Genomic DNA, 110,089 nt, shown 5'->3' with positions numbered 1-110,089 from the left:
CAATCAACATCGATGGATTTCCGGCGAGTCGGTGTCAATATGGGGTTTGCCCAAACGACCGTTAAGCTGACGGGGTGGGAATCGACGAGCTGTATCCGCCGGATCGGCTGATCGCCGCGCAGCGCGCGACGGCCGCCGCCGGCCTGGACGCCCTGCTGCTCACGCCCGGCTCCGACCTGCGGTATCTGACCGGGTACGACGCCCACGCGGGGGAGCGGCTGACCTGCCTGGTGCTGCCCGCCGAGGGCGAGCCGACCCTCGTCGTGCCCCGACTCGAACGCCCGGCCGCCGAGGCGTCCCCAGCCCCGGCGACCGGCGTGCGCATCGTCGACCACGTCGACGGCAGCGACCCGTACCCCCTGGTCGTCGCCGCGCTCGACGGCCCGGTCGCGGCGGTCGGGCTCGCCGACCGGATGTGGGCCGAGCAGGTCCTCGGCCTGCGCACGGCGCTGCCCGGCGCCGCGCAACGGCTCGCCGGGGAGGTGCTGCGTGAGTTGCGGATCCGCAAGTCCCCGGCCGAGGTCGCGGCACTCGCCGAGGCCGGCGCGGCGATCGACGAGGTGCACCTGCGGATGGGCGAGTGGCTGCGGCCCGGTCGCACCGAGGCCGAGGTCGCCACCGACATCGCCGCGGCGATCCGCGCCGCCGGGCACGTCACCGTCGACTTCGTCATCGTGGCGGCTGGGCCCAACGGAGCCAGCCCGCACCACGGCACTTCCGACCGGCCGATCGGCGTCGGCGAGCCGGTGGTGGTCGACATCGGCGGCACGATGGCGTCGGGCTACCGCTCGGACTGCACCCGTACCTACCTGGCGGGTGGAGCAGCGCCGGCCGACTTCCTGGACTACTACGCGGTGCTGCGCGACGCCCAGCGCGCCGCCGTCGAGGCGGTGCGGCCCGGAATCACCGCCGCGGCGGCCGACGCCGCGGCCCGCGCGCCGATCGCCGCCGCCGGCTACGGTCCCGCGTTCCTGCACCGCACCGGCCACGGCATCGGTCTGGACGGGCACGAGGAGCCGTACCTGGTGGCCGGCAACGACCGGCCCCTCGGCGCCGGCATGGCGTTCTCCATCGAACCGGGCATCTACCTGGCGGGCCGGCACGGCGCCCGCATCGAGGACATCGTCGTCTGCACAACGGACGGCGTGCAACGGCTCAACACCACCCCCACGGAGCTCATCGCGCTATGACTGTCGACCGGATCCTCCCCACCGACGAGGCCCACGACCTGCTGGGTCTCGCCACCGAGCTCGCCGATGGCGAGCTCGCGCCGAAGGCCGCGGCCTTCGAGGAACGCGCCGAGTTCCCCCGCGAGGTGCTGCGCACGCTGGGCCGCGCCGGCCTGCTCGGCCTGCCCTACCCCGAGGAGTACGGCGGCGCGGCGCAGCCGTACGAGGTGTACCTCCAGGTGCTGGAGATCCTGGCCAGCCGCTGGCTCGCGGTCGCCGAGGCGGTCAGCGTGCACACCCTGTCCTGCTACCCGGTGGCGGCGTTCGGCAGCGACGAGCAGCGCAAGCTCCTGCCGGACATGCTCGGTGGCGAGTTGCTGGGCGCGTACTGCCTCTCCGAGCCGCAGGGTGGCTCGGACGCGGCGGCGCTGACCACCCGGGCGGATCGCGACGGCGACGCGTACCTGGTCTCCGGTACCAAGGCGTGGATCACCCACGCCCGCACGGCCGACTTCTACAACGTCTTCTGCCGCACCGGCGGGCCCGGTCCGAAGGGGATCTCCTGCCTGCTCGCCGACGCGGGCACGGCCGGCATCACCCCGCAGGCGGCCGAGCGGACGATGGGGCTGCGCGCCTCCCCGGTGGCGCAGATCGCCTTCGACGACGCGCGGGTGCCGGCCGACCGGTTGATCGGCGGCGAGGGGATGGGCTTCACCATCGCCATGTCCGCGCTGGACTCCGGCCGGCTGGGCATCGCGGCGTGCGCGGTCGGGTTGGCCCAGGCCGCCCTGGACTACGCGGTCTCCTACGCCCGGGAGCGGCAGCAGTTCGGGCGCTCCATCATCGACTTCCAGGGTCTGGGGTTCCTCCTCGCCGACGCGGCCACCCAGATCTCCGCCGCCCGCGCGCTGACCCTGGCGGCGGCCCGGCTGCGCGACGCCGGCCGCCCGTACGCGATCGAGGCGGCCAAGGCGAAGCTCTTCGCCACCGACATGGCGATGCGGGTGACCACCGACGCGGTGCAGGTGCTCGGCGGCGCGGGTTATGTGGCCGACCACCCGGTGGAGCGGTACATGCGTGAGGCGAAGGTGTTGCAGATCGTGGAGGGCACCAACCAGATCCAGCGGATGGTGATCTCCCGGGCGCTGGCCAAGGACTGACGAGGCGTACGTGGTGGTGGGGCTGCGGTGGGCGCGTCACGGCCCACCGCGGCCCGTCACTCGGGTACCTCGTCGCCGTGCGACGGTTTTACCGGTAGGTTGCACGCCGTGGAGGAGATCGACCGCGCTATCGTCGCCGCGCTGACCGCCGACGGCCGTCTGTCGTACACCGACCTGGCCGAGCGGGTGGGGCTGTCGGTGTCCGCCGTGCACCAGCGGGTCCGCCGGCTGGAGCAGCGCGGGGTGATCAAGGGGTACGCCGCCCGGGTGTCGTTCGAGGCGCTGGACCTGCCGCTGACCGCGTTCGTGGCGATCCGGCCGTTCGATCCGTCGCAGCCGGACGACGCCCCGGAGCGGCTGGCCCACCTGCCGGAGATCGACTCCTGCTACTCGGTGGCGGGGGAGGACTTCTACCTGCTGCTGGTGCGGGTGGCCAGCCCCACCGACCTGGAGCGGGTGCTCCAGGAGATCCGTACCTCGGCGAACGTCACGACCCGCACGACAGTGGTGTTGTCCACGCCGTACGAGAACCGGCCACCGAAGATCAGCGCGGTGGCACCGAGTCGGTCGCGGTCCCGGGCGCCGGAGGAGCCGGCTGGTTCCACCGCAGGATGACCTGCCGGCCGTGTTCGTGACCGAGCGCGCTGACCGTGGCGGTTTCCAGGCGTAGCCGCCCACCGGCGGACGGGGGCAGGCCGATCCAACGGGCACCGAGCACCCGCAGGCTGTGCGCGTGCCCGACCAGCGCGACGGTGCCGCGGTCGAGCAGCGGGGTGACGCGGGCCAGCACCCGGTCGAGCCGTTCGCCCACCTGCGCGGGGGACTCCCCGCCGGGGCAGCCGTCGGTCCAGATGTTCCAGTGCGGATCGTCGTCGTGGATGTCGACGGTGGTGCGGCCCTCGTACTCGCCGTAGTTCCACTCGCTGAGGTCGTCGTCCACGCCGTCGACGGTGAGCCCGGCCAGCTGCGCGGTGCGCAGCGCCCGGGCACGGGGGCTGGCCAGCACGGTGACGAAGCGCCGGCCGGCCAGGAACGCGGCCAGGGTGCGGGCCTGTCGCTCGCCGTCGGGGGTCAGCTCCAGATCGGTGTACGAGGTGTGCCGCAGGCTGGCGCTCCAGGTGGTCTCGCCGTGCCGGATCAGCAGGAGCTCTCCCATTCGGTCAGTTAACCATCGTGGGGCGGCGCCGACAGGCGACCCTCCCACTACCTATCTTCCTAGGATGCCTTAGCGGGTGTGCCGACCGGCACCGCCGGTTTCGGCACCGGGAGACCGGGCAAGCGAGCCAGGACAACCGCCAGACCGAGGAGGCGCGATGAGCTTCACCGAGAAGGCAAAGAACAAGGTTGAGCAGATGGCCGGCGCCGCGAGGGAGCGCGTCGGCGACATGACCGACAACGAGCGGATGCGTGGCGAGGGCGCCAGCCAGCAGAGCGACGCGCGCGCCAAGCAGGCCGGTCAGAACGTCAAGGACGCTGGTCGCAACGTGAAGGACTCCTTCACGAAGTGACCTGAGCGGTCCACGGGTCCCCGGGCGACGGTGCGCCCGGGGACCCGTCGTGCCGCCCCTGCCCTTGCCCTCTGCGCCGCGATCTTGCACTTACTGTTCCGACGTAAGGGATATCCAACCGATGACGACAGCGGAAAGTGCAAGATCGACGGGTTGGGCTTGAGCGCGCGGGACAGTGAGGCACTTTCGCGTCTGCGATGATCTGCGGCGTGATCCGACCCCGGCTTCGCCCATTGTGGTGTGGCGTACTGGTTGCGGCGGCCGTTGCCGGCAGTGTCGCGTGCACGGCGTCCCGGGTGCCCCCGCCGGAGCAGCCGGTCTTCGTCGGCTCGTCCGCCTCCCCGGCCGCGCCGTCGGCCAGCGCGTCGCAGGCGGTCCCGACGCCGACGGTTGCGGCTGTCCCGGGCGCGACGGGGGTGGTGAGCAGGGCGCCGGTGGTGGATCACGGTCCGCGCATCGGTGCCAAGGTCGCGCTGACCTTCGACGCGGACATGACCGACGGGATGCTGGCCAGCCTGCGGGCCGGCCGGGTGAAGTCGTACGCGAACCTGCGCATCCTCGACCTGCTCGAGCGCGAGCAGGTGCCGGCGACGTTCTTCCTGACCGGCAAGTGGGTGCAGCGGTATCCAGACGTGACCCGGCGGATCGCCGGCAACCCGCGCTTCGAGTTGGCCAACCACACCTACGGGCACGCGGCGTTCACCGCCGACTGTTACGACCTGCCGCGGCTACCGGTGGACGAGCTGGCCGGCGATGTGGCGAAGACGTTCGAGGTGATCGCGCCGTACGGGGGTCGGCAGACCCGGTACTTCCGGTTTCCGGGGTTGTGCCACGATGCGGCGGCGTTGGACGCGTTGGCGCCGCTGGGTGTGACGGTGGTCGACGGGGACGTGGTCAGCGGCGATCCGTTCGCGACGGCGTGGAAGCCGTTGGTGCGGGCGGTGTTGGACCACGTTCGCCCCGGGTCGGTGGTGATCATGCATGTGACCGAGGCGAACGCGGCGATGACGGATGAGGCGTTGCCGCACATTCTGGCCGGGTTGCGGGAGCGAGGGCTGGTGCCGGCGCCGTTGTCCGAGGTGCTGGCCGGCGGCTGAGGCTCAGCTCTCCTGCACGTCGTCGACGGTCAGGACGATCTTTCCGCGGCGGGATCCGTGCTCGGCCGTCTGGTGCGCGTCGGCCGCCTTCTCAAGCGGGTAGGTCGCTTCGATCGGCACCCTGAACCGGCCCTCGGTGAACAGTTCGGCTGCGGCGGGCAGGCCGTGGCGGCCGTCGGGTTCGCCGGCCAGTTGCCCCATGGACAGTCGGACGCCGTGGGTGGGGGCGGTGAAGTCGGCCAGGGTGAGCACCGCTGTCGGGTTGCCGGTGAGGTGGAGCAGTTCGGGCAGGGACCCGGCGCCGGCGACGTCGAGGGCGCGGTCGATCCGGGTCACGCCCAGGGCGTCGAGGCGGTTGGTGAGGTCGGGGCCGTAGGTGACCGGTGTCGTCCCGAGCTGGCGGAGGAAATCGTGGTTGTCGGCGCGGGCGGTGCCGATGACGTGGACGCCGCGGGCGGCGGCGAGTTGGACGGCGGTGCTGCCGACGCCGCCGGCGGCGCCATCGACGAGGAGCGTCATGCCGGGCCGTAGGTCCAGCAGGTCGAGGGCCCGGGTGGCGGTCTCGATGCTGGCGCCCGCCTGGGCCCACGGCATGGTGGTGGGTTTGTGCGCCCAGAGCTGTAGTACCGCGAACTGTGCGCTCGCACCGCCGAGTCTGGCCAGCTCGACGATGCCGAAGACGTGGTCGCCGAGGGTCACGCCGTCGGCGTCGTCGCCGATCTCGTCGACGACGCCGGCCGCGTCGACGCCGGGGATGTGTGGCAACGGCAGTCGGGCGCTCATCGGGGTGCGGCCGGAGCGGAGGCCGACGTCGACGGGGGAGACGCCGGCGGCCTGGACGCGGATGCGGATCTGGCCGGCTCGGGGCTGTGGCGCGTCGGTGGTGCCGAGGTGGAGTACCTCGGGACCACCGAACCGGTCGTACTGCACGGCGAACATCAGGGCTCCTCTGCCTGGGGAGACGGGGTGATGGTCGTACCGTAGGCCGGAAACGGAGCAGCTGTTCCGCTGTGGGGTGAAGTGAGAGGGAGGCCGGTCGGAGATGTCTCAGATGCAGCGTGCCGATGCCCGGTTCAACCGTGATCGGGTGGTGGCGGCGGCACGGGAGGCGTTCGCGTCGGCGGGGCTCGAGGTGCCCATGCGGGAGGTGGCGCGACGGGCGGGGGTGGGTGTGGCGACCCTGTACCGGCACTTCCCGACGCGTACGGAGTTGGTCGCGACGGTGCTGGCCGAGCGGGTGGACGACTGCGGTGTGCGGATGCGCCGCGCGCTCGACGACCCGGACCCGTGGCGGGCGTTGTCCGGCGTGGTGCGCGAGTTCGCCGAGCGGCAGATCCATGACCGGGCGCTCAACGAGGCGTTGTTGGGGCCGGGTGAGGTGAGTGCGGCGTTTCAGCGGGAGCGGCGGGAGCACGCGCAGGCGTTGAACGTGCTGGTCGGGCGGGCCCGTGCGGCGGGTGTGCTGCGTGACGGGGTCGGCGTGGACGACGTCCGGGCCGGTCTGCTGGCCATCGCGTCGCTTCGGCGGTTGCCGGTGGCGACGAGTGCCCGGGTGATCGGTCAGGTCGCCGATCTGGTGCTCGCCGGTATCAGTGCCTGACTGGTGTGGGCTGTCGGCGGGGCGTACTGGTTCAGTTCGCGGACGGGCGGCAGGAGACGTTCGATCTCGTGGTGGGCGAGGTTGAGCTGGCCCGGGCAATCAGGGCCTTTGCGCTCGTTCCGCTTCGAGGGATGTTCTCTCGTCGTCACCGCGGCGGGTGGACCGCCGGGTGTCGGTCACCAGCATCAGCACCAGGATGGCGATGGTGGTGACGAGCTGGACGGTCACCGGAAGAGTGACGCCGATGGCGACGGTGGCCAGCGCCGCCACCGCGGCGACGAGTCGGGCCAGGGGGATAGGCACGCGTAGGGCGCGGCGCACGGCGGCGATGCCGACCAGGTAGAGCGCGACGCCGCCGCCGAGGGCCAGGGCGGCGCCAGTGGTGGCCGGCTCGTCAGGTCGGGCGACGGCGGCATGCAGACCGGCGACCGTCGAGATGACGCCGAGCAGCAGCAGGAAGTGGGGGAACACGTAGGTACGGGCGGCCATCTGGCTGCGGGCGGCGGGTGCTGCGGCGGCCAGGGCGGCCGTGGCGGGTCGGGTGTCGGTGAAGTAGGTCCACCAGAGGGCGACGGGTACGGCGAGGGCGAGCACGATCGCGGCGGCCGTTGCGGCGGTGAGCTCGTCGGCGGGTACGCCCATGCCGATGGTGACGACGGATTCGCCGAGGGCGACGATGACGAGCAGTCCGTGTCGTTCGACGAAGTGCGCGGGGCGCAGGTGGAAGGCGTCGGGAACGCCGGTCCAGGACAGGCGGGGGAGCAGGTAGGGCAGGACGGACTGGGTGAACACGGCGGCGGCCCAGAGGGCGGGTACGGCGGGGCCGGTGAACGCGGCGGCAACGAGGACGAGGAGCGCGGCTCCGAGGTTGTAGGGGGCGAGTCGCAGTGCGCCGCTGCGGGCGTTGGTGTGCAGGAACAGGATGAGGTGGACGGCGACGACGGTGAGGTAGCCGGCGGCGAAGAGCGCGCCGCTGCCGGTGAGAGCGTCGGGTAGGGCGACGGCGCTGAGCAGGAAGCCGGCCATGCCGGCGAAGAGCAGCAGTCTGGTGGCGTTCTGTCGGGGTGGCAGGTGGTTGTTGAGCCAGGCGTAGCCGGTGTAGAGGTACCAGAGCAGGCCGAGGATCAGGGCGCTGCGGCCGAATCCAGCCCAGTTGAGGTGGGTTTCGAGGGCGTGGGCCAGTTGGGTGACGGTGAGGACGAACACGACGTCGAAGAAGACTTCGTCGAGTGTGACCCGGTCGCCGGTGCCCGTGCCTGGGGCGGGCCGCGGGTGTCTCATGGTGGTGGACGCTAGCCGTCGGCGGTGTGTGGCGTTCCGGGGTTGGTGATTCTCCGAAGGTGCGGTGGGTGGCAGTCGGTCGCGAGTCTGCCGGTGACGGGTTACGACGAAGCCCCCGGAGGGGAGGACTCCGGGGGCTTCGTCGTGGGTGGGTCAGTCGTTGCGGTGGTCGGCCCACCACTGCTGGCCGTCGGCGGGGAGGGTGTCGATCGGGTCGTAGTAGGCGTAGCGCTTGTTGAGCGCCTCCAGGTCGGCGGATTCGATGGAGGTGCGGTAGTTCTTCGTCCAGTAGGAGATGCCGCGCTCACGGTCGTAGTCGGTGAGCATGTGCACCCAGCGCTTACCGACGAAGGGGACGTCGCAGACGATGCGGGGGGTGGCGTAGCCGGGGAGGTAGCCCATGATGTCGTGCTGGAGTTGCTGGGCGTGCCAGACCGGGACTCGCCAGTGTTCGGCGTTGGGGATCATGTCGCACATGTAGAAGTAGTACGGCAGGATCCCGGCTTCGCCTTGGAGGGCGAAGCAGAGGTCGAGCAGTTCCGGGGTGGTGGCGTTGACGCCGCGCATGAGAACGCCCTGGTTGCGGACGTCGCGAACGCCGACGTCGAGGGCGGTCTGGGCGGCCTTGGCGACCAGTGGGGTGAGCGACTGGGCGTGGTTGACGTGGGTGTGGATGGCGAGGTTGACGCCGCGGCGGGCGGCGGTGCGGGCGACTCGCTCCAGGCCCTCGACGACGTCGGGTTGCAGCCAGTGTTGGGGTAGGCCCATGAGGGCTTTGGTGGCGAGCCGGATGTCGCGGACCGTCTCCAGTTCCAGCAGGCGCATGAGGTACGACTCGAGGTTGCGCCAGGGGACGTTGGCCACGTCGCCGCCGGAGACGACCACGTCGCGGACGCCGGGGTGGGCCTTGAGGTAGGCGATGTGGGCGTCGTAGCGGTCGACGGGCTTGAGGGTGAGTTTGAGTTTGTCGACGGCGGGGGTGGAGTTGCCGACGAGGTCCATGCGGGTGCAGTGCCCGCAGTACTGGGGGCAGGTGGAGAGCAGTTCGGCGAGGACCTTGGTGGGGTAGCGGTGGGTGAGCCCTTCGGCGACCCACATGTCGTGCTCGTGGAGGCTGTCGCGGCTGGCGTAGGGGTGTGAGGGCCAGTCGGTGCGCCGGTCGGAGGCGACCGGGATCATGTAGCGGCGGATGGGGTCGGCGAGCAGCGCCTCGGTGGTGAGGGTCGCGAACGGCACCATCGTGTTGATCATTTGTGGTGGCACCAGCATGGACATGGTGGCCAGGGCCAACTGGTCGGCCTCGAGGTCGGCGTAGAAGGTCTCGTCGATCAGGTCACCGAAGACGGCGCGGAGTTGCTTGATGTTCTTGACGCAGTTGACGCGCTGCCACTGGGCGGATTCCCACTGGTCGCGGGTGACGTGGCGCCAGCCGGGGAACCGGGTCCAGTCGGGTTCGACCAGGGGGCGGCGGTGGTACTCGTAGGGCTGCCCGGCGGTCGGTACGGCGACCGGGGCGTGACGGGGTTGAGGGATGGTCTCAACCGGTTGGGTCTGGGTCACGGCCCCTCCTCGGTGTTACGGCTGATCATCGAAGCCCGAAGGCTACTGGAAAATATTCGGTACAGAAACTAGTCTGCCGTAAGTTTTCCCGTTACGCGAGCCTTGACCGGGGCTTCGGACGGCTGGCAGGGGGAGGTTGGCGTGACGTCACCGGTGGGACTGCACCGCGTCGTGCAACCGGCGGGGGTGCTGCCGCAGGCGGCTTGGCGCCTGGACACGTCGGCGGCGATCGCGCCGAACGAGGTGCGGATCCGGGTGCAGCGGCTCAACCTGGACGCGGCGAGCTTCCGGCAGTTGTCGGAGAAGCACGGCGGCAACGGTGACGCGGTCCGCGCCGAGGTGCTGGAGATCATCGCGACCCGGGGGAAGATGCAGAACCCGGTGACCGGGTCGGGCGGGATGCTGATCGGCACTGTCGAGGAGGCCGGTCGGCGGTCCCCGCTGGGGCTCAGGGCGGGGGAGCGGGTCGCCAGCCTGGTGTCGTTGACGTTGACGCCCCTGGTGATCACCGATGGGTTGGCCCGTTGGGACGGGCGCAGCGAGCAGGTGCCCTGTGACGGGTGGGCGATCCTGTTCGCGCGCTCCATCGCCGCGGTGCTGCCCGACGACGAGGACCCGCAGTTGTCCCTCGCCGTGCTGGACGTGTGCGGGGCGCCCGCGCTGACCGCCCGGGTGGTGTCGCGCTACGTCGAGGACCGTCGGCGTACCGGTGATCCGACGCCGGTGCGGGTTGCGGTGATCGGTGGGGCCGGTAAGAGCGGGTCGCTGTCGCTCGCGGCGGCGCGACGGGCGGGCGCCGCGCGTACCGTCGGGGTGGTGCCGGTGGCGGCGGAGCGCGACGCGCTGACGGCCGCCGGTCTGGCGTCGGTGGTGGCGTTGGCCGACGCGCGCGACCCGGTGGGGTTGTCCACGGCGGTGACGACCGCGCTGGGTGCGCCGGCGGACGTGACGGTGGTATGCGTGGACGTGCCGGGGTGTGAGCACGGGGCGGTGCTGGCCACCGCGGACGGCGGCACGGTGATCTTCTTCTCGATGGCGACGAGCTTCTCCGCGGCCGCGTTGGGCGCGGAGGGGTTGGCGGCGGACGTGACGATGCTGGTGGGCAACGGGTACGTGCCGGGGCACGCGGAGTTGGCGTTGGGGCTGCTGCGGGCCGAGCCGGGGGTGCGTCAGCTGTTCGCGGCGCGGGTCGCGGCAGACTGAGGTCATGACGAACCCCTCGACGTTGTACCGCGGCGGCGTGCTGCACTGCCCCGCCGACCCGAGCGCCACCGCGCTGCTGGTGTCCGGTGGGCGGATTTCCTGGTTGGGGACCGACGGTGACGCGCCGCCGGCCGACCGGGTGGTGGACCTGGGCGGGGCGTTGGTGACGCCGGCGTTCGTCGACGCGCACGTGCACGCCACCGACACCGGGTTGGCGTTGTCCGGGCTGGAGCTGTCCGGGGTGCGCTCGGCGGGGCAGCTGCTCGACGCGGTGGCGGGGTTCGCGGCGGGTCTGCCGGCGGACGCGGTCGTGCTGGGGCACGGCTGGGACGAGTCGGGTTGGTCGGATCCGGCGTTGCCGGACGCGGCGGCGCTGGACCGGGCGGCCGGTGGGCGGCGGGTGTACCTGTCGCAGGCGTCGATCCACTCGGCGTTGGTGTCGGCGGCGTTGCTGGCGGCCTGTCCGCAGGCGGTGCAGGCGGCCGGGTACGACGCGTCGGGCTGGTTGCGGCGCGACGCGCACCACGTGGTGCGGGCGGCCGCGCAGGCGTCGGTGAGTCGGGCGCAGCGGGTCGCGGCGCAGCGGGTGGCCCTCGCCCACGCGGCGTCGTTGGGGATCGCGGCGGTGCACGAGTGCGGTGGCCCGCAGATCTCCGACGAGGAGGACTTCACCGGTCTGCTGGGCATCTCCGGCGCGGGGTTGCCGGAGGTGTACGGGTACTGGGGTGAGCTGGGTGGCGCGGCGCGGGCCCGGGAGTTGGGCGCTGTCGGCGCCGGTGGGGATCTGTTCGCCGACGGGGCGTTGGGGTCGCGCACGGCGCACGTGTCGCAGCCGTACGGCGACGGTGACGGCTGCGGGCACGGGTACCTGTCGGTCGAGCAGGTCCGCGATCACCTGTTGGACTGCGCGGCGCACGGCATGCAGGGCGGGTTCCACGCCATCGGTGACGCGGCGATCGGCACCGTCCTCGACGGGTTCGCGGCGGCGGCGCGGACGGTGGGGGTGGAGCGGTTGCGGGCGGCCCGGCACCGCATCGAACACGCGGAGATCATGAGCAAGGCGTTGATCGCGCGGTTCGTGGAGTACGGGGTGGTGGCGAGCATGCAGCCGGCGTTCGACCGGTTGTGGGGTGGCGCGGGCCGGATGTACGAGACGCGGTTGGGGTTGGACCGGTCGTTGGAGTCGAACCCGATGGGTGCGATGCACTCGGTGGGGGTGGCGTTGGCGTTCGGGTCGGATTCGCCGGTGACGCCGCTGGACCCGTGGGGGTCGGTGCGGGCGGCGGTGGCGCACCACAACCCGGCGCAGCGGATGAGTGTGCGCTCGGCGTTCGCGGCGCACACCCGGGGCGGGTGGCGGGCGGTGCACCTGGACGTCGAGGGGGTTCTGGCGTTGGGTGCGCCGGCGACGTTCGCGGTGTGGTCGACGCCGGCGGGCGTGGAGCGGGGCCTGCCGGTGTTGCAGGCCGAGGATCCGGAGGCGCGGGGTCCGGACGACCCGACGCCGCTGCCGGTGTGCCGGCGCCTGGTGCTGCGCGGTGAGGTCATCTACGAGGAAGGGTCATCATGACCGGGAAGCTTGATCTTGATCCGGTGCTGGTGGCGCGGGCGCGGGAGTTGGCGCGTCGGGCCGGGCAGCCGGTGGTGGACCTGGCGCGCAGCCACACCACGGTGTCGGTGGAGCGGGCGGTCCTGCGGTTGGCCGGGGTGACCGGCGCCGACCCGGACGGCATTCCGTGGGTGAACCGGCTCGTCGACGCGGTCGCCGCGGACGTGGGGTTGGGTCACGGGGTGGCGGTGCCGGTGTTCGACGCCCTGGTCCGTGAGGGCAGCACCGACGTGACGTTGCTGGCGCAGAAGGCCGCCGCCGGGTCGGTGCGGTTCGTCCAGCCCACCGGGCGGGCGGCGACGGCCGCCCGGTCGGCGGCGCGCAAGGCCGTTGGCGCGGGCATTCGGCGCATCGACCGGCGGCGCGCCGAGCGGGACCGTCTGGTGAAGCGCCACGGCGACCCGGCGCAGCGGCCGTGGATCTACCTGATCGTCGCCACCGGCGACATCTACGAGGACATTCCGCAGGCGCAGGCGGCGGCGCGGGCGGGCGCGGACGTGATCGCGGTGATCCGCTCCACCGGGCAGTCGTTGCTGGACTACGTGCCCGAGGGCGCGACCCGGGAGGGCTTCGCCGGCACGTACGCCACCCAGGAGAACTTCCGGTTGATGCGCGCGGCGTTGGACGAGTCGTCGAAGGAGGTGGGCCGCTACGTGCGGTTGACCAACTACGCGTCCGGGCTGTGCATGCCGGAGATGGCGGCCCTGGCCGGGTTGGAACGCCTCGACATGATGTTGAACGACTCGATGTACGGGATCCTGTTCCGCGACATCAACCCGGTGCGCACGTTCGTCGACCAGCGGTTCTCCCGGCAGGTGCACGCCCGCGCCGGGATCATCATCAACACCGGTGAGGACAACTACCTGACCACCGCCGACGCGGTCGACGAGGCGCACACGGTGACGGTGTCGCAGCTGCTCAACGAGTTCTTCGCGCACGAGGCGGGGTTGGCGGACTGGCAGTTGGGGTTGGGGCACGCGTTCGAGATCAACCCGGAGGTGCCTGAGTCGTTCCGGTTGGAGTTGGCGCACGCGTTGCTGGCCCGGGAGCTGTTCCCCGCCGCGCCGTTGAAGTGGATGCCGCCGACGAAGCACATGACCGGTGACGTGTTCCGGGGCAACCTGCTCGACGGGTTCTTCAACCTGGCGGGCGCGCTGACCGGTCAGGGCATCCTGCTGGTGGGGATGATGACCGAGGCGGTGGTGACGCCGTGGTTGTCCGACCGGGACATCGCCCTGCAGAACGTGCGCTACGTCCTCGGCGCGGCCGGTGGGCTGCACGAGGACTTCGTGCCCGCGCCGGGCGGGTTCATCCGCCGCCGCGCCAACCAGGTCCTCGGTGAGGCACTGGACCTGCTGGAACGCATCGGGGAGCAGACGCTGCTCACGGCGATCGCCGAGGGCACCTTCGGGATCATGAAGCGGCCCGCGGACCGCGGCAAGGGCCTCGACGGGGTCGCCGCGCACGAGGCCGACTACTGCAACCCGGCCACCGACATCCTGGAGGCCGCCGCATGAGCGTGGTGCAGACCGGCAAGCAGATCGTGCGCCCGTACGGGGACACCACCGGTGACGGCATGGTGCAGGTGTCGTTCACCCTGCCGGTGACCCACGACAAGCGCGCCGAGGGCGCCGCGGTGCAGTTGGCCAACAAGATGGGCATCGACCCGGCGATGGTGGTGCACGCCAAGCCGATGGGCGACGGGTTCACGTTCTTCGTCGTCTACGGGCGGGTCAACCACCTGGTCGACCTCAACGCCGTGCAGGTGGTGGAACGTGACTTCGCGCTGCTGTCGGCGAAGGACGTCAACACGGTGATCAAGCAGCGGTTGCGGCGCAAGCTGTCAGTGGTCGGGGCGTGCATCGGCACCGACGCGCACACCGTGGGCATCGACGCGATCCTCAACGTCAAGGGCATCGCGGGGGAGAAGGGCCTGGAGTACTACCGGGAGTTGAAGGTCACCAACATGGGCGCGCAGGTCAGTGTGCCGGAGCTGGTGGAGACCGCCCGGGCGGAGAAGGCCGACGCGGTGCTCGTGTCGCAGGTGGTCACCCAACGCGACGCGCACCTGCACAACACCCGGGAGATGTCCGCCGCGTTCCGGGAGGCGATGCCGGCGGGGCGGCGTCCGCTGCTGATCGTCGGTGGTCCCCGCTTCGACGAGACGATGACCGACGAGCTGGGCGTGGACCGGATCTTCGGTCGGGGCACCACGCCCGGCGAGGTGGCCAGCTACCTCGTGCACGCCCTGATCACGCAACGGAAGGCGATGGCATGACCGACGCACGGCTCGGGTTGACGGTGACGCACCGGCGCTATGTGCCGTACTCGCACGCCCACTACGCCGGCAACCTCGTCGACGGGGCGTACGCGCTCGGGTTGTTCGGCGACGTCGCCACGGAGGTGTGCATCCGCACCGACGGCGACGAGGGCCTGTTCGCCGGGTACGCCGACGTGCGGTTCCACGCGCCCATCCACGCCGGGGACGTGGTCGAGGTCACCGCGCGGGTGTCGCGGGTGGGCACCCGCAGCCGCACCCTGGAGCTGAGCTGCGCGGTGGTGTGCCGGGGCCGCCCGGACCGCTCCGCGTCCGCCGCGGAGGTCCTCGACCCGCCGATCGTGGTGGTCACCGCGACCGGCACCGTGGTCGTCCCCGCCGCGTCGTGACGCTGGCGGTCTGCGCCGACGTCGGTTCCACGTACACGAAGGTGGCGGTGGTGGACCTGGCCGCCGGTGTCCTCGCCGGCGCGGCGGCCGCGCCCACCACGGTGGGCACCGACGTGCTGCACGGCCTGGACGCCGCGGTCGCGGCGGCCACCACCGGGCTCGGGGTCCGCGACGTGCCCTGGTACGTGTGCTCGTCGGCCGGAGGGGGGCTGCGCTTGGCCGTGGTCGGCTACGAGCCGCTGGTCACCGCGCAGGCCGGTCGGCGGGTCGGGTTGTCCGCCGGCGCGCACGTGGTGCACGTCGCGGCCGGTCGGCTCGGTGCCGCCGACCTGACGGCGTTGCGGGCGGCCCGCCCGGACGTGGTGCTGCTCGTGGGCGGCACCGACGGCGGCGACGCCGACACGATCACCCACAACGCGACCCGCCTGGCCCGGGCCCGGTGGCGCCGACCCGTGGTGTACGCGGGCAACGCCGACGTGCGCGCGCAGGTGACCGGGCTGCTGCGTGATGCCGGGGTGCCGGTCACCGACGCCGACAACGTCCTGCCGCGCATCGGGGTGCTCGCCCCGGCGCCGGCACGGGCGGCGATCCGCGCGGTGTTCCTGCGCCACGTCATCGGTGGTAAACGACTGTCGAGGGGTGCCCGGTTCGCGCGGCTGGTGCGGGCGGCCACCCCCGACGCGGTGCTCACCGGTGTGGAGGTGCTCGCCGACACCCTCGGTGGGGACCTCGCCGTGGTCGACGTGGGTGGGGCCACCACCGACGTGTACTCGGTGCTCACGCCGGACGAGCGGGCCACCGGGCCGGGCCGGGAGGTCGCCGGCAGTCTGTGGCGGGCCCGCACCGTGGAGGGCGATCTGGGCATGCGGTGGAGCGCCCCCGGGGTCGTGCGGGCCGCCGCCGAGGAGCGGCTGCTCGCCGCCGGCGAGGCCGACGACCTGGCCGCCGCCGCGGCTCGCCGGGCGGCCGACCCGGCGTTCCTGGCCGTCGACGACGTCGAGCGGGCCGTGGACCGGCGCATCGCCACCCTCGCCGCGACGGTGGCGCTGCGCCGGCACGCCCGGGGCGCCGCCACCGGTGAGCGCTCCGGGCGGGACCTGCGCGACGTGCGGCTGCTGGTGGGCTCCGGTGGGGTGCTGCGGCACGCGCCGACCGGCATGGCCGGGCAGGTGCTGACGGCGGTCCTGGCCGACCACGCCGGTGGGTGGGCGCTGCCGCGTGCCGCCGCCGCGGTGGTCGACGCCGACTACGTGTTGGCCGCTGGAGGGCTGCTCGCCGAGGAGCACCGGGCGGCCGCGCAGGCGCTGCTGCGTCACCATCTGCGTACGCATTGAGACTCGCCGACCCGACACGCCGTGTCGCAACACACGACAGGCCGGCCGTGGGTTGACAACCGACGGGGGTCGGCACGTACCGTCTTTGAGTCCTACCACGGGAAGCGGCTGTTGTTCGCTTCGTCCCTTCGTCCGCTGGCCGAGCGACATGTTTGAGCGTCATCGTCGCGGCGGCCAGGTCCAGCGGGCGGGGGTCGGCGGGGCGGCGCGAACCGGCCGCGGTTACCGGTGTACGGGCAGGGTGAGGTGCACGGCCAGTAGACAACGGCCCGGCGGGGGCAGCCAGTCCACGTCCGGTCGGTCCGAAGGTCGTCGTGCCCCATCCTCGCCACACCGGCCGGGAAGGGCCTGGGAGCATCGGGGCGCGGCGCGAGCCGCGCCCCGATTTCATGTCCACCGGGTGGTTCGTGCCCCGACGGCCCGACGCGGCCGGTGCACCCGCCAGCCAGGTAACCTTCGCCCCGTGATCGAGGTGAAGCGGTGACGACCCTGGACCGGGATGAGACGCACACCCCGGCGGCGCTGCCCCGACCAGTCGTTCCCGGTCGGCCGCTGCCGCTGCGGGTCGCCGTGCCCCTGGCCGTGGCCGCCGGGCTGGCCCTGCTGGTGGCGTTCCCCCCGTACGGGGTGTGGCCGCTCGCGCCGATCGGGGTGGCGTTGCTGGCCGCCGCAGCGCACCGGCGGCGGTTGCGCGCCGGCGCCGGCCTGGGCTTCCTGACCGGGGTGGCGTTCTTCGCCCCGCTGCTGGCCTGGACGAACCTGCACACCGGCTACCTGCCGTGGGTGCTGCTGTCGCTGCTGCAGGCCGGGTACCTGGCGCTGCTGGGCGCGGCCACCGCCTGGGTGTCGCCGCTGGTCGACCGCGCCCGCTGGGCGTGGCCGGCGCTGACCGGGCTGCTCTGGGTCGGGCAGGAGGCGCTGCGCGACCGCACCCCGTTCGGTGGGTTCCCGTGGGGGCGGTTGGCGTTCAGCCAGGACACCTCGCCGCTGCTGCGCCTGGCCGCGCTGGGCGGCGCCCCGCTGGTCACCTTCGCCGTGGCCCTCATCGGCGGGTTGCTGGTCACCGCCGTCTGGCGGGGCTGGGTCACCGCCCAGCGCCACGCACCCCCGCCCAGTGACGCCGTGCCGGGCGCTGACGGCCCGCTGGACGGCCCGACACCCGCCGGGGCGACGGCGGCACGACGGTGGACGCCGGTGGTCGTACCGGCCGTCGTGGCCGTCGCGCTGACCGCCGGGGGTCTGCTGGTGCCGGTCGCCACCGCCGGGTCCGGCGCCACCGTCACCGTGGCGATCGTGCAGGGCAACGTGCCGCGGCTGGGCCTGGACTTCAACGCCCAACGGCAGGCGGTGCTCAACAACCACGTCGACGCCACCATCGAGCTGGCCGGGCGGGTCACCGCCGGGCAACAGCGGCGACCCGACCTGGTGGTGTGGCCGGAGAACTCCAGCGACATCGACCCGCTGCGCAACCCCACCGCCGGCGCCCGGATCTCCCAGGCCGCCGACACCATCGGCGCGCCCATCCTGGTCGGCGCGGTGCTGCTGGGCCCCGGCGCCGGGCAGGTCCGCAACGCGGGCATCCTGTGGCGCCCCGGCGCCGGCGCGGACCTCGACCAGCTGTACACGAAACGCCACCCGGTGCCGTTCGCCGAGTACGTGCCGCTGCGCGACGTGGCCCGGATGGTCAGCAAGCAGGTCGACCTGATCCGCAACGACTTCGTGCCCGGAAGCACCCCGGGCGTGGTACGCACCGGCCCCGCCGTGCTCGGTGACGTGATCTGCTTCGAGGTCGCCTACGACGAGGTGGTCCGCGACACCGTCACCGGCGGCGCGCAACTGCTGGTGGTGCAGACCAACAACGCCACCTTCAACGTGGCCGAGGCCCGCCAGCAGATGGCCATGGTGCGGCTGCGGGCGGTGGAGCACGGGCGGCCGGCGTTGATGGCCTCCACGGTCGGAGTGTCCGGGTTCGTCGCACCCGACGGGCGGGTAAGCGATGCCACCGGGTTCAACACCCGGGAGGTCGTGGTGCGGCAGTTGCGGCTCGACGACGGACGCACCCTCGCCACCCGCCTCGGCTGGTGGCCCGAGGTGGCGCTCGCCGCGCTGGCCGCGGCGGCCCTGGTCGGCGCGGCGGTGCTGCGCCGGCGGCAGCGGGTCAGGCCCGGATAGCAACAGCCGGTACGCCGGCGGGAGCGGAGGAACCGTGATCCAGGCGACCGATACGATCCGACGCGCGGACGAGGTGCCCGGGGTGGGCCGGGTGCTGGTGGTGATCCCCACCTACAACGAGGCCGACAACATCGCCGTGATCGTGGGCCGGGTCCGGCGCGCCGCCCCGGCGGTGCAGATCCTCATCGCCGACGACAACAGCCCCGACGGCACCGGCGCGATCGCCGACGCCCTCGCCGACGGCGACGCGCACGTGCAGGTGCTGCACCGCCAGGGCAAGCAGGGCCTCGGTGCGGCGTACCTGGCCGGGTTCGGGTGGGCGCGCGAGCGTGGATACCAGGCGGTCGTGGAGATGGACGCCGACGGCTCGCACGCCCCGGAGGACCTGCCGGCGCTGCTGGACGCCGCCCGCGACGCCGACGTGGTGATCGGCTCCCGGTGGACCAGCGGCGCGCGGGTGCTCAACTGGCCGCTGCGGCGGCTGTTGCTGTCGCGCGGCGGCAACCTGTACGCGCGCCTGGCGCTGGGCATGCCCGTCTCGGACGCCACCGGCGGTTACCGGGTGTACCGGATCAGCGCGTTGGACGCCATCGACCTGGATTCGGTGACCTCGCAGGGCTACTCGTTCCAGGTGGAGCTGTCGCGGCTGGCGCACCGGGCCGGGGTGCGGATCGTGGAGGTGCCGATCACCTTCGCCGAGCGGGAACGCGGCGACAGCAAGATGAGCCCGAAGATCGTGGCCGAGGCGCTGTGGCGGATCACCGCCTGGGGGGTGCGTGACCGGCGCCAGGCGGTACGCCGGGGTCTGCACGGCACCGCCACCGGTCAGGCACGGTGGCCGTGAGCGGTCAGGCACGGTGGCCGTGAGCGCGGCCGTGTCATGCTGGATGAGCGGAACACGTCCGTGGTGTCCGCAGGAATGGCGATGAGGTGAGATGCGCCGAGGACTGAGGTTCGTACCGTTGGCCCTGTTGCTGGCGGTGGTGCTGGAGCTGGCGGTGTTCGTCGGCGTGGGACGGGCGCTGGGGTTCGGCGCGGCGGTGTTGCTGGTGTTCGCCGCGTCCCTGCTGGGGTTGGTGCTGCTGCGCCGCGAGGGGATGCGCGCCTGGCGTGGTTTCCGCGCCTCGGCGGCGGCCGGGCAGCCCCCGGGTGGCCAGGTGACCGACGGGCTCGTCGGGTTGGCCGGTGCGCTGTTGCTGGCGGTGCCCGGCCTGGTCAGCGGGCTGGTCGGGTTGCTGCTGCTGGTGCCGCCGGTGCGTCGGCTGGCCCGCGCCGGGGTGCGCCGCGCCACCGAGCGGCGGGTGTCGTCGATGGTCGCCGGTGACCTGTTCGGGCCCCGCACGGTGCGGGTGCGCCAGGGTGCGCCGCAACCGACCCCGCAACCGACTCCCCAGCCGGAACAGCCGGTGGTGGTCGACGGCGGTCGGGCCATCGAGGGCGAGATCGTCGAACCCGGCCGGCACTGAGACCAGGCCACCACCGGACACAGACAGACACAACGGCGCCCCCGGGGTTTTCCCCGGGGGCGCCGTCATCGTGCGTCGTGCGGCTCAGGCGCGGCCGCGGCGGGTCCGAACCTCCTGCAGGCGCTCCTCCAGGATGTCCTCCAGCTCGGCGATGGAGCGCCGCTCCAGAAGCATGTCCCAGTGGGTACGCGGCGGCTTGGCCTTCTTCTGCTCCGGCTCGTTGCCGTCGACGAGTCGGGCGACGCTGCCGTCGAACTTGCATTCCCAGGTCGTCGGGACCTCGGCGTCGACGGCGAACGGCACCTCGAACTGGTGGCCCTTGGCGCAGAGGTACTCGCGGGTCTGACGCGGCGCGAGCTCCGTGTTGCGGTCGGATTCATAGCTCACCGCGCCAAGGCGGCTTCCGCGCAGCATACGCTCGCCCATGATCGACTTCCCCTCGTTCGTGGTGCTGGTCTTCTGGGTGTAACGGTGCGTCCCCGTCGAGCCATTCCCGCCCGAGGGCGTGAGGCGTCGACGGGTGGGCCGGGACCAAGGGTAACCGGCCGGGACAGTCACCCGGTGAGGTGATCCCCAGGCGGGTCGGGACAACGGTGTGTGTCCGCCGCCACCGGGGTGGTTAACCGCCCGAGCCTACCGAAGGTTGCGCCACGATCATCAGGTGACGTCGCCGGGAGTGGCGGCGCCGAGGCGGGCCAGCGCCAACGCCAGGTCACTGACCTGGTCGCCGAGCTGCGCCACCCGCCGCTGGGCCAGGTCCCGGTCGGTCTCGGCGGCGTCGAGTCGTACCGTCAGGGCGGTGCGGTGACCCTCGGCGGTCGCCGCGGCCTGCCGGGCCACGGTCAGCTCGGCGGTCAGCGTGTCGCGCTGGGCCGCCAGGGCCGCGACCTCCGCGCGCAGCCGCGCGGCCAGCTCCGCGGCCTCCTGCCGGGCGTCGTCGGCCTGCCGGGCGGCGACCTCGGCGCGGTCGCGGGCCCGGTCGGCCTGCTCGCGCGCCCGGGCGGCGTCGGCGGCCTCGGCGCGGGTCCGCGCCGCGTCGGCGCGGGACTGCTCGATCTGGCGCCGGACGTCCTGCACCTCGGCCTGCCACCGCCCGGCCCGCTCGGTCGCCTCGGCGGCGGCCCGGCTGGCCCGTTCGGCCTCGGCGCGCAGCGCGTCGCGTTCCACGCTCAGGTCGGCCACTCGCTGCCGTTCGGCGTCGCGCTCCGTGCGCAGGTCCCGGGCCTCGGTGCGGGCCTGGTCGCGGTCGCGCTCGGCCTGGGCGCGCAGCGCCTCGGCGGCGCTGGCATCGTGGCGCGCCCGGTCGCGGGCGGCCTCGGCGTGCTGTGCCCGCTCGTCGGCGGCGGTGGCCTGCCGCTGCGCCAGCTCGGCGCGCTGGCGGGCGTCATCGGCCTCGGCGCGGGCGTCGCGGGCCTGCTCGCGGGCGCGCGCCGCGTCTGCCGCCGCGGTCTCGGCGTCGTCGCGGGCCTCGTCGCGTTCGGTCTGCGCCGCCGCGATCTCGGTGGCGGCCTCCGCGCGGACCTGCGCGAGCTGCCGCTGCACACCCACCGGGGACAACTCGGCGTGCAGCGACTCGGTCAAGGTCTCGACGATCTGGTCGAGGCGGTCCACCGCCTCCCAGGTGCGGGCCACCTGCCCGGGCAGACCGGGGGCGTTGCGGTGCCGCATCCGGCTGTTGCGGGAGGCGCGCTGGCAGGCGCCGTCGTTGTCGCGGCAGTAGCGAAACGGTCGGCCCGCGCCGACCCGTTGCGGTACCGGCGCTCCACAGTGGGCGCAGGGGCGGGTCTCGGTGGTGCTGGGCTGGGCGTCCATCGAGGGCGAAGTCTAGTGCCGGCCGGTCAGCTCGTCGCCCGGGCCGTCGCGTCCAGGGTGTAGCGGCGTTGCAGCAGCAGCGCCGCGAGCATCGCCACCGCCGGCAGCAACCCGAAACCGTAGCGGACCGCCGCGAGCGCGGCGTCCGGCTGCACCGGCGACTCACCGGCCGTCGAGGCCACGAAACCGCCCACGGTCAGGCACAGCGCGTACGCGTACGGGCCCAGGGCCGCGCCGGTGGCCTCGGTGGCCGTCCACACCCCGGTGTAGGTGCCGGCCCCCGTGCTGCCGGCCTCGCTGGCCGCGCGGATCACGTCGGGCAGCATCGAGAACGGCAGCAGTTGCATGCCGGCGAACGCCACCCCGAGCACCGCCACCGCGGCGACCAGCACCGGCAGGCCGGCCGGTCGGCCCACCGCCAACACCAGGGAGCCGACCGCGAACGCGCCCTGCGCGCCGAGCAGCGCCCGCTGCTTGCCAACGCGGCGGGCCACCACCAGCCAGGCCGGGGTGACCAGCAGCGCCGGCGCCACGAACGCGGCCACCAGCACCGTGGTCAGACCGGGGGCGCGCAGCTCGTACTCGGCGTAGTAGGGCACCCCGGCGAGCACCAGGTGGGTGGTGGTGGACATCGCCAGGTACGCGGCGACCAGCCACCGGAACTGCCTGTCGCGCAGCGCCGTGCGCAACGCCCGCCACCCACCGTGCCCGGACGCGGTGCTGGCCGGCGCGGACCCGCGCAGCCGGGCGATGCCGGCGACACCGACCAGCATGGCCACCAGCATCCCCACGGCCAGGACCACGCCCATCCGCTGGTAGCCGCCCCGCGTCGCGGCGTCGCCGCCGGTGAGCAGCGGGGCAAGCAGCCCGGAGACCAGGATGCCCAGGGTCAGCACCACCATCCGGAACGCCATCAGCCGGGTGCGTTCGTGGTAGCCGATGCGCAGGTCGGCCGGGGTGGACAGGTAGGGGACCTGGTAGGCGGCGAAGAGTAGGTTGCCGGCGATGAAGAACACCGCCACCCACGCCGCCGCCGGCGCGCCGGTCAGGCCGCCGGGCACCGCGAAGAGCGCGGCGAACGCGACCGGCAGGGCGCAGCCGAGCAGCAGCAGGCGGCGACGGTCGCCGCGTCGGGTCTGCTCGACGTCGGCGCGGTGCCCCACCCAGGGGTGCAGCAGCACGTCGGCGATCTTCGGCAGCAGTAGCGCCAGGCCGGCCAGCCACGGCCCGACGGCCAGCACGTCGGTGAGGAAGTAGAGCAGCAGCAGGCCGGGCACGGTCACCCAGACACCCATGCCGAGCGAGCCGGCCGCGAAGCCCGCCAGCGGCCCGCGCGGCAGCGTCGCGTCGGTGGCGGCCGCGGGCCGCCGGTCCAGCCCGGTCATCGCCGCATCCTCTCCGCAATCCAACGGTTGCTGGATTCTAGGGGCAGAATGGCGGCCATGACCATGCCCCGCCGCCGCCCGGGTCGGCCCCGCCGCGACGAGACCCGGCCGACCCGCGAGGTGGTGCTCACCGCGGCGACCGCGCTCTTCGCCGAGCGGGGCTTCGACGCCGTCGGGCTGCGGGAGGTCGCCGCCGCCGCCGGGGTCGACGTCGCCACGGTCGCGCACCACACGGGTACGAAGGCAGCGCTCTACGACGCGTGCTTCGCCCGGGTGTTCGCCGCCGAACGGGACGTGCTGACCGAGGCCGCCGAGCAGGCCCGCGCCGCTCTCGACGCGGGTCCGGACGCGGCGCGACGGGCCCTGCACGAGCTGGTCGACGTCTTCGTCGACTTCCTGGAGGATCGCCCCGAGACCACCGCGCTGTGGCTGCGCCGCTGGTTGGAGCCGCAGCGGCACGCCGAGTTGGACCAGCGCTACGCCGACCCGTTGTACCGGCTGGTCGCGGAGCTGCTCACCGCCGCCGCGGCGACCGGCGCCCTCGCCGAGCCGACCCCACACATCACCGTGCGGAGTCTGGTGTGGGCGACGCACGGGCACGTGGTGGCGCTGGCCGCTGGCGCGCCCGGCGCCCGGGAGCGGCGCGAGTTCCGGGCGTTCGTGCATCGCCTGCTCGACGGGCTGTACGGATCACCGACCCCTTGACGGGCCGCCGCCGCGCGACGATTATCCATCGGACGTTGGATTAATGGGGGCGGCAATGGGCGTACCACCTCGGGTGGCGGTGATCGGGGCCGGCGCCGCCGGGCTCGCCGCGGTCAAGGCACTACGCGACGCCGACGTGCCAACTGTGGGCTTCGAGGCCGCCGAGCAGGTCGGTGGCCTCTGGGTGTACGGGGCACCCGACTCGCCCGCTTACCGCACGCTGCACCTCAACACCAGCCGTGGTCGCACCCAGTTCGACGACCACCCGATGCCGAGCGACTGGCCCGACTACCCCGACCACCGTCGTGTCGCCGGGTACCTCGCCGACTACGCCGAGCGCTTCGGGCTGGCCGACACCATCCGGCTGCGCCACACCGTCGAGCGGGTCACCCGGCACCCCAACGGCACCTGGACGGTGGCCGCCAGCGGCCCGACCGGCCCGGTCGAGGTCACCGTCGACGCCGTGGTCGTCGCCAACGGCCACAACCGGGTGCCCCGGTTGCCCGACCCCGGCTACCCCGGTGCCTGCACCGCCGAGCAGATCCACAGCCACGACTACCGGGGCCCGGAGCAGTTGGCCGGCAGGCGGGTCCTGGTCGTGGGCGGCGGCAACTCCGCGATGGACATCGCCGTCGACGCGTCGTACGCCGCCACCCGCACCCTGTTGTCGCTGCGCCGGGGCGTCTGGGTGGTGCCGAAGTACCTGCTGGGGCGCCCCTCGGACACTCTCAACGGGGCGTTGGCACGCCGCCTGCCGTGGCGTCTGCGCCAACGCATCAGCCAGACGATGCTCAGCGCCACCGTCGGCAATCCCGCCCGCTACGGGCTGCCCGCACCGACGCACGGTTTCCTCCAGGACCATCCGACGCTCTCCGACGGGTTGCTGTCGCGGCTGACCCACGGTGACGTCGAGGCCCGACCCGGCGTCGCGGCCCTCGACGGTGACCGGGTGGAGTTCACCGACGGCCGCAGCGACAGCGTCGATCTGATCATCTGGTGCACCGGCTACCGGGTGGACGTTCCGTTCCTCGATTCGGCGCTGCTCGCCGGAGGCGCCGACACCCTGCCGTTGTACCGGCACGTGTTCCACCCCGACGCCCCCGGGCTGAGCTTCGTCGGGTTGATGCAGTCCACCGGTTCCGCGTTCCCCCTGGTCGAGGCCCAGGCCAAGCTGATCGCGGCGCACCTCGCCGGCCGGTACGCGCTGCCGGAGCCGGACCGGCAGCGCGCCGTCTGCCGGGCCGAACTGCGGGCCGCGACGGCCCGCTGGGGTCAGCGCCGCCCGGCGATGCGGGTGGACTTCGACGTCTACCTGGCCGAACTGGCCCGGGAGTTGACCGCCGGGACCCGCCGCGCCCGCTCCGGCACGGCGTCCTCGGTGGGGGCACCTCGGTGAGCGGTCGATCCCTCGCCGGTCGGCGGGTGCTGGTCACCGGGGCGAGCGGGACCTTCGGCCGCCACCTCGGCGCCGCGCTGGGCGCGGCCGGCGCCCGGGTGGTGGGGCTCGACCTGCACGCCCGTCCCGACGAGGACGTGCCGGTGCTGGGCTGCGACCTGACCGACCCGGACGCCGTGCCGGCGGCGGTGCGGGCCGCCGTCGACCGGCTCGGCGGGCTCGACCTGCTGATCAACAACGCCGGCGTCGGTGGTCCCGCGCCGGCCGAGTTGCCGCCCGACGAGGTGGTCCGCCGGCAGCTGGAGGTCAACCTGCTCGCCGCTTGGCGTACCACCGCCGCCGCGCTGCCCCCGCTGCTCACCGCACGCGGACGGGTGGTCTTCGTGGCCAGCCGGATGGCGGTGCTGCCCCTCCCGCTCGCCGCCGCGTACGGGGTGAGCAAACGGGCCCTGGTTGCCTACGCCGACGCGCTGCGCCACGAGGTGGGCACGCACGTCGGGGTGAGCGTCGTCTACCCGAGCATGGTCGCCTCACCGATCCACGACAGCACCGCCGAGGCCGGGCTGTCCCTGCGGGGGGTGTCCCGCCCCGAGCCCGTCGAAGGGGTGGTCGCGGCGATCCTGCGGACCGCCGCGGCCCGGCGGGCGCCCCGTGACGTGGCCACCACGGCACGCGGCTGGTTGGAGATGGCCGTCGGTCGGCACGCGCCCGCGCTGGCCGACCGGCTGGTACGCCGTACCCTCGCCGCCCGGCTCGCCGCCGGTGACCTGGACGCCGCGCCGCTGGCCGCCGGGATGCTCGACCGCCACCGGGGACGCTGACCGCCCGGGTCAGGGCGTGGCGACGGCCGCGCGCGAGCGGTCGGCGGCGATGCGCACGGCCAGCGCCGCGAGCGCGGTGCCGGTCACCCACCGCTGCACCCGCAGCCACACCGGCCGGCGGGCGAAGAACCCCGCGAGGGCGCCGGCGCTGAGCACGATCAGCGCGTTCACGCTCAGCGCCACGGCGATCTGGGTCAGACCGAGCAGCAGGCTCTGCGTGGCCAGGTGCCCCCGCGTCGGATCGATGAACTGCGGTAGCAGCGACACGTAGAGGATCGCGATCTTCGGGTTCAGCAGGTTGGTGACCAGGCCCATGGTGAACAGCCGCCGCGGCGGGTCCGGCGGCAGCGGCGCGGGCCGGAACGGCGAGTGCCCACCCGGACGCAGCGTCCGCCAGGCCAGCCAGAGCAGGTAGCCGGCACCGGCCAGCTTCACCACCGCGTACAGCGTCGGCACCAGGACGAAGACGGTGGCCAGGCCGGCGACCGCCGCCGCCAGGTAGACGCCGAAGCCGGCGGCCACCCCGATCAGTGAGATCAACCCGGCCCGGCGGCCCTGCGCCACCGAGCGGGACACCAGGTAGACCATGTTCGGGCCGGGCGTGAGCACCAGCCCCAACGCCACCAACGCGATGCCCAGCAGTGCACCCGTACTCACCACGACGTTTCCCCCGTCCGATGGATCCCACGCCGACCGTAATCGGGATGAACGTCCTGACCCAGGGCCACCTGACGAGCCGTGGCCTGCGATCCCGGATGATCCACTCGCGTTCGGTGCCACCCGGCGGCACCGCGGCGGGAATGCTCACCGTCGCGGGCGCGCTGACCCCTGGCAAGTGCGCGTCGCCGGGCGGACGCGGCGCGTTACGGTGGCCAGGGGAGGTGCCGCAGGGTGAGCGAGGCGTGGGAAGCGGCCGTGGAGTCGCAGATCCGGGGAGCCGTGCAGCGCGGCGAGTTCGATGACCTGCCCGGCATGGGCAAGCCGATCCCCGGCCGTGGGGCGCCGTACGACGAGTCGTGGTGGATCAAGAGCTTCCTGGAACGCGAGGCGCTCCCCAGTGACCTGCTCCTGCCCACGTCGCTGCAACTGCGCCGACGTGTCGAGCAGGTCCCTGACGAGGTCCGGGGTCTGCCCACCGAACAGTCCGTCCGCGACTTCGTGGCGCAGTTGAACGCGCAGATCGTGGCGTGGATGCGCAACCCCGACGGCCCCCGGGTGGTGGTGCGTCCGGTGAACGCCGATGACGTGGTCCGCCGTTGGCGCGCCGAGCGGGCCCGGCCCGAGGTCACCACGACCGTCACCGAAGCGGCGGCCGTTCCGACGCCGCCGCGTCGGCCCCGCCGCAGCTGGTGGCGGTGGCGCCGTCGGGGCTGACCCCCGGGCCACGGCCACGGCAGACTGTGCCGATGCTGATCGAATCGCGGACGCCCGGTACGACCTCGACGCCGGGTGTCGCCCTGCGCCCCTGGTGCGCCGACGACCTGGATGAGCTGGTGCAGGCGTACCGGGATCCGGTCCTGCGCCGCTGGACCAGAGCTCCGGTGACCACCGCCGCCGAGGCCCGACGGTGGTTGGAAGGCGCACTGCGCGACTGGGCCGACGGCCGGCGGTACACCTTCGCCGTCCTCGAAGAGCAGGCCGACGGGACTCGGCTGGTGGGCAACGTGGTGCTCAAGGGGGTCACGCCGGAGCGCCCAGCCCCGGAGGTGGGCTACTGGACGGCGTCGTGGGCACGCGGTCGCGGCGTCGCCCCGCGCGCGGTCATCGCGCTGAGCCGCTGGGCGTTCGACCGGTTCCCCGAGGTGGCGCGTCTCGACCTGCTGCACCAGGTGGACAACGAGGCGTCCTGCCGGGTGGCGCAGAAATGCGGCTTCGTGTTCCAGGAGACCCTGCCGGCCCGGCCGCCCTTCCCGCTCGACGGTCACCGCCACACGCTCGACGCCGGCTAGCCGGGCAGCACGCTCGACACCTCCCGCCGGCCGTCCGAACCTGGTGCGAACGGATCCGAACAGGTCCGAACGCCTGCTCCCGGCCCCGACAGCGCGAACACGGATACGGTCTGGGCCGAGCGCCCAGATGACCGCCGGCGCGGAGGGGACGGGGCGAAGTGACCGAGCGCGCCGCGACGTACGCCGAGGTGTTCGCGGTACGCGAATACCGCCACCTGTTCGGGGCGTACCTGTTGTCCCTGGCCGGCGACCAGCTCACGGCCGTGACCGTGGCGTACCTCGTCTTCAGCGAAACCGGCTCGGCCGCGCTGGCGGCGGCCGCCTACGCCAGTTCCTACCTGGCCTGGCTCACCGGCGGACCGCTGCTGTCCGGTCTGGCCGACCGGTTCCCCCGGCGAAGCGTGATGATCGCCTGCGACCTTGGCCGCGCGGCGCTCATCCCGCTGGCGGCGCTGCCGGACCTTCCCGCGCCAGCCCTGGTGGTGCTCCTGTTCGTGGTCAACCTGATGCGACCACCGTTCGTGGCGGCGCGGGCGGCGTTGATGCCGGAAGTGCTCGACGGCGACCGCTACGCCGTGGCCAACGGCGTGGACAACATCTGCGCCCAGGTCGTGCAGGTGGTCGGCTTCGCCGTCGGGGGGAGTCTGGTGGCGCTGCTGTCGCTGCGCGGTGCCCTGCTGGTGGATGCCGGCACGTTTCTGGTGTCGGCTCTCCTGATCGGGATCGGCGTGCGTTCCCGCCCCGCGCCTAGAGCACAGTCGAGCCCGACCGGCCAGGGCCGGGCTGTCGGTCTGCGGGTGATCTTCGCCGATTCCCGGCTGCGGTCCTACGTTCTCGTCCTGTGGGTGGCCAGCGCCTTCACCTACGCAGCCGAAGGGCTGATGGCACCACTGGCCCGCCAGTACGGCGGCGGCGCCGGCACCGTCGGACTGTTGCTGGCGGCGGCACCGTTGGGGATGTCCATCGGCGGGGTCGCGCTCACCCGCTTCTGCCCACCGGCGGCCCGGCCACGGCTCATCCTGCCGCTGGCCGCGATGTCGGCCGGGGTGCTGACGGTGGCGTGGCTCGTCCCTCCGCTGTGGATGATGCTCCTGCTGTTGGTGCTGGCCGGCGCCGCGAGCGCCTTCGCCATCCCCCTGAACGCGTTGTTCGGCCGGGCGGTGCCGACGCGGTACCGGGGGCGCGCGTTCGGGGTGGCCATCACCGGTCTCAGTGGGCTACAGGGGACGGCGATGGTCCTCGCGGGTCTGGCCGCCGACCGGTGGCCGGCCACCACGGTGATCGGGTTCAGCGGATTGTCGGGCGCGGTGGCGGTCCTCGCTGTCGTGCCACTGTGGCCACGGCGACCCGACTCCGCATCTGCGACGTTCGAGTCCGCGGCCGAACAAGCCCGAACGACTCCGAACGCCGACACCCCTACCGCCGAAGCAGGCCGTGGCCGACGCTGAGGTCAGCTGGCGGGCACGGGGGCCGTCACCGAGGGGAGAGGAGAAGGGCATGCGCAGCGTTCGCAACCGCGGCATCAGCTGGACCTGACCCTGACGCTCCAACCGGGTGGTCGCCCGGGGGCAGGCGACCACCCGCCCCTTCGACGCTGGCGCGAGTCAGTCGACTGCGGCCTGCCAGCTCCAGGAGGTGCGCTTCGCCCGGCCGGGCAGCTCACCACGGCCGGTCATCCAGAGCAGCACCTCGGGCGCCGCGCCGGGCGGGGCGTCCGGGAAGAGTCGCCGCAGCACCAGCGCGCTCAGGCGCTGCGGCGGCTGCCACGGCACGCCGAGACCGAGGGTGATGTCGTGGGTGTGCAGCAGTGTCTCGGCCACGCCCATGGCGGCGAAGCCGGCCGGATCGCACGCACCGAAGTGCCAGGCCCGCGCGTCCGGTGGGGCGGCGTCGACGGCGGCGGCGAGCAGACCGGCGCAGGCCCGCACCACGGTGAGCACCTGCGTCGGGCCCGCGTCGGGGGAGACCCGCAGGTCGTACGGCAGATAGCCGTCATCTGGGCGGCCGGTGACCTGGCCCGCGTACGCGAGGAGGTCGTGCGCGATGTGCGCCGCGGTGGTCCAGCAGCTCCAGGTCAGCGAGCCGGCCGGCACCGACCAGTCGCGTTCCCGGTGTGGCAGCAGCACCCGGGTCGCCTCGTCGGCTGCCTCCCGCAGGTCAGCGCCGGTCATCGCCGACACTGGCCAACCCCCCGGGCGGCGCCGGGCGTGGGATTCACGTCGTGGGTAAAGAAGTCGAGGCATGCAAGAATCCATCCTCGCATATGGGGGAGGCGAGCGGAGTGTTGCCCAACCTGGTGGTGGACACGACGGTGCTGCCCCCGGCGGACCGGTTCGCGTTCTGGTATGCCCTGGTCGCCCAGGAGACCGCGCCGGCGCACATCAGCAGCGGCCACCTGGACAACTTCGTGGCCTACGCACAGGCCATCGATCTCGGCCGCATTCGGATGACCTCGCTGCGCTACCCGTCGCTGGACGCGATCCGCCCTACCAAACTGGTTCGCAGCGCCGAAGGGGACGTGTACCAGCTCACGCTTCCACTGACCGGTCGCAGTACCCTGATCCAGGACCGCACCGAGTCCACGCTGGAACCCGGCAAGCACTTCACGCTCCTGGACCCCGCGCGGCGGCACGTCGCCCGGCATCGCGCGGACGGCCCCGGTCTCGCCACCACGATCACCGTGCAGATACCGCACGCGGCGCTGCCCCTGGCGCCGGACCGGCTCCGCCGCCTGCTGGCCACGCCGATGCCGTCGCACCTCGGCGTCGGCGGGCTGTTGGCCCACCACCTGCGCAGCATCGCGGCGCACCCGGAGCAGTTCGAGCCGGCCCAGGCCGAGATCCTGGGCGGGGTGGCGGTGGACCTGCTCACTGCCGCGCTCGCTCAGTACCTCGACATCGAGGACACCGTGTCACCGGAGGCGCGGCAAACCGCACTGCGGGCCCGGATCGTCGATTTCATCGACCGCCACCTCGACAGTGACGAGCTCAGCCCTCGCAGCGTCGCCGCCGCCCACCACATCTCGCCGCGATCGCTGCACCGCCTGTTCGAGGCGGAGGCGACGACGGTTGCCGAACTCATCCGCGCCAAGCGCCTGGAGCAGTGCCGGCGCGATCTCGGCAACCCGCTGCTGCGGCAGCCGATCCAGGTCATAGCCGCCCGTTGGGGTTTCCCGGACAAGGCCCACTTCAGCCGCCTCTTCCGTGCCCACTACGGACGTTCGCCACAGGAATACCGCACGGGCGTCGCTCGCCAGGATCGGTGACCCACCCGACCGACAGCTACCGCCGGCGGTCGGTCGGATCGTCCTCGACGAAGTCACGGACCGCGGCGCGGATGCTCTCGCCGTACGGGTCGTCCGGTAGCCGCACCAGGTGTTCGCGGGCTCGCGCGAGGTGCTCCCGGGCCGGGCCGACGTTGCCCAGGCGTCGGTGGCAGTCGGCCAGGTTGAGGTACAGCGACGGCAGGAACGCCTGGACCTGGAGTGAGGACAGATACCGCTGGGCGCGTTCGTCGGTCAGGTCGGACACGGCGGCCAGGGCACGCTCGTCCCAGGCCAGCTCCGCCTCGGTGGTGTCCTGAAGGTCGGCGAGGTAGTGCGCCAGGGTGCAGCGGTGCAGGGCGTCACCGGTGGGGCCGAGTTCGTCCCACAAGGCGGTGAGCAGTTCACGGGCCTGGGCGGGTGCGCCGCTCTGGCCGAGTTGTACGGCCTCGATGATGCGCGTCATGGTCGGGTCGGCGGTCGCCTGGTCGGTCATGTCGCTGATGGTCGGGCCTCAACCCGGTCGAGGGTCAAATCCCGGCCGCAACGTCTCAGCTCCGCGCCGGTGACCACCCGTCGGCGACGAACCGGGAGGCGTCGGCACCCTCGCCGGAGAAGAGCATGCCGTGCCGGTCCGCCGCTACGACCCGGTCGACGTAGACGCCACGCCCCTGGCCGGAGCCGTCGGTGCTGCTGCTGAACCGCAGGTGGGTGGCCTGATCGGGCAGCGCCACCGTGACCTGCCACCACACCCGACCCCCGTAGCCGGTGACCGTGCCGTCGGCGCTCCACCGGCGGGCGGCGTCGCGGAGCTGCATCGTCGCCGGCGCCCAGGTCTGACCACCGTCGGTGGAAACCTCGAATCGCGCGCTGTCGAAGCGGGGCTCGGTGTCGTACCAGAGCAGGAAGCTCGCCGCCCCGCCACTGCCGGGCCGACGCAGCGGCGCCGTGAGCGTGCTCGTCGCGGAGTCGCGTGGGTCGGCCCGCCAGGCGCTGGCCGAGCGCGGCCGTACCGGCATCGCCTCCGCGAGGTCACGCGTGACGGCCCGTCGGGCGACGTTGTTGCTGCCCCAGCCCCGGTCCGGGTGCACCCGGTTGCTGAGCATGACGACGAACGAGTGGGAGAGCGGGTCGATGACGATCGACGTTCCGGTGAAGCCGGTGTGCCCGAAGGCCACCGGAGAGGAGAGCCCCATCATGTACCAGTGCTTGTTCAGCTCAAAGCCGAGCCCGCGGTCGCTCTCCGGGTAGGCCGACTCGAGCGGCGCATTGTGATTGACCAGCATCGCGCGCACCGTCTCCGAGCGCAGGATCCGCCGGCCGCGGTATTCGCCGCCGTTGAGCAGTGACTGGCAGAGCACGGCCAGGTCCGCGGCCGTGGAGAAGACCCCGGCGTGCCCGGCCACCCCGCCCAGCGACCACGCGTTCTCGTCGTGCACCTCACCCCACACCATGCCGCGTCCGGCGTACGGCTGGTATTCGGTCGCGGCGATCCGCGACCGCCGCTCCGGCCCCGGGTTGTAGCCCGTGTCGGTCATGCCCAGCGGCCCGGTCACGCCGTCGCGGACCAGGTCGGCCAACGGCCGACCGGTTACCCGCTCCAGCAGGACGCCCAGCGCGATCAGCCCCAGGTCGGAGTAGACGTACTGGCTACCGGGCGTTGCCCCGGTGGTGAGCGGCGTGGCGAGCGCGGCGGCGAATCGCTCGGCCGGGGTCGGGTACCTGCTCCACAGTGGTGCGAAAGCGGGCAGACCCGATGTGTGGGTGAGCAGCATCCGCACGGTGACCGCCGCCTTGCCGCCGGCGGCGAACTCCGGGACGTACCGGACGACCGGCGTGTCCAGCTCCACCCGCCCCCGCTCCACCTGCTGCATGGCGACGATCGTGGTGAACAGTTTCGACACCGACGCCAGGTCGAAGATGGTGTCGCGCCGGGTCGGGATCTGCTGGTCGGCGGGGAGTTCCACACCGACCAGGTCGGGCGGTGGCCCAACTGCGGAGTACTTCACCGCGCTGCCCACGGCGGCGTGCTCAACGATCACACCGTCCTTGGCGGCCAGGACCACCGCGCCGGCGTACGCCGGGTAGCCGGGGTGCTCCGGGGTCGGCTGGAGATACGCCGCCAGGTCGGTGGGCAGGCGATCCACCTGGTCGGGGAGCAGTCCGACCTGGTGGGCGCTGCCGCGGCGCAGCGTGTCGTGACGGAACTGGATGTCGGCGGGGGTGACGGTCGGCGGGCCGGACGAGGGCGACGCTGCCACCCCGGTGGCGGGCAGCGTCGTGCCCGCGACCACCAGGGCCAGGCCGAGCGCGAGTGAACGGAGCGGACGACGGACCGACCTGGTCATGACCGCACTCCTCAGTAGAGCAGGTAGGGCCGGCGGCGCCGGTTGAAGGTGGCCAACTCCTCGGCCCAGGCGTCGACGACGTCGTCGACGTCGGCTCCGGCATCGATCTGGGTACGCAGCCGCGGCGAACCGGTGAGCTTGTCGATCCAGTACGGGCGCACGGTGTCCCACGAGTCGCGTCGCCAGGCGAACGCCGGGTACCTGTGCGCCTCCACGAGCATGGCCACGCCGGTGCGGATCGGGTCGTACACCGCCGGGTCGACGACCTTGACCTCGACGCCGGCGCAGAGCTTGTTGAGCAGGTCCGGCTTCTGCCCGGCCGCGGTCGGCGAGAAGTACGCCTCGCGGAACTCGACCCCGGGCAGATTCCGGGCGTTGAGCCGGTCACCCCAGTGGTGGTCGAAGTCCGTCGCCAGCCCGCCGATCAGCTCGAACGGGCGGCACGTGCCGCGCCCCTCGGTGATCGAGGCGACACCCTCGAACAGCCCGGTGCCCGGGTAGACCAGAGCGGTGTCAGGGGTGGGCATGTTCGGGCTGGGCATCACCCAGGGCACGCCGGTGTCGGCGGCGAGGGCGTCGCGCTTCCAGTGCCGGCACCGCACCACGTGCAGGTCGACCGGTCGTCCCGCCTCGGCCGGCAGGAACGTGGCGTTGAAGAACCGGGCCAGCTCTCCGACGGTCATCCCGTGCTGCTGAATGATCTCCTTGAGACCCACTCCCGAGGTGTACGGGCTGGTCATCATCGGCCCGTAGGCCCGCCCGCCGATCGGGTTGGGCCGGTCCAGCACGACGTAGCGTTTGCCGACCCGGGCCGCGGCGACCATCGAGGTGTACATCGTCCAGATGTAGGTATAGAAGCGGACTCCGACGTCCTGGATGTCGAAGACCACCGTGTCCACCCCGGCCTCGGTGAACATCGCTTCCCACCGGGCCTGCGAGGCGCCATACGCGTCGTACACCGGGATGCCGGTGCGTGCGTCGACGCCGGTTCCCTCGCTGCCACCGGCCTGGGCGGAGCCGCGGAAGCCGTGCTCGGGGCCGAACGCCGCGACCAGTTGCACCCGACCGGAGCCGTGCATCAGGTCGACGAGATGCCGGTAGGACGCATCGACGCCGGTCGGGTTGGAGATGACGCCCACGCGCTGACCGTCGAGTTCGGCGAACCCGGACGACACCAGTTCGTCGAGGCCGGTGCGGACCCGACGGTCACGGGAGTTGGCCGCCGCCGGTCCGACACCGAGCGTCCCCGCCCCCAGCGCGCCCGCACCGACCGCGCCGACCAGGAAATTCCTCCGCTGCATGCTTGCCTCCTACCAGCTCAGGCCGTGGCCGTAGGGGTAGAGCACGGAGCCCGCCCCCTCGGCCGTGGGGATCGTGACGGGCAGCCGTCCGCTCGGGGACAGTTCGCCGTGCAGCGCGCGGACGAGGGCGTCCATCGCCGCGCGGGTGTACGAGTACGTCGCCAGGTAGGTGGTGACACCCGGCAGGTACGCGATGTCGTACGGGTCGCGGACGGCCACGACGACCACGGGTTTCCCGGCGCCGAGCAGCGCCGCGACGAGGCGCTGCTGGGTGGCTCGCGGGTCGGTGACGGCGGTGTCCCACGCCTTGTTCACGAGCACGACGGTGAGGTCGTGCTCGGCGGCCTGGCTCGCCGTGGCGGTGATCGTCGCGTCGGAGGGCAGCGTCGCCGGTCGGGCGGTGACGCGGGCACCACGCGTGGTGAATCCGGCGGCGACCGTCGCGACCGGGGCGAAGGCGGCGCTGTCCCAGCCGGTGATCAGGACCGACCGGTCGGCGTGGGGCAGGGGCAGCACTCCGGCATCGTTGCGGACGGCGGTGAGCGTCGGGTCGGTGACCTGGGTGACGGCGGCGAGGTGCTCCGGAGCGCCGACGGTCCGGACGGCCTTCTCGACGTCGACCAGCGGCGAGCGGGCGAGTCCCTGGCGATACTTCACGCCGAGGATGCGCCGGACCGACTCGTCGATCCGACGCTCGGTGAGCTCGCCGGTGGCGACGGCCCGCAGCACCGCGTCCCGCGCCAGCGCGAGATTCGGCGGCATCAGGAGCTGGTCGGCGCCGGCCTTGAGCGCCAGTACGGGCACCCGCTCGTCGCCGTACTTCGCCCGCACGCCAGCCATGTTCAGCGCGTCGGTGACGATGACGCCCCGGAAACCGAGCTCACCGCGCAGCACGCCGGTGAGGATCGTCGGCGACAAGGTCGCGGGGTCGCCGGACGGGTCGAGCGCCGGGACCACGATGTGCGCGGTCATGATCGTGTCGACACCAGCGCGGATGGCACGCTTGAACGGCGGCGCGTCGATCCGATCCCACTCGGCGCGGCTGTGGTTGATCACCGGGAGACCGGTGTGGCTGTCGGTGGCCGTGTCGCCGTGCCCGGGGAAGTGCTTCGCCACGGCGGTCACTCCGGCCCGGTCCTGGAAACCGGTGACCTGGGCGGCGGTGAGGTCGGCCACGAGGGTGGGGTCGGCGCCGAAGGACCGCACGCCGATCACCGGGTTGCCCGGGTTGACGTTGACGTCGGCGATCGGCGCGTACGGCTGTTGGATGCCAACGGCGCGCAGCTCGCGTCCGGTGACCTCCGCCGCCGTCCGGGCGGCCCGGGGCGACCGCCCCGCGCCCAGCGCCATCGACCCGGGGAACTGAGCGGCGGGGGAGGGCATTCGCACCACCGCGCCCTGCTCCTGGTCGGTGGAGATGAGCAGTGGCACCCTGCCCTTTGCCCCGTCGCCACGGGCAGCCCGCTGCAGTCCATTGGAGAGCGTCGCGATCTGCCGAGGGCTGTCCAGGTTGTGCGACCAGGAGAAGTAGCAGACGCCGCCCAGGTGGTACCGCTCGATCACCTCGGCCGGTGTCTCCACACCGAAGGCGGCGAGGTTCGCGGTCCGGTCCGCGGCGCTGGGGTCCGTGGCGTCACCGCCGTAGACGTAGGTGGCGAAGAGTTGTCCGACCTTCTGTTCCAGGCTCATGTGTCGCAGCGTCGACGTGACCCAGCCGTGCTCGGCGGTCGATGGGCGCACCGGCGTGGCGGCCTGGGCAGGCAGGGAAGCGAGGGTGGCCGCCAGTGTGGCCGCCAGGGCTGTCGCGGTAACGAGTCGGGTCTGCATAGACGCCTCTCAGTCCGGGTGGCTGAAACTTAGCTACACGTCAGCCGCCCGTCAAGAAGACAACCTACAGATTGCCGCTGGCCGACACGGGAGGCCCCGGGAGAGTGCTCGCACCGCCGCGAAAGGACACTCATCGCAGAGTTTGGAATTTACAAAGCCCTGCTCGAATCTTGCAGAGCGCTGTTCGTTTTCGTAAACTGCCGTGGTGAGCGAGCACTCTTTGGTCGAGGCGAGCAATCTGACCAAGATCTATCCGCCACGCGGGTCCACAGCGGAGTTCCGCGCGGTCGACGGCATTGACTTCGCGGTCGAGCGGGGGGAGTCCTTCGGGCTTCTGGGTCCCAACGGCGCCGGCAAGTCCACCACCATGCGGATGATCGCCGCCACGTCGCCGATCAGCGGTGGCAGCCTGCGCGTGCTGGGCATGGACCCGATGAGACAGGGGCCGGAGATCCGCGCCCGGCTGGGCGTCGTCACGCAGGACGACTACCTGGACAACGAGCTCACCGTGCGGGAGAACCTGCACATCTACGGGCGATACTTCGGCCTGTCGCGGGCCGTCATCCGGGACCGCGCGACCCGACTGCTCGACTTCGCCCAGCTGCAGGAGAAAGCCGGCGACCAGGTCGAGACGCTCTCCGGCGGCATGCGGCGGCGGCTTACCATCGCCCGCTCCCTGATCAACGAACCGGACATCCTGCTGCTCGACGAGCCGACCACCGGCCTCGACCCGCAGGCCCGACACATCCTGTGGGACCGGCTCTTCCAGCTCAAACAGCAGGGCGTCACGCTCATCCTCACCACGCACTACATGGACGAGGCCGAGCAACTCTGCGACCGGCTCATCGTGGTCGACCACGGCCGCATCGTCGCGCAGGGCTCACCCCGGGAACTGATCACCAGGCACGCCACCCGGGAGGTTCTCGAACTCCGCTTCCGCCTCGACGAACGCGACACCGCGGCGGAGAAACTGCGGACGTCGGTGCTGGCCACCGGCGGCACCGACGCCGAGGGCCGCGTCGAACTGCTCCCCGACCGGGTGCTCGTCTACACCGCCGACGGCGAGGCGGCCCTCGCCACCGTGCACGCCATGTCGCTCACGCCGCTCACCGCACTGGTCCGCCGCGCGACGTTGGAGGACGTGTTCCTCAAGCTCACCGGCCGATCGCTCATCGAGTAGCAGGAGAGCTCACTGGTGTTTCGTGTATTCGGGTACTGGTTGACGCGCTACCGGCGTACCTGGCGGGGCTCGATCGTGATCAACGTGCTGAACCCGTTGCTGTTCCTCATCGGCATCGGTGCCGGGCTGGGCGCCCTCGTCGACGACAACGCGCCCGCCCAGATCGCCGGCGTCTCCTACGCGGCGTTCTTCGCCCCGGGCATGCTGGCCGCCGCCGCGATGCAGAACGCGTTCCTGGAAGGGGCCGCGGGGGTCGCCCGGGCTGCCGGCTTCGGGGCTTACCGGAGTGCCACACCGACACCGCTGAGGCCGGAGCAGCTCGCCGCCGGGCACCTGCTCTTCATCACCTTCCGGGTGCTCATCGCCAGCGGCGCCTTCATCGTGGTGATGGCCGCGTTCGGGTTGATCGGGGGATGGTGGGCCCTCGGCGCCCTGCTCGGCGCGACGCTGACCGGGGTCGCGTTCGCGGCACCCGCCGCCGCGTGGGCGGTCGGTGTACGCAAGCTGCGCCACATCGACACGGTGTTCCGCTTCGTCATCATGCCGCTCTACATGTTCTCCGGTACGTTCTTCGCCGTCTCGCAGCTACCCGAGTGGATCCGACCGGTGTCCTACCTGCTGCCGCTGTGGCACGGGGTGGAGCTGTGCCGCACCCTCAGCCTCGGCACGGCGACGATCACCGGCAGCTCGGTCCACATCGGCTACCTGCTGGCACTCGCCATCGGCGGCTTCCTGGTCGCTCGGGTCACCTACCGCCGACGGTTGCACCCGTGACGGCCCACGCCCAGAGCCCCGTGGAGGCACCATGACCACCGTCGCCGTACCCGCTTGGACGAGACGCCGGGCCCTGGCGCTCATCGAACGCAACTTCATGATCTACCGCCGGTCGGTCACGCCGCTGCTCAACGCGCTCGTCGAACCGATCCTGTACCTGCTGTCGATCGGCGTCGGCGTCGGGATGCTCGTCGGCACGGTCCCCGGCGTGGATGTCCCGTACGCCGCCTACGTGGCCCCGGCGATCCTGGCGACCACGGCGATGAACACGGCGTTCAACCAGACGAGCTTCGGTGTGTTCATCCGGATGAGGGTCGAGAAGACCTACGAGGCGATCCTGCCGACACCGCTCTCCGTCACCGACATCGCCGTCGGCGAGGTGACCAGCGCGATGATCAACGGGCTGCTGACGTCGATCGGATTCCTCACCCTCATGGCCGCCGGTGGGCTGGTCACGTCGCCCTGGGTGCTGCTGGCCCTACCAGCGTCTGTGCTGATCTCGTACGCGTTCGCCGCCGGCGGCCTGGCCGTCACGACGTACCTGCGCGACTTCCCCGACTTCCAGTACATCCAGCTCTTCATGCTGCCGATGTACCTGTTCGCGACGACGTTCTATCCCCTGTCGGTCTACCCGGAGGCGGTGCGGCCCCTGATCCAGGCGCTGCCGCTCTACCACAGCATCGAGCTGGTCCGGGAACCCGCGTTGGGCCACCTCGGCTGGGAACTGCTGATCCCGGTGGCCTACCTCGTCGCGTTCGGCTCGATCGCCATGTATGTCGCCACTCGTCGGATGACCCGGGCGATGCTGCGCTGACGACCGCCGCGTCCTCGACCCCTCATCGCTGGGCGACGATGGCCTCCAGCGCCGTGCGGACGGGGACCGGGCGGCGGCCGATGACTGTCTCCAGCGTCGGATCGGTCACGGCAAACTCCTTCTCTCGCGCCGCGCGGTACATGCCGAGAGTGAAGTCGGCCGCCGCCGCGGGCATGCCTCGCTCGATGGCGGCCGCCCGCCACTCGTCGTCCTCCGCGACGACACGTTCGACGGTGCGGCCCGTGATGTCGCTGAGGAGAGCGGCCACCGCTTCGAGGTCGAGCATCTCCGACGCGGTCAGCGGTGCCGTTACCCCGTCCAGTACGCCGTCCTCGGTGAGGGCGACGGCTGCGGCCTCGGCCAGGTCGGCGTGCGCGGTCCAGGACACCGGGCCGTCCGCCGGCGCCACGAGTTGCCCGGTCTCCAGCGCCGCGCCGATGGAGAAGCTGAGTGCGCTCGCGTAGAACCCGTTGCGCAGGGCGGTGAAGGGAACCCCCAGGCCGGCCAGGTGCTCCTCCGTCGCCGCGTGCGTGGGCTGGGCGGCGAAGAGCGAGTCCCGGGAGGCGGCCTGGTGGCTGGTGTAGAGGACTCGATTGGCGCCCGCGGCGCGGGCGGCGTCGATGGCGGCGCGGTTCGCGACGAACGCGCCAGGGCCGCGGATGGCGGCGGAGACGATGAGGACCTTGTCGGCACCCTCGAAGGCGTGCCCCAGCGTGGCCGGGTCGGTGAAGTCCGCGGGGCGCACCCGCACACCCCGCCCGGCGAGGCCGGCGGCCCTGTCGACGTCGCGCACGCTCACACCCACGGCGTCGGGTGGCAGCCGGTCGAGCAGCCGCTCAACGATCTGAGACCCGAGCTGACCAGTGGCACCGGTGACGACGATCATGATGAACACTCCCTTGTTTCCGACGTTACGCCGTTGACGTTAGCACTGATATTTCATGGTTAACAAGTCGCTGTTAGCATCGGTTCATGGTGACGACGCAGGACACCCGCGACGACGTCCGTGCAGGCATCGTCGCGGCAGCGACCCAACTGCTGCGTGACAAGGGCGCGAACGCGGTGACGACGCGCGCCGTCGCCCAGGCCGCGGGCGTGCAGGCGCCGACCATCTATCGCTTGTTCGGCGACAAGGACGGCCTCATCGACGCCGTCGCCGAGCACGTCATGGCCACCTACGTCAGCGGCAAATCGGTCGCAGCGGCCGGCGCGACGGGCGACCCGGTCGCGGACCTGCGCGCCGGATGGCGCGCGCACGTGGAGTTCGGCCTGACAAACCCCGAGCTGTACGCGCTGATCGCCACGCGGGGGAGCGGCGCACCCTCGCCAGCAACGGTCGCCGGCCTCGACGTGCTCCGTCGTCGCGTCCGGCGACTCGCCGCAGCCGGCCTGCTTCGGGTCGACGAGGAGCGCGCGCTCGGGATGATCCACTCTGCGGGCAACGGAACCATCCTCACGCTGCTGGGAACGCCCGCCGATCAGCGCGACCTCGGTCTGGGCGAGGCCATGCTCGATGCCGTGCTCACCGGCATCCTGGCGACAACTCCGGTAACACCCGACACCACCGCGAACGCGGTAGCGGTGACCTTCGCGACGGTGTTGCCCGACCTCCCGGGGCTCACCGCCGCCGAACGCGCGCTGATGGCCGAGTGGCTCCACCGATCGCTGACTCACCCGAAGCCGTGATCACGCGGCGAGGAAACGGCTCGACGGATCGCGCTGGGGGAGATAGCTTGCAGGTGACCGCGACACCGCCCGAGGAGGTGAGACCCATGAACGTTGTAGCGATGTGGGTGCTCCCCCTTGCCGTCACGGTCGGGCGATTGACGTAGGTGTCGCCGGGAGCGCCTTGCCAACACGGCACTCCCGAGAGGCAACACCTATGCACCCTCCGCAATTCACCGCCGAGCCGCCGTCGACCGATCGCACGCCCCGCACGTACGACGTGATCATTGCCGGGTGCGGGCCGACCGGTGCGATGCTCGCCGCCGAACTGCGACTGCACGACGTACGGGTCCTCGTTCTGGAGAAGGAGACCGAGCCGGCGTCGGCCGTCCGCATTGTCGGCCTGCACATCCGCAGTCTCGAACTGATGGCGATGCGCGGGCTGCTGGACCGCATCCTCCCGCACGGGCGGCAGCGTCCGGCCAGCGCCTTCTTCGCCGCCATCGCCAAGCCCGCGCCCAAGGGCCTGGATTCCCGGTACGCCTATCTGCTGGGTATTCCGCAGCCGGTCATCGAACGTCTGCTCGAAGAACGCGCCATCGAACTGGGTGCGCAGGTCCGGCGCGGTTGCGCGGTCGCCGGTCTCGAGCAGGACGACGAGGGTGTGACCGTCGAACTGGCCGACGGGGAACAGCTGCGTTCGCGCTATCTCGTCGGTTGTGACGGCGGGCGCAGCACGGTGCGCAAACTGCTCGGCGTCGGCTTTCCCGGCGAGCCCGCACGGACCGAGAGCCTGATGGGCGAGATGGAAGTGGGCGTCCCGCCGGAGGAGATCGCCGTCACGGTGGCCGAGATCCGCGAGACCCATCAGCGATTCTGGCTCCGGCCCGCGGGCGTCGGGGTCTACAGCGTCCTGGTGCCCGCCGCCGGGGTCAGCGACCGCGCCGAACCGCCCACCCTTGAGGACTTCAAACACCAGTTGCGCGCCATCGCCGGGACCGACTTCGGCGTGCACTCCGCGCGCTGGTTGTCCCGCTTCGGCGATGCCACCCGGCTGGCCGAACGTTATCGGGTCGACCGGGTTCTGCTGGCCGGCGACGCGGCGCACATCCATCCGCCCATCGGCGGACAGGGCCTCAACCTGGGCGTTCAGGACGCATTCAACCTCGGCTGGAAACTGGCCGCGCGGATCCGCGGCTGGGCGCCGCAGGCCCTGCTGGACACCTACCAGGCCGAACGCCGTCCGGTCGCCGAGGCGGTGCTGGACAACACCCGAGCCCAGACGGAGCTGCTGTCCACCGAACCGGGCGCACAGGCCGTGCGCAGGCTGCTCACCGAGCTGATGGACTTCGACGAGGTGAACCTCCACCTGCTCGAGAAGATCACCGCCATCGGCATCCGCTACGACTTCGGCACGGGGCCCGACCTGCTCGGTCGCCGCCTGCCCGACGTGGACGTGAAACAGGGCCACCTCTACGGTTTGCTGCACCGCGGCCGCGGCCTACTGCTGGACCGCACCGAACGCCTCACCGTTGGCGGCTGGTCAGACCGGGTCGACTACCTCGCGGACCCCACTGCGGCAGTGGACGTTCCGGGCGTCCTGCTCCGCCCCGACGGCCACGTCGCCTGGATCGGCGACGACCAGCGGGACTTGGACGACCACCTCTCCCGCTGGTTCGGCAGGCCCGCCCACTGATCTCGGCTCCTCAGGGCCTGTCGGTAAGAAGCAGTCGCCATGCTGGCAGCGGCGAGGCCTGCCGACGCGCCGGCAGACGGCCAGATCGCCGTCTGCCGGCGCGTCACCACTGATCCAGCACTGGATCGATCGCCTTGTTGATGCTGGCAGACTGATCACGTGACAGGTCTGACCGCCGAACTCGTGGTCGATGGTCGTGGTCCGCAGACCCCGGCGCTCGCCCCGAACGGGCGCCTGCTCTGCTACGTCCTCGCTCCCATCAGCCGGACCGGTGACCACCTCGACACCGAACTCTGGCTCGTACACACCGATGGCGCCGTCGCGTCTCGCCGGGCGACCGCCGACACCGCGACCGAGTCCCGGCCACGCTGGTCGGCCGACTCGGAGACGCTGTTCTTCCTGTCCGACCGCGCCGACCGCGGCACCCCGCAACTGCACGGGCTCACCCTCGCCGACGGCACGATGACCACGTTGACCAGCTGGCGCGCCGGCGTCATCGACCACCTGCCGCTCACCGACCCCAACCTGGTCGCCCTACTCGCCGAGGACGAACCCACCGAGCAGGACACCTGCCGTGCCCGCGACCGCGACGACGCCATTGTCGTGGGCGAGCGCGAACCAGGTGCCCGGTTGCGCCTGCTCGACCTGCGCACCGGCCGGGTCACCACCCCGAAGGCGTTCGCTGACCGGCACGTCGTGGAACTGCGGCAACGTCCCGACGGCGGCCCACTTGCCGTGCTGACCTGGGCCAGCGCCGACAACGACTACGGCCCGCGCACCGGCCAACTTCACCTGTTCGACCCCAGGGCCGGGACCGCGGAGGACCTCGGACCGGTCGGGGTCGACGCACGATCTCTCGCCTGGTGGCCGGGCGGGAACGGGTGGCACCTCGGTTACATCGCGCTCACCCCACCGGTTCTGCAGGCCGGCACCGCTGTGTTCGACCTGGCCGTGGACAGCGGCGTCCTGCGCAACCGCACCGCTGGTCTCCCGATGTGCCCCACCGACCTTCGCCAGACCGACGCCGCCCCGCTGGTGGTGTTCGCCGACGGCCTGAACACGACCCTGGCCCGGCTCGACCCCACCGACCTCACGACCCTGTCGCATCACCCCGGACGCCTCGACAACCTCACCACCACCCCTGCCGGCGACGAGATCGCGGTGCTCACCGGCACCCGCTATCAGCCCCCGAACGTGCACATCGGAGCGCCAGCCGGGTCGCTGCGAAGAATCACCAACACCCGGCCGGAGCTGGACGGCGTCGCACTCGGCACGCAACAACCGCTGGCCTACCGCGCCGCCGACGGCCTCGACCTGGACGGCTTGCTCGTACTGCCGGTCGGAAGAACCGCATCGGAGGGCCCGTTCCCGCTGGTCACGATCGTGCACGGAGGCCCGTACGATCGCTACGCCGATCGTTGCCAGTTGTTCTGGTTCCCCAGCGCGCAGTGGCTGGCCGCCGCCGGCTACGCGGTGTTGCTGCCCAACCCACGCGGCGGCCAGGGCCATGGCCACCAGTTCGCCGCCAGCGTCGCCGGGCGGGTCGGCCAGCAGGAGTGGACCGACATCCAGAGCGGCATCGACCTGCTCGTCGCCGAGGGCATCGCCGACCCTGACCGGCTGGGCATCGCTGGCTGGAGCCACGGCGGCTTCATGTCCGCCTGGGCCGTCGGCCAGACCGACCGCTTCCGCGCCGCGCTGGTCGGCGCCGGCGTCATTGACTGGGGCATGCTCGCCGCGACCGGGGAGAACGGCCAGTTCGAAGCCGCGCTCGGCGGCAGCACCGGCTGGTCCGGCATCGGCCCACACCCACATGACGCGGTCAGCCCGATCTCCTTCGCCGGCCACATCCGCGCTCCAGTGCTCATCTTGCACGGCGCCGAGGACACCAACGTCCCTCTCGGACAGGCCGTATACCTCCACCGGGCGCTGCGCCACTTCGACGTCGAGCACGAGTTCGTGATCTACCCGAGAGAGGGCCACTCGATCCGGGAACGCCACCACCAACTCGACGTCCTGCGCCGGACCCGCGCCTGGTTTGATCGCTGGCTCCGGGCCTGACCGAACCGTAGAACTGCGCCGGATCGAACCCCCGCGATCTCGAAGAACTCGAAGTGGGTCTTCACGTTGCAACCGTAGGATGCCTGCGGGTTACCGTCAGTTCAGCGAGGGCGACTCGGCCACATTCTGTGTCACATCATTGGAAGGGCCCGATCTTCCTCAACCCTGCAGCTGATCCGCGTGCGCGGTGATCCACCTCGCGTCGCGTTGGTAGAGCCCGACGTGACCGCGAACGTTCTCCTGTCCCTGATCAGCCCGGGCCCTGGTGAACGCGGCGAGGTCGTGTAGTCGATGGACTGCGATCTGGAGGATGCGAGCCGGTTCTTGCTCCGAGCCGTAGGCGTCGCAGAGGACACGCAGCCGACGTGCCCGCTCGCCCAGGTCACTGTCGATGGCGTCGCCGTTGTCGGGATGGGCCAGCGGCACCAGCCGATAGGCAAGGTAGGCCAGATCCCACGACCGGGGACCCGGCGAGGCCGTGTCCCAGTCGATGACTCCGGTGAGCCGCCGGTCGGTGAAGACCATATTGTACGGCGCGAAGTCGTTGTGACAGATGACCTCAGCTGGCTGCCGCACCGGGGACTGCCATACTCCGCCGACGGTGTCGAAGCTCGCGCTGGCGTCGTGAAGTTGGGCGAGGTAGACACCGGCATCGGTGAGAACGTCCTCGCTCCAGATCCAGTCCGGCAACGGGTACTGCGGCGCAATACCCGGCAGGTACGAGACGCTGTCGCGTCCGTTCTCATCGGTTCCGAGCGACTGCGGAGCCCAGGTGACGCCGCGCTCACGCAGGTGTCGTAACAGGCGTTGAATCGTCAGGCTCCAAGCCCCGGCGGGCCGCCGGACAGTGGCACCGACCCGTGTCGCACCGCCCATGGTGCCGCCGGGTAGCGCTTCTTCCTGCTTGCTGAGCGCGTTCGCGTTGTGGTCGCTCATGCCCGACATCCTCAGCGAGCGAGGGCCTGCAAAGCCACTGGGTTCCGGGGGCGAGCTGGCCCGGAGGAACGGAGCCCGGGTTGCCAATTACGGGATTGTGATTACCGATAATCCGTTAAATAGCTAGGACAGAAGGTACGAAACGTACACGCACCATAATGACAGTTCCTGTGCGTAAGGAATCAGGATGTTGTGTTGACGACCCTGCACGGCTCTGGCGGCCAGCTCACGGGCTTACTCATCCGCTCCGAACGGAAGCGGTGACGTGACGGCACATCGGCTACGCCAGCGTGTTCACCGCAATGACCTTGGTGTGGTGGTTGGGCATCGCCATCGCCTCTGCCATCTGGGCCATCGACGTCGTCCTCGCCATCAAGGCGTACTGCTCAGCGAACTCGGCGTCCGAGACGGCGCCGTAAGCACTCAGTCCACCTGCCGCCCGTAAGCCGCCCGTGCTGCGGCAACCTCTGCGGCTTGGCGGACGCGCCACCTCCTCTGGGCCTCGCTGTTGCACACACGACACACCTTGCGGTAGCGGCCACTCGCGGGATCGATTTCACGCTCGTGCCCATGGCGGCAGCGCGGCTGCTGGGTGCGCTTGCGGCAGTTTTCGGCGTGTGTCACCTGCTGCAGATGAGTGGGTTCGATGCAGTCCGGCACGGCACAAAGGTGGTGCACGTCCAAACTCGGGTCGTAGCCACCCACGAAGACAACGTAGGCCGTGATGTGGGCCCAAGCCCTCCCGGCGACCTTCTGGTACACGCCCCGCTGGCTACCGTAGCCGCAGACGATCAGGCAGCCGTCGTCTCGACGAACAGAACGATCGATGAGGTGCGCCCGCAGAGTCTCCTCCGTGAAATGTCGGGACAAGCCCTTCACCTGCGACAGCATCTCACCAGGCTAGGTCAGTGCTCCGACATCTTCGACCTGCTGGTGCCCCGACCCGGCGGGCGCTCTGCCTGAGCAGGGCCGTGGCGACGGATGCCCCATGGTCGGGGTTGAGGAGGACACCTGGGTGTTGCTGGTCAGGACGTTGGCGACGGCGCATAGTGGTGGGCAAGGTCGGTGGCGAGGGCGCGGAGGTGAGCCCTGGCTTCGGTGGGGCCGTGCACGGTGATGGCGCTCCCGAAGGGCAGTAGTGCTCGCACGTCCTCTAGATGCAGGAAGCGGATTGTTACCTTGCGGCCGGTGGCGGATTCCTCATGGTCGTCCCGGACGAGTTGTAGGCCAAAGATCCGTTGCGCTCGCTCGATCTGCGTCTGGTCGATGGTGGCGCTGACCTCTATCCCGTGGTTGTGTTCCCACTGAGCAGTGAGCGCTGCAGCGACGGTGGCCAGGGTCTGGCTCTCGCGGAGCCGTCGTGGCTGGTCGACTTCTTCCCACGTCGTGATCCGTTCGAGTCGGTACATCCGTGGCACTCGGGCACAGTCGGCGACGAGGTACCAGATGCCAGCCTTGGCGAACAGCCCGTAGGGATCCACGACCAGGTCGCGTGGGCATGACTCGCGCGGGCTGTCGTACTCGATCCGTAGCCGGCGGCCTCGCCGCACTGCGCCGATCAGCGAAGCCGGAGTCGTGCCGGAAGCTCGTGCCTGACGCCAGGGACGGCTGTCCACGTGCACTACGTCGGTGAGCGGCAGGAGTTCATGAACTCGACGTGGCTGTGTAGCGGCGATCTTGGAGAGCGCGCGCTGGCTTTCGACCGATGCGTTGAGCTCCGCGCGTTGCTTCTCATCCAGTCCAATGAGCGAGAGATGATCACGCTCGCCAGGCGTGAGTCGCGTGAGGTCGAGCCCGGACCCGGGCAGCATGGTCACGCCGCCGAGGCGGCCCCGGTGCGCGGTCACCGGAAGGCCAGCATCGCGGAGCCAGTTCAGGTCTCGGGTGATGGTTCGAAGGGAAACCCCGAGCGTCGAGGCAAGTTCCTGTGTGGTCGCGCCATCCCTCGATTCGAGGAGCAGCATCAGGGTGAAGAAGCGGTCCGGGGTCACCCATCAAGTTTTTCAAGAAATTGCGACACGATGCGGCGCATATTCCGGTCAGGCTGGTGGATGCGTACCTACGACCTGTGCGAAGGAACAACCATGACCAGATCCGTCGTGTCCATCGTCTATGTGATCGACGCTCCCGCCGCAGCTCGTTTCTACGGCGACCTCCTCGGCCTGAGCCCTTCGTTCGAGACTCCGGGATACATCACCTTCGCCCTCGGGCCAGGCGCTGACCTCGGTCTGTGGTCTGGCCAGTTCGAGGATCTGTCGCCGGACGTCCCGCGTACCAGTGAGGTTTGCCTGGCCATCGGCGGTGGAGGACCCGACGAGGTCAACGCGATCTTCAAGCAGTGGCAGTACAAGGGGGTCACGATCCTGCACGAGCCGCACGATGCGGGGTTCGGGCTGACCTTCCTCGCAGCCGATCCTGACGGGAACCGTATCCGGGTCGCACCGAAGGGCTGAAAGGCCACAATGCGGCAGGCGCGCACGTCACGTGTCGCGCCTGCCGTTGTCTGCCTTCGAGAGGACCACGAGTGCCCCACGTCGACGGTGTACTTCTCGGAGGTGTACGTCTGCGGGCTACGGCGATCTTCTCGGGGGTCATCTTGTGGGGCCGGCCACCGTGGCGCGCAACAGATCAGCTACTGACATCCAGTGAGAGATGCGCGCTGATAGTCAGGTGAGAGGTCTCAGCGCTCGAGCGGAGCGCTCCTGGTGCACCCGGTAGCGCAGGTGAAGCACCCGGTTGCCCTGAATCACCATGTCAGGGTCCTCCAACAGGTGCTGCGCGTGGACCGACCCGAAGTAGCGCTTGCCGGACCCGAACACGACGGGTACGACGTCCATGCGCACCTCGTCGACGAGGCCGGCGGCAAGCACCTGGCCGCCGACGTCGCCGGCGGCGACCTCGACGATGCGGTCACCCGCGAGCTCCTGCGCCTTGGCCACGGCTGCCTCGACGCCGTCGACGAAGTGAAACGGCGCCTCGGGGTCCCAGCCCTCGGGCTTCGGCCGGTGCGTCACGACGACCACGTGGTCGATCCCGCTCGGAGGCTTCCCGTCCCAGCCGTCCGTCATGTCGAAGACGTGGCGGCCGGCGATCGTGACTCCGATCTGGTCCCAGTACGGCCGGGTGTAGTCGTAGGACGTCTGCGACACCTTCAGCACTGCGCTCTCGTCCAATGAGACGTCACCGCTGGACAGCCAGTCGAACAGCGGTCCGGGCTGGTCGTTCTCGTCCGCGATGAAGCCGTCCACCGACACCGAGCCGTACATGACCACCATGCCCACGGGGCTCTCCTCTGCTTTGGGGCCCCAAATTAGCGCGTCGTGAGCTGTCGCTCTTGTAAGAAATCAATCGGCCGGCAGCGGCCAGCCGTCCAGCGCGTGGCCGGGATGTTCGCGCAGGAACCGCCGCCGGACTTCGAGGTACCGGGTCGGCGTGAGCCCGGTGAACGCCCGGAACTCGTGGCCGAAGTGGGCCTGGTCGAAGTAGCCCGCGCCACCGGCGAGGTCGGCCCAGTCGATCGGATCGGCGGGGTTGATCGCGAACACGGTGGCGACGAAGCGGTAGGAGCGGGCCAGCCTCTTCGGCGTGACGCCGATGAGCTCCTTGAACCGCTGCGCCAGATGAGTGCTGCTGACACCGGCTGAAACCCTCAGGTCGTCGATAGCCACCGCCCCGCTGGTCGCGGCGATGACGCTGCTCGTATGGCGGACCATCCCCAGGCCGGCGATCTCGCAGAGCCGGCGCATCAGCTCGTCCTCGAGCAGCGTCAACATCTTGTGAGGTCTCTCGGCCGTGGCCAGCCGGTCTCGCAGCTCCGCGATGGCGGGTCGACCCCAGACCTGCTCCACCGTCACCGGCCGGTCACACAGCTCGGCCGCGGGCATCGGCAGGAACGGCGCAAGCCCCCACGGCTTGAAGTGCACGCCAACGGACCGGGTTCGGAGTGGGTAGCCGAACTCCCACGCGCGGGTGGGCGTGGTGACCACGCAGCCGTCGGCGTACTCGGCCGTCTCGATGTCGGTGCCGACGCGGATGCGGAACGGCTCCCCGAGGTTGACGATGAGCAACGCCGCCGGACTCGCCGGCAGCGTCAGCCGGGCGTACGGCGGCGCACCCTCCAGGTAGTAGAGGTCGTCGATCAGCCCGTCCAGCGGCGGTCGCGGCACTCTGGACACGTACTCCACGCCCACAGTATCGCCGGCATCGCGCGCCGGGATGGTCCAGCCACGCTGCCGCCAGCATCGAGCCCGCGCCGATCCCGGCCGCGGACACCTGCGTGGGAGCGGCAACCGCAGTGCTTCTGATGCTCCGGACCGGCGGGCGGTCGCGGGGAAACTGGTCACCCCAGAACGATCACCACGAGCGGCCGTGCGCGGCGCGGGCCTGGGCTACCTCGGCGGCCTCGCGTTCACGCCAGCGGCGCTGAGCCTCCCGATTGCACGTCCGGCAGACCCGACGGTACCGGCCGGTGGCCGGGTCGAGCTCACGGTCGTGGCCGTTGCGGCACTGTGCGGCTGGTTCCGGTTGCGGCAGGCCTCGGTCCGGCTGAGCTGGCGCAGATGCGTCGGCTCGATGCAGTCGGCGGCGCCGCAGGTCTGGTCGACGTCGAGGGCGGGGTCGTACCCGCCGACGAGGACAACGTACGCGGCGATGTGCGCCCCCGCGCGACCGGCAACCTTCTGGTGCACCCCGCGTCGCCGCCCGTAACCTTCGATGACGAGGCAGCCGTTCCCGGTGCGGTGTGAGCGCTCCAGCAGGTAGGCGCGCAGCGACTCCTCGGTGTGGTACCGCGACAGACCCTTCACGACCGAGAGCACAGTGCCACCGTACCCACGTCACGCAGCGTCGTCGAACGACGCCGGACACGCCGGCGTGCCTGCTCGGCGAATGGTCGCGCGCCCCGGCCGGAAGCCGGAAGTGATGTCCACACCAGAGCTGCCGTAACGTCGCCGGGGTGGGTCTGCTGTTGGTGCTGCGCGCTCCGCTGCCGCGTCCGAAGAGCCTGCGTCGGGCTACCCGAGCGCAGCGGCGGGAGCGCTATCGCGCCGACGCCGAAGAGTGGGCCACGGCGCGGGAGCGCGGTTTGCTGCTCGACGTGCCGGTGGAGGAGTGGCTGCCGTTGCTGAACGCGGCCGGCGGTAACCGACTTCCGATCTTGGGTCAGCTCGACCCGTGGTCAGATGGCGTACTCGTTCATGAGGATCTGCCGCAGCTCGATGCTGACGTCGACCGTCTGGGGGCGGCGGCGGCTGACGACGCGGAGCGGGGGCTGGTGGCGGCGCTGAAGGCGTTGCTGGCGCGGTGGCGTGACGAGCCTGGCCTGACGCTGCACTGGTATGGAGACTGACGGAAGATGCGAAAGATCGCGCAGAGCGAGCTGGGCACCCCATCGGCGTCACCGACACCCTCCGAGGTCGGTGACGCCGACGACCGTCTCAGGTGCGGATGCGGTAGTGCAGGGACACCACACCGCTGCTGAATCGGCGATTGCTCAGTAGCTCCAGGCCAACGCGAGTGTCGCTGGGCAGCCCGGGCTTGCCTCCGCCGGTGAGGACGGGGTGGATCAGCAGGTGGCACTCGTCGACCAGCCCGGCCCGGAATGCCTGCGCCGCGAGGTGTGCGCCCCCGATGGTGAGGTCACTGGTGGCCGAGGCTTTCATGGCGCGCACCGAGGCGGAGTCGAAGCTCCTTTCGAGCCGGGTCTTGGCGGTCGAGGTCGCGTCCAGCGTGGTGGAGTAGACGACCTTGGCCGCTGCCTGCCAGACGTCGGCGAAGTCGGCCGTGAGCTTCGACTGCGAGGCCAGGGCGGGTTCGGTCTCCCAGAGGGCCATCGACTCGTACAGACGCCGGCCGTAGAGGTAGGTGCCCATGGGCCGAACCAGGTCGGTGATGAACGCGAGGTACTCGTCGTCGGGTGGGGTCCAGTCGAATCTGCCGTGTTCGTCCTCGATGTAACCGTCGAGGGACACGTTCGTTACGTAGATCAGCTTGGCCATGGCGCTACACCTCGACGTCGACTGCGACGGGGTGGGCATTCCTCAGTGTGGCGTCCAATTTGGAGAAGGCCTCGCTCCAACCCTGGCTGGCGGGAGCGGCCAGCTGCTCGGGGAGCCACTGACGGATCTCGAGTCGCGTCCGTCCATCGGCCTCGTCGTGGAACTCGACCCGCATCCTTGTCTCGTGCGGCTCGATTCCGTCCGGCAGCTGCCCGGTGACGTGCGCGATCCCGTCGAGCAGTTCGCCGTCGACGACGTCGGTGAGGTCGATGTGGACCTCGACTCGAAGGCCGGGTTGGGTCGGGAAGACCTCGGTCCACCGCTGGTAGCCGCCAGGGCGGACGTCGAATTCCATCTCCTCGCGGGGCAGCGAGTTGCCGATCGGCCCCCACCATGCCGCCAGGTGGTCCGGATCGGTGAAAGCTCGGTAGACCAATTCCCGTGGCGCGTCCACCACGCGTGAGATGACGATTGGCGGCTTGTCGCTTTCCATCAATTCTCCTTCTCGTTTGCCCTGTTCGGGGATTCCCTGTCGGAAGTCGCCGGGCCGTGTGTCGTTCGGTCCGTTGCGCGACCGGCGGCCTGGACGGCCGCGAGGTGGGCGTCGAGGCGGGTGAGGGACGTGTCCCAGAACCGCCGGTAGCGCTCGATCCACTCGGCCGCTTCGCGCAGCGGGGCGGCTTCGATGCGACTCATCCGCAACTTCCCCGACCGGGTGCGTGAGATGAGCCCGGCGCGCTCAAGCGCTTTCAGGTGCCGCGACACCGCCGGCATCGAGATCGGCAGCGGAGCGGTGAGCTCGGTGACCGTGGCGTCGCGATCGGCCAGCTCGGCGAGGATCGCCCGTCGAGTCGGGTCGGCGAGCGCCGAGAACACCGCGCTGAGTTGATCGCTGCCAGACACCAGAGCCTCCAGTCACTTAACCAACACGTTAAATGTAGTGCCGGATGAACGTGTGTCAACACGCCGAGACATCGCGGTGACCATCGCGGGTAAACGCAGCGCGTCGACCGAAACCTCGACCTAGCTGAGGAGCGCGCCAGTGACGTCGTCCGACTCCACCATGAGAGCTGCGGCGCTACGCCGGTACGGCGTTCCGGAGTACGACACCTTTCCTGTTCCGCGCGCCGCGCCTCCGGAGACGGATGTGGTGCGTGTCCTGGCTGCCGCCGTCAACGGCGTGGACCGTGCGATCGCCGCCGGGAAACACTTCCTCAGCCCGCCGCAGCTACCGGTGGTGGTCGGCAGGGATGGTGTCGGCACCACGACGGACGGAAGGTTGGTCTACTTCGACGGCCCGGTCGCGCCCTACGGGTCGATGGCCGAACAGACTCTCGTGCCGACTGGCAGCCTCATCGAGGTGCCCGCCGGCGCCGACGCGGCAGTGGCCGCGGCGTTGGGTAACGCCGGACTCGCGGCGTGGCTCCCGCTGTCCTGGCGCGCGAGCTTGCAGCCGGGCGAGACTGTCGCGGTTCTGGGTGCCGCCGGTTATGTGGGATCCCTCGCCGTGCAGGCGGCCCGGCACCTCGGCGCCGGCGCCGTCATCGGCGTTGTCCGCGATGCCGCACAGGCGGAGCAGGTGTTGCGGTTGGGAGCGGACCAGGCTGTCATGACGTCCGGTGATCGCGATCTGCCCGACGAGTTGCGGCGGGCCGCAGGCGGCGGCCTCGATGTCATCGTCGACTACCTGTGGGGGCCGGCCGCCGTGGCCGCGCTGTCCTCTGCCGCCACCGGTGCTCGGCTGGTGCAGGTCGGCACCGCCTCGGACAGTGAGCTGGCGCTGCCGGCAGAGGTCCTGCGCAGTCGCAACGTCGACCTGCGGGGCTATGTCAGCTTCCATGCTCCTGCGTCGCTACGGGCCAAGACCTACCAGCACCTGGTGGAGTTGTCGATGCGCGGCGAACTGGAGGTCGGGGTCGAACGTTTTCCGCTCACCGCGATCGACGCGGCGTGGAGTTACCGGTCCGACAGGCCCGCCCGACGTCCCGTGGTGGTGATGGGGTAGTCGTCGCGCGCTCGTGCCGGGGGCAAGGTCGGCGGGTGGGCCGTGAGCATGGCGTGCACGCCCAGGCCCAGCCGGGTCAGCGCGAGTGCGACCGCCAGGACGACCACGACGCGAATACCGTGACCGACGTCCGGTGCCCACAACTGGAGTTTGGCCAGCCCGGCGCCCTCCCAGAAGGCCGGCACCTGCCAGGCGACGGCGACGGCCACCAGCGCGCAGGCACCGATCCAGGTGGTGGTGGTGGCGACCGCTCGGCCACGGGAACGGCCCGGCGGGACGCGGTCGCCCCGGCGCCTGCGGAGGACGCGAGCCCAGGACCAGGCCAGCAGGGTGAGCAGCACCGCGGCGACCCCGAGCAGGCCCACCAGAGCCCAGACCTGCATCGGGTCTTCGGTGGCGGTCGCGGGTGAGCCGCCGTGCAGGATGCGGGCGAGGTTGAACGCCCCGGCGCTGAGCGGTGCGTCCATGTGCAGGCCGTAGATGTTGACCATGATGATCACGGCGAGGTTCGAGTCGGGTGCCAGCACGATGTGGGTGAAGAAGTCCGGGGTCGCGCCGGCGTGCCAGACGATGCGGGTGCCGACGCCGTCCAGGGTGCTGTTCTTCCAACCGAACCCGTAGGTGCCGTGACCGGTGGCCACGGTGCCGGTGTGCAGCTGCCGCGTGCCCTGCGGTCCGAGGATTTGGGTGTCGCCGTAGCGGCCGCCGCTGAGCTGCGCGATGGCGTAGTGGGACAGGTCGTCGAGACTGGCGGCGAGGAAGCCGTAGGGCACTCCGGCGGTGTCGAACGGCGCGGCGAAACGCTGCGGCCGGCCGAAGTAGTACCGGTGCCCGGCCGGAATGCCGACAGCCTGGGCCTCGTCGGCGGTGGCTGCGGAGTGCGTCATCTGTAGCGGGTCCAGCACGTGACGGCGTAGGTAGCCGCCGAAGGTGTCGCCGGTGACGTTCTCGACGAGCGCGCCGAGGATCATGTAGTTGGCGTCGCTGTACTGATAGGTCTGTCCGACGGCGGTGGTGGGCCGCACGCTGGCCAGGTCCCGTACGGATCGGGCCAGCGCGCCGGGGCGGTTGTCGTAGCGGTCGGTCAGGTCGGTGCTCCACACCTGCGGTAGGCCGCTGGTGTGGGTGAGCAGTTGGCGGACGGTGACAGTCCGGGCAGGGTCCGCGCCGCCCAGCCGCAGCCACGGGAGGTACGTGGACGCGGTGGTGTCGAGGTCGACCCGGCCGGCCTCGACCAGTTGCGCCACCGCCAGCGCGGTGAACGACTTGCTCGTGGACCCGAGCAGGAACGGGGTCTGCGTGGTGATCGGTCGGCCGGCACCGTCGACGCCCCAGGCGCCGCGCTGGAGGACCTCGTCGCCGCGAATGACCGCGTACGCCAGCCCGGGTGCCTTGATCTGCTTCAGGTACGTGCGCAGGTAGCGTTCGCTGGCGGCGAGGTCGTCGACAGCCGCGGAGCTGGCCGCGACCGGGGCGGCCAGCGTGGCCGTCACCATCAGGCAGCCGGCCACGGCGATGAGCCGTCGGGTCTGCGTCAGCGCGTCAGTCCAGGTGCTCATGTGGCGCGTCCTCCCCGTCGGTGGGCCGTCAGCCGATCTGACTCAGCAGCTTCTCGAGTGCGGCCAGGCGCTGCCGAACCTCGCCGAGCTCGTCCCGCATGCCCTTGATCTCGTCCGCCGTGGCCTGGGCGCCGGTGGCGCTGCGCTCGGCCAGCACCCGGTAGCCCTCCTCCCGAGCCGCCGCGTACCGGGCGCGGTAGATGCCGGTCCCGATGAGACCGGCGACCACGATCACCGCCGTCACGATCACCGCCGCGGCGATGGTGGAGGTCTGCGCGATGTCCAACGCCACCTGATGGGTCATTGCTCATTTCTCCTGTTCTGCGGCCGGCCCCGAGCCGGTCAGGCTCTGTGCGGCCAGCGCGATCGCGTCCAGGTCCAGGGCCACCGTGAACGGCACCGCCTGGACGTACTTCACCGAGCTGCCGTCTGGTGCAGTCACCAGCTCGCCGGTCACCAGGCCGGCCGCTTCCAATTTCTGTAGGTGCATGTAGAGCAGCGGCCGGTTCATCTGTAGCTGCCGCGCCAACTCGCTGACGTAGGTCCGCTGTCGGGCCACGGCGGCCAGGATTCGCAGCCGGTGCGGGCTGGCCAGTGCGGCCAGCAGCGACACGAGTTCGTCACCGGTTGGCGAGGTGCCGCTCATCCTGGTTTCCCTTCTCAATGAAGGTGTCAGATTTCTCTGACGCCCCCCGTCAGGTAAGTCTGACAGGGGAGGGCCACAGGTGTCAACGGACGCCGTGGCGCGCGCAGATCTCTAACCCCAGGGCGGTAGCCAGACCTCGATGTCGGGTGCCTGTGCTCGCCGGGAGGCGAGGTAGTCGCGCAGTGCCCGCAGCGCGGGGTGCGGGTTGTCGTCGCGCCAGATGAGTGACATGGGGTAGATGGGCGCCGGGTCGCGCACCGGTACGCGCCGCAGGTCGTAGCTGTCCGGCCACAGGTACCGGGTCCGAACGCCCGCGAGGGTCGCCAGCTCCGCGGAGTCGGCGATCTCGGCCAGCAGCGCCTCGTTACCGAAGACCGGCCCGACCAGGTCGATGGTGAGGCCGAACGCGGCGGCGAGTTCGTCGTAGTAGTCGGCCCATTCGGTGCCGGGGGCCATGCCGGGCATCCAGATCCGGTGCTCGGCGAGTTGAGCGGGCGTGACGGTGCGGGCGTTGGCGAGCGCGTGGCGGGGGCCGACGAGCAGCTCGTGGTGCTCGTCGATCACGCGCGTGGTTCTGATCGCGGCGGGCAGGTGACGCGCGGCGACGGTGACGGCGTGGAAGGTCGCGTCGACCGTCCCCGCCTCGACGGCGGCCATCGCGGCGTGGACGTCGGCGTCGAGGGTGACGACGTCCAGCTCGATGCGGGGATGCGCGCGGTGGAAGTCCTGCAACAGCACCGCCGGTGCGATCCGTCGGCTGTGCACGTCGACGCGCAGTGCCCGTCGGCCGGGGCGTACGGAAGCGTCGGCGCGCGCCTCGGCCCGGAGCAGTTCACGGGCGTGCGGCAGGAAGGTCTGACCGTCGACGGTGAGGTGGGTGCCGCGCGCCGTGCGGGTGAACAGCCGCACCCCGAGGTCCTTCTCCAGTGCGGCGATGCGCTTGGAGACGGCCTGCTGGGTGATCGACAGCGCGGCGGCGGCGTTCTGGAACTGGCCGGCGTCGACGGCGGCGACGAAGGTGCGGACGGCGTCGAGATTCACCCGGCAACCCTACTGATACAACGTCTGGTTGTGGCTCGCCGCTCACGCGGTTGTTTGATCCCGGGTGAGCGGCGTTGCTTTGATCCTCACGGTCAACGTTGAGTTGTTGAGGCGGGAGGTGCGGGCTTGTCCGCGACGCGATCCCTGGGACGGCGGTTCGGCTGGTTGTGGACGTCGTACGCGGTCAGCGCCTACGGCTCGGGGCTGGGTTTCGGGGCGTTGCCGTTGATCGCCGTGCTGGTGTTGCAGGCCAGCCCCGCACAGGTGTCCGTGTTGGCCGCGCTGGGGCCGGCGGTGGGCGCGCTGTTCGCGTTGCCGCTCGGGCCATGGGTGGAGTTCCACCGCAAGCGGCGGGTGATGATCGCGATGGACCTCGCCCGGTTCGCGGTCCTGCTGACGATCCCCGTCGCGTACGCCCTCGGCCGGCTCAGCTTCGGGCAGTTGCTGGTCGTCTCGGCAGTGGCCGCCACCGCCAAGATCGCCTTCAACGCGGCCAGCGGCGCCTTCCTCAAGGCCCTCGTCCGGCCGGACGACCTGCTGGTGGCGAACGCGCGGTTCGAGTCGACGACCTGGAGCGCGATCGCGTTCGGACCGCCGCTGGGCGGGGCAGCGGTGGGCCTGTTCGGGCCGGTCGTCACCATCGTGGCCGACGCGCTCAGCTACCTGCTCTCCGCGCTGGGCCTCACCGCCATTCGCGGGCACGAGGACCACCCCCGGCGCACCGGCGCAGGCCGGGTCCGGGGCGGTGAGCTGCTCGACGGCTGGCGGCACCTGCTCACCCACCCCGGCCTGCGGGCGCTCTACCTCAACCAGCTGCTCGTCGGCGGGCTGATCATGGCCACCGAGCCGCTGTTGGCCGTGCTCCTGCTCGGCGAGCTGGGCTTTCCGCCCTGGCAGTACGGCCTCGCCTTCGCCGTGCCCTGCGTCGGCGGGCTCATCGGATCACGCCTGGCCCGTCGGGTCGTGGCGCGCTACGGCCAACACCGGATCATCCGCACCGTGGGCACGCTGCGCGCGATCTGGCTGATCGGCCTCGCCTTCGTCCAACCCGGCGTGCTCGGTCTCGCCACGGTGATCGCCGTCGAGTTCGCGATCATCATCAGCATGAGCCTGTACAACCCGGTGCTCGCCACCTACCGCCTTCAACAGACTCCAAAGGATCGCATCGTCCGTACTCTCTCTGCCTGGTCGATAGGCAGCAGCGCGAGCATCGCCGCCCTCAGCGCGCTCGGCGGGCTGCTCGCGCAGGCCACCAGCCCTCGCACGGCGATCACGGTCGCGGGGCTGGTGATCTTCGCGAGCCCGCTGCTGCTGCCCCGCCGCCCGGACACCGATCGACCGGCACCGGAGCGATCCGCGCGGGTCTCTACGATCGCGTGATGTTCCAGCCGACCTACCCGATCCGGACCGCGCGGCTCGCCCTGCGCCCGGTCACGATCGACGACCTCGACGACGTGTACGCGTTTCAGCGTCGACCCGACGTCGTGCGCTGGATGCTCGGCGCCGAGCCGCGTACCCGTGAGCAGTCGCGGGTGTCGGTGCTCGCCATGGCGGGCGAGGACGCGTGGCGCGCGGAGGGTGACTGCCTGACGGTGGCCGTGGTCACCGACGCCGGGGTGATCGGGATCGTGGAGTTGGTGTGGCGCAGCCAGCTCGACCGTACCGCCGAACTCGGGTTCGTCTTCCACCCCGACCAGCGGTCGCGGGTTGGCCACGGAGGCCGCCACCGCGGTGCTGGCGTGGGGGTTCGCCGAGTTCGGGCTGCACCGGGTCTACGGCCGGTGCCACGGTCGCAACGCCGCGTCGGCAAGGATGATGGCGCGACTCGGCATGCGGCAGGAGGCCCACCATGTCGAGAGTTACCTGTTCAAGGGGGAGTGGGCCGACCAGCTCGTCTTCGCGATCCTGGCGCACGAGTGGCGGGCCGGGACCCGCACGCCGCCGTCGTGATCGTCTGCCACGGCGACGTGCGGATCAGGTGGACACCTCAGGCTTGGCGGCCGAGCCACTCCCGGTAGGCGGTGGGCGCGATGACGGCGTCGTCGCCTGCGATGAGGACATCGCCGGACATGGCGGCGAACATGCCGGCGCCGTTGTCGGTGGTGACGGTGCGCTGGTCACCGCGGGCGGCGAGGGTGATCCGCCCCAGCTCGTCGAGGGCGAAGACGTCGGGCCCGGCGACGTTGCGGATGCCCTGCAACGGCGCGCCCATGCTGACCTCGGCGACGGCCTGCGCCACGTCGGCGGCGGCCATCGGCTGCACCGGCGTGCTGGGCAGGCGGACGGTGGTGTCGTCGGCCGTCCAGGACAGGATCGCCTCGACGAACTCGAAGAACTGGGTGGCGCGGACGATCGAGTACGGAATCGGACCGGCCGTGAGGATCTCCTCCTGGAGGGTCTTGGCGCGGTAGTAGTCCAGGTCGGGCACCTGGTCGACGCCGACGATGGAGAGGATCACCGCGTGGCCGACGCCCGCGCGAGCGGCGGCGGCCAGCAGGTTGTCCATGGTCGTCTGGAAGAAGGCGGGCGAGGCCTCGTCGAAGGTCGGCGAGTTCGTCAGGTTGACGACGACCTCGGCACCGGAGAGCCCGTCGGACAGGCCCTGCCCGGTGAGCAGGTCCACCCCGGTGGACGGCGAGAGCGGCACCGCCTCGTGCCCTGCGGCCTGCAAGATCTTGACGACCTGTGACCCGATGAGACCGGTTCCGCCCAGTACGGCGATCTTCATGCCCATGCACCTTCCCGTGACTGTGTGGTCGTTTGTCCGGCTGCTGAACGCCCGCCGATACTCGGACCTCTTCTGTCCGAGAACTGTACCCGGACACAATGAGTCCGAGTATCGGGGATGACTCGGCCCACTCTTCTCAGGCGCCGGCGCCGCCGTCGACCGGCACGATCGCGCCGGTCACCATCGAGGCGCGGTCGCTGAGCAGCCAGGCGGCCGCCTCGGCGACCTCGCGGGGCTCGGCCATCCGGCCGAGCGGGGTCGCCGCGCTGCTGGCCTCGATGATGCCGGGGCTGGTCGCCTCCCACTCCTGCATCATCTCGGTGAGGGTGCCGCCGGGAGTGATGCCGTTGACCCGGATGCCGTCGGATGCCCAGGTCACCGCAGCGGTCTCGGTGATGCTGTTGAGCGCGCGCTTCATGGCACCGTAGGCGGGCAGGGCGGGGTTCGCGCGGCGGCTGCCGATGCTGGAGGTGTTGACGATCGCCCCGCCGCCGGTGCGGCGCATCAGCGCGGCCTCGGCGTTCATGGCGGTCCAGTGAGCGAGGAAGTTGACGGCGAATTGTTCCTCGATGTCCTCGTCGCTGGTGGTGTCGAGCGGGCCGACCTGCCGCTGGACGACCCCGCCGTTGTTGAAGGCGCCATCGAGCCGCCCGTGCAGTTGCTCGACCCGGTCGACGGCGGCACGGACGCTCGCCCGGTCGGCCAGGTCCAGGGCGACCGCGTCGGCGACACCGCCGCCGGCGCGGATCTCGGTCACGATGATGTCCAGGGCGGTGGTGCTGCGGGCGGCGAGCACGACGGCCGCGCCCTCGGCGGCGAAGAGCCGGGCGGCGGCCGCGCCGATGCCGCGGCTGGCGCCGGTTATGAGGACGACCTTGCCGCTGAGCAGGCCGCCGGGTGTGTGCGTGTTGTTCGTCATGACCACCAGCCTCATGCCTGCGCTGAGCCGCATACAGGCACAGGCTGTACCAGGATCCGTCGCTACGCCGAGCGCACAATTGGCACATGGACAAGCAGGAACTCGGGGCGTTTCTCCGCAGCCGCCGCGAGCGGCTGCGCCCGCAGGACGTCGGCCTCCCGTCCGGCCCGCGACGCCGGACGCCAGGTCTTCGCCGCGAGGAAGTGGCGGTCCTCGCGCATATCTCCACGGAGTACTACGTCCGACTCGAGCAGGGCAGGGCACCACGGCCGTCGGGTGACGTACTGGCCGGAATCGCCGGCGTGCTGCGGCTCACCGACGCCGAGTCCGGCCACCTCCACGTCCTGGCGGGTACCGCGCCGAGCCGTACCGGACTGCACCGGCGCGACGTCCGCCCCAGCATCCTCACCCTGCTTCAGCGACTGCCGCAGACGGCGGGCTTCGTGATGTCCGCCGCGTTCGAGGTCCTCGCCTGGAACGACCTCGCCGCCGCGCTCATGGAGGACTTCGCCCCGCTCACCCCCCAGGACCGCAACCTCGCCCGCCGAGCCTTCCCCGGGCAGCACCCCGATGCGAGGCTGTACGGGGTCTCCGACGCCGCCGAGTTCCGGCTCAGCGTCGTGATGCAGCTCCACGCCACCCTCGCCCGCTACCCGACAGATCCCGAGATCACCGGCCTCGTCGACGACCTCCGCACCACGAACCCCGACTTCACCCGGCTCTGGGAACGGCGCGACGTACAGGCCCCGCCGATGCTCACCAAGACCTTCCGCCACCCGACCGTCGGGGAGGTCACCGTCGACTGCGACACACTCACCCTCACCGACCGTGACCAGTACCTTGTGCTCTTCACCGCACCGCCGGGATCCCCCGGCGCCGAGGCGCTGGCCCTTCTGAACGTCCTGGGAGCGCAGGCCAGTGACTACGCGCGGTAGCGCCACGGTCGGCCCGACTAGGGTGACGTCATGAAGATGTCCGGCGGGGTCGAGTGGGCGCTGCACTGCTGCGTGGTGCTCACGGCCAGTCACACGCCCGTGCCGGCGGCCAAGCTGGCGGAACTGCACGACGTCTCCAGCAGCTACCTCGCCAAGCAGCTCCAGGCGCTGGCCCGCGCCGGCCTGATCCACTCCGTGCAGGGCAAGTCGGGCGGCTACGTGCTGACCCGCGCACCGGAGGGCATCACCCTGCTCGACGTGGTCCGGGCCATCGACGGGCCCGGCCCGACCTTCGTCTGCACGGAGATCCGCCAGCGCGGCCCCTTCGCGACCCCGGCCGACTCCTGCACCACGCCGTGTCCGGTGTCCCGCGCCATGTGGGCGGCCGAGGACGCGTGGCACCAGGCGCTCGCCGCGGTCACGATCGCCGATCTCGCCCGCGACGTCGACGCCACCTCCGGCCCCGAGGCGCTGGTCGGCATCCAGGCCTGGCTTAGCGGCGGAGCCTGACCCGACCCGGCAGAGCCGGGTGAACACGGTCAGCCGGTGTGGCGTACCTCGGAGTCCCAGATCTGCGCCCACGGACGCCGCAGCCCCCGGCACACGTGGATCGGGCCGCCGTTCTCGTCGTTCTCCACCTCGACCCGCTGGTCCACCCGCCCGGCGAGCGTGCACTGCTCGAACCAGGTGTTCAGCTGGTCGGGGCGCTCCCAGCCGACGGCGATGACCACGTCCGCGTCGGCGGGCGGCCGACCGAAGTCGACCATGCTGTTGTGCCCGGAGTACGGCCGGGGCAGACCACGGGCCGGCCCGTAGCGGGCCACCGCACCGGCCTCGCCGTAGTTGCCGGTGAGGACGACCGCCCGCGAACGCTCCTGCGGCGGCAGTCCGCGATGGACAGCGGCGAGAGAGTCGGCGAACTCCGGCCAACCGATCGTCTCGCCGGCGTCGTAGTTGACGTCGACCACGAAACCGGGCAGCCGGTCGGCCGGCAGCACCGGCAGGAGCAGCACGACGTTGGGCAGGAGGAACGGCACCACGCCCAACGCGAGCAACCCCCGACGCCACCAGAGCGACCCGCGTGAGGCCCACGCCACGGTGACCAGCGCGCCGGCGGCGGTGAGGACAAGCAACAGCGGCGCGTCGTAGTAACCCTTGCCGCCGGCGATCAGCACGATGCCGACCACCACCAGCCACGCCCAGCCCACCGCCCGGTAGGCCCGCCAGACCGGCCGGCGCAGCAGCGCGACGAGGCCGGCGATCCAGATCGGTACGGCGTACGGGCTGATGATGACGAAATGGAGGGTGAACGCCTCGAGCCGACCACTGTAGGAGCTGTCGCCGTCGGAGATGGACCCGGCAACACCGAGCTGCGGGAAACCGTTGGTCGCCTGCCAGATCAGGTTCGGCGCGGCCAGCAGCACGGTGATCCCGGCAGCGGCGAGCACCCACCGGTCGCGCAACAGCCGGCGCGGCCCGGCGATGAGCACCCCGGCGACCAGGCCGACGGCCAGCAGCGCAGGCAGCAGCTTGCTGAGCATGCCCACACCGAGCGCCAGCCCGATGCCCAGCGCCCAGCGGCTGTCACCGGTGCGTAGCAACCGCACCGCACACCACGCCGCGACCAACCAGACCAGCAGGTCGACGGTGGTGGTGCTGAGCAGGTGGCCACTGGCGAGCACGATGCCGGAGAGCGCGGCGAGCACCGCCGCGAAGAGCTGCGCGCCCCGCCTGGCGCCCATCTCCCGGGCGATGGCGGCGACCAGCAGCACCGCGCCGCCGGCCAGCACCGCCGACGGGGTACGCAGCACCACCAGGTTGCCCGGCGCGATCGTGTCGAGCAGCCGGGCCAGCGCCGGGACCAGTGGCCCCTGATCGACGTAGCCCCAGTCGAGGTGCCGGCCGGCGAGCAGGAAGTACAGCTCGTCGCGGTGATAGCCGTAACGGCCGGCGAGCAGCAGGAGCGTCACGGTGGTCGCGGCGGCCACCAGCCACGGGCCACGCGTTCGCGCGCCCGGCTCCGGCGGCGGCGTCTGGCTCGGCCACTGAGGTCGGTCGATGTCGATCGCGGGCTCGCTCACCCGCTCATGATGACCGGCGGCGCCGCCGCGCGGGTGCCCGTACGGCGTTCGGCACTGTCCCGAATGCGGATGGTCGGAGACGGGTGCGAAGATCGGCTTTGTCACTCGGACCGAAAGGACGATATGCGCTATCGCACTCTGGGCAGCACCGGAACCGTGGTGTCGACCCTGTGTCTGGGCACGATGACCTTCGGCGCGGAGACCGACGAGGCCGGCAGCTTCGCCCAACTGGACCGGTTCGTCGAGGCCGGTGGCACCTTCATCGACACCGCTGACGTCTACTCCACCGGCGTCTCGGAGGACATCATCGGTCGCTGGCTGCGCGGCCGACCCGAAATGCGTGACCGCCTGGTGATCGCCACCAAGGGGCGGTTCCCGATGGGCCCGGGGGCCAACGACGCCGGCCTGTCCCGGGTGCACCTCACCCGCGCCCTGGACGCCAGCCTGCGCCGACTCGGCGTCGAGGCCATCGACCTGTACCAGGCGCACGCCTGGGATTCGCTGACCCCGCTGCCGGAAACGCTGCGGTTCTTCGACGACGCGGTCAGCGCCGGCAAGATCCGCTACGCGGGGGTCAGCAACTTCACCGGCTGGCAGTTGCAGAAGGCCGCTCTGCTCACCCAGCACCTCAACCTCACCCCGATCGTGACCCTGCAACCGCAGTACAACCTGCTGGCCCGGGAGATCGAGTTCGAGTTGGTGCCGGTCTGCGAGAACGAGGGCATCGGCATCCTGCCGTGGTCACCGCTGGGCGGCGGGTGGCTGACCGGCAAGTACCAGCGCGACAACGCGCCCACCGGCGCGACGCGGCTCGGAGAGAACCCGCAGCGCGGCGTCGAGGCGTACGCGGGTCGCAACGCCGAGGAGCGCACCTGGCGGGTGCTCGACGCGGTCCGCCAGATCGCCGGGGACCGGGGCGTGTCCATGTCGGCGGTGTCACTGGCCTGGCTGGCGGCCCGACCGGCGGTCACCTCGGTGATCCTCGGCGCGCGGACCACCGAGCAGCTCGACGACAACCTCACCGCCGCCGACCTGGTCCTCGACGCCGAGCAGATGCGGCTCCTGAACGAGGCGAGCGCCCCGCTGGTGGGCGACTACCCGTACGGCGGCGCGGGCGTGCGCCAGCGCGCCCGTGACCTGCCGGCCGGGTCATGACCTCGTTCCCCGAGCCCACCAACCCGGCCGACAGCCGCACCGAGGTCTTCCTGCGCTACCTGGACTACTTCCGGGAGTCCGTGGTGGACAAGGTGTCGGCGCTGGCCGAGCCGGAGCTGCGGCGCAGCCGGCTGCCGTCCGGGTGGACCCCGCTGGAGCTGCTCACACACCTGCGCCACGTCGAGCTGCGCTGGATCGAGTGGGGTTTCCAGGGTCGGGACGTCGCCGAGCCGTGGGGCGACCGCCGCGACGACCGCTGGTACGTCGCCCCCGACGAGACCCGCGCGGATCTGGTGGCGGCGCTGCGGGCGCAGGGCGCGCACACCACGGCCGTGGTGACGGCGCACGACCTGGCCGAGATCGGCGCGCCGGGCCCGCGCTGGAGAGGTGCGGACCCGGCGTCGCTGGAGCGGGTGCTCTTCCACCTGGTGCAGGAGTACGCCCGCCACCTGGGCCACCTGGACGTGGTCGCCGAACTCGCGGGCGGCCCGACCGGAGAGTGAGGCCGGCGGCTCGATAATGGGCTGATGCCGCTGCTCGTCGCACCAGCCATGCCCGCCGGGAGCCTCGCCGCCCAGGAACAACCCCACCTTCCGGTACGCCCCGGGCTGGCCCTGCGGCCGTGGCGCGACGACGACGCCCCGGCCGTCCGGGCCGCATTCGGCTGTCCGGCGATCCAGCGATGGCACGTGCGCCGTCTCGACAGTGACGATGAGGCGCGGGCGTGGGCGGCGCAGTGGGCCTGCCGTTGGCACGACGAGACGGCCGCCAGTTGGGCCGTCGTCGACGCCGACGACCGACCGTTGGGTCAGGTCGGGTTGCGCGGCGTGCTGCTGGACGAGGCGTCGGCGCAGCTGTCGTACTGGTTGTTGCCCGCCGCGCGTGGTCGGGGCATCGCCACCGAGGCGCTGGGGGAACTCACCCGGTGGAGTTTCACGCGGGCCGGGTTGCACCGGCTGGCCCTGGAGCACTCGACCGGCAACGCGGCGTCGTGCCGGGTGGCCACGCGGGCCGGCTTTCCGGTGGAGGGTGTGCTCCGGGGGTCGGTTCGCCACACCGACGGCTGGCACGACATGCACCTGCACGCACGGCTGCGCACCGACGGCCCGAACTGATCGCCCGATCTACTCGATGGTCGGGGTGGATGGTGTGGGCGTCGCGTCATCCTCGTCGGCGCGCCGCATCGCCCGTGGCAGTCGCAGCGCGACGACGCCGGTGGCCACCAGTCCGCCGACGCCCGCGACTATCAGGGTCACCGGGGCGGAGGTGGCGTCCAGCAGGACACCACCGGCGAGGTAGGACGTCGCGGCGGCGATCCCGATCGCACCGTACAGATTGCCGAAGACCCTGCCGAGCATGCCCGCTGGCACCGTACGTTGCAGCAGCGTGCTGGAGGCGACGTCCATGGCCGCCAACCCGAACCCACGGACGGCTTGCAGGCCGATCGCGGCGGCGACGGCCCAGGCGAGCCCGGTCAGCAGGTTGCCGACACTGCTGACGGCGAAGCCCGCGATCAGCAGCAGCGGCATCGACGCCCGGGTGCCCCACCTGGACAACATGGCGTAACCGGCCACCAGTCCGACACCGACCGCCCCCAGCAGCAGCCCGACCGCGGATTCACCGACGTGAAAGGTCTTTTGGGCCAGCAGCACCAGCGCCACGTCGTCGACCCCGTTGAAGGCGACCACCGCAGTGAAGCCAAGGAAGATCACCCGCACCGTCGGAACACTCAACAGATAACCGATGCCCGCTCTGGCCTGTCGCAGCAGGGACGGCTGGCGCCCGTCGCCGGTTGCCGCCGGAAGTGAGGGGAGCGTCGCGAGCAGCACGGCCGAGACCAGGAACGTCACGGCGTCGACGAGCAGCACACCACGCAATCCGACCAACGGGAACAGGGCCGCGGCGAGCAGGGGGCCGACCGCCTCTGCCGCGTTGGAGCCGAACCCGAGGGTGGAGTTCGCGGTTTCCAGGTCACGGTCACCGACCAGTGCCGGCACCGCCGCCCGAGACGCCGGTTGGAAGAGCTGCGACGCGGTGGCGCGAACCGCGACAAGAGCCAGCAGCATCGGCAGCGAAGGCATTGTCAGCACGATGACCAGCAGGACCGCAGCTTGGATGAGTTCGCAGACGACCATCAACCGCCGGAGATTGAGCCGATCAGCGAGGGCGCCGGTGAAGGGACCCAACAGGGATGGAGCGAAATCTCCGACAAGGAGCAGAAGCGCGACTGCCAGTCCCTTACCCGTCGTCTCGGCGACGTGGAAGATCAGCGCGACAAGGCTGAGTGAATCGCCCGCGTACGAGACGAGCCTCGCCGAGAAGAGCGCACGGAATGGCCTGTTGCGGCGAAGCAGCTGGGTGGGACGTAACGACGCAGCGTCTGCCGTGGCGGACGCTGCGCCGGACATCTCGAATCTCCTCGCTGAGGGCTGCGGTGAGGCGTCGTGCTGCCGATACCCGGGACGGGCGAACCGGCCTGTGGGTGAAGGTAGCCATCAGAGCGTCGGTGAGCGCGGTATTTACGGTTGTCGGGGAGCTGATTCAGGAAGCGACCGGGACGTTGGTGATGGTCCCGTTGGTGTCGGTGACCCGTACGTCGGTCGCGGTCGCGGGCAGGAGTGCCGCGTTGCGGCCGGCGTCCTGCCACTGGCCGTCGCCGACCCGGTAGCTCAGCGCTGACCCCTCGGCGGCGACGAGAACGCCCTGGTCGTCGGGCAGTCGCAGCCGCACAGGTAGGGGTGCCGACCAGTCCGCGGTCGTGCTGGCCACCGCTTCGAACGGAAGATACTTGCGGGCGAGCAGCGCGATGACGCGGGACGGGTCGTCGTCGTACTGAATGGTTTCCACGAGGAGCCGCCGGCCGCCGGGCGTTGCCCCGTAGACCACCAGGCGGGGAGAGCCGTTGTGCGTGTGCACTCCGACAGGGTCGATGTATTCGACGAGGGCTTCGGTCGGCGTGCCCATTTCTTGGACAGCCGGATCGGCGCCCCAGACCTCCTCGGCGCCAGGCAACGTGTGCCGAAGCACCGGTGATGCCGGCCGATCCTTGTCGTCGGGGAAGAGGATCTCGCGTGTGCCGTCGATGTGAATCATGTTCTGCCGTTCAACGGGAAGCCGGGAGAGCGCGACGGTGAGCTTCGTGTGCTGTGGCGGCACCGACAGCACCGCCGCACCGTCTCGGAACACCACCGGTTCGAACGTCCGCTCCACCTTGCCATCGGGCTTGTAGCGCAGTTGCGGGGAGAACTCCGCCGGTTGCCCGAAGTCCAGCACGAGGAGCACGTCGCGCCGCGGTCCGAGCAGTGCCGCCTGCTCGAGGCCGTCGGTTCCGGTGTCGGTGGCCTGCGTCAGGGTGCGGACGCGCGGCCCGTCGGCGGTGGGTTCGACGAACCCCACCGTCATACCGCGCGCGGTGGCGTGAGCGACGTAGGCGGCCGGGCCGGCAGGCGTACCCCCTGCCCACACGACGTGCGGCTCGCCGCGCGTCCGATTTTCGACCTCCTTGATCCGGCGCTGCCACACCTGGCGGACCTGTCGCAGGTATCCCTGGTCGGCGGCCAGATCGCCGCGAGTGGGCTGGTCGAGCAGCGGTGAGGCGACAGGTGTGTCTCCGGCGTTGCCGGTCAGGTCGAGGACGCCGGCCACGGGCACGGCCACCACGGCCGCGCAGAGGGCCGCCAACACGGCCCGTCGGCGCACCACCCGCCGCCGCCCACCCCGACGCACCTCAGCGAGCAGGCCCGGCGGGCTGACCAGGTCATCCGTCGCGCGGTGCAGGATGCCGCGCACGTCACTGTCGTTCATGGTCATCGCGAACTCCCGGTTCCAGTCATGGGCATGACGAGGTTCGATCCGGCCAGCACCTCTCGTAGCCGAGCCAACCCACGGGAGGCGTGACTCTTCACCGCACCCTCGGAGCAGCCCATCGCCGCCGCGACGTCGGTGACCGGCAGGTCTTCCAGGTAGCGGAGCACGACAGCGGCCCGCTGCCGAGCCGGCAACGCCCGCAGCGCCCCGACGACCAGCTCGCGAACCGCCACCACGTCGGCGTGGTCCCGGGCAACCCAGTCGTGGTCGCCCAGCGACTGTTCCGGACGCCGGGCACGCCACCGCCACCGGTTGATCGACCGATTGACCAGCGCACGTCGCGCGTACGCCTCCGGGCTGCTCTGCACCCGACGCCAGCGCACGTACATCTGCTCCAGCACCTCCTGGAGCAGATCCTCCGCCGCGTGCCGGTCCCCGGTCAGCAGGAAGGCAACCCGCAACAGCACCCCCGACCGTGAGCGAACGAAGTCGTCGAACTCCGCCCCACGCGAATCCCTCATCTGACCTCCCGGCCTCGTCAACCAGCAAGACACCACATCGGCTCGCGAGGTTTACCGGTCCGGCAACTTTGCGCGGGTCAGGCCCGGTGGAGGGTGTGGGCCGGCGATCCGGGGGTGGGGACCGCAGCTGGTGGACGGCCAGCTGTCAGTAGGGGCACCTGCGCCCGTCGCGCAGCATCTGCGCGTACTCGGCGCCGGTGATGCGCAGCCGATCGGTCTTCGTGCCGTCCTTGGCCCGACAATCGTCGAACGGACTGAGGTAGACCCCGGGGTAGGCCGAGTCGTCCGCGCGCCCGGTCACCTCGAACGGTTTGTCGCCGGGTGCCGAGATCACCATTGTCTGGCGTCGTCCGTCGGCGAGGTAGTCCAGCTCCAGTCGCCATCGGCAGTGCTGCTTCGCGCTGAGCGCTCGTACCTGGATGACGTTCTTCTCACCCTTGGGCAGGGTGATCTTGTGGGTGGCGAAGAACGGGGTACCGGCATCCTCGCCATCCGGGTCGTCGACGAGCATGCGGGGATTCGGTCGATCCACGTGTGTCACGAGCACGATCTTCTCGGAGTCGCCCTGGGAGCGGTTGGGCTCCCGGATCCCGGTGAGCGGGGGGCGGCAGGGCTCGACGAGGACGGGCCGCAGGTCGACGGCCTCGCCGGCCTCGTCCCGGGTGCCGACAAGGGTGATCTCCCAGGTGCTCCGTTCGATGTCGACAGCGCCGGCCTCGACGGTCGGATCGTCCGGCCGCTTGGCGTCCAGGCGAGCCAGGTCGGCGCCGGCGGGGTAGACGTAGTCGAGCGCACCCTCCTGCGGGTAGGGAACGTGCTTCACGTCCAGGACGACGACAGGCCCCCGCCCGGCCAACTGCTCGGCCAGCTCGTTCGCGGGCTTCCACTGGTTGATCGCGCCGAGAACGACGGCGCCGAGCCAGGCGGCGACGGCACCGACCACGATCGTCAGCAGCCAGGTGACGGGGCGTTTCCACCAGGCGACGGTTGCCGGCACGGGGGGCGACACCGGGGCCTTACGGCGACGCGGACGCTTGTTACGTGGACTCATGGACCGGAGTCTCCTGCGTATCGATGGACGAGTCGGTGTCGAGGAGCCGACGGGCCAGCAGCACGGGCAGCGCGACGAGCCAACCCCAGGCCGCGCCGAACCGCAGCGAGGAGGTCAATTGCAGGCCCAGGGACTCCCAGGGCGCGCAGCCGGTGGGGGAGTCCGAGACCGCGCAGTCGACGAGGACATCGGACGTCGCGGTCAGCGCGGACGCTGCGATCGTGGCACCCCAACAGACGATGACGAGCCCGAGGCGGTGCCCGGAGTTCGGCAGGCCGGCGAGCAGCGCCCAGAGCAGGAGCCACAGCACCACCAGCAGGGCGAGGGCGAGCACCGACCTGTGCACCCATACGTCCATCGACAGGGGATTCGGATCGATCTCGTGCGTCAGCCGGTACTCCACGTCATCGCGTACGCGGGGCGGCGGGGACAGGGCGGGGCGGGACAGGAACACCCTGAGCAGCGCCAGGAACCCTCTCCCCGAATAGCTGTCCCACACCGCCTGGGTGCCGTTGATCAGCATGAGCACCAGCACCGGAAGGACGCCGGCCAGAGCAAGATTCGCGCTGCGTCCTCGCACGTCGCCGATCAGCGGAACGCGGAGCTCGGTATCGACAACCGCGTCCTGGGCCTCGGCGTCGCCCTCGTCATCAGCCGCGTCCCGGGCCTCGTCGTCACCTTCGCCGGTGTCTTTCCTGAGCCGGTCCAGCAGCAGTATCGCCAGGCTGGTGCAACCCACCAGGGAAGCGTTCGCGCCCGCCAGCAGGCAGCCGAGAAAGAGGGCGTCGGACGTCCAGCCGGTCAGCGTCAGGTGCGCGCTGGCGAGGAGCGTGGAATGGTCCAGTGCCTCGTTGTCGTACCAACCGGTGGGGGCGGTGTGGACGCGGACCACGAGGGTGGCCCACCAGAGCAGGTCCCCGATCGCCGTGGCGGCGAGGGCGGCGGCCGCGCCGACCATCGCCGCGATGAACGGGTGCGTCCGCCGGGTGACCAGGCCGCAGGCCAGGTACGTCGACACCCCGACCAGCAGGATCACGACCCAGCGGATCAGCGGCGTCACCGCGTCCATCATGGGGGCGGTCATGGGGTCGAGGGGGGCGAAGAAGACCACCCCCTTCGCGACGAGGGTCCGGAAGTCGACGGCGGTCCGGGTGACGGTGAACGGCCCCGACATGGAGTTGACCTCGGTGGTGACCCCCACGTACATCAGGATGGCGCCCACCGCGGCGAACACGGCGACGACGATCCTGAATGGTCGGCTCATCTGGCCGGCCTCATCCCGGGGCGGGTCGTCACGCCGTCAGTCTCCCGCATGGCGCTGACTCCTACCGACCCCTGGAGGTGGTTGACGAGCGCCTCAGCGGGTCTCCGCCCAGCCGACGAAACGCGGGGTCAGATCGGGCAGCGCGACGTCCGGGTTGAGCTTGGTGAGATCGGCCGTGGCTTCCTCCTGGATCTTGGCCAGATGGATCAACAGGCCGGACCGGTCCCCGCGGTACTCGCCGAGCAGGCGCAGCTTCGCGGCCGAGCAGGGCCACAGGATGCCGCAGACCGGGCAGCGCCACGACGGGCGCAACGGGGAGTGCTTCGGACGCTCGGGCATCAGCCGACCCCCACGGTTGCGCACCGCCGGACCGGTGTGGACCTGCTGAATTGAATGCTCGCGGCGGCGGTCAACAGGACCATGTCACCGGCTCTGAGAGCATCCCGTATCTCGTTGCGCACAGCTTCTCCCGCTCGTCGCAGCACCGTCTACACCGCACTTTGCCGGGGGTTGCTGGACAAACACACAGCGTTAACTAATCTCTTCGGAGCAGCTGGTTTGTTCCAGGGGAGGGACGGCATGAACCACGCCTTTGTCGCGGCGCTGGCCGCAGCGGGTCATACCGCCGAGAGTCTCGCAGGTCAGCTCGGCGTGCACCCGAAGACCGTCGCCAGGTGGGCGAACCCGGGGCACATTCCCCAGAGCCGACACCGTGCGACCGTGGCGGGGCTGCTGGCAAAGGACGCCGACGCGCTGTGGCCGGACGTGGTCCGTCGCCGTGAGCCGGTGTGGTTCCGGCCGTGGGTCGACCTGGAACGTGAGGCCGTGACGCTGCGGTCGTTCCAGCTCGCGTGGGTGCCCGGGCTGTTGCAGACCGAGGCGTACGCCCGCGCGACCCTGGCCGGTGGGGTGCTGACACCGGAGGCGGTCGCCGAGTTCGCCGAGGCGCGGATCAACCGGCAGGCGATCCTCGGCCGGGGAGCCGGCCCGCTGCTGATCGCCGTGCTGGACGAGGGGGTGCTGAGGCGGCGTGTCGGCGACGACCGCTCGATGATGGCGGTGCAACTCGCGCGCCTGCTCGGGCACGCCGAGGCGGACACCGTGCAACTCCACATCGTCCCGGCGGACGCGCCCAGCTACCCCGGGCTCGACGGACCGTTCACCATCGCCGACATGCCGGACGGGTCACGGGTCGCGCACGTCGACAGCGCGGCACGGGCGCAGATCCTCGATCAAACGTCGGATCTTGTTAGCCTGGAACGACGGTGGGAGCGTATTCGCGGCGAGGCCCTGCCCCGAGGGCGTTCGTTGGACCTTCTCAGAGAAGCGGCAGCATCATGGACATGACCGGTGCGCGGTGGCGGAAGAGCACGAAGAGCGGCGGCAACGGCGGTGACTGTGTCGAGGTTGCCGACAACCTTCCGGGCGTGGTCCTGGTGCGTGACACGAAGGACCGTGACGGCGGCACGCTGAGGTTCAGCCCGCAGTCGTGGCGCGGCTTCGTCGCGATGGCCCGCGACGCCGGCTGACCGACCACTTCGCACAACGGCTCCCCGCCAGCGCCGGGAGCCGTTGTCGTGGGTGGGCCCGGTCGTCGGCCGCCGCGCATCGACGCTCGATCTGATCAACGGACGCCAGCGGGGTCGGCCGGTTGCGGTTGCGGGGTCGCCGGCCAGGTGAGACGGCGTACGCCGGGAACGAGCGCGGTGCCCGCGCAGGAGGCGAGGACCAGCAGCCCCGCGACGGCCAGCGGGACGGGTGCGCCGAACGCGTCGGCGGCCAACGGCGCCAGCGCGTAGCCCAGCGGCATGGCGCCCAGCGACACCAGCCAGTCGTACGAGGTGACCCGGGCCAGGACCTCCGGCGGGAAGTGGTGCTGCACGACGGTTTCCCACACCGGGTTGAGGTAACCGAGGGCGGTCAGCGCCACCGCGTAGGCGGCGATCACCGCGGGGGCGGGCGCGGCGACGGCGAGCAGGAACAGCGGCGCGGCGTAGCAGGCCAGCCCGAGGTTGGCCAGCAGCACCGGCCGGTGCAGCCGAACCCGCCCGGCCAGCAGCGATCCGGTCAGCATCCCGATAGCGCCGGCCTGCAACAGCAGCACCCAGGTCGTCTCGCCGCCCAGGCGGTCGATGGCGACGGCCGGCCCGAGGGTCATCAGCACGGCGGCGGCGCCGTTCCACACCCCGTGCCCGAGCAGACTGGTCCAGAACCAGTCGCGGGCGCGTACCTCGCCGAAGCCGTGCCGCAGGTCGGCGAGGACGGAACGGCGGGGCACCGGCACGTGGCGGACCCGCACCAGGGCGAGCAGCGCGGCGCTGAGCGCGAACGACGCGCCGTCCAGGATGAACGCCCAGCCGGGTCCGGCGGCCCAGACCAGCGCGCCGGCCAGCGCCGGGCCGGCGAGGCGGCTGGTGTTGGCGGTGATCCCCATGAGGGCGTTGGCCCGCTGCCGGTCGGCCGGTTCGACGGTGCCGGCGACCAGCGGGGACGCGGTCGGAATGGCGAACGCCGAGGCGGTGCCGCCGAGCGCGGACGCCACCACCACGGTGGTCAGTGACGGGTCGCCGCCGAGCAACTCCACGCCGACCGCGAGCTGCGTCGCGCAGCGGACCAGGTCGGCCAGGAGGGCGACCCGGCGGGCGTCGAACCGGTCGGCCACCACGCCGCCGAACGGCAGCAGGACCAGTCGGGGGACGACCGCCGCGGCGAGGACGACGGCCAGCGCGCCGGTGGAGCCGGTGGCCCGCAGCACGGCCAGCGCCAGCGCGGCGGGCACCACCGCGTCGCCGAGGGCGGAGATGGTGCGGCCCAGGAACAGCAGCCGGAAGGGTCGGTTGCGCAGAGGGTGAACCATTGCCACAACATACTTCGACATCGAATATTTCGGCAATGAATATTTCGACGTTGAGGTAAGCTGGCACGGTGACCACCACTCCGGACGCCGTCGACCGGCACATCGAGCGCTGGCTGCCCGTGGTGCCCGACCTCGACGCGGACGTCGAGGGGGCGGTGACCAGGATGATCCGACTGACCCGGCATCTGCGGGCAGTCAAGGAGCGGGTCCTGGTCGACCTCGACCTGCCGGCCCACGAGTACGACACCCTGCACGCCCTGGCCGGTCGCGGTGGCCGGGCCGCACCCTCCGACCTCGCCGCGGACCTCACGATGGCCCCCGCCTCGATCACCGCGCGGGTGGACGCGCTGCTGCGGCGGGGCTTCGTACGCCGGATTCCGTCGACAGTCGACCGTCGGCGCGTCGACGTGGAGCTCACCGAGGCGGGCCAGGCCGCGTGGCGCGGGGCGATGGAGGTCCAGGGCGCCGAGGAGCACCGCCTACTCGGCGCGCTCACCGCGACCGAGCGACGACACCTCTCCGACCTGCTGCGCCGGGTGCTGCTCGTCGCCGAGCAGCCGCGGAGCGCGCCGCACACCGACTGAGCAGACGGCAGACCGACTGGGCGGGCTGGAAATCGCGTGGCGGCGCGCGTACCGCTGATGCAAGGGTGACCGGCGTGACTGCGCATGTGCTGGCCGGGGCCCTGGCCGACGACGGACGGCGACGGATCTTCGCGGCGATCGTGCTGGGTGCGACCAGCGCGACCGAGGTCGCCGAGCGGACCGGCCTGCCGGCGCGGGCGGTGATCACCGGGATCCGACGGCTCACCGACGCGGGCCTCGTGACCGGCGCGGACGGCGCGCTCGCGGCCGACGAGGCGTCGCTGCGGGCAACCGCGCGCGACAGCCGCCCGGCCGATGTCGCCGAACCCGGCGTCGACCCGGTGCTGCGGACCTTCCTGCGCGCGGGCGCCCTGGTGGGCCTACCGGCGCAGCGGGGCCGGCGGCGGGTCCTGCTCGCGCACATCGCCGAGCAGTCGTTCGAGCCGGACACCCGCTATCCGGAGCGGGCCGTCGACGACGCGCTCAAGCCGTGGTGCGCCGCCGGCGGGTCGGATCACGCGACGCTGCGCCGGTATCTGATCGACGAGCAGCTGCTCACCCGCGAGCACGGCATCTACCAGCGGCTCTGAACGTCGGCTGCGCGAACCGCCTGGTTGCGGAGGATCTTGCTAGCCTCGGCGCATGACCTCCTGCACGCCCTCCGACGGCCCGCCGGACCTGTTGTTCCTGCTCTCCTGGGCGAGTCACGCGTTGCAGACCGAGCACGCCGCCGGCCTGGCCGAGCTGGGCATCTCGCCGCGGGCGCACTACGTGCTGGCGCAGGCCCGCACCGGTGACCTGACCCAGCGGGAGATCGGCGAGCGGTGTGGTGTGGACAAGACCACGATGGTGGTGACGCTCGACCAGTTGGAACGGGCCGGGTTGGCCGAGCGCCGTCCGGTGCCAACGGACCGGCGCGCCCGACTGGTCGCGGTGACTCCGGCGGGGGAGCAGGTGCTGCGGCAAGCGCAACAGGTGGTCCGGCGCATCCAGGACGACGTGTTGGCAACCCTGCCCGAGCAGGACCGGGAGGTGTTCCTGCGGGCCCTTCTGGGGCTGGTGGGCGGACCACTGGCCAACACCTCCCCGTACGCGCCGGGGGCCCGCTCCGGCTGTTAGTTCCGAGAAAGATAGTTCCGAACAAGACTATCTGTTACGGTCGTACTCGTTCACTTCCCCTGAACGAGGAGCCGTCATGAGTGCTGCCACCGTCACGACCCCCGCCCCCTCACCACTGCGCCGCCGCGCCGTCGGCGTCGCCGCCGCCGTCGTGGCACCCCTGGCCATCTGGGCGATCGGCGCGCTGGCCGGAGTCGACTACACCGTCGAGAGCCCGGGCCAGCCCGCCACTGTCATCGGGGCCGGCGCGATCGTCATGATCGCCCTGGGGGCCGCCCTGCTCGGCTGGGCGGCGCTGGCACTGCTGGAGCGGTTCGCCACCCGGGTCGCTCGACCGGTCTGGATCTCGCTGGCGATCGTCGTGACGGTGCTGTCCTTCGTCCCCGTGCTCAGCGTCGAGGCCACCGGCGCCGCCAAGCTCGCCCTCGGCGCGACGCACGTGGCCGTGGCGGTCGCGTTGATCGCCCTGCTGCCCCGCCCTCGCCGGTAAGCGGCTGGCATTCCCCCCCCCCCCCCGCCCACCTCGTGTCGCGCTGACCACGGGGTGGGCGAAACCCTCGGGATTTGATGCGCCGAGGTTGCTAACATCGCCGTCATGGCACGAGGTATCTGGTCGCAGAAGGTCCGCTCCGCCCGCTGACGGCGGCGCCCTTCCTTCTGCTGAATTCGCGCTCGCCGTCCCGGTTCCCGCCGGGCGGCCGTTAGCTGCTGCCCGGCTCCATCGCGAGCTGCGGAGCACCGTTGAACCTCACCCCGAACCCCGAAACCATGTCCCGGCCCGTCGAGGCCGGCAGCGCGCACGTGCGCGCCACCACCGTCACCGTGACCCGCGGGTCCCGTCGCGTCCTGACCGACGTCTCGGTAACCGTCTCCGCCCGGTCGCGGGTGGCGGTCGTCGGCGAGAACGGCAGCGGCAAGACGACGCTGCTGCACGTCCTCGCCGGGCTGATCACGCCGGACGACGGCACCGTGCAGCGGGCCGGCACGATTGGTCTGGCCCGTCAGGAGCTGCCCGCCCGCGACGGTGAGACGGTCGGCACCCTCGCGTCCGAGGCGCTGGCCGCGTCGCTCGCCGCCCTCGCCGCGCTGGACGAGGCAACCCTCGCGCTGGCCGAGGGTGGTCCGAGCGCCGGGGACCGCTACGCCGCCGCGCTCGACGTGGCCACCCGGCTCGACGCGTGGGACGCCGAACGCCGCGTCGACGTGGCACTGGAGGCCCTCGACGCCTGCACCGACCGCGACCGCCCCCTGGCGACACTGTCGGTGGGGCAGCGCTACCGGGTGCGGCTGGCATGCCTGCTCGGCGCGCGCCACGACGTGCTGCTGCTCGACGAGCCGACCAACCACCTCGACGCCGACGGCCTGGACTTCCTGACCCGCCGGCTTCGCGAGCACGACGGCGGTCTCGCCATCGTCAGCCACGACCGGGCGCTGTTGCGCGACGTCGCGGACCGGTTCCTCGACCTCGACCCCACCCACGACGGAAAGGCGCGGCTCTACGCCGGCGGTTATGACGCCTGGCAGGACGCCCGTCGACGCGAGCGGGAGCACTGGGAGCAGGAGTACGAGCAGCAGCAGGCCGAGCGTCGACGACTCCAGGACGCGGTGTCGAAGGCCCGCGACCGGCTCTCCACCGGCTGGCGGCCGGACAAGGGGACCGGCAAGCACCAACGCCAGTCCCGCGCGCCGGGCGTCGTGCAGGCCCTGAACCGGCAGCAGGACGCGCTCCAGGCACACCGGATCGACGTACCGAAACCACCGCCGACGCTGCGGGTGCCGGACCTCGGCGTACGGCCGGGCGCGCCGCAGGTACGGGCGCAGGGCGTCGCCGTCGACGGGCGGCTCGCCGGTCCGGTCGACCTCACCATCGACGGTGGTGAACGGCTGCTCGTCACCGGGCCCAACGGCGCCGGGAAGTCCACACTGCTCGCGGTGCTCGCCGGAGCGCTCGAACCCACCGACGGGTACGCCTGGACGGCGAGGGAGGCCCGGATCGCCCGGCTCACCCAGGAGACCGCCGGACAGGCCCCCGAACTCACCGCCGACGAGGTGTACGCCCGCCAGGTGGGACGACTGGTGTCGCTTGGGGTGCTACCCGCCGCCGAGACCGTGTCGCTCGGATCGCTCGGGCTGCTGGACTCCGCCGCGACGCGTACGCCCGTCGGGCGGATGTCGCAGGGGCAGCAGCGCCGCCTCGACCTGGCGCTGGTGCTGGCCGGGCGGCCCACGCTGATCCTGCTCGACGAGCCGACCAACCACCTGTCGTCGACGCTGGCCGACGAGCTGACCGCCGCGATCCGCGACACGAGCGCCGCCGTCGTCGTCGCCACCCACGACCGGCAGTTGCTGCGGGACCTGGCCGACTGGCCGCTGCTGTGCATCGGCGAGCCCGCGACACCGGGTACGCGAACCCGCACGACCGGATAAGCCGTTGACGGGGCGGTGATGATCAACAGGTGACCATTACCGCCCGGCCAACCTGGACGACCAGCACCAGCCGGCCCGACCACCCCGACGCGGTGCTCCTGCTGCGTGAGTACATGAGCGAGATGGTGGTTCGCTATCACCGTCGCCCGGCCCTGCCCGGCGAGGTCGACGCGGCCCTGGCCGAGCTGCCCAGCGACGACCTGACCGCGCCGACCGGGCTGCTTCTGCTCGCCCACCACGGCCCCGACCTGGCCGGCTGCGCCGGGCTGCGCTGGCAGCCGGGCTGGGCCGAGCTGACCCGGGTGTTCATCCGCTCCGAGCATCGCGGCGCCGGTGGGGGCACCGCGCTGCTGGCCGCCGTGGAGGAGCAGGCCCGCACGGCCGGGGCGCACCGCATCCGGCTCGACACCCGGCACGATCTGGTCGAGGCCCGCGCCCTGTACGCCCGGCACGGCTACGCCGAGATCCCGGCGTACTCGCAGGGCCCCTACGCCGACCACTGGTTTGAAAAGCGGCTGTCCTGAGCAGTTGACGTCGGCGCGCGGACGCGCTAAATAAAAAGAGGAAGTTGAGTCACCCCGGCTCAACTCATCACCTTCGGCCAGGAGAACCGAGGAGGCATGACGATGTTGATGCGTACCGACCCGTTCCGCGAGATCGACCGGCTCGCCGAGCAGTTCTTCGGTACGGCGGCCCGTCCCGCGACGATGCACCTGGACGCCTACCGCGACGGCGACCACTTCTACGCGGCGTTCGACCTGCCCGGCGTCGATCCGGACACCATCGACTGCACCGTCGAGCGCAACGTGCTCACCGTCCGCGCCGAGCGTCGCCGGCCCGCCGGCGACGGCGTCGAACTGGTCGCCGCCGAACGCCCGATGGGCACCTTCACCCGGCAGTTGTTCCTCGGCGACACGCTCGACACCGACAAGCTGGAGGCCGGGTACGAGAACGGGGTGCTGACGCTGCGCATCCCGGTCGCCGAGCGCGCCAAGCCCCGCCGGGTGACCATCCAGGCCAACGGGGCCGGCCGCCGAGAAATCAACGCCTGATACGACACGGTGACGGGTGGGATCGGCGCGCCTGCACGCCGATCCCACCCGAGGCTGAGAGCCTTTTTCACATGGTGTTCTCCGACGCTCCGGTGCTCGCCCGCCCGTCCGCGCCACCGGCGCTGCCGAGCGGGCCGGTCGAGGTCACCGAGGCGTGGCTGCGCAACCGGCGGCTGTCCGAGCACACCCGCGACGCGTACCGACGTGACGTCACCGGTTGGCTCAACTGGTGCGCCGGCCACGACCTCGACCCGCTGCGGGCCACGTTCCTGCACGTCAACGAGTACGCCCGCGCGCTGGAGAGCAGCGTCGGCGCGCGCAGCGGCCGACCACTGACCCCGGCGACCGTCGCGCGCAGACTCTCGGCGCTGTCCAGTTGGTACGACTTCCTGGTCAAACTGGGCGCTGTGCCGGCCAACCCGGTCTCCGGCGCCGACCGCCCCCGCGTCGACCGGGACCACTCCGCCACCGTCGGGCTCACCCCCGAGGAGGTGGACGCCCTGCTCAGCGCCGCCGACGCGGACACCGGCGCGACCGCCGTACGCAACCGGGCGGCGCTCGCGCTCCTCGCCGACCTGGGTCTGCGGGTCGGGGAGCTGATCTCGCTGGACCTGACCGACCTCGGCACCGAACGCGGCCACCGCAGCGTGCGCTTCGTCGGCAAGGGCGGCAAACAACGTCGCCGCGCCCTCACCCCCGGCACCGGGCACGCGCTGGACGCCTACCTGGCCCAGCGGGCCGCCACCACCGGCGTGCCGGTGCCGCAGCTCACCGGCCCGCTGCTGGTCACCGCCAGCGGCGCCCGACTGGATCGGCACTCGGTGTTCCGGATGGTCCGTCGGCTCGCCCGCGCCGCCGGCATCCCGGCCTGGGCGAAGCTGTCCCCACACTCGCTGCGGCACGCCTTCGCCACCACGGCCCGCTCGGAGGGCGTGCCGTTGGAGGACGTGCAGGACGCCATGGGGCACGCCGACCCGCGCACCACCCGCCGCTACGACCGGGACCGGCACAACCTCGACCGTGACCCGGCCTACGCGGTGTGGGCGGCCCGGTCACGTCGTCGCGGCTGAGCAGCCCGGGCGGCGCTGCCGCGGCTGAGCAGCGCGGGCGGCGTCAGCCCTGCGGACGCGGGCAGATGCAGAACGGCTGCCCGATCGGGTCGAGAAGCACCACCCACCGCTCACCACCGGGCTGGAAGGCCGGCTTCGACGCGCCCGCGGCGACGAACTTCTCCTCCGCCGCCGCCAGGTCGTCGACGTAGAGATCCAGGTGGTAGCGCTTGTCACCGGTCTGGTCCGGCCAGGAGGGCGGTCGGTAGCCCTCGACCAGCCCGAAGCCGATGGAGACGCCACCGGAGCTGATCATCGCGTACTCCGGTTGGCTGTGGGTGACCTCCCAGCCCAGCGCCTCGTGGTAGAACGCGGCGTGGCCGGCGGGATCGGAACTGTCGAGGTTGACCATCGCGAGGTCGGCAGAAGCTGTCACGCCGGCAGTATGCCGCCGAGGTCCGACAACTCCGGCCCCGCGACACTCGCCGCGGCCGAGTGTCGGGCCCCCGCCCTACGGTCGGTGGATGAGACACGGTCTGGAGATCTCCTGCGGCGGGTCCTCGGTCGCGGTGTCCACCCTGGTCGAGCTCGGTGAGCTGGCCGAGCGCGCCGGATGGGACGGCGTGTTCCTGGAGGACTATCTGATCCACTATTCCGGCGACGAGCCGTTCACCTACGACCCATGGCTGGTCCTCGCCGCGATCGCCGGGCGCACCGACCGGGTGCGACTGGGCACCACTGTCACCGCGCTGCCCCGGCGTCGCCCGGCGAAGTTGGCGCGGGAGGTCCTCACCCTCGACCACCTCAGCGCGGGCCGGGCCACCGTGGCGGTCGGTGTCGGCGACCCCGGCGACCGGGGCCTGGCCGCCTTCGGCGAGCAGACCGAGGTGTCCGTGCGGGCCGCGATGCTCGACGAGGGTCTCGACCTGCTGACCGGGCTGCTCAGCGGTGGGCGGGTCAACCACCAGGGCACCCACTACCGCGCCGACGGGGTGTCGCTGCGGCCCGCGCCGGTGCAGTCACCGCGGGTGCCGGTCTGGGTCGGCGGGAGTACCCAGGCCGGGGCGGTGCGCCGCCGGGCCGCCCGCGCCGACGGCATCGTGCCGTACAAGCTCACCGACACCGACGGGTGGTCCGACTTCACCCCCGACGAGGTACACGACCTGGCGAACGCCCTGCCGTCGACGCGCGCCGACGGTCAGCCGTTCGACGTGGCGGTCGGCGGTCGGCGGCGCCGTTCCGACGAGCGCACCGAACGGGCCTACCTCGGTGAGCTGGCCGCCGCCGGCGCCACCTGGTGGCTGGAGTTCGTCCCAGCCGGCGATCCGGGGACGATGCGCGCGGCCGTTGCCCGAGGCCCCCTGCGCTGACCCGGGGTCAGGGGGCGTCGAGGGGCCAGAACGTCACACGGGCCGTGCCGTCGCGGCAGATCAGCCCGGCGCCGACCCGTCGGCAGTCGGTCACACCCGCCGGGAGCACCGCGGACACCCGATGACCGTCGCGTCCCACCGTCGCGACCAGGGAGCGCCTGCCGTCCGCCGCCATTCCCAGCACCACCAAAGGTTCCGTGGCGACCCGTGGGCCCGCCACGGTGCGCCAGCGCGCCCCGGCCGGCCACGTCCACACCCGCACCCCGGTGCCCGCGTCGATCGCCCAGCGTCCCTGCTCGTCCTGCCCGCAGATCAGGCCCTGGCAGGGCCGCAGCGTCAACTCACCCGGCTGCGCCGGCGTCCGCCAGCGCGGTGCCAGCCCGGGTAGGTCGTAGCCGGTCAGCGCCACCGCGCCTCCGCTCGGGTGACGCAGCACCAGGTGCGCCCCGACGACCTGGGGATTGTCCGGGCCGTAGTCGGCCGGCGGAAGCTGTCCCCGCCCACGTTCGGTGCCGTCGCGGGCGTCGAGCAGCCGGGCCAGTCCGTCGTCCTGCACCAGCAGCACCCGCCCGGGCAGGCCGGGCAGCGCCCGCAGCACCGCCGTGGAGGGCAGCGGGACCGACCACCGGGTCGCGCCGGTGGCCGGGTCGACGCCGTGCACCGTGCCCTCGACCCGCCGTCCCGGTTCGGCGGCGCTGCGCACCTCCCTCACCGCAACCGCCGCGTTCCCGGCCGCGTACACCCGCTCGGGTCGCCGCCACAACGGCTGGCCGGTACGCAACGACCTCGCCGTGGTCACCCGTGCTCCGAGCGCCTGGTCGCGCTCGACCAGCAGCAACAGGTCACCGGCGACCTCGGCGGACCACCCGGCGGCGGGCGGCACGGTGACCCGCCACCGCGGCGGGCCGTCCGGCGCGGCCGCGTCGTAGGCGCTCAGCGTCGGCGGGTTCGGGTCGGGGTCGACGACCAGCAGCAGCGGCCCCGCGCCGAGCACTGTCGCCCGGGCGGGCACCGGCGGCCCGACCTGGGGCGTCAGGCGCGCGGCCGGGGCGGCACCGCCGAGTAGGACACAGGCCGCCACCAGCACCGCTACCCGCCACCGGCGGGACACCTGCGGCGGTGGCCGGCGCTCCTCCAGGGGCGCGCCCCGGTCGTCACCCAGCTCGATCAGCACCGACATGGCCGCCCACCCGTCCGCTCGCGCCGGCCGGTCAGCAGAGCAGGTCGAGGTGGTGGTGGGCGTCCTCGGCGATCTCCTCGTGCCGCAGCCAGCGGCGCGCCCACAGCCGGGCGGCCAACTCCGCCTGCTCGTCCCCCCACGCGGCGTGCTCGACGAGCAACGCGGTGGTCAGCGCGTACGCCAGGCGCAACGCCAGACCGCGGGCGCCCGCGAGCACCGCCGACGCCCCCGGGTCGACGGTCACCGCGGTGATGGTCTCCGCCAACTGCGCGGCGACGGCGGCCAGGGTGTCGGCCAGCACCGGCGACAGCGGCCGCGCCAGGTCGACGGCGGCGGCCAGCCGGCTCAGCAGCGGCGCCCCGGCGTCCTCCCGGGTCAGCGCGCGCAGCACGTCCAGGGCCAGCACATTGGTGGTGCCCTCCCAGATCGGCAGCACCTGAGCGTCGCGCAGCAGCCGCGGCACGCCGGTGTCCTCCACGTAGCCGGCCCCGCCGAAGCTCTCCACGTACTCGCTGGCGGAGCTGACGGCGAGCCGTCCGGTGGCCAACTTTGCCAACGGCGCCACGATGCGCAGCTCCGCCGCGGCCTCCGGGTCGGCGCCGACCTCGACCCGCCCGAGCAGGGCGAAAGCGTGCCCGGCGAGGGCGAACGCGCCCGCCGCGTCGACCGCGAGCGTGCCCAGGGTGGCGCGGTGCAGCGGCGAGGACACCAACGGGCCGCCGGCGACGTGCCGCACCTCGGCGTACGCGCGGGCGTAGGCGAGACCCCGTCGCATCCCGCCGGCCGCCGCCGCGGCGTTGTGCACCCGGGTCACCACGACCAGGGTCATCGCCCGGGCCAGACCGGGCACCGCCGGATCACCCAGCGGGAGGGCGTACGCGTCGCGCAGGCCGATCTCGGCGGTGGGCAGCGCCCGGGTGCCGAGCTTGTCCTTGAGCCGGTGCACTGTGACACCCGGTGCGGGTGCGCCCGGCGCCGCGCCGTCGGCCAACGGTGAGTCGACCGCGTACCGGGGCACGAGGAACGGGGCGAGCACCCGGCTGCCCCGCCCGGCGCCCTCCGGCCGGGCCAGCGCCACCGCCATCGCCGCGTCGGCGGCGGAGCAGAACCACTTCTCCCCGGTCAGCCGCCACGAACCGTCCGCCGCGGGTCGGCCGAGCGTGCTGGAACGGCCCAGATCGGAGCCACCCTGCGACTCGGTCATCCACTGCCCGCTGGTGATCGCCGTGGCCGGGTCCGTGGAGATCAGCCGGGGCAGCCACGCGTCGCGGACCGTGGCGTCGACGTCGGGCGTGCTGAGCAACGCCGCCGCCCCGTCGGCCATCGCCACCGGGCAGGAGAACGTCGCCGACTCCGGCCCGTACAGGTGCAGCAGGGCGTGTTGCACGACCCGCGCGGCAGCACCCCAGGTGCCCCGGGCGTCCGGCAGGTAGGGCAGCGCGACCACGGCGTGTCGGGCGGCGGCGGCGCGTTGCGCCTGCCAACCGGCGGAGGTGTCGATGCGGTCGATCCGGGCACCCCACGGGTCGTAGCGGACCAGCATCGGCGGGTGCGCTTCCGCGTCGGCGTGCGCCGCGCGCAGCGGGCCGGTGACGTCGGCGGCCAGGTCCTCGAGACGGCCCTTCGCGGCGGCGTGCCCGCCCGGGCCGAGGTGACGCTCCAGCCAGGACCGCAGCAGGCCATCGCCGGCGTACGGGTCGACGGGGGGTGGTACCGGCTGCACGAAGCGGCTCATCGATCGACTCCTGGCACTGCTCGGGGGTGTGCGCCGACGGTAGACGATGCGGGGCCGCCGCGAACAGGGCACACCCGCCCATCGGGCGCACCCAGTTTCCGGCTTGTCGCCCGTCGGTGCGAGCGTGTTCTCTACGGTCGGTAGTCGTGGGTGCGGGCCAGTCGTGGAGCCGACCGGCCCGGCGTCACCGCCCGATGCGCACCGGGTTGGCGTTCGCCGGGTTCGGTGTGGCGCTGTGCTGCGTGGGGGTGGCCGGGTTGGGCGCCTGGAACCTCCAGACCGTCCGGCAGGCCGCCGGCCCGATCCGGGAGACCGCCGACGGTTTCCTCAGCGAGGTGGCTCTCGGCGACAGCGACCGGGCGTACGAGCGGCTCTGCGAGGACGCGCGCAGCCGGTGGAGCGCGATCGGCTTCACCAGTTGGGTGCGGACGCCGCCGATGGTCACCGACTACGAGATCACCGACGTGTCGGTCGCCACCCGCAGCGGACGACCGCACGGCACGGTGACCGTGAAGGTGACCCGCGACGGCGGGCTCAGCGAGGAACGTCGCCTGCCGGTGGTCCGTGAGGACGGGAACTGGCGGGTGTGCGGTGACCCCTTCTGACCCCCCGGTCGTCCGACCGAAGCGGCCCTGGTTGCTGCGCGAGCGTCGGGGGGTGGAGCCGACCACGTCGACGGAGCTCTTCTTCGACCTGGTCTTCATCTTCACCACCACCCAGTTGGCGCATTACCTGATCGCCCACCCCGACTGGCGTGGCGCCGCGCGTACCGCGCTCGTGCTGGCGCTGGTCTGGTTCGTCTGGATCTACACCGCCTGGGGAACGAATTGGCTGCGACCCGACCAGGCACCGGTGCGGGCGCTGCTGATCGCGCTGATGCTGGGCAGCCTGCTGCTCTCCGCGGCTATCCCCGAGGCCTTCGCCGGCGGCGGGCTGGTCTTCGCGCTGGTCTACCTGGTCGTCCAGGTGGGCCGCACCGTGTTCGCGTTGTGGGCGGTGCGGGGCCAGCCATGGCTGGTCGACGGGTTTCAGAAGGCGCTGCCGTGGTTCGTCGGAACGTCGCTGCTCGTGGTGTTCGGCGCCGTACTCGGTGGAGCCTTCCAGGAGACGCTGTGGGCGGCGGCGATCGTGATCGAGGTGATTGGCCTGTCGACCGGGTTCCCGGTGCCCGGTCTGGGCCGTAGCCCCGCCGAGCAGTGGATGGTGGAGGGCGGGCACCTGGCTGAGCGGTGCCAGGCGTTCATCCTCATCGCCCTGGGCGAGTCGATCCTCGTCACTGGAAGCACACTCGCGCAGCATCTGGACCTGACGATGGTCGGTGCGTTCGTGCTGGCGTTCGCTGGTTCGGTGGCGCTGTGGTGGGTGTACTTCGCCCGGTCGGCCCCGGCGGCAGCGGAGGTCATCGCGCGCGCCGGTGAGCGCACCGGCGCGTTGGGCCGGCTGGCGTTCAACTACCTGCACCCCGTGATGGTCGCCGGGATCATCGTCACGTCGGCGGGCGACGAGCTGCTCCTGCGCGAGCCCGGTGCCCCCGCCACCACGGTCGCCGTGCTGTTCACCCTGGGTGGCCCGGCGCTGTTCCTCGCCGGGCACGCCGGCTACAAGGCGGTGCTGTGGCGGACCCTGCCGACCAGCCGGATCGCGGCGGTGGTGCTTTTGCTGGCCTTGATGCCGGTCGGTGTGGTGCTGGGGGCGCCCGTCGCGGTGTGCGCCGCGGTGGCGTTGGCGGTGACGGTCGCCGTGATCCTGACCGACCGGTTCCGGGTACGGGCCCACGCCCGGCAGGCGTCCTGACCGTCCGGCCGCGTCGGTCGGTTCTAGGACAACGGCACCGTCGGCGGGCCGGCAGGTGGTTAGCGTGGGTCACCGGCCCTCCGGGTGACCTTCCGCAGTGCTCGGACGAGCGGAGGCGACCCGATGACGACCGCGCAACAGACCTGGCCACAGCGGTGGTTGGTGCTGGTCGCCGCCGCCGGCTACGGCAAGACCACAGCCCTGGAGACCATCGGTGGAGACGGCCCGACAACCTGTCACCGGGCGACCGACCTGATCGAGGCGGCCGCACACGCCACCGGCCCGCCGACGACCACGCAGCCCCTGGAACGGGTCGCGGTGGACGAGGTGTCCGCGCTCGCCGAGGACGACCAACTGACCCTGGTACGCCTGTTGACCGCGCTGCCGGGTCAGCCGGCGGTGACGCTGGCGGCCCGGCACCCGCTGGCCGCCGCGACGCTGAGCGCCTGTGCCGTACCCGTCGTCGAGCGCGGGCCGGAGACGCTCGCCCTCAACCGGGACGCGGTCGCCCGGATCCTGCGCGACGAGCACGCGGTGCCCGACAGTGACCTGGCCTACCTGGTGTACGAGCTGACCGCCGGCTGGCCAGCGTGGGTGCACCTCGCCGGTGACGCCCTCGGCCGGCAGGGCGTCGGCCGGCGGGAGCTGCTCGCGGCCCTGACCGAGCCCGGCACCGCGGGCGGGCACTTCGCCCGCGACGAGGTCCTCGCCGAAATGCCCCCGCCGGTGGCGCGGCTGCTCGGTCGCGTCCACGACCTCGACCCGATCAGCGCGCCGCTGTGTGCGGCCGTCGGCTGTCACGCCACGGCCGAGGGCACCGCGGAGGCGTTGCGCTGGGCGACCCGCACCGGGCTGTTGGTCGCCCACCCCCGCCGGCACCCCGGTCGCACGCCGCCGACGTTGCAGCTGGTCCGGGTGCTCGCCGAGGTGTTGGCGCAGCAACCGGGCCGGCCCGAAGCCGCAGAACGCCGTCGGCTGGACGCCGCCGCCGACTGGTACCTCGCCAATGCGTACCCGCTGGCGGCGGCCCGAGCCCTGAACGACGCGGGGGACACCGCCCGGTGCGCCCACCTGATCGCGCGCCACGGCGGCGAGATGCTCGCCGCCGGCGGGGCGCCCGAGGTCACCGACCTGGTCACCGCGTTACCGCAGGCCGAGCAGAGCCCCGACATCCGGCTGATCCACGGTGAGGCGCTGCGAATGTCCGGCTCGGTGACCCAGGCGGCACGGGTCTTCGCCCCGCTGCTGGCGCAGGCGGACCGGGACCGTCGCTGGCCGGCACGGTTGCTCTGGCGGGCGGCGATGGTGCCGTACCTGCGCGCCGACTACGCGGGCGCCCTGGCCGTGCTCGACCTGGCCGGTACACAGCCGACGGTCGTCCCGCCCGGCCCGGACGACGTGCTGGTGCTGGCGTGCCGCGCCAGCACCCTCGCCCAGCTCGGCCAGGTCGAGGACGCCATCACCACCGGGACCCGGGCGCTCGCCGCGGCGCAGCACCTCAACGAGGACGGCCCGTTGGCGGCGGCGCACATAGCGGCGGCACTGACCTCGTCCGGCACCCGCCGCGACGGGCACCTCGCGGATGCCCTGGCGGCGGCCGAACGCGCGGGCGACCTGGTCCAGCAGGCGCGAGTCCTGGTCAACCAGGCGCACTGCCTGCTGCGGGAGGCCCGTTACCCGTCGGCGCTGGCCACCGCCGTGCGGGCCGTCCGCGCGGCGGAACTCGCCGGCCCGCCGGGTGTGCTGGTGACCGCGTTGCACAACGCCGGTGAGGCGCTGCTGCGGCTCGGGCGCTACGAGGAGGCGTCGCTGCACTTCAGCCGGTCCACCTCGGTCTCGCAGCGGTTGGGGCTGCGCCGGGCGGCGGCCGGTGTCTACGGGATCGCCGAGGTCAGTCGCCGCCTCGGCCGGCGCGAGGAGGCGTTGGCGGCCTTCGCCGAGGCGGTGGAGCTGGCCCGCGACGTGGGAGACCTCCAGGTGCTCATTCCGGCGCTGGTCGGCCTGGCTCGGCTGCGGTGCGAGGGCGTTTGCGTCGACCTCGCGGCCGCCCGCGCCGCCGCCGACGAGGCGCACCGTCTGGCACCGGCGTACCTGCTCTCGTACGCGCTGGTCGCGACGGGCTGGGTGGCGTACGCCGGGGGTGATCTGGGGTTGGCCCGGCGGCGGGCGGCCGATGCGGTCGGCGCGGCCCGGGCCGGTCGGCAGTCCGACGCGTTGGCGGAGGCGTTGGAGCTCACCGCCGCGGTCGCCGCCGAGCCGGCCGCGAGCCGCGCCGCGTTGCTGGAGGCCGCAGAGATCTGGCAGGCGGCGGGCGCGACCCCGGCCGCCGAGCAGACCGTCGTCCTGCTCGGCCGCATCCCGGGCGCCGACGGCGCGCAGCGGTCGGCGGCGCAGCTGGCCGCCGACCGGTTGGTGGCGCTCGGGGTCGAGACTGTCGACGGGCGGCAGTTGTCCGAGACCTCCGCCGGGAGCGGCGCCGTCGAGGTGCGGGTGCTCGGCCGGTTCGAGGTCATCGTCGGCGGGCGGGAGGTCCCGCTGCCGGCGTGGCGGTCCCGGCAGGCCCGTACGCTGCTGAAGATCCTCGTCGCCCGGCGTGGCCGTGCCATCGGGCGCGCCGAACTGTGTGAGCTGTTGTGGCCCGACGACGAGCCGAGGCGCACCGCGCACCGCCTGTCGGTGCTGCTGTCCGCCGTGCGGGCCGTGCTCGACCCGCCCCGCCGGTGGCCCGTCGACCGGTACGTGCGCGCCGACCTGACCGGCGTACGCGTCGACCTGACCCGGGTGGTCGTCGACGCGGAGCGCCTCCTCGCCGACGTGCCGCGGGCCGAGCGCCTCGGTCGCGACGGCGACCCGGCACGGGCCCGCGAACTGCTCGCCGAGGTGGACGCCGCCTACCGGGGCGACGCCTTCGCCGACGAGCCGTACGAGGACTGGGCCGACGGGCTACGCGAACAGACCCGCTCGGTGTGGTTGCGGGCGCTGCGCGAACTCGCCCGCCTGTACCGGCGCGACGGACACGCCGACCGGGCCGCCACCACCCTGGTCCGGCTGCTCGACGCCGACTCCTACGACGAGTGGGCGCACCGCGCGCTGGTCGCGACGCTGGTCGGCGCCGGCCGGCACGGGGAGGCCCGCCGGGCGTTCGACAGGTGGTCCGGGGCGATGCGCGCGATCGACGCACCGCCCCCGGACCCGGGTCTGCTGCGCAGACGCGCCGGTCAGCAGCTGTAGAAGTTCACGCTGCCCGCGTCGGTCTGCACGTACGAGTAGAAGATCGCGCCGAGGTCGACCTCGGCGTCCTCCGCGCAGGTGTCCTCCCCGGGCCCACCGTCGAGGGTGTCACCGCCGGTGCCACCCGTGACGGTGTCGCCGGCCACCCCGATCAGCAGGTCGGCGCCGTGGGCGCCGGAGAGGACGTCGTTGCCTTCCAGGCCGGCGAGCAGGTCGGCGCCGCCGCCGCCGGCGATGAAGTCCCCGCAGCCCTCACCGTAGATGGTGTCGTCACCCCAGCCGCCGTGGATCGTGTCGACGCCACCGCCGCCGTAGATGGTGTCGTCGCCACCGAGCCCGTAGATCTCGTCGGGTCCGCCACCGCCGTAGATGATGTCGTCGCCCTCGGTGCCCATGATCGGGTCGCCGTCGGTGGTGGCGCACGGGTTCGCGTTCGGGTCGGCGTGCGCCGCGCCGCCGCCGACCAGACCGGCGCTGAGCAGTAGGGCAGCCAGTACCGCCGCCACCGACGCTCGGGTACGCATGATGGAACCTCCTGTTCGTGGGCCCCGTCCGGAGCCCGCCGACGCCACGATGACGTCGCGCGCAGGGTCGCAGCCACACGTCATCGTGGCGTCAGTACGACGCGCTGCTGACGCCCTCCTGACAGCCGTGCGGAGTCTGATCCCACAGCCGTCGTCGACAGTCGACGAGGCAGTGCGGAGGGAAGATCAATGAAGCGGAAACTGGCTGGTCTGGCAGTGCTGACCGGCATGGCGGCGGCCACGACGTTGCTCGCACCGGTGACCCCGGCGCAGGCGTCGGTCGGCCTGTACCGGGTCGCCGCCACCAGCGTCCTGGACGCGACGAACCCCAAGACGATGGCCATCTCCTGCAACGGCGCCGACCAGGTGGTCGGTGCCGGTGGGCGCATCAACGACGGTCAGGGCGACGTCCTGATGACCCGCGTGTACGCCGACGCCACCCTGCACACGGTGACCGTGCTGGGCGTGGAGGCCAACGCCACGAACGTGCCGTGGTCGGTGGACGCGTTCGCGGTCTGCGCACCGGCCGGGGCGGTGGCGGGCCTGCAACTGGTCACCACTACGTCGACGAACAACGCACTCGACAAGGTGGGCATCACCGCCGTCTGCCCGGCGGGCAAGAAGACCTTCGGCGGCGGGTACCGGATCGACAACGCCAACGCCGCCGTGGCGATCGACGAGTTGGCGTTCACATCGGCGCTCAACTCGGTGTCGAGCACGGCGTACGTGTTCGGCGCGCCGGGCAACTTCACGTTGCAGACCCAGGCGTTCTGCGCCAACCCGCTGCCGGCGATGGCGTTGACCGAGGCGACGAGCGCGTTCAACGCGAACGCGCCAAAGTCGGTGACCACGCCGGTCTGCGCGGCGGGGTCGCAGACCGCGGGGGTCGGTGCGGTGCTGACCGGGCTCACCGGGGCCGGTTCGGTGGCGACCCTGCTGCCCAGGGCTGCGCTGGACAGCGCGGAGTCGACCGGACGGGAGATCGTCGCGTTCGCCGCGGGGTGGAACGTCAGGGCGCAGCAGGTCTGCGTGGGCTGATCCACCCGTACCAGGGCCGGTCGTCCCCACCACGGGGGTGGCCGGCCCTCGCAGGGGCGCCTCAGTCGCGGGGGCCGAGGTCGCCGCTGCGGTAGTGCCGGCGGCAGAGCACCTGGTAGCGCACCTCGGCGGTGTCGACGGTGTCGCCGATGACGACCTGGGCGCCCTCACGGACGACCCGCCCGTTGACGACCCGGGCGTTGAGCAACCCTTCGCGGCCGCACCAGCAGAGCACCTCGACCTGGATGCGGGCCACCTCGTCGGCCAGCTCGAACAGGCGTTGCGCGGCGGGGAACAGCCGCGACCGGAAGTCGGTGGCCAGGCCGAAAGCGAACACGTCGACGTCGTAGCTGTCGACCAGCTCGGCCATCTGCTCGACGTGCTCGACGGTGTAGAAGCACGCCTCGTCGCAGATCAGGTAGTCGACGCGTACCCCGTCGGCCCACCGGCCGCGCACCAGGGCCCGCAGGTCCAGGTCGTCGGTGACCTCGATGGCCTCGTGGGCCAGGCCGATGCGGGTGGTGACCTGCGGTCCCAGCGACCGGTCGATGCGGGTGGTGACCAGCCCGCGCCGGCCCTGCCGGGCGTGGTTGTAGTTCATCTGCAACGCCATCGTGGACTTGCCGCAGTCCATCGGCCCCCAGAAGAACTTCAACGCCGCCGCGTGCACCGGACGCCCGTCGAGCCCGCGCGCGGCCGCGCACCCGGCCGGGGCGTGTGGCTGGCCGGGGAACGGGTGGGCCAGGCAGGTCGGTGCGGTGGCGGCGTCGTCGGTCACGGTCGGGCAGCCTAGCCCATTGACCGGCCCGAATCGGTTGGGCGCGGGACCCGTGCTCAGAGCACCCGGGGTGGCGTGTTGCCCGCGGCCACGATGGCACGGCGGATCGGCACGGCGGCGAGGAGTAGGAACCCGACCACGAAGAAGATCAGCAGTGAGACCAGGCCCACCCGGTACGAGGCGGTGAGTTGGAACACCAGGCCGAAGGCGAGCGGGCCGAGCCAGCTGGTGCCCTTGTCGCTGATCTCGTAGAAGCCGTAGTACTCGCCTTCCTTCCCGGCCGGGATGAGCTGGCTGAACAGCGACCGGCTCAGCGCCTGGCTGCCGCCGAGGACCAGGCCGATGGCCGCGCCGAGGACCATGAACGGCACCGGCGCCTCGGCCGGCAGCCGGAACGCGCCGATGATCACACCGGTCCAGAGGACCAGGCTGAGCAGCACGGTCTTCCAGGCGCCGATGCGCTTGGCCAGCGCGCCGAGGCTCAACGCGCCCCCGAAGGCGAGGAACTGCACCAGCAGGATGGTGATGATCAGGGTGCTCTGGTCCAGCCGCAGTTCCTCGGTGCCGTACTGGCTGGCCAGGGTGATGACGGTCTGGATGCCGTCGTTGTAGACCAGGAACGCCAGCAGGAAGAACAGCGTCAACGGGTACGCCTTGATCTCCCGCAGGGTGCGGCCCAGCTGCCGGAACCCGTCGGTGAGCACGTTGCCCCGCCGGGCGAGCGCCGCCGCCGCGCTGGGGCGTTCCCGCAGCCAGCGCAGCGGCACCAGGGTGAACACCGCCCACCACACCCCGGCGGAGACGATCGACCAGCGGGCCAGGTCCAGGGTGCGCTGCGGGTTGTCGTCCTCGCTGAACAGGGTGACCGCGACCAGGTTGAACGCCAGCAGCAGGCCACCGCCCAGGTAGCCCAGCGCCCAGCCGCGGCTGGAGATGCCGTCGCGTTCGTCCGGGCCGCCGAGCTGCGGCAGGAACGAGTTGTAGACCACGACGGCCGCGCCGAAGGAGATGTTGGCGACCAGGAAGAGCGCCCCACCGAGCAGGTAGCGGTCACCGGTGACGAAGATCATCGCGACGGTCGCGCCGGCGCCGGTGAACGCGGCGCCACCGAGCAGCCGCTTCTTGTGCGCCGACCGGTCGGCGATCGCCCCGATCACCGGCAGCACGAACACGGTGAGGAACACCGACAGCGAGATCAGATACGGGTAGTAGGACCCGGCCGCCACCCGGATGCCCAGCGGGTACACGTACCCGTCGCAGGTGTCCGCGCCCAACTCGCACCCGGCGGCCAACTCGGCGACGGTGGTGATGAACGGGCCCAGAAACACCGTGATGACTGTGGTCTGGAACGCGGAGTTGGCCCAGTCGTAGATGTACCAGCCGCGCCGCTCCTGGCGAGTGCTCGCCGGAGGCGGGGTGTCGTCCACCGTGGGGGTCACGGTCTCGGCCATCGGGGGTCCTTCGATCCTCAGGCGGCCCAGTGGCCGCGGCTGCGGTAGACGTCGCGCAGCACGCCGACGTGATCGGTCATGATGCCATCCACGCCACGATCCAGTAACTCGTGCATCTGGGCTGGTTCGTCGATCGTCCAGACGTGCACCTGCAGGCCTATGCGGTGGCAGTAGTCGAGGAACCGGCGGTCCACCACCGGCACCCGCCCGTAGCGCGGCGGCACCTGCGCGGCGACCACCGACGGCGGTAGCCGCAGCGGACGCCCGTGCAGGGAGGCCAACCGCAGCCGGGCGACTCCGCGCATGCCCAGGCTGGTGGCGACCCGTCCCTCGGTGAGCGCCCGCAGCCGGGTCAGCCGGGCGTCGCTGAACGAGGCGAGCAGCACCCGGTCGCCGGCGCCGGCCCGGGTCACTGTCGCGACCGTCGGCTCGACACCACCGTCGGCCTTCACGTCGATGTTGAAGCGGACCTGGGGCCACGCCCCCAACACCTCGTCGAGCCGGGGTACGACGGCAGCGCCGCCGACCCGTACCGAGGCGAGGTCCGCCCAGCTCATCTCGGCGATGCGTCCCGCCTCACCGGTGACCCGGCGCAGCGTCGGGTCGTGGAAGATCACCGCCACGCCGTCCGCGGTGGCGTGCACGTCGGTCTCCACGTACCGGTAGCCCAGCCCGATGGCCCGGGCGAACGCCTCGGTGGTGTTCTCGTCGCCCTCGGCCGCGCCGCCACGGTGGGCGAACGCCAGCGGCGCCGGCGCGTCGAGGTAGCCGAATCGGGTCAACACGCGACGCAGTATGCCCGCGGTTGGTGGCCGGCGGGTGGCCGGCCGGCGTCTGTCGCCCGCTCGCGCCGCCGCCTGCTCCGGTACCCGGTCAGCGCCGCAGGAGCCGGAGAGTTTCGTCCCAGAGGACGTCGGCGTCAGTGTCATCGAGGGCGTACGGGAGAACGCCGCTCCTGCCGTCGGCCCGCTCGGTGATGACCGAGGCCTCGTTGCCGTCCTCGAAATAGCGGCCGGTCACGCCCTCGACCTCGGGGCTGGCGGCCAGCAGGACCGAGGTGGCCGCGCCTTGCTGGGGGGTCTTCCAGCCCGGCGGCACCTCCAGGCGGTTGCCCTGCTCGTCGAGCGCGCCGACCCAGCGCAACTGCGCGTCGTCGAGGTGCCGTTGCAGGTTGGTCATGATGCCGCCGGGGTGCAGGGCATTGGCGGTGATGCCGTCGGCGGCCCACTTCCTGGCCAGGGCGACGGTGAACAGGATGGTGGCGGTCTTCGACTGGCCGTACGCCGACCACGCCTCGTAGGGCCGGGCGGTGAAGTGGATGTCGTCGAAGACGACCGGGGACTGCTGGTGGGCCGACGAGCTGACGACGACGATGCGGGCGCCCTGCGCGGCGGCCAGCGCGTCGCGCAGACCCAGGGTCAGTGCGGCGTGGCCGAGGTGGTTGATGGCGAACTGCGCCTCCCAGCCGTCGGCTGTCCTGGTCAGCTCGGGCACGGCCATGATGCCGGCGTTGTTCACCAGGATGTGCAGCGGGCCTGTCCAGCCGGCCACGAAGGCGTCGATGGTGGCGCGGTCGGCCAGGTCGAGGTGGTCGACCCGGACCTTGCCGGGTGTCCCGCCGGCCGTGATGTCGGCGGCGGCGCGCTCACCGGCGGCGGTGTCGCGTACGGCCAACGTCACCTCGGCGCCGGTGTCGGCCAGCGCCCGGGCGGTCTCCAGGCCGATCCCGGACGCGCCGCCGGTGACGATGGCCCGCCGGCCGGTGAGGTCGACGCCGTCGACCACCTCAGCGGCGGTCGACTGGGCCGAGTACGGGGTGATGATTCGTGACATTTCGGGCCTCCAGGGGCGCAAGGTCATGGCGTTTCAGGGCGGGGTGTGTCAGCGGTGGAGCAGCCGCAGAGCCCGGCGCAGCCGGTCGCGGAACTCGTCCCTGGAGGTCGAGGTCGACTTCCAGGTGAGCGCCGCGGAGAAGAGCAGGTCCATGACGTCGTCCGCGGTCCGCCCCTCGTCGAGCAGACCGGCCGGCGCGACGGCCTCGATGTGGGCTCGCAGTGCCACCTGAGCCCGCACCTGGTAGTCGTGGAACATCGAGCCCAACTGTGGCTCGCTGTTCTCCAGCAGGTCGTTGAGGTCGCGGGCCATCTGGGTGTCGATGTACGAGCCCATCAGGGCGTCCAGCCCGGCCACGACCTGCTCGTCGAAGCTCGTCGACTGGTCGGCGAGGCAGGCTTCCATGGCGTGCTGGGCGCGTTCCATGACGCCCTGCATGGTGGCGCGGTACAGCTGCTCCTTGCTGGGGAACATCAGGTACAGGCCGGGTCGGGAGATGCCCGCCGCCTTGGCGACCGCCTCCATCGACGTCTTCTGGAAGCCGTAGCGCCCGAAGACCGCGACCGCCGCCGCGAGGACGGCTGTGCGCTTCGGGTCTGCGTCATCCATCTCCACGGTGCTCACGCTAGACAGATTAGACGACTTTTCAAAAGTTGTCTAACGCGTTCACCGGGGCGGGCGTCAGGCCGAACGGCGGCGGTGCGCCCGAGTGGGGTCGCTCGGGCGGCCGGGGTCGACATGGCGGGGCAGGTCCGGCTCGTCGGGGCGCAGCGGGGCGAGGGTGTCGGTGATCGCGTCGATGATCCGGTCGGTGGCGCGGCGGGCCGCGCCGGGGTTGGCGGCCGCCGTCTCACCCAGGTCGACGGGAGTGCCGAAGTGCACCCGGATCACCGGTCGACGCCACAGCGAGCGGGCGACGCCGCCCAGCATTCCGCGGGGCGCCTGATAGGGCAGCACCTCGTGCGAACCCCACTGGGCGACCGGGACGACCGGGGCGCCGCAGGCCAGGGCGAGTCGGGCGGCGCCGGTCTTGCCGCGTTCGGGCCACAGGCCGGGGTCCAGGCCGATACGCCCCTCGGGGTAGATGAGGATCACCGAGCCGCGGGCGACGGCCGTGGCGGCGTCGTCGAGAGCCCGGTGCACGGCGCTGGTGCCGCGGTCGACCCGGATGTGCCCGGCGTGGCGCATGGCGGCGCCGAACGCCGGGACGCGGAACAGTCCGGCGGTCGCCATGATCCGCGGGGCGATGCCACGGGTGTGGCAGGCGGCGGCCATGACCACCGGATCGAACGGGCTGATGTGGTTGGCGGCCAGCACCAGCGGGCCGCGACGCAGGTACGCCGGGACGTCGCCGGTGACCTCGAGGCGGGCGAGCAGGCCGACCAGGCCCCGGGCCAACAGCAGGGCTGCGCGCCAGATCAGCGGCGGCTGCCAGGCGGTGTGTGCGGTGTCCATCAGCGCGCCATCGTCGCACGCGTCGGCGGGGCCGCGAGGGCGGGTCGGGGTGATCAGGGTCATTGGTCCCGGGAGGGTGCGGGCCGTCCAGCGTTCTACGACGAGCAGTAGTATTTACTACGTCTCGTAGTACGGATGGTTGGGGGTTTTCAGGTGGACGCGTTGGACGTTGCCCGCTGGCAGTTCGGTGTCACCACCGTCTACCACTTTCTCTTCGTACCGCTGACCATCGGCCTCTCCGTGCTGGTGGCCATCCTGCAGACGATGTGGCACCGCACCGGCAACGAGCGTTACCTCAAGCTCACCAAGTTCTACGGCAAGCTGTTCCTGATCAACTTTGCCATGGGCGTGGTCACCGGCATCGTGCAGGAGTTCCAGTTCGGCATGAACTGGAGCGACTACTCCCGCTTCGTCGGCGACGTCTTCGGCGCCCCCCTGGCCATCGAGGCGCTCGTCGCGTTCTTCCTCGAATCCACCTTCATCGGCCTGTGGATCTTCGGCTGGGACCGGCTGCCCAAGCGGGCGCACCTGGCCAGCATCTGGGCCGCCGCGATCGGCACCAACCTCAGCGCGTACTTCATCCTCGCCGCGAACTCGTTCATGCAGAACCCGGTCGGCTACCGGATCGACCCCGACAGCGGACGCGCCGAGTTGACCGACTTCCCGGCCGTGCTGACCAACAAGGTCGCCCTGATCACCTTCCCGCACACCCTGGCCGGCTCATTCCTGGTCGCCGGGTCGCTGATCGTCGCGGTCGGCCTGTGGCACGTCATCCGCAACCGCGACTCCGCCGACACCGGCGCGTACCGCTTCGCCACCAAGTTCGGCTCCTGGGTGGTCCTGGTCGCCTCCGCGGCCGTGCTGTTCACCGGCGACATCCAGGGCAAGATCATGACGGACGTGCAGCCGATGAAGATGGCCGCCGCCGAGGGCCTCTACACCACGGAGAGCCCCGCCTCGTTCTCCGTGCTCACCATCGGCAGCCTGGACGGCAGCCGCGAGGTGTTCGCCCTCAAGATCCCGTACCTGCTGTCGTACCTGGGCACCGGTGACCCGAACGGCACCGTGCACGGCATCAACGACCTACAGGCGCAGTACGCCACCCAGTACGGCGCGGGCAGCTACACCCCGATCATCCCGGTCACCTACTGGAGCTTCCGCTTCATGATCGCCTTCGGGATGGCGGCCGGCGCGATCGCCCTGCTGGTGCTCTGGAGCCAGCGCAAGGGTCGCACCCCGAGCAGCAAGTGGCTGCTGCGCGCCGGGCTGGCCATGCCGGTGCTGCCGTTGCTGGCCAACTCCTTCGGCTGGATCTTCACCGAGATGGGTCGCCAGCCGTGGATCGTCTTCGGCGAGATGCTCACCCGCAACGGGGTGTCCCGCAGCGTCTCGCTGGCCGAGGTGCTCACCTCGTTCACCGCCTTCACGCTGATCTACGCCACCCTCGCCGTGATCGAGGTCAAGCTGCTGCTGCGCTACGCCAAGGCCGGCGTGCCGGACGTCAGCGAGCAACCCCCCACCGACGACACCGACGACGCCGAGCGCCCGCTCGCCTTCGCCTACTGATCCCGGAGCCCATCGTGGAACTGACCACCATCTGGTTTCTCCTCGTCGCCGTGCTGTTCACCGGGTACTTCATCCTGGAGGGCTTCGACTTCGGCGTCGGCATGCTGCTGCCCGTGCTCGGCCGAGACGACCGGGAACGCCGCGTCCTGATCAACACCATCGGCCCGGTCTGGGACGGCAACGAGGTGTGGCTGATCACCGCCGGTGGCGCCATGTTCGCCGCGTTCCCCGAGTGGTACGCCACCCTCTTCTCCGGCTTCTACCTGCCGCTGCTGCTGATCCTGCTGGCCCTGATCGCCCGGGGGGTCGCCTTCGAGTACCGGCACAAGCGCCCCGAGGCGTCCTGGAAGCGCCGGTGGGACGCGGCGATCGTGGTCGGCTCGCTGCTGCCGGCGATCCTGTGGGGCGTCGCCTTCGCCAACATCCTGCGCGGCGTGCCACTGGACGCCGACCACGAGTACGTCGGCGGCCTGCTGAACCTGCTCAACCCGTACGCCCTGCTGGGCGGCGCGACCACCCTCGCGCTGTTCCTCACCCACGGCGCGGTGTTCCTCGCCCTGAAGACCACCGGCGACATCCGCGAGCGCGCGGGCGCGCTCGCCGTGCGCCTGGGTGTGGGCGCCGCCGTACTCGCGGTCGGGTTCCTGACCTGGACGTTGAGCATCCGCTCCAGCGCGGCCGCCGTCGTGCTCGCCGTCGGCGCGGCCCTCGCCCTACTCGGTGCGCTGGCCGCCGCCCGGGTACGCCGGGAGGGCTGGGCGTTCACCGGCACCGCCGTGGCGATCGGCCTGGCCGTGGCGACCCTGTTCGCGGCGCTGTTCCCGAACGTGCTGCCCTCCACCCTGGACACGGCCGGCACGCTGACGGCCACCAACGCCGCGTCCACCCCGTACACCCTGAAGATCATGACCTGGGTGGCGGTGATCTTCACTCCGGTGGTGCTGGCCTACCAGGGGTGGACGTACTGGGTGTTCCGCAAGCGCATCGGCGTGGCCAACATCCCACAGCACTGATGCGGCGGGCCAACCCCATCGATCATGGACTTGTGATGCCTGACTTGCGGCGCCGAGGGCCATTTGTCGCCCACCACAACTCCATGATCGGCACGGGGTGGGGTGCGCCGGGGCCGCACCCGGTTGTAAATCGGCTGTTGGTGCGGAGCCGCCTCGCTACGGTGTGCCGATGCCCGCCACTGTGCACGTACGCGAACTCACCGCCGACGACCTCGACGCCGCCTGGGAGCTGGGCCGATTCGCTTTCGGCTCCGACCCGCAGCGTCCCGCGCCCGCGTCCGCGCCGGTGCCCGGCCTGACCCGCTACGGCGCGTTCGACGACGCCGGCCGGTTGGTCGGCAAGGCCGTCGACCTGCACCACGACCAGTGGTGGTCCGGGCGGGCGGTGCCGGCCGCCGACGTGGCCGGGGTGGCGGTCGCCCCCGAGGCCCGGGGTCGTGGCGTGGCTCGCTCCCTGCTCACCGCGTTCCTGCGCGGCGCCCGTGACCGTGGGGCGGCGATCAGCGCGCTCTACCCGACTGTCGCGGCCCCGTACCGGGCCTGCGGGTGGGAGGCCGCCGGGGTGCTGCGCACCGTCGACCTGGCCACCGCCGCGCTGCCCCGGCACCGGCCCGCGTCGCACCTCACCGTCCGGGCCGGTACGCCTGCCGACCTGCCGGCCGTCGACGCCCTCTACGAGCGGGTCACCCGGCACCGCAACGGCATGCTGACCCGCCGGGGTGAGTTGTTCGACGCCCCCGACCGCGGCCTGCCCGGCGACGGGGTCACCCTCGTCGAGGCCGACGGTGAACTGGTCGGCTACGCCACCTGGCAGCGGGGCCGGGGCTACGGGGCCGATTCCGTGCTCACCGTCGACGAGGCGCTGGCCGTCACCGCCGAGGCCGCCCGGGAACTCGTCGGGGTGCTCGGCAGTTGGGCCAGCGTCGCGCCGACCCTGCGACTGTGCCCCCTCGACGGGGACGCGGTCAGCGTCCAACTGCCGTTGGAGTCGGTCCGCGAGCACGAGCGGGACCTGTGGATGCACCGGCCGGTGGACGTGGCGCGGGCGGTGAGCGCACGGGGGTGGCCCGCCCACGCCCGGGGCGCCGTCGACTTCCACCTCACCGACCCGCTCGCCGACTGGAACTCCGGCACCTGGCGGTTGGCGGTCGCCGACGGCGCCGCCGAGCTGACCCGCGTCGGTGCCGAGGCGGAGCTGCGGTTGGACGTCCGCGGTTTCGCGCTGCTGTACGCCGGGGCGGCGCAGGCCCGGTCGGTCGCGCAGGCCGGCCTGCTGCACTGCGCCGGTGACGCCGACCCGGCCGCCCTGGACCTGCTGGGCGTCGGAGGCCCGGCACAGTTGCTCGACTACTTCTGACCGACCGGACCCGGCGCGCGGGCCGCCGACAGGCTGGTGCTGACCGACCGGACCCGGCACGTGGGCCGCTCACGCGCGGGCAGGGCCGGGCCCGCGCACCGTCGGGCTCTTGTCCGTCAGGTCGGGGTCGCGGCCAGTTCGGCGTTGGCGCGCTGGGTGACCAGGGTGAGCGCCCGGGCGGCGGCGCTCGCCTCGTCGGTGGGGATGTCCGCGTAGAGGCGGGCGCTGATGTCCGCGACGGCGGCGGCGATGCGGGCCTGCACGGCGTGACCGGCGTCGGTGAGCCGCAGCCGTGGGGCGTCGGCCTCGTGGTCGGCCTGGGCGAGGTTCGCGTCGACGAGGGTGGCGAGCACCCGTTGCACCTCCTGCTCGTCGACCTTGAGCGTGCTGGTGATGCGGTGCGTGAGGTGGGCGCGTTCGGCCGGGCCGTTGGCGAGGACGTTGAGGGCGAGCAACTGGTTGAACTCGACGCCGAGGGGAGCGGTGGCCCGTTCGAGCAGGGCCCGGGTGGCGTAGTGGGCGTGGCCGATGACCTGCCCGTTGAGGGTGGGGATGGTGGACATGACGCCTCCTCCGATACGTTGGCTGAACCAACGTTGGTCGCACCAACGTAGCATTCGATCGTGGGTCGCGCCAACGATTCCTGGTAGGCTGCGGCGCATGGACAACGCGGCCCCGCAGTCACCCGCCGGGCTCAGCACCACCCCGAGCTGGCTGCTCAACCAGACCGCCAGTCACGCCGCCCGCCTGCTCAGCGAGGGCTTCGCCGCGCACGACCTGCGCGGCTACCACTACCGGCTGCTCGCCACCCTGGCCGAGGACGGGCCCGCGAGCCAGGCCGACCTCGGCCGGCGCTGCGGCATCGACCGCAGCGACGTGGTGGCCGCCATCAACGACCTGGCCGGCCGAGGGCTCGTGGTGCGTGCCCCCGACCCGGCCGATCGCCGCCGCAACGTCATCAGCGCCACCGACGCCGGCGCCGACGAGGCCCGCCGGATGGGCGCGACCCTCGAGCGCGTCCAAGCCGACCTACTCGCCCCGCTGTCCGCCACCGAGCGCGAGCAACTGACGCGACTGCTCACCCGACTGCTGCACCACCACAGCCGGCACTGACCCGCCTCAGCGGGCCTCGCGCAGCTCCGCCAGCCGGGCCTCGATCTCAGCCAGCTCGGCGCGCAGCTTCTCGGCCTGCTGCTCCGCCTCGGCCCGCTCGGTGCCGAGGATCTGCTCCACCGCCTCCTGTACCCCCGGCACGTCGACGAGGGCCACCATCTTCAACGCCTCCGCCGGCTTCACCACGTACGGCTTCGCCAGGGCCTTGCTGCCCTGCTGCGCGGCGACGGTCCACTCACCGTCGGCGTACGCCAGGGTCACGGTGAGACCCGCGGGGCCCTTCGGCTTGACGGCCTTGACCGCCCGCCGCGCCGGCGGCTTCTCCGTCTGCTCCACCTTCGGCTCCTCCTGTCGCTGCGCGGGCACCCGCGGCGTGTCCAACACGAACTCCGGCGCGGCCACCGCGGGCACCTCGGGCTCGGGCTCCGGCTTCGGCTCCACCACCCGACGAGTGACGCCCTTGGGCGCCACGGCCAGGTCGGCGGGGGAGAACGGCAACTCGTCGCGACCGAAGCGCACCACCACGAACTCGTCGGACACCTCCGGGTCGGTCAGCTCGATCACCTGTCCGACCTGACCGGCGATCTGGCCCGCCGCCGCGGTGAACACCACCCGCGGTTTACGCCCGGCCGCCAACGCCTCCCGGATGCTCTGCACCTCGCTAGTGGACAAACCCTGGCCGGCATCCATCACAACCCTCTTCCGTACACCTGTTTGATTGCTGTCTTGATACCAGCCGACTGCGACACCCGCCGCACGGGGCTCGCGCCCGCTCAGCCGCCCAGTGCCCGCAGCGCCCGGTCCGCGTGCTCGTTCATGCTGACCTCGCTGTGGATCACCTCGATGACCCGCTGGTCAGTGCCGATGACGAAGGTCATCCGCTTCATGCTCAACGGCCCCAACGGCACCCGCCGCTTGACCCCGAACTGCTGCGCCACCGCGCCGTCGGCGTCCGACAGCAGCGGATAGTCGAAGCCGTGCAGCTTCGAGAACTCGGCCTGCTTCGCCACCGGGTCGCGGCTGATGCCCACCCGCGTCGCGCCCAGCGCGGTGAACTCCGCCGCGAGGTCGCGGAAGTGGCAGCTCTCCGCCGTGCACCCCCGGGTCATCGCCGCCGGGTAGAAGAACAGCACCACCGGCCCGGCCGCCAGGAACTCCGTCAGCCGCCGCGCAGTGCCCGTCTCATCCGGCAGCTCGAAATCCTGCACCACGTCGCCGACACCCACACCCGCCACCGCGCACCTCCATCGTCTGATCGACCGCGCGGTGAGCGTAAGCGATCACGCCCAGAGCGCTGCCACCTCGTCGGCCACCACATCGGCCTGGGTCCGCCCGGCTCGCGCCGCGCCCGCCCGCCGCGCGGGATCCAGCACGTTGCGGCCGATCGCCGTGCGCGCCGCCGCGTCCGGCGTCAGCACCACCACCCGCGACCCGGCCGCCCGCAACGCGTCCACCTGCGCCGACAGCCGTGGCATCGGCCCGATCGCCGCCGACGTCGGCGCGAGCACCAGCACCCTGCGCGCGTGCGCCGCCAGGTCCGCGTTCACCGTCGAGCGCATCCCACCGTCGACGAAGCGGCGCGCGCCGATCGTCACCGGCGGCCACACCCCGGGCACCGCGCAACTCGCGCCCACCGCGTCCACCAGGGACACCCCGCTGTCGCGGTCGAACACCACGAAGTCACCGGACGACGCGTCCACCGCTGTGATCAGCAGCCGACGCTGCGGCCACTCCCGGTCCGGCAGACGGGCCTCGATCACCGCGCGTTGCGACGCCTCCGACGGGGTACGCGCCGCCACCGCCATCGCCCCGATCCGCGCCCGCGAGCGCACCGCGTCGCGGGTGCGACCACCGGCCCAGATCAGCCGCGCCAGCGTCGCAAAGCCCAACCGTGCCGCCAGCTCACTCGACGGCGGCGCCAACTGCTCGGTGTAGAAACGCTCGACGGGCAAGCCGGAGCACACCTGGGCGCCGACCACCGAGCCCGCCGACGTGCCCACCACCAGATCCGCCTCGGTGACCGGCACGCCCCGCTCGACCAACCCGGCCAGCAGCCCCAACTCCCAGGCCACCCCGGTCACCCCGCCACCACCGAGCACCAACGCCCGCTGCATGTGACCCTCCTCTCGACGACCGACCCGCGCCGGTCACGGTAGCGTCGGCACGACCAACGCACAGCCGTCAGACCCGCCGGGAGGCACCGTGGCACCCGTCACCGTCATCACCGGCGGCGGCCGGGGCATCGGCGCGGCCACCGCCCGCCGGCTCGCCGCCGCCGGTCATCACGTCGCCCTGTGCTACCGCCGCGACGAGGCCGCCGCCACCGCCGTCCTGGCGGACCTGCGGGCCGCCGGCGCCCAGGCCATCGCGGTACGCGCCGACACCACCGACCCCGAGCAGGTGCACGCCCTGTTCGACGCGGCCGCCCAACTCGGCCCGCTCACCGGTCTGGTCAACAACGCCGGCGTCACCAGCCCGATCGGACCCTTCACCGAGCTGCGTGTCGACGACCTGCGCCGGGTCGTCGACGTCAACCTCGTCGGCTACGTCCTCTGCGCCCAGCAGGCCGCCCGGCGGCTCACCGACGGCGGGGCGATCGTCAACGTCTCGTCGGCGGCCGCGACCCTCGGCAGCCCGGGGGAGTACGTGCACTACGCCGCCGTGAAGGCCGCCACCGACACCCTCACCGTCGGCCTGGCCAAGGAACTCGCCCCGAAGGGCATCCGGGTCAACGCCGTGGCCCCCGGCATCGTGCGCACCGACATCCACGCCGACTCCGGGGTGCCCGACCGCGCCGACTCCGCCGTCGGTCGCATCCCGCTGGGCCGCGCCGGCGAACCCGACGAGATCGCCGCCGCCATCGCCTGGCTGCTCGGCCCGGACGCCTCGTACGCCACCGGGACCGTGCTGCGCGTCTCCGGCGGTCTCTGACCACGCGTCCGCGCGGTCGGAGACCGCCGGATCCGGCTCAGTGGGTGAACAGCTTCGCCGCGGTGACGACGGTCTGGGCGACCCCGTAGCCGAGCAGCGCCGCCACCACCAACCAGGAGATCCACAACCGGGCCTGCTGCCCGGGTCGGCTGTCCTCACTCATCGCGTACCACTCCTCTCCGCCGTCGTGTCCTCGTCCACGTTCTGGTCCTGGTGCGCGTCCTGCTCCGTCGACGGTTCGTGGTAGCGCTGTGGCACCGGCCGCACCAGCAGGTTCGCCACGAAGCCAACGGCCAGCACAGCCACCATCGTGAACAGCGCCGGACGGTACGCCGCGGCGGTCAGCGAGCCCGGTTCGCCCTGCGCGTCGAGGAACCCGTTGACGATCAGCGGACCGGCGATACCCGCCGCCGACCAGGCGGTCAGCAGCCGACCGTGGATCGCACCGACCTGGAAGGTGCCGAACAGGTCCCGCAGGTACGCCGGCACGGTCGCGAAGCCACCGCCGTAGAACGACAGGATCACGCAGGCCAACAGCACGAACAGGGCCGTCGAGGTCTGCCCGACGAGCGCCAGCAGCGCGTAGAGCACCATGCCGACGCCCAGGTACACCAGGTAGATCGGTTTGCGGCCGATGAGGTCCGAGGTGGACGACCACACGAACCGGCCGGCCATGTTGAACAGCGACAGCAGACCCACGAACCCGCCGGCCGCCGCGACGGTCACCGCCGAGGTGCCGTTGTCGCGGAAGAAGTCCTGGATCATCGGGCTGGCCTGCTCCAGGATGCCGATGCCGGCGGTCACGTTGCAGAACAGCACCACCCACAGCAGCCAGAACGAGCGGGTCTTCACCGCGTTCGCCGCCGACACGTTCGCCGTGGTGACCAGCGGCTTCGCCGCCACGCTGGCCGGGTCGAAGCCAGCCGGCCGCCAGTCCTGCGCCGGCACCCGCACGTTCGCCACCCCGAACATCATGATCACGAAGTAGCCCAGGCCGAGCGTCACGAACAGCCACACCAGGGCGCTGCCCGACGCCGTCGACCCCGCGTTGGCCGGGTCGTAGCCGGGGTCGTAGAACGACAACAGTTGCCGCGACAGGGGAGAGGCGACCATCGCCCCACCACCGAATCCCATGATCGCCAGTCCGGTGGCCAGTCCCGGCCGGTCCGGGAACCACTTGATCAGGGTGGAGACGGGGGAGATGTAGCCGATGCCCAGCCCGATGCCGCCGAGCAGCCCGTAGCCCAGATACAGCAGCCACAGCTGCTTCGTGGCGATGCCCAGCGAGCCCACCAGGAAACCCGCCGCCCAGAAACAGGCCGAGACGAACATGGCCTTACGCGGTCCGTTCGCCTCCACCCAGGTCCCGGCGACCGCGGCAGACAATCCGAGCATCACGATCGCGATGCTGAAGATCACCCCGATCGCCGTCTGGCTGGTGTCGAAGTGGGCGATCAGGGAGTTCTTGTAGACGCTGGTCGCGTAGACCTGACCGATGCAGAGGTGGATGGCCAACGCCGCCGGGGGGATGAGCCACCGGCTGTAGCCGGGCGGCGCGACGGTGTGCCGACGATCGAGTGCGGAAAGCATGCGCTGCTTCCTCTCCGATGAGGACGAGAAACGTCGCACCCAACGTGCCCGCACCACTCGTAAGCGGAAAACCTCACCGTCGCCGGACGGTCGTTCCGCTGAGCTGAGCGGTCAGTCAGCGTCCTCGCGGCGCGCGCTCCGGGCCGCGTGATCGACTCCGCTTCCTGACAGTCGGGGTGTCGCGCAGGGCCGGACACCGCGACATCCGGGAAACCGAGTCGATCAACCCCGCCGGTTCAGGCCGCGGGCCGCCGCTACCGCAGGTCCGGCAGGTGCCAGCCGCCGGCCAACGCGTCGGCGTCCGCCGGGCCCCAGCTGCCCTTCTCGTACGACTGCACCGCCGTCGGCAGATCCAGGATCGGCTCGACGATGCGCCACTCCTGCTCGATCGTCTCGGCACGCGCGAAGCGCAGGTGCTGCCCGTCCATCGCGTCGTCGAGCAGCCGCTCGTACGCCTCCTGCCGGCGGCCGAGGGCCGAGCCGAAGTCGACGGACAGGTCCACCGGACGGCTCGCCACCTCAGCACCCGGGCTCTTCGCCTGGATCGACATCGTGATGCCGTCACCGCGACCGAGGCGGAACCGCAGCAGGTTCGCGGCCCTCGCCGTGCCCCGCTCGGCGGGGATCAGCGAGCGCTGCGGCTGCTTGAACTCGACCACGACCTCCGTCGCCGTTCCCGGCAGAGACTTGCCGGTGCGCAGGTAGAACGGCACACCCGCCCAGCGGGGCGAGTCAACAGTCAACCGGGTCGCCACGAACGTCTCCGTGTTCGAGTCCGCCGCCACGCCCGGCTCGTCGCGGTAGCCGGCGTACTGCCCCCGGACGGTGGAGTCCGGCGACAGCGGCGCGATCTGCCGCAGCACCGCGGCCTCCGCCTCCCGGAACGCCGCGGTGTCCTCGCTGGCGGGCGCCTCCATCGCGATGAGCGCGACGACCTGAAGGATGTGGTTCTGCAGCACGTCCCGGGTCGCGCCCACCGTGTCGTAGAAACCGGCCCGGCCCTGCGTGCCGAAACCCTCGGCGAGGGTCACCTGGATGTTGTCGATGTGCTCGTTGTTCCACAGCGGCTCGAACAGCCGGTTGGCGAACCGGAAGGCGTAGAGACCCTCGACGGCTTCCTTGCCGAGGTAGTGGTCGATGCGGAACACCCGCTCCGGCGCGAAGGCCGCGCCCAGGGTGCGATCCAGCTCGCGGGAGGACTCCAGGTCACGCCCGAACGGCTTCTCCACGATCACCCGACCCCGGTCGGCCAGCCCCACGGCCGCCAGGCCCTCGACGACGGACCCGAAGACCGCCGGAGGGATCGCCAGGTAGAAGACCGGCCGCTCGGCGTCGCGCAGCCGCTCAGCCAGCCGCTGGTACGTCGTCGGGTCCGCGTAGTTGCCAGAGATCATCGAAAGGTTGTCCGCCAGCCGGTCGAAGGTCTCGTCGTCGATCTCGTCATTGGCCTCGGTAACCGACTTGCGGGCCGTGGTGACCAACTGCTGATCATCCCAGGGGGAGCGGGCCACGCCGATCACCGGAACGTCGAGGCGCTCGCGCCGGGTCAACTCGTACAGCGCCGGAAACAGCTTCTTCGAGACGAGGTCTCCCGTGACGCCGAACAGCACTACCGCGTCTGAGCGCACGTGCATGGCACTTCCCATTCGATCATCCGAACCTGATCTTCCGAACGGACAACGGCACGACCCACTCCAGGAATTCCCCAGCGTGCGGCGTACGTGAGGTCGGCGACAACACTGTCTCGACGAGCTCTTATGTTAAGGAAGGTTTACAGTACAGGCGGAACGCCGGTAGCCTGCGACTCTAATCGACGAAGGTCGATCATGACGAGGCCTGGAGGTACCGTGCGTCGCCAAAACACCACCACACGGCTGCTGGCCATAGCCGCACTCGCGCTACCAATCATCCTGCCCACCACGCCCGCCACCGCCGCGGCACCCACCGCACCAGCCCGACAACTCAGCGACGTCATCCCCGCACCGGTCGAAACCCGCACCGACGCACAAAACACCTTCCGGATCACCCCCCTGACCGTCATCCGCACCACCCCCGGCTCAGCCGCCGCCTGGCGCATCGGCCACCAACTCGCCACCACACTGCGACCTGCCACCGGCCACCCCCTGCCCGTCCTGCCCGTACGCTCCACCCCGCTACCCGAGATCGCCCTGCTCATCGGGGGCGCCGACGACCGCATCGGCCAGCAGGGCTACCAACTCGACGTCACCCGCCGCGGCGTCACGATCCGCGCCAACACCCCCGCCGGGCTGTTCGCCGGCACCCAGACCCTGCGCCAACTGCTCCCCGCCGAGATCGAAGCCCCCGACCGGCAGCGGACCACCTGGACAGTCCCCGGCGGACGAATCATCGACTACCCACGCTTCGCCTACCGCGGCGCGATGCTCGACCTCGCACGCCACTTCCACACCGTCGACGACATCACCGCCTACGTGGACCTGCTCAGCCAGTACAAAATCAACTACCTGCACCTGCACCTGACCGACGACCAGGGCTGGCGCATCCAGATCGACTCCTGGCCCCGCCTCACCACCGTCGGCGGCGGACCCGGCACCGGAGTCGACGGCGTCGGCCCCGGATACCTCACCAAGGCCGACTACAAGGCCGTCGTCGCCTACGCCGCCGCACGACACATCACGATCATCCCCGAGATCGACATGCCCGGGCACACCAACGCCGCCCAGTCGACGTACCCCGAACTCAACTGCGACGGCGTCGCACCGCCCCCGCGCACCGACATCGCGGTCGGCTACAGCTCCCTCTGCATCAACGACGAGCTCACCTACCGCTTCGTCGAGGACGTCATCCGCGAACTCGCCGCCATCACACCCGGACCATTCCTGCACATCGGCGGCGACGAAGCCCACGCGACCACCGACGAGGACTACCGCACCTTCATGAACCGGGTCCTGCCCCTGGTCGCGAAGTACGGCAAGCGCGCCTCCGGATGGAACGAGATCACCCAGGCCGACCCGTCCACCGACGTCGTCGCCCAGTTCTGGGGCACCGGCACCACCAACGCCAGCCTCGCCGCGGCCGCCGCGCGCGGCAACAAGATCATCATGTCGCCGGCGAACAAGTCCTACCTGGACATGAAGTACGACGCCAACACCCGCCTCGGCCTGCGCTGGGCCGGCCTGATCGAGGTGTCCGACGCCTACGGCTGGGACCCCGCCACCCGGGTCACCGGAGTCGGCGAGAACGCCATCCTCGGCGTCGAGGCCCCGCTGTGGTCCGAAACGCTACGCACCCTGGACGACATCGAATTCATGGCCTTCCCCCGCCTACCCGCCATCGCCGAACTCGGCTGGTCCACCACCGCCAGCCACGACTGGGAATCGTTCCGGACCCGACTGGGGGAGCAGGCACCCCGCTGGCGACTGCAACAGGTCAACTTCTACCCGTCCCCGCAGGTGCCCTGGATCTGAGGCGTACCCCCGCCACCCACCGATCGTGGGCACCGGCTGAAACGGCCGGTGCCCACGACGATCAACGACCGCAGACGGTGTCCAAAGCCCTCAACGCCGGATCGAGCGCGGACCGCACCCCGTCATCGGG

The 110,089-nt window shown here is 71.8% G+C and carries 114 protein-coding genes and 1 pseudogene (1 of these 115 cut by a window edge); 61 read left to right on the top strand and 54 right to left on the bottom strand.

Annotated features, from left to right (window positions below):
* The first annotated feature begins 74 nt into the window (after positions 1-74).
* The 3 genes from ACQRWP_RS11375 to ACQRWP_RS11365 all read left to right on the top strand — a co-directional run bounded on the left by ACQRWP_RS11375 (position 75) and on the right by ACQRWP_RS11365 (position 2,944).
* On the top strand, positions 75-1,190 hold the full coding sequence (locus ACQRWP_RS11375) for a M24 family metallopeptidase (RefSeq protein ID WP_430502194.1): 1,116 nt from the start codon (positions 75-77) through the stop codon (positions 1,188-1,190).
* The gene (locus ACQRWP_RS11370; RefSeq protein ID WP_430502193.1) at positions 1,187-2,329 is read left to right on the top strand and encodes an acyl-CoA dehydrogenase family protein; all 1,143 of its coding nucleotides are present in this window, start codon (positions 1,187-1,189) and stop codon (positions 2,327-2,329) included. The genes ACQRWP_RS11375 and ACQRWP_RS11370 overlap by 4 nt, the downstream gene beginning before the upstream one ends.
* A 108-nt stretch (positions 2,330-2,437) precedes the next feature.
* Positions 2,438-2,944: an Lrp/AsnC family transcriptional regulator gene (locus ACQRWP_RS11365; RefSeq protein ID WP_430502192.1), complete on the top strand. Its 507-nt coding sequence runs from the start codon at positions 2,438-2,440 to the stop codon at positions 2,942-2,944.
* Here ACQRWP_RS11365 and ACQRWP_RS11360 read toward each other — a convergent pair.
* Positions 2,874-3,485: a histidine phosphatase family protein gene (locus tag ACQRWP_RS11360; RefSeq protein ID WP_430502191.1), complete on the bottom strand. Its 612-nt coding sequence runs from the start codon at positions 3,483-3,485 to the stop codon at positions 2,874-2,876. The two genes, ACQRWP_RS11365 and ACQRWP_RS11360, sit on opposite strands and share 71 nt — an antisense overlap.
* A 157-nt stretch (positions 3,486-3,642) precedes the next feature.
* On the opposite strand from ACQRWP_RS11360, the gene ACQRWP_RS11355 reads away from it, so the two are divergent.
* Together ACQRWP_RS11355 and ACQRWP_RS11350 are read left to right on the top strand one after the other, a co-directional pair.
* Positions 3,643-3,837 carry a CsbD family protein gene (locus tag ACQRWP_RS11355; RefSeq protein ID WP_088989634.1) on the top strand — a complete coding sequence of 65 codons (195 nt, stop codon included), beginning with the start codon at positions 3,643-3,645 and terminating at the stop codon, positions 3,835-3,837.
* A gap of 296 nt (positions 3,838-4,133) precedes the next feature.
* Positions 4,134-4,934, top strand: coding sequence for a polysaccharide deacetylase family protein (locus ACQRWP_RS11350; protein WP_430502190.1), 801 nt, complete (start codon positions 4,134-4,136; stop codon positions 4,932-4,934).
* 3 nt (positions 4,935-4,937) lie between these two features.
* Here the strand turns inward: ACQRWP_RS11350 and ACQRWP_RS11345 are convergent, their stop codons facing one another.
* A complete protein-coding gene (locus ACQRWP_RS11345; RefSeq protein WP_430502189.1) occupies positions 4,938-5,873 on the bottom strand; it encodes an NADP-dependent oxidoreductase in 936 nt (311 codons plus the stop codon).
* 103 nt (positions 5,874-5,976) lie between these two features.
* Between ACQRWP_RS11345 and ACQRWP_RS11340 the strand changes: the two genes are divergently transcribed.
* Positions 5,977-6,534, top strand: coding sequence for a TetR/AcrR family transcriptional regulator (locus tag ACQRWP_RS11340; protein WP_430502188.1), 558 nt, complete (start codon positions 5,977-5,979; stop codon positions 6,532-6,534).
* 99 nt (positions 6,535-6,633) lie between these two features.
* Here ACQRWP_RS11340 and ACQRWP_RS11335 read toward each other — a convergent pair whose 3' ends face one another.
* Together ACQRWP_RS11335 and ACQRWP_RS11330 are read right to left on the bottom strand one after the other, a co-directional pair.
* The gene (locus tag ACQRWP_RS11335) at positions 6,634-7,815 is read right to left on the bottom strand and encodes a low temperature requirement protein A (protein WP_430502187.1); all 1,182 of its coding nucleotides are present in this window, start codon (positions 7,813-7,815) and stop codon (positions 6,634-6,636) included.
* Positions 7,816-7,968: 153 nt separating this feature from the next.
* Entirely contained in the window at positions 7,969-9,375 is a 1,407-nt protein-coding gene (locus ACQRWP_RS11330; protein WP_430502186.1) for a KamA family radical SAM protein, read from the bottom strand.
* A 153-nt stretch (positions 9,376-9,528) separates the two neighbouring features.
* Here ACQRWP_RS11330 and ACQRWP_RS11325 point away from each other — a divergent pair, with 153 nt between their 5' ends.
* From ACQRWP_RS11325 to ACQRWP_RS11285, 9 genes are all read left to right on the top strand, one after another.
* Positions 9,529-10,578, top strand: a complete 1,050-nt coding sequence (locus ACQRWP_RS11325) for a zinc-binding alcohol dehydrogenase (protein ID WP_430503185.1) — start codon at positions 9,529-9,531, stop codon at positions 10,576-10,578.
* A gap of 4 nt (positions 10,579-10,582) precedes the next feature.
* Positions 10,583-12,148 carry an amidohydrolase gene (locus tag ACQRWP_RS11320; protein WP_430502185.1) on the top strand — a complete coding sequence of 522 codons (1,566 nt, stop codon included), beginning with the start codon at positions 10,583-10,585 and terminating at the stop codon, positions 12,146-12,148.
* A complete protein-coding gene (locus ACQRWP_RS11315; RefSeq protein ID WP_430502184.1) occupies positions 12,145-13,704 on the top strand; it encodes a lysine 5,6-aminomutase subunit alpha in 1,560 nt (519 codons plus the stop codon). The genes ACQRWP_RS11320 and ACQRWP_RS11315 overlap by 4 nt, the downstream gene beginning before the upstream one ends.
* Entirely contained in the window at positions 13,701-14,465 is a 765-nt protein-coding gene (locus ACQRWP_RS11310) for an OAM dimerization domain-containing protein (RefSeq protein ID WP_425698350.1), read from the top strand. Before ACQRWP_RS11315 ends, ACQRWP_RS11310 begins: the two co-directional genes overlap by 4 nt.
* The gene (locus ACQRWP_RS11305) at positions 14,462-14,854 is read left to right on the top strand and encodes a hotdog domain-containing protein (RefSeq protein WP_430502183.1); all 393 of its coding nucleotides are present in this window, start codon (positions 14,462-14,464) and stop codon (positions 14,852-14,854) included. Before ACQRWP_RS11310 ends, ACQRWP_RS11305 begins: the two co-directional genes overlap by 4 nt.
* Positions 14,851-16,188, top strand: coding sequence for a glutamate mutase L (locus ACQRWP_RS11300; protein WP_430502182.1), 1,338 nt, complete (start codon positions 14,851-14,853; stop codon positions 16,186-16,188). Before ACQRWP_RS11305 ends, ACQRWP_RS11300 begins: the two co-directional genes overlap by 4 nt.
* A 522-nt stretch (positions 16,189-16,710) precedes the next feature.
* Positions 16,711-18,360 carry an apolipoprotein N-acyltransferase gene (lnt, locus tag ACQRWP_RS11295; protein ID WP_430503184.1) on the top strand — a complete coding sequence of 550 codons (1,650 nt, stop codon included), beginning with the start codon at positions 16,711-16,713 and terminating at the stop codon, positions 18,358-18,360.
* Between the two features lie 34 nt (positions 18,361-18,394).
* Complete coding sequence (locus ACQRWP_RS11290; protein ID WP_354942705.1) at positions 18,395-19,204, top strand: polyprenol monophosphomannose synthase; 810 nt, start codon at positions 18,395-18,397, stop codon at positions 19,202-19,204.
* A 91-nt stretch (positions 19,205-19,295) separates the two neighbouring features.
* Positions 19,296-19,826, top strand: coding sequence for an FxsA family protein (locus ACQRWP_RS11285; RefSeq protein ID WP_430502181.1), 531 nt, complete (start codon positions 19,296-19,298; stop codon positions 19,824-19,826).
* 84 nt (positions 19,827-19,910) lie between these two features.
* Here the strand turns inward: ACQRWP_RS11285 and ACQRWP_RS11280 are convergent, their stop codons facing one another.
* From ACQRWP_RS11280 to ACQRWP_RS11270, 3 genes are all read right to left on the bottom strand, one after another.
* Complete coding sequence (locus ACQRWP_RS11280) at positions 19,911-20,252, bottom strand: RNA polymerase-binding protein RbpA (RefSeq protein ID WP_091398247.1); 342 nt, start codon at positions 20,250-20,252, stop codon at positions 19,911-19,913.
* Between the two features lie 231 nt (positions 20,253-20,483).
* The gene (locus ACQRWP_RS11275) at positions 20,484-21,638 is read right to left on the bottom strand and encodes a hypothetical protein (RefSeq protein WP_430502180.1); all 1,155 of its coding nucleotides are present in this window, start codon (positions 21,636-21,638) and stop codon (positions 20,484-20,486) included.
* 26 nt (positions 21,639-21,664) lie between these two features.
* Positions 21,665-23,023 carry an MFS transporter gene (locus tag ACQRWP_RS11270; protein ID WP_430502179.1) on the bottom strand — a complete coding sequence of 453 codons (1,359 nt, stop codon included), beginning with the start codon at positions 23,021-23,023 and terminating at the stop codon, positions 21,665-21,667.
* 57 nt (positions 23,024-23,080) lie between these two features.
* Between ACQRWP_RS11270 and ACQRWP_RS11265 the strand changes: the two genes are divergently transcribed.
* Genes ACQRWP_RS11265 through ACQRWP_RS11255 form a run of 3 tightly spaced genes read left to right on the top strand, consistent with a single transcriptional unit; the run spans position 23,081 to position 25,945 of the window.
* Complete coding sequence (locus tag ACQRWP_RS11265; protein ID WP_258395666.1) at positions 23,081-23,728, top strand: TetR/AcrR family transcriptional regulator; 648 nt, start codon at positions 23,081-23,083, stop codon at positions 23,726-23,728.
* A gap of 55 nt (positions 23,729-23,783) precedes the next feature.
* Complete coding sequence (locus ACQRWP_RS11260; protein WP_430502178.1) at positions 23,784-25,124, top strand: flavin-containing monooxygenase; 1,341 nt, start codon at positions 23,784-23,786, stop codon at positions 25,122-25,124.
* A complete protein-coding gene (locus ACQRWP_RS11255) occupies positions 25,121-25,945 on the top strand; it encodes an SDR family NAD(P)-dependent oxidoreductase (protein WP_430502177.1) in 825 nt (274 codons plus the stop codon). The genes ACQRWP_RS11260 and ACQRWP_RS11255 overlap by 4 nt, the downstream gene beginning before the upstream one ends.
* Positions 25,946-25,954: 9 nt before the next feature.
* On the opposite strand, the gene ACQRWP_RS11250 is transcribed toward ACQRWP_RS11255, so the two are convergent.
* Complete coding sequence (locus ACQRWP_RS11250; protein ID WP_430502176.1) at positions 25,955-26,605, bottom strand: LysE family translocator; 651 nt, start codon at positions 26,603-26,605, stop codon at positions 25,955-25,957.
* Positions 26,606-26,836: 231 nt separating this feature from the next.
* Here ACQRWP_RS11250 and ACQRWP_RS11245 point away from each other — a divergent pair, with 231 nt between their 5' ends.
* The 3 genes from ACQRWP_RS11245 (at position 26,837) to ACQRWP_RS11235 (ending at position 29,342) form a co-directional block, all read left to right on the top strand.
* Entirely contained in the window at positions 26,837-27,319 is a 483-nt protein-coding gene (locus ACQRWP_RS11245) for a DUF1992 domain-containing protein (protein WP_430502175.1), read from the top strand.
* A gap of 32 nt (positions 27,320-27,351) precedes the next feature.
* Complete coding sequence (locus ACQRWP_RS11240) at positions 27,352-27,894, top strand: GNAT family N-acetyltransferase (RefSeq protein ID WP_430502174.1); 543 nt, start codon at positions 27,352-27,354, stop codon at positions 27,892-27,894.
* A 158-nt stretch (positions 27,895-28,052) separates the two neighbouring features.
* A complete protein-coding gene (locus ACQRWP_RS11235; protein WP_430502173.1) occupies positions 28,053-29,342 on the top strand; it encodes an MFS transporter in 1,290 nt (429 codons plus the stop codon).
* A gap of 156 nt (positions 29,343-29,498) precedes the next feature.
* Here the strand turns inward: ACQRWP_RS11235 and ACQRWP_RS11230 are convergent, their stop codons facing one another.
* Entirely contained in the window at positions 29,499-30,065 is a 567-nt protein-coding gene (locus tag ACQRWP_RS11230; RefSeq protein WP_430502172.1) for a maleylpyruvate isomerase N-terminal domain-containing protein, read from the bottom strand.
* A 92-nt stretch (positions 30,066-30,157) separates the two neighbouring features.
* Here ACQRWP_RS11230 and ACQRWP_RS11225 point away from each other — a divergent pair, with 92 nt between their 5' ends.
* Entirely contained in the window at positions 30,158-31,159 is a 1,002-nt protein-coding gene (locus tag ACQRWP_RS11225) for a helix-turn-helix domain-containing protein (RefSeq protein ID WP_430502171.1), read from the top strand.
* A gap of 16 nt (positions 31,160-31,175) precedes the next feature.
* Here ACQRWP_RS11225 and ACQRWP_RS11220 read toward each other — a convergent pair whose 3' ends face one another.
* The 4 genes from ACQRWP_RS11220 to ACQRWP_RS11205 are packed head-to-tail and all read right to left on the bottom strand — an operon-like array spanning position 31,176 to position 36,632.
* Positions 31,176-31,652: a hypothetical protein gene (locus ACQRWP_RS11220; protein WP_238678045.1), complete on the bottom strand. Its 477-nt coding sequence runs from the start codon at positions 31,650-31,652 to the stop codon at positions 31,176-31,178.
* A gap of 55 nt (positions 31,653-31,707) precedes the next feature.
* Positions 31,708-33,504, bottom strand: a complete 1,797-nt coding sequence (locus tag ACQRWP_RS11215) for a serine hydrolase (protein ID WP_430502170.1) — start codon at positions 33,502-33,504, stop codon at positions 31,708-31,710.
* Positions 33,505-33,515: 11 nt separating this feature from the next.
* Entirely contained in the window at positions 33,516-34,805 is a 1,290-nt protein-coding gene (locus tag ACQRWP_RS11210; RefSeq protein ID WP_430502169.1) for an exo-beta-N-acetylmuramidase NamZ family protein, read from the bottom strand.
* Positions 34,806-34,814: 9 nt separating this feature from the next.
* Positions 34,815-36,632 carry a glycoside hydrolase family 3 protein gene (locus ACQRWP_RS11205; protein WP_430502168.1) on the bottom strand — a complete coding sequence of 606 codons (1,818 nt, stop codon included), beginning with the start codon at positions 36,630-36,632 and terminating at the stop codon, positions 34,815-34,817.
* Positions 36,633-36,852: 220 nt separating this feature from the next.
* Here ACQRWP_RS11205 and ACQRWP_RS11200 point away from each other — a divergent pair, with 220 nt between their 5' ends.
* Genes ACQRWP_RS11200 through ACQRWP_RS11190 form a run of 3 tightly spaced genes read left to right on the top strand, consistent with a single transcriptional unit; the run spans position 36,853 to position 39,400 of the window.
* Entirely contained in the window at positions 36,853-37,812 is a 960-nt protein-coding gene (locus ACQRWP_RS11200; protein WP_430503183.1) for an ABC transporter ATP-binding protein, read from the top strand.
* Between the two features lie 15 nt (positions 37,813-37,827).
* Positions 37,828-38,586, top strand: coding sequence for an ABC transporter permease (locus ACQRWP_RS11195; protein ID WP_430502167.1), 759 nt, complete (start codon positions 37,828-37,830; stop codon positions 38,584-38,586).
* Positions 38,587-38,617: 31 nt separating this feature from the next.
* Positions 38,618-39,400 (top strand): ABC transporter permease, encoded by a 783-nt coding sequence (locus ACQRWP_RS11190; protein ID WP_430502166.1) that lies wholly within the window; start codon positions 38,618-38,620, stop codon positions 39,398-39,400.
* Between the two features lie 22 nt (positions 39,401-39,422).
* Here ACQRWP_RS11190 and ACQRWP_RS11185 read toward each other — a convergent pair whose 3' ends face one another.
* Positions 39,423-40,286, bottom strand: a complete 864-nt coding sequence (locus tag ACQRWP_RS11185) for an NAD(P)H-binding protein (protein ID WP_430502165.1) — start codon at positions 40,284-40,286, stop codon at positions 39,423-39,425.
* A gap of 86 nt (positions 40,287-40,372) precedes the next feature.
* On the opposite strand from ACQRWP_RS11185, the gene ACQRWP_RS11180 reads away from it, so the two are divergent.
* The 3 genes from ACQRWP_RS11180 to ACQRWP_RS11170 all read left to right on the top strand — a co-directional run bounded on the left by ACQRWP_RS11180 (position 40,373) and on the right by ACQRWP_RS11170 (position 44,822).
* Positions 40,373-41,086, top strand: a complete 714-nt coding sequence (locus ACQRWP_RS11180; protein WP_430502164.1) for a TetR/AcrR family transcriptional regulator — start codon at positions 40,373-40,375, stop codon at positions 41,084-41,086.
* A gap of 292 nt (positions 41,087-41,378) precedes the next feature.
* Positions 41,379-42,761, top strand: coding sequence for an FAD-dependent monooxygenase (locus ACQRWP_RS11175; RefSeq protein ID WP_430502163.1), 1,383 nt, complete (start codon positions 41,379-41,381; stop codon positions 42,759-42,761).
* Positions 42,762-42,920: 159 nt separating this feature from the next.
* Positions 42,921-44,822: a S9 family peptidase gene (locus ACQRWP_RS11170; protein WP_430502162.1), complete on the top strand. Its 1,902-nt coding sequence runs from the start codon at positions 42,921-42,923 to the stop codon at positions 44,820-44,822.
* Between the two features lie 159 nt (positions 44,823-44,981).
* Here the strand turns inward: ACQRWP_RS11170 and ACQRWP_RS11165 are convergent, their stop codons facing one another.
* From ACQRWP_RS11165 to ACQRWP_RS11155, 3 genes are all read right to left on the bottom strand, one after another.
* Entirely contained in the window at positions 44,982-45,758 is a 777-nt protein-coding gene (locus tag ACQRWP_RS11165) for a phosphotransferase (RefSeq protein WP_430502161.1), read from the bottom strand.
* Between the two features lie 423 nt (positions 45,759-46,181).
* Positions 46,182-46,649: an HNH endonuclease gene (locus ACQRWP_RS11160; protein WP_430502160.1), complete on the bottom strand. Its 468-nt coding sequence runs from the start codon at positions 46,647-46,649 to the stop codon at positions 46,182-46,184.
* Positions 46,650-46,783: 134 nt separating this feature from the next.
* On the bottom strand, positions 46,784-47,749 hold the full coding sequence (locus tag ACQRWP_RS11155) for a helix-turn-helix transcriptional regulator (protein ID WP_430502159.1): 966 nt from the start codon (positions 47,747-47,749) through the stop codon (positions 46,784-46,786).
* 60 nt (positions 47,750-47,809) lie between these two features.
* Here ACQRWP_RS11155 and ACQRWP_RS11150 point away from each other — a divergent pair, with 60 nt between their 5' ends.
* The gene (locus ACQRWP_RS11150) at positions 47,810-48,211 is read left to right on the top strand and encodes a VOC family protein (protein WP_430502158.1); all 402 of its coding nucleotides are present in this window, start codon (positions 47,810-47,812) and stop codon (positions 48,209-48,211) included.
* 213 nt (positions 48,212-48,424) lie between these two features.
* Here the strand turns inward: ACQRWP_RS11150 and ACQRWP_RS11145 are convergent, their stop codons facing one another.
* The gene (locus tag ACQRWP_RS11145) at positions 48,425-49,039 is read right to left on the bottom strand and encodes a dihydrofolate reductase family protein (protein ID WP_430502157.1); all 615 of its coding nucleotides are present in this window, start codon (positions 49,037-49,039) and stop codon (positions 48,425-48,427) included.
* Positions 49,040-49,102: 63 nt separating this feature from the next.
* On the bottom strand, positions 49,103-49,942 hold the full coding sequence (locus tag ACQRWP_RS11140) for a helix-turn-helix domain-containing protein (protein WP_430502156.1): 840 nt from the start codon (positions 49,940-49,942) through the stop codon (positions 49,103-49,105).
* Positions 49,943-50,317: 375 nt separating this feature from the next.
* Between ACQRWP_RS11140 and ACQRWP_RS11135 the strand changes: the two genes are divergently transcribed.
* Together ACQRWP_RS11135 and ACQRWP_RS11130 are read left to right on the top strand one after the other, a co-directional pair.
* Positions 50,318-50,503 carry a hypothetical protein gene (locus ACQRWP_RS11135; RefSeq protein ID WP_430502155.1) on the top strand — a complete coding sequence of 62 codons (186 nt, stop codon included), beginning with the start codon at positions 50,318-50,320 and terminating at the stop codon, positions 50,501-50,503.
* Between the two features lie 209 nt (positions 50,504-50,712).
* Positions 50,713-51,105 carry a hypothetical protein gene (locus tag ACQRWP_RS11130; RefSeq protein WP_430502154.1) on the top strand — a complete coding sequence of 131 codons (393 nt, stop codon included), beginning with the start codon at positions 50,713-50,715 and terminating at the stop codon, positions 51,103-51,105.
* Between the two features lie 88 nt (positions 51,106-51,193).
* Here ACQRWP_RS11130 and ACQRWP_RS11125 read toward each other — a convergent pair whose 3' ends face one another.
* Genes ACQRWP_RS11125 through ACQRWP_RS11115 form a run of 3 tightly spaced genes read right to left on the bottom strand, consistent with a single transcriptional unit; the run spans position 51,194 to position 52,630 of the window.
* Entirely contained in the window at positions 51,194-51,754 is a 561-nt protein-coding gene (locus tag ACQRWP_RS11125; protein WP_430502153.1) for a dihydrofolate reductase family protein, read from the bottom strand.
* A gap of 4 nt (positions 51,755-51,758) precedes the next feature.
* Positions 51,759-52,247 (bottom strand): SRPBCC family protein, encoded by a 489-nt coding sequence (locus ACQRWP_RS11120; protein WP_430502152.1) that lies wholly within the window; start codon positions 52,245-52,247, stop codon positions 51,759-51,761.
* Positions 52,247-52,630 carry an ArsR/SmtB family transcription factor gene (locus tag ACQRWP_RS11115; protein ID WP_430502151.1) on the bottom strand — a complete coding sequence of 128 codons (384 nt, stop codon included), beginning with the start codon at positions 52,628-52,630 and terminating at the stop codon, positions 52,247-52,249. Before ACQRWP_RS11115 ends, ACQRWP_RS11120 begins: the two co-directional genes overlap by 1 nt.
* Positions 52,631-52,796: 166 nt before the next feature.
* On the opposite strand from ACQRWP_RS11115, the gene ACQRWP_RS11110 reads away from it, so the two are divergent.
* Entirely contained in the window at positions 52,797-53,759 is a 963-nt protein-coding gene (locus ACQRWP_RS11110; RefSeq protein WP_430502150.1) for a quinone oxidoreductase family protein, read from the top strand.
* Here ACQRWP_RS11110 and ACQRWP_RS11105 read toward each other — a convergent pair.
* The 4 genes from ACQRWP_RS11105 to ACQRWP_RS11090 form a co-directional block, all read right to left on the bottom strand.
* Positions 53,711-55,318, bottom strand: a complete 1,608-nt coding sequence (locus tag ACQRWP_RS11105) for a serine hydrolase domain-containing protein (protein WP_430502149.1) — start codon at positions 55,316-55,318, stop codon at positions 53,711-53,713. The genes ACQRWP_RS11110 and ACQRWP_RS11105 overlap by 49 nt on opposite strands.
* A 28-nt stretch (positions 55,319-55,346) precedes the next feature.
* Positions 55,347-55,622 carry a hypothetical protein gene (locus tag ACQRWP_RS11100; protein WP_238678024.1) on the bottom strand — a complete coding sequence of 92 codons (276 nt, stop codon included), beginning with the start codon at positions 55,620-55,622 and terminating at the stop codon, positions 55,347-55,349.
* A gap of 3 nt (positions 55,623-55,625) precedes the next feature.
* The gene (locus ACQRWP_RS11095) at positions 55,626-55,964 is read right to left on the bottom strand and encodes an ArsR/SmtB family transcription factor (protein WP_430502148.1); all 339 of its coding nucleotides are present in this window, start codon (positions 55,962-55,964) and stop codon (positions 55,626-55,628) included.
* A 111-nt stretch (positions 55,965-56,075) separates the two neighbouring features.
* Positions 56,076-57,005: a LysR family transcriptional regulator gene (locus tag ACQRWP_RS11090; protein WP_430502147.1), complete on the bottom strand. Its 930-nt coding sequence runs from the start codon at positions 57,003-57,005 to the stop codon at positions 56,076-56,078.
* A gap of 126 nt (positions 57,006-57,131) precedes the next feature.
* Between ACQRWP_RS11090 and ACQRWP_RS11085 the strand changes: the two genes are divergently transcribed.
* The 3 genes and pseudogenes from ACQRWP_RS11085 to ACQRWP_RS11075 all read left to right on the top strand — a co-directional run bounded on the left by ACQRWP_RS11085 (position 57,132) and on the right by ACQRWP_RS11075 (position 58,955).
* Complete coding sequence (locus tag ACQRWP_RS11085) at positions 57,132-58,385, top strand: MFS transporter (protein WP_430502146.1); 1,254 nt, start codon at positions 57,132-57,134, stop codon at positions 58,383-58,385.
* A pseudogene (locus ACQRWP_RS11080) lies at positions 58,385-58,648 on the top strand (GNAT family N-acetyltransferase); the annotation flags it as partial. The gene ACQRWP_RS11085 and the pseudogene ACQRWP_RS11080, both read left to right, overlap by 1 nt.
* Before the next feature lie 64 nt (positions 58,649-58,712).
* The gene (locus ACQRWP_RS11075) at positions 58,713-58,955 is read left to right on the top strand and encodes a GNAT family N-acetyltransferase (protein WP_430502145.1); all 243 of its coding nucleotides are present in this window, start codon (positions 58,713-58,715) and stop codon (positions 58,953-58,955) included.
* 37 nt (positions 58,956-58,992) lie between these two features.
* On the opposite strand, the gene ACQRWP_RS11070 is transcribed toward ACQRWP_RS11075, so the two are convergent.
* Positions 58,993-59,733 (bottom strand): SDR family oxidoreductase, encoded by a 741-nt coding sequence (locus tag ACQRWP_RS11070; RefSeq protein WP_430502144.1) that lies wholly within the window; start codon positions 59,731-59,733, stop codon positions 58,993-58,995.
* Positions 59,734-59,869: 136 nt separating this feature from the next.
* Positions 59,870-60,652 (bottom strand): SDR family NAD(P)-dependent oxidoreductase, encoded by a 783-nt coding sequence (locus ACQRWP_RS11065; RefSeq protein ID WP_430502143.1) that lies wholly within the window; start codon positions 60,650-60,652, stop codon positions 59,870-59,872.
* Positions 60,653-60,738: 86 nt separating this feature from the next.
* Here ACQRWP_RS11065 and ACQRWP_RS11060 point away from each other — a divergent pair, with 86 nt between their 5' ends.
* On the top strand, positions 60,739-61,587 hold the full coding sequence (locus tag ACQRWP_RS11060; protein WP_430502142.1) for a helix-turn-helix transcriptional regulator: 849 nt from the start codon (positions 60,739-60,741) through the stop codon (positions 61,585-61,587).
* Positions 61,588-61,617: 30 nt separating this feature from the next.
* Positions 61,618-62,097 (top strand): RrF2 family transcriptional regulator, encoded by a 480-nt coding sequence (locus ACQRWP_RS11055; RefSeq protein WP_430502141.1) that lies wholly within the window; start codon positions 61,618-61,620, stop codon positions 62,095-62,097.
* Positions 62,098-62,126: 29 nt separating this feature from the next.
* On the opposite strand, the gene ACQRWP_RS11050 is transcribed toward ACQRWP_RS11055, so the two are convergent.
* Positions 62,127-63,668, bottom strand: a complete 1,542-nt coding sequence (locus ACQRWP_RS11050; protein ID WP_430502140.1) for an ArnT family glycosyltransferase — start codon at positions 63,666-63,668, stop codon at positions 62,127-62,129.
* Positions 63,669-63,791: 123 nt separating this feature from the next.
* Here ACQRWP_RS11050 and ACQRWP_RS11045 point away from each other — a divergent pair, with 123 nt between their 5' ends.
* Genes ACQRWP_RS11045 through ACQRWP_RS11035 form a run of 3 tightly spaced genes read left to right on the top strand, consistent with a single transcriptional unit; the run spans position 63,792 to position 65,938 of the window.
* Positions 63,792-64,823: an aldo/keto reductase gene (locus tag ACQRWP_RS11045; RefSeq protein ID WP_430502139.1), complete on the top strand. Its 1,032-nt coding sequence runs from the start codon at positions 63,792-63,794 to the stop codon at positions 64,821-64,823.
* Positions 64,820-65,326: a DUF664 domain-containing protein gene (locus ACQRWP_RS11040; RefSeq protein WP_430502138.1), complete on the top strand. Its 507-nt coding sequence runs from the start codon at positions 64,820-64,822 to the stop codon at positions 65,324-65,326. The genes ACQRWP_RS11045 and ACQRWP_RS11040 overlap by 4 nt, the downstream gene beginning before the upstream one ends.
* Positions 65,327-65,350: 24 nt before the next feature.
* The gene (locus ACQRWP_RS11035) at positions 65,351-65,938 is read left to right on the top strand and encodes a GNAT family N-acetyltransferase (RefSeq protein WP_430502137.1); all 588 of its coding nucleotides are present in this window, start codon (positions 65,351-65,353) and stop codon (positions 65,936-65,938) included.
* Between the two features lie 9 nt (positions 65,939-65,947).
* Here ACQRWP_RS11035 and ACQRWP_RS11030 read toward each other — a convergent pair whose 3' ends face one another.
* From ACQRWP_RS11030 to ACQRWP_RS11005, 6 genes are all read right to left on the bottom strand, one after another.
* Positions 65,948-67,231 (bottom strand): MFS transporter, encoded by a 1,284-nt coding sequence (locus ACQRWP_RS11030; RefSeq protein WP_430502136.1) that lies wholly within the window; start codon positions 67,229-67,231, stop codon positions 65,948-65,950.
* A gap of 133 nt (positions 67,232-67,364) precedes the next feature.
* Positions 67,365-68,633: a hypothetical protein gene (locus ACQRWP_RS11025; protein ID WP_430502135.1), complete on the bottom strand. Its 1,269-nt coding sequence runs from the start codon at positions 68,631-68,633 to the stop codon at positions 67,365-67,367.
* Positions 68,630-69,151, bottom strand: coding sequence for a SigE family RNA polymerase sigma factor (locus ACQRWP_RS11020; RefSeq protein ID WP_430502134.1), 522 nt, complete (start codon positions 69,149-69,151; stop codon positions 68,630-68,632). Before ACQRWP_RS11020 ends, ACQRWP_RS11025 begins: the two co-directional genes overlap by 4 nt.
* 145 nt (positions 69,152-69,296) lie before the next feature.
* Positions 69,297-70,202 carry a hypothetical protein gene (locus ACQRWP_RS11015; RefSeq protein ID WP_430502133.1) on the bottom strand — a complete coding sequence of 302 codons (906 nt, stop codon included), beginning with the start codon at positions 70,200-70,202 and terminating at the stop codon, positions 69,297-69,299.
* Positions 70,189-71,466, bottom strand: coding sequence for a hypothetical protein (locus ACQRWP_RS11010; RefSeq protein WP_430502132.1), 1,278 nt, complete (start codon positions 71,464-71,466; stop codon positions 70,189-70,191). The genes ACQRWP_RS11015 and ACQRWP_RS11010 overlap by 14 nt, the downstream gene beginning before the upstream one ends.
* Positions 71,467-71,559: 93 nt before the next feature.
* Complete coding sequence (locus ACQRWP_RS11005) at positions 71,560-71,805, bottom strand: flavin reductase (RefSeq protein ID WP_430502131.1); 246 nt, start codon at positions 71,803-71,805, stop codon at positions 71,560-71,562.
* 240 nt (positions 71,806-72,045) lie between these two features.
* Here ACQRWP_RS11005 and ACQRWP_RS11000 point away from each other — a divergent pair, with 240 nt between their 5' ends.
* Together ACQRWP_RS11000 and ACQRWP_RS10995 are read left to right on the top strand one after the other, a co-directional pair.
* Entirely contained in the window at positions 72,046-72,813 is a 768-nt protein-coding gene (locus ACQRWP_RS11000; protein WP_430502130.1) for a DUF5753 domain-containing protein, read from the top strand.
* Positions 72,804-72,995 carry a DUF397 domain-containing protein gene (locus tag ACQRWP_RS10995; protein WP_430502129.1) on the top strand — a complete coding sequence of 64 codons (192 nt, stop codon included), beginning with the start codon at positions 72,804-72,806 and terminating at the stop codon, positions 72,993-72,995. Before ACQRWP_RS11000 ends, ACQRWP_RS10995 begins: the two co-directional genes overlap by 10 nt.
* A 95-nt stretch (positions 72,996-73,090) precedes the next feature.
* On the opposite strand, the gene ACQRWP_RS10990 is transcribed toward ACQRWP_RS10995, so the two are convergent.
* Positions 73,091-74,323 carry an MFS transporter gene (locus ACQRWP_RS10990; protein ID WP_430502128.1) on the bottom strand — a complete coding sequence of 411 codons (1,233 nt, stop codon included), beginning with the start codon at positions 74,321-74,323 and terminating at the stop codon, positions 73,091-73,093.
* A 68-nt stretch (positions 74,324-74,391) separates the two neighbouring features.
* Between ACQRWP_RS10990 and ACQRWP_RS10985 the strand changes: the two genes are divergently transcribed.
* The 8 genes from ACQRWP_RS10985 to ACQRWP_RS10950 all read left to right on the top strand — a co-directional run bounded on the left by ACQRWP_RS10985 (position 74,392) and on the right by ACQRWP_RS10950 (position 80,575).
* Positions 74,392-74,907, top strand: a complete 516-nt coding sequence (locus tag ACQRWP_RS10985) for a MarR family winged helix-turn-helix transcriptional regulator (RefSeq protein WP_430502127.1) — start codon at positions 74,392-74,394, stop codon at positions 74,905-74,907.
* 74 nt (positions 74,908-74,981) lie between these two features.
* On the top strand, positions 74,982-75,497 hold the full coding sequence (locus tag ACQRWP_RS10980; protein ID WP_430502126.1) for a DUF2087 domain-containing protein: 516 nt from the start codon (positions 74,982-74,984) through the stop codon (positions 75,495-75,497).
* 52 nt (positions 75,498-75,549) lie between these two features.
* A complete protein-coding gene (locus tag ACQRWP_RS10975; RefSeq protein WP_430502125.1) occupies positions 75,550-76,026 on the top strand; it encodes a MarR family winged helix-turn-helix transcriptional regulator in 477 nt (158 codons plus the stop codon).
* A gap of 76 nt (positions 76,027-76,102) precedes the next feature.
* Positions 76,103-76,516: a DUF6069 family protein gene (locus ACQRWP_RS10970; RefSeq protein WP_430502124.1), complete on the top strand. Its 414-nt coding sequence runs from the start codon at positions 76,103-76,105 to the stop codon at positions 76,514-76,516.
* A 251-nt stretch (positions 76,517-76,767) separates the two neighbouring features.
* A complete protein-coding gene (locus ACQRWP_RS10965; RefSeq protein WP_430502123.1) occupies positions 76,768-78,453 on the top strand; it encodes an ABC-F family ATP-binding cassette domain-containing protein in 1,686 nt (561 codons plus the stop codon).
* 29 nt (positions 78,454-78,482) lie between these two features.
* Positions 78,483-78,977, top strand: coding sequence for a GNAT family N-acetyltransferase (locus tag ACQRWP_RS10960; protein ID WP_430502122.1), 495 nt, complete (start codon positions 78,483-78,485; stop codon positions 78,975-78,977).
* A 102-nt stretch (positions 78,978-79,079) separates the two neighbouring features.
* Positions 79,080-79,505 (top strand): Hsp20/alpha crystallin family protein, encoded by a 426-nt coding sequence (locus tag ACQRWP_RS10955; protein WP_430503182.1) that lies wholly within the window; start codon positions 79,080-79,082, stop codon positions 79,503-79,505.
* 71 nt (positions 79,506-79,576) lie between these two features.
* A complete protein-coding gene (locus tag ACQRWP_RS10950) occupies positions 79,577-80,575 on the top strand; it encodes a tyrosine-type recombinase/integrase (protein ID WP_430502121.1) in 999 nt (332 codons plus the stop codon).
* Between the two features lie 43 nt (positions 80,576-80,618).
* On the opposite strand, the gene ACQRWP_RS10945 is transcribed toward ACQRWP_RS10950, so the two are convergent.
* Positions 80,619-80,990, bottom strand: coding sequence for a VOC family protein (locus tag ACQRWP_RS10945; RefSeq protein WP_430502120.1), 372 nt, complete (start codon positions 80,988-80,990; stop codon positions 80,619-80,621).
* A gap of 88 nt (positions 80,991-81,078) precedes the next feature.
* Between ACQRWP_RS10945 and ACQRWP_RS10940 the strand changes: the two genes are divergently transcribed.
* Entirely contained in the window at positions 81,079-81,924 is an 846-nt protein-coding gene (locus ACQRWP_RS10940; protein ID WP_430502119.1) for an LLM class flavin-dependent oxidoreductase, read from the top strand.
* A gap of 7 nt (positions 81,925-81,931) precedes the next feature.
* Here the strand turns inward: ACQRWP_RS10940 and ACQRWP_RS10935 are convergent, their stop codons facing one another.
* Positions 81,932-83,104: a PQQ-binding-like beta-propeller repeat protein gene (locus tag ACQRWP_RS10935; RefSeq protein WP_430502118.1), complete on the bottom strand. Its 1,173-nt coding sequence runs from the start codon at positions 83,102-83,104 to the stop codon at positions 81,932-81,934.
* A 31-nt stretch (positions 83,105-83,135) separates the two neighbouring features.
* Positions 83,136-84,839: an acyl-CoA dehydrogenase family protein gene (locus ACQRWP_RS10930; protein ID WP_430502117.1), complete on the bottom strand. Its 1,704-nt coding sequence runs from the start codon at positions 84,837-84,839 to the stop codon at positions 83,136-83,138.
* 146 nt (positions 84,840-84,985) lie between these two features.
* Here ACQRWP_RS10930 and ACQRWP_RS10925 point away from each other — a divergent pair, with 146 nt between their 5' ends.
* The 3 genes from ACQRWP_RS10925 (at position 84,986) to ACQRWP_RS10915 (ending at position 89,864) form a co-directional block, all read left to right on the top strand.
* Positions 84,986-85,444, top strand: coding sequence for a hypothetical protein (locus ACQRWP_RS10925; RefSeq protein ID WP_430502116.1), 459 nt, complete (start codon positions 84,986-84,988; stop codon positions 85,442-85,444).
* A 52-nt stretch (positions 85,445-85,496) separates the two neighbouring features.
* Entirely contained in the window at positions 85,497-86,633 is a 1,137-nt protein-coding gene (locus ACQRWP_RS10920; protein ID WP_430502115.1) for a low temperature requirement protein A, read from the top strand.
* Between the two features lie 123 nt (positions 86,634-86,756).
* The gene (locus ACQRWP_RS10915) at positions 86,757-89,864 is read left to right on the top strand and encodes a BTAD domain-containing putative transcriptional regulator (protein WP_430502114.1); all 3,108 of its coding nucleotides are present in this window, start codon (positions 86,757-86,759) and stop codon (positions 89,862-89,864) included.
* Here the strand turns inward: ACQRWP_RS10915 and ACQRWP_RS10910 are convergent.
* Positions 89,852-90,388, bottom strand: a complete 537-nt coding sequence (locus ACQRWP_RS10910; RefSeq protein WP_430502113.1) for a calcium-binding protein — start codon at positions 90,386-90,388, stop codon at positions 89,852-89,854. The two genes, ACQRWP_RS10915 and ACQRWP_RS10910, sit on opposite strands and share 13 nt — an antisense overlap.
* A 189-nt stretch (positions 90,389-90,577) precedes the next feature.
* Here ACQRWP_RS10910 and ACQRWP_RS10905 point away from each other — a divergent pair, with 189 nt between their 5' ends.
* Positions 90,578-91,426 (top strand): hypothetical protein, encoded by an 849-nt coding sequence (locus ACQRWP_RS10905; RefSeq protein ID WP_430502112.1) that lies wholly within the window; start codon positions 90,578-90,580, stop codon positions 91,424-91,426.
* 61 nt (positions 91,427-91,487) lie between these two features.
* Here ACQRWP_RS10905 and ACQRWP_RS10900 read toward each other — a convergent pair whose 3' ends face one another.
* The 6 genes from ACQRWP_RS10900 to ACQRWP_RS10875 form a co-directional block, all read right to left on the bottom strand.
* A complete protein-coding gene (locus tag ACQRWP_RS10900) occupies positions 91,488-92,204 on the bottom strand; it encodes a thymidine kinase (protein WP_430502111.1) in 717 nt (238 codons plus the stop codon).
* Positions 92,205-92,260: 56 nt separating this feature from the next.
* Positions 92,261-93,655, bottom strand: coding sequence for an MFS transporter (locus ACQRWP_RS10895; protein WP_430502110.1), 1,395 nt, complete (start codon positions 93,653-93,655; stop codon positions 92,261-92,263).
* Positions 93,656-93,672: 17 nt separating this feature from the next.
* The gene (locus tag ACQRWP_RS10890) at positions 93,673-94,440 is read right to left on the bottom strand and encodes a glycerophosphodiester phosphodiesterase (protein WP_238677996.1); all 768 of its coding nucleotides are present in this window, start codon (positions 94,438-94,440) and stop codon (positions 93,673-93,675) included.
* An 88-nt stretch (positions 94,441-94,528) separates the two neighbouring features.
* On the bottom strand, positions 94,529-95,488 hold the full coding sequence (locus ACQRWP_RS10885) for an SDR family NAD(P)-dependent oxidoreductase (RefSeq protein ID WP_430502109.1): 960 nt from the start codon (positions 95,486-95,488) through the stop codon (positions 94,529-94,531).
* Positions 95,489-95,536: 48 nt separating this feature from the next.
* On the bottom strand, positions 95,537-96,112 hold the full coding sequence (locus tag ACQRWP_RS10880) for a TetR/AcrR family transcriptional regulator (RefSeq protein ID WP_430502108.1): 576 nt from the start codon (positions 96,110-96,112) through the stop codon (positions 95,537-95,539).
* Positions 96,113-96,169: 57 nt separating this feature from the next.
* Positions 96,170-96,943 (bottom strand): lysophospholipid acyltransferase family protein, encoded by a 774-nt coding sequence (locus tag ACQRWP_RS10875; protein ID WP_430503181.1) that lies wholly within the window; start codon positions 96,941-96,943, stop codon positions 96,170-96,172.
* 153 nt (positions 96,944-97,096) lie between these two features.
* On the opposite strand from ACQRWP_RS10875, the gene ACQRWP_RS10870 reads away from it, so the two are divergent.
* The 3 genes from ACQRWP_RS10870 to ACQRWP_RS10860 all read left to right on the top strand — a co-directional run bounded on the left by ACQRWP_RS10870 (position 97,097) and on the right by ACQRWP_RS10860 (position 100,879).
* On the top strand, positions 97,097-98,509 hold the full coding sequence (locus tag ACQRWP_RS10870) for a cytochrome ubiquinol oxidase subunit I (protein ID WP_430503180.1): 1,413 nt from the start codon (positions 97,097-97,099) through the stop codon (positions 98,507-98,509).
* Positions 98,510-98,523: 14 nt separating this feature from the next.
* Entirely contained in the window at positions 98,524-99,522 is a 999-nt protein-coding gene (gene cydB, locus ACQRWP_RS10865; RefSeq protein ID WP_430502107.1) for a cytochrome d ubiquinol oxidase subunit II, read from the top strand.
* A gap of 169 nt (positions 99,523-99,691) precedes the next feature.
* Positions 99,692-100,879: a GNAT family N-acetyltransferase gene (locus ACQRWP_RS10860; RefSeq protein WP_430502106.1), complete on the top strand. Its 1,188-nt coding sequence runs from the start codon at positions 99,692-99,694 to the stop codon at positions 100,877-100,879.
* A 116-nt stretch (positions 100,880-100,995) separates the two neighbouring features.
* Here ACQRWP_RS10860 and ACQRWP_RS10855 read toward each other — a convergent pair whose 3' ends face one another.
* Complete coding sequence (locus ACQRWP_RS10855; protein ID WP_430502105.1) at positions 100,996-101,442, bottom strand: hypothetical protein; 447 nt, start codon at positions 101,440-101,442, stop codon at positions 100,996-100,998.
* A 97-nt stretch (positions 101,443-101,539) separates the two neighbouring features.
* On the opposite strand from ACQRWP_RS10855, the gene ACQRWP_RS10850 reads away from it, so the two are divergent.
* Complete coding sequence (locus ACQRWP_RS10850; RefSeq protein WP_430502104.1) at positions 101,540-101,992, top strand: MarR family winged helix-turn-helix transcriptional regulator; 453 nt, start codon at positions 101,540-101,542, stop codon at positions 101,990-101,992.
* 6 nt (positions 101,993-101,998) lie between these two features.
* Here ACQRWP_RS10850 and ACQRWP_RS10845 read toward each other — a convergent pair whose 3' ends face one another.
* The 3 genes from ACQRWP_RS10845 to ACQRWP_RS10835 all read right to left on the bottom strand — a co-directional run bounded on the left by ACQRWP_RS10845 (position 101,999) and on the right by ACQRWP_RS10835 (position 104,106).
* Positions 101,999-102,682 (bottom strand): hypothetical protein, encoded by a 684-nt coding sequence (locus ACQRWP_RS10845; protein WP_430502103.1) that lies wholly within the window; start codon positions 102,680-102,682, stop codon positions 101,999-102,001.
* An 83-nt stretch (positions 102,683-102,765) separates the two neighbouring features.
* Positions 102,766-103,227 carry a peroxiredoxin gene (locus tag ACQRWP_RS10840; protein ID WP_430502102.1) on the bottom strand — a complete coding sequence of 154 codons (462 nt, stop codon included), beginning with the start codon at positions 103,225-103,227 and terminating at the stop codon, positions 102,766-102,768.
* A 45-nt stretch (positions 103,228-103,272) separates the two neighbouring features.
* On the bottom strand, positions 103,273-104,106 hold the full coding sequence (locus tag ACQRWP_RS10835; protein WP_430502101.1) for a patatin-like phospholipase family protein: 834 nt from the start codon (positions 104,104-104,106) through the stop codon (positions 103,273-103,275).
* An 88-nt stretch (positions 104,107-104,194) separates the two neighbouring features.
* On the opposite strand from ACQRWP_RS10835, the gene ACQRWP_RS10830 reads away from it, so the two are divergent.
* Positions 104,195-104,923, top strand: coding sequence for an SDR family oxidoreductase (locus tag ACQRWP_RS10830; RefSeq protein ID WP_430502100.1), 729 nt, complete (start codon positions 104,195-104,197; stop codon positions 104,921-104,923).
* 37 nt (positions 104,924-104,960) lie between these two features.
* Here ACQRWP_RS10830 and ACQRWP_RS10825 read toward each other — a convergent pair whose 3' ends face one another.
* From ACQRWP_RS10825 to zwf, 3 genes are all read right to left on the bottom strand, one after another.
* Positions 104,961-105,086, bottom strand: coding sequence for an MFS transporter small subunit (locus ACQRWP_RS10825; protein ID WP_256442137.1), 126 nt, complete (start codon positions 105,084-105,086; stop codon positions 104,961-104,963).
* The gene (locus ACQRWP_RS10820; RefSeq protein WP_430502099.1) at positions 105,083-106,513 is read right to left on the bottom strand and encodes an OFA family MFS transporter; all 1,431 of its coding nucleotides are present in this window, start codon (positions 106,511-106,513) and stop codon (positions 105,083-105,085) included. Before ACQRWP_RS10820 ends, ACQRWP_RS10825 begins: the two co-directional genes overlap by 4 nt.
* Before the next feature lie 254 nt (positions 106,514-106,767).
* Complete coding sequence (gene zwf / locus ACQRWP_RS10815; protein WP_430502098.1) at positions 106,768-108,147, bottom strand: glucose-6-phosphate dehydrogenase; 1,380 nt, start codon at positions 108,145-108,147, stop codon at positions 106,768-106,770.
* A 213-nt stretch (positions 108,148-108,360) separates the two neighbouring features.
* Here zwf and ACQRWP_RS10810 point away from each other — a divergent pair, with 213 nt between their 5' ends.
* Positions 108,361-109,959 carry a beta-N-acetylhexosaminidase gene (locus ACQRWP_RS10810; protein WP_430502097.1) on the top strand — a complete coding sequence of 533 codons (1,599 nt, stop codon included), beginning with the start codon at positions 108,361-108,363 and terminating at the stop codon, positions 109,957-109,959.
* A gap of 122 nt (positions 109,960-110,081) precedes the next feature.
* Here the strand turns inward: ACQRWP_RS10810 and ACQRWP_RS10805 are convergent, their stop codons facing one another.
* Positions 110,082-110,089, bottom strand: the 3' end of a protein-coding gene (locus ACQRWP_RS10805; RefSeq protein WP_430503179.1) for a PhzF family phenazine biosynthesis protein. Its footprint extends 874 nt past the window's final position; only the last 8 of its 882 coding nucleotides appear in the window; its start codon lies off the right edge, out of view; its stop codon occupies positions 110,082-110,084.

Source organism: Micromonospora trifolii (genome assembly GCF_050516465.1).
Classification (GTDB): domain Bacteria; phylum Actinomycetota; class Actinomycetes; order Mycobacteriales; family Micromonosporaceae; genus Micromonospora; species Micromonospora trifolii.
Note: the sequence above shows the minus strand (reverse complement) of the source record. Positions and strands in the feature narration are given on the sequence as shown.

Excerpts from the sequence above, each read along its gene's own strand:
- ACQRWP_RS11220 (WP_238678045.1), bottom strand. The coding sequence starts at position 31,652 with ATGACCGACCAGGCGACCGCCGACCCGACCATGACGCGCATCATCGAG.
- ACQRWP_RS11360 (WP_430502191.1), bottom strand. The coding sequence starts at position 3,485 with ATGGGAGAGCTCCTGCTGATCCGGCACGGCGAGACCACCTGGAGCGCC.
- ACQRWP_RS10855 (WP_430502105.1), bottom strand. The coding sequence starts at position 101,442 with ATGTCCACCATCCCCACCCTCAACGGGCAGGTCATCGGCCACGCCCAC.
- ACQRWP_RS11060 (WP_430502142.1), top strand. The coding sequence starts at position 60,739 with ATGGACAAGCAGGAACTCGGGGCGTTTCTCCGCAGCCGCCGCGAGCGG.
- ACQRWP_RS10820 (WP_430502099.1), bottom strand. The coding sequence starts at position 106,513 with ATGCTTTCCGCACTCGATCGTCGGCACACCGTCGCGCCGCCCGGCTAC.
- ACQRWP_RS11275 (WP_430502180.1), bottom strand. The coding sequence starts at position 21,638 with ATGGACGCCCAGCCCAGCACCACCGAGACCCGCCCCTGCGCCCACTGT.
- ACQRWP_RS11100 (WP_238678024.1), bottom strand. The coding sequence starts at position 55,622 with ATGACCCATCAGGTGGCGTTGGACATCGCGCAGACCTCCACCATCGCC.
- ACQRWP_RS11030 (WP_430502136.1), bottom strand. The coding sequence starts at position 67,231 with ATGTCCGGCGCAGCGTCCGCCACGGCAGACGCTGCGTCGTTACGTCCC.
- ACQRWP_RS10995 (WP_430502129.1), top strand. The coding sequence starts at position 72,804 with ATGGACATGACCGGTGCGCGGTGGCGGAAGAGCACGAAGAGCGGCGGC.
- ACQRWP_RS11240 (WP_430502174.1), top strand. The coding sequence starts at position 27,352 with ATGCTGATCGAATCGCGGACGCCCGGTACGACCTCGACGCCGGGTGTC.
- ACQRWP_RS11065 (WP_430502143.1), bottom strand. The coding sequence starts at position 60,652 with ATGACGAACAACACGCACACACCCGGCGGCCTGCTCAGCGGCAAGGTC.
- ACQRWP_RS11015 (WP_430502133.1), bottom strand. The coding sequence starts at position 70,202 with ATGAGTCCACGTAACAAGCGTCCGCGTCGCCGTAAGGCCCCGGTGTCG.
- ACQRWP_RS10875 (WP_430503181.1), bottom strand. The coding sequence starts at position 96,943 with ATGGACACCGCACACACCGCCTGGCAGCCGCCGCTGATCTGGCGCGCA.
- ACQRWP_RS11340 (WP_430502188.1), top strand. The coding sequence starts at position 5,977 with ATGTCTCAGATGCAGCGTGCCGATGCCCGGTTCAACCGTGATCGGGTG.
- ACQRWP_RS10955 (WP_430503182.1), top strand. The coding sequence starts at position 79,080 with ATGTTGATGCGTACCGACCCGTTCCGCGAGATCGACCGGCTCGCCGAG.
- ACQRWP_RS11305 (WP_430502183.1), top strand. The coding sequence starts at position 14,462 with ATGACCGACGCACGGCTCGGGTTGACGGTGACGCACCGGCGCTATGTG.
- ACQRWP_RS11355 (WP_088989634.1), top strand. The coding sequence starts at position 3,643 with ATGAGCTTCACCGAGAAGGCAAAGAACAAGGTTGAGCAGATGGCCGGC.
- ACQRWP_RS11230 (WP_430502172.1), bottom strand. The coding sequence starts at position 30,065 with ATGACCGGCGCTGACCTGCGGGAGGCAGCCGACGAGGCGACCCGGGTG.
- ACQRWP_RS10940 (WP_430502119.1), top strand. The coding sequence starts at position 81,079 with ATGAGACACGGTCTGGAGATCTCCTGCGGCGGGTCCTCGGTCGCGGTG.
- ACQRWP_RS11335 (WP_430502187.1), bottom strand. The coding sequence starts at position 7,815 with ATGAGACACCCGCGGCCCGCCCCAGGCACGGGCACCGGCGACCGGGTC.
- ACQRWP_RS11005 (WP_430502131.1), bottom strand. The coding sequence starts at position 71,805 with ATGCCCGAGCGTCCGAAGCACTCCCCGTTGCGCCCGTCGTGGCGCTGC.
- ACQRWP_RS11165 (WP_430502161.1), bottom strand. The coding sequence starts at position 45,758 with ATGAGCGACCACAACGCGAACGCGCTCAGCAAGCAGGAAGAAGCGCTA.
- ACQRWP_RS11285 (WP_430502181.1), top strand. The coding sequence starts at position 19,296 with ATGCGCCGAGGACTGAGGTTCGTACCGTTGGCCCTGTTGCTGGCGGTG.
- ACQRWP_RS11045 (WP_430502139.1), top strand. The coding sequence starts at position 63,792 with ATGCGCTATCGCACTCTGGGCAGCACCGGAACCGTGGTGTCGACCCTG.
- ACQRWP_RS10910 (WP_430502113.1), bottom strand. The coding sequence starts at position 90,388 with ATGCGTACCCGAGCGTCGGTGGCGGCGGTACTGGCTGCCCTACTGCTC.
- ACQRWP_RS11095 (WP_430502148.1), bottom strand. The coding sequence starts at position 55,964 with ATGAGCGGCACCTCGCCAACCGGTGACGAACTCGTGTCGCTGCTGGCC.
- ACQRWP_RS11205 (WP_430502168.1), bottom strand. The coding sequence starts at position 36,632 with ATGCAGACCCGACTCGTTACCGCGACAGCCCTGGCGGCCACACTGGCG.
- ACQRWP_RS11010 (WP_430502132.1), bottom strand. The coding sequence starts at position 71,466 with ATGAGCCGACCATTCAGGATCGTCGTCGCCGTGTTCGCCGCGGTGGGC.
- ACQRWP_RS11135 (WP_430502155.1), top strand. The coding sequence starts at position 50,318 with ATGCGTCGGCTCGATGCAGTCGGCGGCGCCGCAGGTCTGGTCGACGTC.
- ACQRWP_RS10850 (WP_430502104.1), top strand. The coding sequence starts at position 101,540 with ATGGACAACGCGGCCCCGCAGTCACCCGCCGGGCTCAGCACCACCCCG.
- ACQRWP_RS11225 (WP_430502171.1), top strand. The coding sequence starts at position 30,158 with ATGGGGGAGGCGAGCGGAGTGTTGCCCAACCTGGTGGTGGACACGACG.
- ACQRWP_RS10915 (WP_430502114.1), top strand. The coding sequence starts at position 86,757 with ATGACGACCGCGCAACAGACCTGGCCACAGCGGTGGTTGGTGCTGGTC.
- ACQRWP_RS11000 (WP_430502130.1), top strand. The coding sequence starts at position 72,046 with ATGAACCACGCCTTTGTCGCGGCGCTGGCCGCAGCGGGTCATACCGCC.
- ACQRWP_RS11215 (WP_430502170.1), bottom strand. The coding sequence starts at position 33,504 with ATGACCAGGTCGGTCCGTCGTCCGCTCCGTTCACTCGCGCTCGGCCTG.
- ACQRWP_RS11280 (WP_091398247.1), bottom strand. The coding sequence starts at position 20,252 with ATGGGCGAGCGTATGCTGCGCGGAAGCCGCCTTGGCGCGGTGAGCTAT.
- ACQRWP_RS11175 (WP_430502163.1), top strand. The coding sequence starts at position 41,379 with ATGCTCGCCGCCGAACTGCGACTGCACGACGTACGGGTCCTCGTTCTG.
- ACQRWP_RS10825 (WP_256442137.1), bottom strand. The coding sequence starts at position 105,086 with ATGAGTGAGGACAGCCGACCCGGGCAGCAGGCCCGGTTGTGGATCTCC.
- ACQRWP_RS11180 (WP_430502164.1), top strand. The coding sequence starts at position 40,373 with ATGGTGACGACGCAGGACACCCGCGACGACGTCCGTGCAGGCATCGTC.
- ACQRWP_RS11025 (WP_430502135.1), bottom strand. The coding sequence starts at position 68,633 with ATGACCATGAACGACAGTGACGTGCGCGGCATCCTGCACCGCGCGACG.
- ACQRWP_RS10885 (WP_430502109.1), bottom strand. The coding sequence starts at position 95,488 with ATGTCACGAATCATCACCCCGTACTCGGCCCAGTCGACCGCCGCTGAG.
- ACQRWP_RS11185 (WP_430502165.1), bottom strand. The coding sequence starts at position 40,286 with ATGATCGTCGTCACCGGTGCCACTGGTCAGCTCGGGTCTCAGATCGTT.
- ACQRWP_RS10975 (WP_430502125.1), top strand. The coding sequence starts at position 75,550 with ATGACCTCCTGCACGCCCTCCGACGGCCCGCCGGACCTGTTGTTCCTG.
- ACQRWP_RS11260 (WP_430502178.1), top strand. The coding sequence starts at position 23,784 with ATGGGCGTACCACCTCGGGTGGCGGTGATCGGGGCCGGCGCCGCCGGG.
- ACQRWP_RS10895 (WP_430502110.1), bottom strand. The coding sequence starts at position 93,655 with ATGGCCGAGACCGTGACCCCCACGGTGGACGACACCCCGCCTCCGGCG.
- ACQRWP_RS11210 (WP_430502169.1), bottom strand. The coding sequence starts at position 34,805 with ATGCAGCGGAGGAATTTCCTGGTCGGCGCGGTCGGTGCGGGCGCGCTG.
- ACQRWP_RS11270 (WP_430502179.1), bottom strand. The coding sequence starts at position 23,023 with ATGACCGGGCTGGACCGGCGGCCCGCGGCCGCCACCGACGCGACGCTG.
- ACQRWP_RS11055 (WP_430502141.1), top strand. The coding sequence starts at position 61,618 with ATGAAGATGTCCGGCGGGGTCGAGTGGGCGCTGCACTGCTGCGTGGTG.
- ACQRWP_RS11105 (WP_430502149.1), bottom strand. The coding sequence starts at position 55,318 with ATGAGCACCTGGACTGACGCGCTGACGCAGACCCGACGGCTCATCGCC.
- ACQRWP_RS11345 (WP_430502189.1), bottom strand. The coding sequence starts at position 5,873 with ATGTTCGCCGTGCAGTACGACCGGTTCGGTGGTCCCGAGGTACTCCAC.
- ACQRWP_RS10970 (WP_430502124.1), top strand. The coding sequence starts at position 76,103 with ATGAGTGCTGCCACCGTCACGACCCCCGCCCCCTCACCACTGCGCCGC.
- ACQRWP_RS10905 (WP_430502112.1), top strand. The coding sequence starts at position 90,578 with ATGAAGCGGAAACTGGCTGGTCTGGCAGTGCTGACCGGCATGGCGGCG.
- ACQRWP_RS11070 (WP_430502144.1), bottom strand. The coding sequence starts at position 59,733 with ATGAAGATCGCCGTACTGGGCGGAACCGGTCTCATCGGGTCACAGGTC.
- ACQRWP_RS10845 (WP_430502103.1), bottom strand. The coding sequence starts at position 102,682 with ATGGATGCCGGCCAGGGTTTGTCCACTAGCGAGGTGCAGAGCATCCGG.
- ACQRWP_RS10860 (WP_430502106.1), top strand. The coding sequence starts at position 99,692 with ATGCCCGCCACTGTGCACGTACGCGAACTCACCGCCGACGACCTCGAC.
- ACQRWP_RS11160 (WP_430502160.1), bottom strand. The coding sequence starts at position 46,649 with ATGCTGTCGCAGGTGAAGGGCTTGTCCCGACATTTCACGGAGGAGACT.
- ACQRWP_RS11370 (WP_430502193.1), top strand. The coding sequence starts at position 1,187 with ATGACTGTCGACCGGATCCTCCCCACCGACGAGGCCCACGACCTGCTG.
- ACQRWP_RS11320 (WP_430502185.1), top strand. The coding sequence starts at position 10,583 with ATGACGAACCCCTCGACGTTGTACCGCGGCGGCGTGCTGCACTGCCCC.
- ACQRWP_RS10935 (WP_430502118.1), bottom strand. The coding sequence starts at position 83,104 with ATGTCGGTGCTGATCGAGCTGGGTGACGACCGGGGCGCGCCCCTGGAG.
- ACQRWP_RS11310 (WP_425698350.1), top strand. The coding sequence starts at position 13,701 with ATGAGCGTGGTGCAGACCGGCAAGCAGATCGTGCGCCCGTACGGGGAC.
- ACQRWP_RS11150 (WP_430502158.1), top strand. The coding sequence starts at position 47,810 with ATGCGTACCTACGACCTGTGCGAAGGAACAACCATGACCAGATCCGTC.
- ACQRWP_RS10950 (WP_430502121.1), top strand. The coding sequence starts at position 79,577 with ATGGTGTTCTCCGACGCTCCGGTGCTCGCCCGCCCGTCCGCGCCACCG.
- ACQRWP_RS11125 (WP_430502153.1), bottom strand. The coding sequence starts at position 51,754 with ATGGCCAAGCTGATCTACGTAACGAACGTGTCCCTCGACGGTTACATC.
- ACQRWP_RS11190 (WP_430502166.1), top strand. The coding sequence starts at position 38,618 with ATGACCACCGTCGCCGTACCCGCTTGGACGAGACGCCGGGCCCTGGCG.
- ACQRWP_RS11265 (WP_258395666.1), top strand. The coding sequence starts at position 23,081 with ATGACCATGCCCCGCCGCCGCCCGGGTCGGCCCCGCCGCGACGAGACC.
- ACQRWP_RS10930 (WP_430502117.1), bottom strand. The coding sequence starts at position 84,839 with ATGAGCCGCTTCGTGCAGCCGGTACCACCCCCCGTCGACCCGTACGCC.
- ACQRWP_RS11040 (WP_430502138.1), top strand. The coding sequence starts at position 64,820 with ATGACCTCGTTCCCCGAGCCCACCAACCCGGCCGACAGCCGCACCGAG.
- ACQRWP_RS11035 (WP_430502137.1), top strand. The coding sequence starts at position 65,351 with ATGCCGCTGCTCGTCGCACCAGCCATGCCCGCCGGGAGCCTCGCCGCC.
- ACQRWP_RS11020 (WP_430502134.1), bottom strand. The coding sequence starts at position 69,151 with ATGAGGGATTCGCGTGGGGCGGAGTTCGACGACTTCGTTCGCTCACGG.
- ACQRWP_RS11315 (WP_430502184.1), top strand. The coding sequence starts at position 12,145 with ATGACCGGGAAGCTTGATCTTGATCCGGTGCTGGTGGCGCGGGCGCGG.
- ACQRWP_RS11120 (WP_430502152.1), bottom strand. The coding sequence starts at position 52,247 with ATGGAAAGCGACAAGCCGCCAATCGTCATCTCACGCGTGGTGGACGCG.
- ACQRWP_RS10835 (WP_430502101.1), bottom strand. The coding sequence starts at position 104,106 with ATGCAGCGGGCGTTGGTGCTCGGTGGTGGCGGGGTGACCGGGGTGGCC.
- zwf (WP_430502098.1), bottom strand. The coding sequence starts at position 108,147 with ATGCACGTGCGCTCAGACGCGGTAGTGCTGTTCGGCGTCACGGGAGAC.
- ACQRWP_RS10990 (WP_430502128.1), bottom strand. The coding sequence starts at position 74,323 with ATGGTTCACCCTCTGCGCAACCGACCCTTCCGGCTGCTGTTCCTGGGC.